The sequence below is a fragment of the Serratia sp. CY47280 genome (genome assembly GCF_052168655.1).
GTDB lineage: Bacteria > Pseudomonadota > Gammaproteobacteria > Enterobacterales > Enterobacteriaceae > Serratia > Serratia bockelmannii.
In genome coordinates this window covers 962191-1070996 of the sequence record NZ_JBJNMG010000001.1, presented here as the reverse complement: position 1 = coordinate 1070996, position 108806 = coordinate 962191, and the positions used below count along the sequence as shown (strand labels likewise).

Genomic DNA, 108806 nt, shown 5'->3' with positions numbered 1-108806 from the left:
GGCGAAAAGTGCTGCAGATAATTGATTAATCATTATAAACGTTCCGCCTGCGCGTGAAAACGACAGGCGGCGATGTGCAAAGGATAGTGCGCGCAAAAGCGGGTGAGACCTATCGGATAACGCCGAAAGCATCAGCGCCGCAATCGTAGCGCCAAGAGAATTACGCCGGCCACGCAGGCCGCGCTCCCCAACAGCGGGAACAGCGGGATGCCCCACAGCCGCAGCGAAGAATGCATCAGATAAGGCGCCAGGCCCAGAGCAAAAGCGGCGGTGACGATGGCGATAGCCAGCGTGACGGCGGCGCGTTCCAGCGCTTTGCTCAATTGGCCGAGGTTCTTGACGTTGATCTCGGCATTGAGCTGCCCCCGCTTCAGGCGACGTACCAACAACCGCAGGGTTTGCGGCAGCTCCTCTCCGGCGTCGAGCGCTTCCCCGCCCAGGGCCAACAACCGCTGGCGCACGGCGTCGGGGGCATAGCGCTGCAGCACCGTTTGTTGCAGCATCGGCTTGAGCGTGGCGACGATGTCGAAGGCCGGATCCAATCGGTGCAGTACGCCGTCGGCGGTGATTAACGCCTTGAACAGCAGCACCAGATCGGGCGGCAGCGCCAGCTGGTGTTCACGCGCCATCACCAGCAGGTCGGTCAAGGCTTTACCCAGCGTCAGGGTGGCGGCGGCCTGTTTGTCGAGAAAGTTTTGCGCCGCCAACTCCAGATCCAGCAGGTCCAACGGTTCGCTGTCCGACCAGGCGATCAGCGTGTTAACGATGCCTTCGGATTGGCGATCGGCGATGGCCTGCAGCAGCAGGAGCAACTGGTTGCGCCGCCGCTCGGACAGCTGGCCCACCATACCGAAGTCGATAAAACCGACGCGGTCACCGCTCAGCGCCATAACGTTGCCGGGGTGGGGATCGGCGTGATACAGCCGATGCTCCAGCACCATGCTCATAAAGGCGCGGGCGCCGCGTTGTGCCAGCAGCGGGCCGTCAAAGCCTGCCGCCGCCAATTGCTGAGGGTTCTCCGGCGCGGTACCGGGCAAGTATTCCTGCACTAACAGACGCGGAGACGACCATTGCCAATAGATTTTCGGCACGACCACGTCGGGTTCTCGTGCAAACATCTTGGCGACGCGATCGCAGTTATGCCCTTCGTGAGTCAAATCCAGCTCGTGATTGAGCGCCGTCGCCAGCGCTCGGACCATCTGCCGCGGCCGATAGCGTGCCAGCGTGGGGCTCTGCTGCTCCACGGTTTCCGCCAGCGAGGCCAGCAGCCGTAGATCGGCGTGGATGGTTTTCGCCAGGCCGGGCCGCAGCACTTTCACCACCACCTGTTCGCCACTGTGCAAGCGGGCGCGGTAGATTTGCGCCATCGACGCTGCCGCCAGCGGCGTGCGATCGAACTCGGCAAACAGGTGCTCGGGCTCGCCCCCCAGATCGGCAACGATCTGCGGCGCCAGTGTCTCCCATGGCAATACCGCCGCTTGGCTGTGCAGGCGATCCAGTTCGTCGGTCCAGGCCGGATCCAGGAGGTCAGAACGCGTGGCCAGGATCTGACCGAATTTGACGAAGGTGGGGCCCAGCGCCTCGAGCGCCTCCCGCAGCCGTTCAGGTAGGGTCTGTGCGTCCTGCAGGGCGGGCTCGCCGCGGACACCGCGCAGCAATGCCCCCAGGCCCAGCAAGCGCAGAACGTCTTGCAGACCATAACGAATCAGAACGGAGGTAATTTCCTTCAGCCGCGCCCGATCGCGAGCGGTGGCGAGCACCATTTTCAACATCAGTACGCCATGTCCTTTTTGTGACTCTCGAACGTTATTGTTCCATATCCAGTAGCAACGGCACCTCGCTGCGCTGCGCCATGCGGTTGCGGTAGGCTTCCACGTTATCCGGCAGCGCAACCCCGGCGACGATCGACAACGAACGTAGCAGCGGGAACAGGTGAATGTCGTCCTCGGACAGCTCGCCGTTCACCGCGTCAGCGGAGACGATCAGCGGTGACAGGGTTTGCAGATCGGCCTCCAACTGGGCGATCAGATCGGCGCTGTTGGCGAGATGTTCGGCGAAATCTCCGATTGACGCCTGTTTTTTATCGATAAAGTACTGGCGGGCACTGGCGGTGGCAAACTCTTCGAAATCGGCATGCGCAATACGCGGCAGCAGCAATTTTGCGCTGTAACCGCCGACCCGCTGCAGCCATTCGGCGATAGCCGGGTTGGTGCGGACGGTCAGGACCGGCTTGCCGTCCAACCCATCGACATAGCGTACGATATCCAGGCTTTCCGGCATCGCTTCACCGTTGTCTTTAATCAGAATCGGCACCATTTTTTTGCCGATCAGGTTGAACGGGGTCGTCTCATCGTCGTTGAGCAACGTGACCAGGCGAATCGGCAAACGTTTCAGGCCGAAAATCATGCGGGCTTTAACGCAGAATGGGCAATGATCGTAAATGAACAGTTTCATGCTTGCTCCGGGTTGTCAGGTTTTAACAGCAATAGTTACCACAGCTTATCGAGGCTGTCTTGACGTGCGTGTGTTGGATGGTGCGTTATTGCGATATTGCCCGCGCACCGGCACGGGCTAGAGGGCGTTATTTCTTGGCCGGTACCGAGTTGAGCACATCGATCAGGTGAATGCGAGCTTCTTCGAGGTCGATTCTGTCACGTTCGTTGGCGGCGGTGACGACCTGCAGCTGCTTGATAATATCGTCCTTCAGGCCGGCGTCGCTGGCGAGGATGTGGGCCAGTGCTTTTTCCACCAGGGTGGAACGCGCATAAATCATGCGCAAGTTCAGTATCATATGTTCGAGTAGTTGCGGTAATTTTGCTTCTTCGCTCATGCCGACGGGCTCCTGTGGGTGTTTTTACTAACAGGATAGCAGCTGTTGCCGATTCGGCCGGATTTCTATGGCGTTAACCGCCGCGCAGCATCATCGGGGCGCTGCGTCGTGGGCTGAACTGCCAGTACAGCGCCAGCAGCGTAGCGAAGCCTACTGCCCCAAGCAGCAACCAGGGCAGCTCCGGCATGTTCATCGTGCGTCCGGTATCGTACATCCAGCCGCCGCCGGTGTAACCCAACGCGCCACCCAGCGCCAGGCCAAGGCGACTGAAGCCCATATAGCTGCCGCGCGCACGCGGATCCGCCAGCGAAGCGCTTAGCGTTTCGCGCGCCGGCTCGGCGATAATCGATCCCAGATAGAAGCAGCAGATCAGTGTGAACACTCCCTGCAGGCTGGTGGCGAGGCCAATCGGCAGCAGGCTGAGCGTCATCAGCAACAGGCCCGCCATCAGGCGTTGCTCAAGCCGGAAGTGTTTTTCTCCCCAACGCGCCAGCGGATAGAGCAGCGACAATGACAGCGCCGCTTCAATCGCATACATCCATTTTACTGCCGCCGGTGAACCGGCGATTTCGTTGACCACGATCGGCAGCATCAGCATCACCTGTACCGCCAGCATATAGTAACCGGTCAGCGTCAGGACATAGGTGAGGAAGCGGCGATCGCGCAGTACCCGCAACATGCCTTCCTTCATCGGTATACGCACGGTAGAGATGCGGTAAGCCGGCAGTAGCCAGGCGTTCCAGCCGGCGGCGAGCACGAAGATCGCCGCCCCAACCCAGCAGACAAAGTGGAAATCGTACTGCAGCAGCCAACTGCCGATCAGCGCGCCGACCACCGCCCCCGCGCTGTCCTGCATCATCAGCAGCGAGAAAAAACGGCCGCGTTCATGCGGGCGGGTCAACTTGATTACCAAAGCGGTGCGCGGCGGATCGAATAACGTGCCGCCGAGGGCGGACAGCGCGCAGGAGAACCACAGGATCCAAGGCTCATCCGCCATCGCCATGGTAGCGAAACCGGCGGCGCGCAGCAGCATGCCGGTGACGATCATCGGCTTGGCGCCGAAGCGATCGGCGATGGCGCCGCCAAAGATGCCGAGCCCTTGTTGCAGCAGCTGACGCAAACCCAGCGCGATGCCGACGATCAGCGCCGCCCACCCTAATTGATCGACAAAGCGGATCGAAATAAGCGGGAACACGACAAAGAAGCCTAAAACCACCAGCAGGTTGTCGAGCAACAGAAAATATTTACCCAAGCTGCGCGCTTGCGACACCAGAGACATGCATCACCATGAGCAATTAAGAGAGAGGGGAAGGCAACCCCACCATTCTCTACCCAATTGCCGGACGGCGACAGGGGCGGAGTAGATAATATTTTTTTATCGTCAAGGTGTTACCTGCGCTGCAAAATGGGCGGAAAAACGCCGTAAAACGCGTATTCGGCGATTTACTGAGCGACCGGGATTTTACCTCGGGGGCGGGCTACGGTTATATTGAATGCAGGGAAGTGCGGTTCTGAGGCGCTATTGGCTAAATAAAGTCATGGCATTAGATCGGCGCCGGATAATTAACCATGCGACTTCCCAATAAATACTTCTTATCGAACCGTTTTGACTGCGGGGGAAATGATGTTCGGCTACCGCTCTGCATCGCCAAAAGTACGTCTTACTACCGACCGGATGGTGGTCCGTTTAGTGCATGAACGGGACGCCTATCGTCTGGCGGACTATTATGCCGAGAACCGGACCTTTCTCAAACCCTGGGAGCCGGTGCGCGATGAAAGCCACTGTTATCCGTCCGGCTGGCAGGCGCGCCTGGGGATGATCGCTGAAATGCAAAAGCAGGGCAGCGCCTACTATTTTATCCTGCTCGATCCGGAAGAGCAGGAAGTGCGCGGCGTGGCGAACTTCAGTAACGTGTTGCGCGGTTCGTTTCACGCCTGTTTCCTCGGCTATTCGCTGGGGGAGAAATGGCAGGGGCAAGGGCTGATGTTCGAAGCCTTGCAGTCCGCTATCCGCTATATGCTGCGCCAACAGCGCATGCACCGCATCATGGCCAACTATATGCCGCACAACCAGCGCAGCGGCGCATTGCTGACGCGTCTGGGATTTGAACGCGAAGGTTACGCCAAGGATTACCTGCTGATCGATGGCCAGTGGCAAGACCACGTTTTGACGGCATACACCAATAAAGAGTGGCTCCCCCCACGTTGAGGCCAAACGATGAAATATGAATTGAACGCCAAAGAGGCCCGGGTCATCGGCTGCCTGTTGGAAAAACAGGTGACGACGCCGGACCAATACCCGCTTTCGCTTAACGCCATTACCCTGGCCTGTAACCAAAAGACCAACCGCGAGCCGGTGATGGATCTGAGCGAGAGTGAGGTGCAGCAACTCCTCGATCTGTTGCTGCGCAAACATTTCCTGCGCACCCTCAGCGGATTCGGCAATCGGGTAGTGAAATACGAGCAGCGGTTTTGCAATTCCGAGTTTGGCCAGCTGAAACTTTCACCCGCCGAACTGGCGGTGATCGCCACTTTATTGCTGCGCGGTGCGCAAACACCGGGCGAGCTACGCACCCGCACCAATCGGATGCACGAGTTCAGCGATGTCAGCGAGGTCGAGCAGGTGCTGCAACAGCTGGCCACGCGGGAAGATGGCCCGTTCGTGGTGCGCCTGGCTCGTGAGCCGGGCAAGCGCGAAAGCCGGTTCATGCATCTGTTCAGCGGCCAGATTGATGAAGCGCCGCCGGCGGCGTTCGAATCCGAGGAAGACAGCGAACTGAGCGCCAGGGTCAGCGCATTGGAAAACGAAGTGGCGGAGCTGAAACGGCAGCTGCAACACCTGTTGGCGAGGGATGCGAATGACTAAATTACGAGTAGGCGTGGTGGGATTGGGCAGTATCGCGCAGAAGGCTTACCTGCCAATCCTCGGCCAAGCGGCGGATTGGACGCTGGTGGGCGGTTTTTCGCCCAATCAGCAAAAAGCGCAGCCGCTGTGCGACAGCTACCGCATGGCCTGTTTCTCCCGGCTGAACAGCCTGGCCGAACAGTGCGACGCCGTATTTGTCCACAGCAGCACCGCCAGCCATTTTTCGGTCATTGGCGAGCTGCTAAACCGCGGCGTGCACGTTTACGTCGATAAGCCGCTGGCGGAAACGCTGGAGCAGGGCGAGCAGCTGCTCGAGTTGGCCGAGCGGCGAGGCAAAACGCTGATGGTGGGGTTCAACCGCCGTTTCGCGCCGCTTTACCGGCAGCTCAAGCTGGAAATGAACCAGCCGGCCTCTATCCGTATGGATAAACATCGGGCGGACAGCGTCGGTCCGCACGATCTGCGTTTTACCCTATTGGATGATTACCTGCACGTGGTAGACACTGCGCTGTGGCTGGCGGGCGGACGCGAGCAACTGTTGAGCGGCAGCTTACGGGCCAACGCCGCAGGCGAAATGCTGTACGCCGAGCACCACTTCGCCTGCGGCGACACGCAGGTGACGACCAGTATGCATCGCCGCGGCGGCAGCCAGCGCGAAAGCGTGCAGGCGGTGACCGACGGCGCGCTGTATCAGTTGACCGATATGCGTCACTGGCTGCGTGAAGATGTACAGGGTGAGTTGGAACAGCCGGTGCCGGGTTGGCAAAGCACGCTGGTGCAACGCGGCTTCGACGGGGCGGTACGGCATTTCCTTGATGCCGTCGCCAACCAGAGCGCGCCGGAAACCGGCGGCGAACAGGCGCTGGTCGCCCAGCGGGTGGTCGAGCGTTTGCTGCGGGATAACTCTATGTAACATATGGCGGTAGCTATTCTTTTCCGGATGCGTAAACTGAGCCGATTGTTTCACTGACGCCTGCTGTTGCAGGCGTTGATATTTACGGTACCTATCAGACAACCACATGAACCTACTCAAATCCTTGGCTGCCGTCAGCTCGATGACGATGTTTTCGCGGGTGTTGGGCTTTGCCCGCGATGCGATCGTCGCGCGCGTGTTCGGGGCCGGCATGGCAACGGACGCCTTCTTCGTGGCGTTCAAACTCCCTAATCTGCTGCGCCGTATCTTTGCCGAAGGCGCGTTTTCGCAGGCCTTCGTGCCGATCCTGGCCGAATACAAGAGCCAGCAGGGTGAAGAAGCGACGCGCACCTTTATCGCCTATGTCTCCGGGCTGTTGACGCTGGTGCTGGCGGTGGTGACGGTGTTGGGGATGCTGGCCGCGCCCTGGGTGATCTACATTACTGCGCCGGGCTTTACCGACACGCCCGACAAATTTGCGTTGACCTCGGCGCTGCTGCGCATTACGTTCCCCTACATTTTGTTGATCTCACTGGCGTCGCTGGTGGGGGCTATTCTCAATACCTGGAACCGCTTCTCGATCCCGGCCTTTGCCCCCACGTTGCTTAACGTCAGCATGATCGGCTTCGCGCTGTTCGCCGCCCCGTATTTCCACCCGCCGGTGCTGGCGCTGGCCTGGGCGGTGGTGGTGGGCGGCGTGCTGCAGCTGGGTTATCAGCTGCCGCACCTGCGCAAGATCGGCATGCTGGTATTGCCGCGCCTCAAACTGGGTGATGCCGGGGTCTGGCGCGTGATGCGCCAGATGGGGCCGGCGATCCTCGGGGTGTCGGTCAGCCAAATCTCGCTGATCATCAACACCATTTTCGCTTCGTTCCTGGTGTCCGGCTCGGTGTCCTGGATGTACTACGCTGACCGCCTGATGGAGTTTCCGTCCGGCGTGTTGGGCGTGGCGTTGGGCACCATCCTGCTGCCGTCGCTGGCCAAAAGCTTCTCAAGCGGCAACCACGACGAGTATTCGCGCCTGATGGATTGGGGGCTGCGCCTGTGCTTCCTGCTGGCGTTGCCGAGCGCCATCGCGCTGGGTATTTTGGCCAAGCCGTTGACCGTCTCGTTATTCCAGTACGGCAAGTTCAGCGCCTTTGACGCAGCGATGACGCAACGCGCGTTGGTGGCGTACTCGGTAGGGCTGATGGGGCTGATCGTGGTTAAAGTGTTGGCGCCAGGCTTCTATTCGCGGCAGGACATTAAAACGCCGGTCAAGATCGCCATCATCACGCTCATCATGACACAGGTGATGAACCTGGCGTTTATTGGTCCGCTGAAGCATGCCGGTCTGGCGCTGTCGATCGGTTTGGCGGCCTGCCTGAACGCCACGTTGTTGTATTGGCAGCTGCGCAAGCAGAAGATCTTCCAGCCACAGCCGGGTTGGGCACTGTTCCTCACCAAGCTGGTGATCGCCGTGCTGGTGATGTCGGCGGTGCTGATTGGTGTGATGTGGCTGATGCCGGCCTGGGATCAGGGCAATATGCTGGAGCGTTTGCTGCGCTTGGCGGCGGTGGTCGTGGCCGGCGTGGTGGCCTACTTCGGCGTGCTGGCCGGGTTGGGTTTCCGCCCGCGTGATTTTGCGCGCCGCGTCGCCTGAGTCGAATGCAAGAATAAAAAAGGTCGCCTTGGCGACCTTTTTGCTTTCCGCGCAGTGCGGTTTACATACGTTCGACGGTTTCGATGCCGAGCGTATCCAGACCCGTTTTCAGCGTTTTAGAGGTCAGCAGCGCCAGCTTCAGGCGGCTCTGACGCGCTTCTTCGCTGTCGGCGTTGAGGATCTGGCAGTGCTCGTAGAAACCGGAGAACAAGCCCGCCAGATCGTACAGATAGCTGCACATGACGTGCGGCGTGCCTTCACGTGCAACGGTAGTGAGCACCTCTTCGAACTGCAGCAGGCGAGTGGCCAGTGCAATTTCACGCTCTTCGGTCAGTGTCAGCGGCAGCGTCAGGCTGCTTTCGTCGATCCCGGCGCGTTTGAATACCGATGCCACGCGGGTATAGGCGTATTGCATATAAGGCGCGGTATTGCCTTCGAAGGCCAGCATGTTATCCCAGTCGAAAACATAGTCGGTGGTGCGACTTTTCGACAGATCGGCGTATTTCACCGCGCCGATGCCGACCACGCGGGCCACGGTTTTCATTTCCTCTTCCGGCATGTCCGGGTTTTTGCCGGCGATCAGCTGTTCGGCGCGTTCGATGGCCTCATCCAGCAGATCGGAGAGCTTCACGGTGCCGCCTGAGCGGGTTTTGAACGGCTTGCCGTCTTTGCCCAGCATCATGCCGAACATGTGGTGTTCCAGCGAGACGGACTCAGGCACGTAACCGGCTTTGCGCACGATGGTCCAGGCCTGCATCAGGTGCTGATGCTGGCGGGAGTCGATGTAATACAGCACGCGGTTGGCGCCCAGGGTCTCGTAGCGATATTTGGCGCAGGCGATATCGGTGGTGGTGTAGAGGTAGCCGCCATCCTTTTTCTGGATGATGACGCCCATCGGGTCGCCGTCCTTGTTCTTGTATTCGTCGAGGAACACCACGGTGGCGCCTTCGCTTTCCACCGCCAGCCCTTTGGCTTTCAGATCGGCGACGATGCCCGGCAGCATCGCGTTATACAGGCTTTCGCCCATCACGTCGTCTTCGGTCAGCGTGACGTTCAGGCGGTTATAGGTCAGCTGGTTTTGCGCCATGGTGATGTCGACCAGCTTGCGCCACATTTTCAGGCAGTACTGATCGCCGCCCTGTAGCTTCACGACGTAAGCGCGCGCGCGCTCGGCGAACTCGGCGTCTTCGTCGTAATGTTTCTTGGCTTCGCGGTAAAACTGCTCGAGATCGGACAGGCCCATATCGCTGGCGTTTTCATTCTGCATTTTTTCCAGGTAGGCAATCAGCATGCCGAACTGGGTGCCCCAGTCGCCGACGTGGTTGGCGCGGATCACTTTGTGGCCCAGAAACTCCTGGGTACGTGCCGCGGCGTCGCCGATGATGGTGGAGCGCAGATGGCCGACGTGCATCTCTTTCGCCACGTTCGGCGCAGAGTAGTCGATAACGATGGTTTGCGGTTCAACCGGGGCAATGCCCAGCTTCGGTGCATTCAGCACCTGGTCGGCCTGGCGGGCGACCCAGTCGCTGTTCAGGAAAATGTTGATAAAGCCGGGACCGGCGATTTCCACTTTACTGGCGACATCGCCGAGATCCAGCAGTTGCACCACTTTTTCCGCCAGCTGACGGGGCGGCATGCCCAGCTTTTTGGCGACTGACATCACACCGTTGGCCTGGTAATCACCAAACTGCGCCTTGGCGGAAGGGCGGACCTGCGCTTCGCAATCGGCTGGCGCACCAGCGGCGATCAGCGCCTGGCTGACTTTATCTGAAAGAAGAACCTGAATATTCACCGGGTTACCTTAATGACGAACGAGGAGCTGAAGCCAGCCCCTGCGGAATTCAACGGTGGCGGGCGCGACGGGCGACCTCCACAAAACAGCCTGCCATTGTAACCGATCTGACGGAGCCCGTCAGCAGTTGGCGCGGCCGCTGCGATGAAACAGTTGCCGGGTGCGGCGCGTAGAATGCCTGAAGGTGAAAAGCAGAATGACCTGACCAGAATGTACGGAGGGGAAAGTTATGAGGCTAACGCTTTTTATTGTGACGCCTGGCATCCAGCGTGTTGGTACTGCGTGATTTAAAATGACGGTAGATGGCGTATACGGCGATAATTATCAACACCAAGGATATCGTCAGCAATAACATAATGGTCATCTCGAATTTAAATTTTCTCCAAAGTAGCTGAGTTGCGTTGGTGAATCAATTACCTAGATTAAAATTAAGATAATCCTTAGTTTTTTATTAATTATTGAATTTTATTGTCTTTGTTTACAATGGGTTAATTGTTGTTTTTTTGTGAATTTGATAAGTGGCTAAAGTGTGATTAAATGAAGCGATTCAATCGGTTTAACCCGCGAATCACGAATGGTTTTGTGAAAAATAACTTAAATCATAACGTCATGATGAAGGGTTATAATGGCTTGCGAAAATTCTTAATTTTTATTTTTCTGTTGACTTAATAAGCTGCCTTCTTAATAAAAAGTTGGTTTTTTGCTCTCTCCGCACGCAACCGAAAATCATTCTGAATGACTGCTGAAAACCCTCTCAACGCTGGCGAGCGCTGTCGCCACCGTGTAAATTACGGCGTTTAACTTTGTGCTCCGTTGTTTTGAGGTTCCTATGACCACTCCCTTGCAGGCCATTGCCGAGCTTGACGATCTGAAGCTCGACCTGCCGCGTTTCGAGCAGGCGTTGCAACAATTTGCCGCCAGATTGCGGCTTGATCTGTCTGCCTTTATCGCCGATCACATCTCCCTGCGTTGTCACCAGAACGCTACCGCCGAACGCTGGCGCCAGGGATTGATGCAGTGTGGGACACTGCTGTCCGAATCGATGATCAACGGGCGGCCTATCTGTTTGTTTGATTTACAGCAGCCGCTGGCCGTGGGGCCGTGGCGCATAGATTGCGTTGAGCTGCCGTACCCCGGGGAGAAACGCTATCCGCATGAAGGGTGGGAACATGTCGAATTGGTGCTCAGCGGCGATCCGCAGACGCTGCATGCACGGGCGTTGAGTCACCTTGCTGATGAAGCGTTGTTGGCGCCGGGGATCAAGCTGAAGCAAAGTTCGCCAAAAGGCGAAGGCGAACGGCTGCCGAACCCGACGCTGGCCATCACCGATGGAACGGTTACGATCAAGTTTCATCCTTATTCCATTAGAGACATCGTCGCCAGCGAACAAGGCTAGCCAGCCAGTGCCGCACAGGCTTGCGCCATGCGATCGAGCGCTTCATTGAGCAGGGCCCGCCGGCAACCGAAGTTCAGCCGTACAAAGCGCCGATCGCCGAAATCCAAACCGGCGCTTAACCCAACGCCTGCGCGCTCGAAGAACTGATGCGGGTTATCCACCGGCAAAGCGCTGCAGTCGATCCAGGCCAAATAGGTGGCTTCGATCGGTAACAACGTCAATCCCGGCATAGCGTTGATGCGCTCTGTCAACCGATCGCGATTGGCGCGCAGATAAATTAACTGCTCATCCAGCCAGGGTTGCCCGTATTGATAGGCCGCCTGGGCGGCGACCAGCGCCAGCAGATTAACCTCCGGGACAATGCCGCTGCGTGCGCGTTTCAGCTTTTGTCTCAACGCTTCGTTGGGGACGATCGCCATCGAGGCGCCGAGCCCGGCGAGATTGAATGTCTTAGACGGTGACATCAGCGTCACGCTGCGTTGGGCCGCATCTTCATTCAGGGTGGCGAAAGGGATGTGTCGCACGCCGGGTTCAAGTAGCAGCTCGCAGTGGATTTCATCGGAGCAGACGATTAAATCGTGCTCGCGAGCGAACTGATGGTGCTGCAACAGTTCATCCCGGCGATAAACGGTGCCTCCGGGATTTTGCGGGTTGCACAGCAGCAGGAGCTTCTCATTGCCGCTGAGCCGATCATGCATCGCGGAAAAATCCAGCACCCAACGTTGGCCTGCCGCCGTTAGCGGCACCGAGAGGTGTTTACGCCCCGCGAATTTGGCCGCTTTGCGAAACGGCGGATAAATGGGGGAGGGAGCCAGCGTGCTCTGATGTTCTTCGGTGCAGGCGCGCACGCACAGGTTCAGGCCACACACCAACCCAGGCAGGAAAATGATCCATTCAGGCTTGATGTGCCAGCCGTAGCGCTCTACCATGCGGCGGATAAAAACCTCAAGAAGATCAGGGGATGGGTGGGTGTAGCCGAATACGCCGTGCGCTACGCGCCGCTGCAAGGCTTCTATCACCGCCGGCGGCGAGGCGAAATCGCTGTCGGCGACCCAAAGCGGGAGGATGTCGCGGCCGCGATATTTATCCCACTTAACGCTGTCACTGTGACTGCGGTCTACCCATTGATCAAAATTGAATGCCATAGTTACAACCCTGAACCGGTTTATGCCTATGCATGAGCCTACGTGAGAAATGAAGAAATGAACAATTGCCGCCGTATGTTGGCCGTTATCTGGGGGTGACAATGATAAAACTGGAAGTTTGTTGCTTTAGCGTCGACTGTGCGCTGACGGCCGAACGGGCGGGCGCCGATCGCATCGAGTTGTGCGCCAGCCAGAGCGAAGGGGGATTGACGCCGAGCTATGGCACGCTGCGTCTGGCGCGCGAGCGGGTTGCGATCCCGGTGCATCCGATCGTTCGCCCTCGCGGTGGCGATTTTTGCTACGGCGCGGTGGATTTCGAGGTGATCAAGCAAGATATCCGCCACATCCGCGAGATGGGATTCCCCGGCGTAGTGGTAGGCATGTTGGACGAAGAAGGGCACATCGATCTGCCGCGCATGCGCGAAGTGATGAGGCTGTGCGAGGGGATGGCGGTGACGTTCCACCGCGCGTTCGACATGTGCCAGAATCCGATGGTGGCGCTGGAGCAACTGACTGAGCTGGGCGTGGCGCGCATTCTGACCTCCGGCCAACAGCAGAGCGCCGAACTTGGCCTGCCGTTGCTGCGTGATTTGCGTCAGGCCAGCCAGGGCCCGGTGATCATGGCGGGTGCCGGTGTGCGCCTCAGCAATCTGCACAAGTTCGTCGATATCGGCCTGCATGAACTGCACAGCTCTTCCGGCCATCTAGCGCCGTCGACCATGCGTTATCGCAAGGCGGGTGTCACCATGTGCTCCGATAACGAGTTTGACGAATTTAGCCATTATTGCGTGGATGGCGAAATGGTGGAGGCGATGAAAAACGCGCTGGCCTTGGTTGATCCCCTGGCGCAAAGCGCATAAACACGCAGCTAACCGCGTTTGATAACCGGTTTCCGGGCCGTAAGACCCCTTTGCGTGTCACCGAGCCCTCGGCGATCACGCAAGTACCAGGCCCCGGCGTTTTGCCGGGGCTTTTTTTATTTTGCGGATGATTAGTGCTGTGCATCGGGCGAGAAGTTGAAGACTTCGCCCGGAGTAATGCCGCAGTTTAAAACGCGCACCGCATTATTGCCACTTCCGGGATTGACCAGGATATCGTGGATAGTGCGATTGTTGTTCATGACAAAACGCGCGTAGTAGAGGTTGCCGATGCGTATCCAGGGAATAGCTTCATTGCTCTCGACAGTGTCGGTATAATTATCGTTGTACGAGCGGGCCCAAATGCCAGTCGAAGCTTGCGCGGTAGATTGATCGCCGATAGAGGATGCGATGGCCCAGAATGTTCTCAATCCCATGCTCCGATGAATACGTTGACCCAAACCTTTATAAGCCGGGTTGTCTCCATTGGCGGTCAGGATATTGCTATCCGCCGTCAGATTCCCGTCAATAAACCAGCCAACAGGCTGTTTGTCAGCACCGATGGCGATCATGTTGCTGTTCGTCAAACAATTTAGCGGAGCCGCATGTAGCTGATAGCTGCGTTGCGCAATGCTCAGTGTGCCTCTAAGAATGTTGTAACCCGCTTCATTGTTCAGACTGCCGTTCGTCCACATTGGCATGACGGTGTTGCTGAATGAAAGTTGATACCCGCCGTTTGCTTCGAAGCGAATGGCCTGAGGGGAGAGTGAACCCTTCGGTCCATTAGCGGTAGCGAAGTTAACATTGCTGATTTGCACTGGGGTGATATTTGATTGGCCAGTAGACTTTCTTAATACCAGGAACCCTCCAACGGTATCACCATAGTCATTAATATAAGAACCGTTGGCGATTTGAATATTGGCGGAGGAATCCGAGTCGATATCAATTCCGGTACCATTTCTGTCTGCCATGAAATTGCTCAGGCTAAGGCCGCCTAAATAGGAGGTTCCTTGTGTTGTAGTTTTGATAAAGATCTTTTTGCCATAAGAGAACACATTCACCATAAATGTATTGTCGTGGCGATCGAGATTGAAAGCACAAGAACCGGCTACGGCGATAGAGGCAGTCACCGCGTTTTCTGTCGGGCGCACGACGTTGGCATTGACGTGAACATTGGTAAATCTGTTGATGTCCCTGCTTTCATAAACCCTGTAGTCGCAGCGTACTGCCCAACCGTAGATATTCTCAAAGCTGTTGGCTTCTCCACGAGCTTCAACAAAATCATAGGCGCCTACATAACGGCAGTTGGCGACTGACAGAGCGCCGGTTGCGGTAATGGTGGCTCCGTATGGAACAAACGCCTCCGGCTGGGTGGCAGTATATTTCTGATCTGGATAGAGGAACGACCAACCATCAAAGACAACGTTCTTATCGCAGGCGAAACAAACCGTACCTGCCGGCTTTTTGATGATGAAAGCACTATCGTCAGCAAGGCCTGCCCGATTAGGGCCATTGTTTGTAAGACTTGCAGGGCCTTGAGCAATACCGCGGCGGGATCCTCTGACTGTGACGCCATTTGCGACGTTGATAGGTTGAGTGCTGGTCAGCAGATATTGAGCATTTTCCGAAGCATAGACCACTTTGTTTTTTAAACTCGCGGCATAGTTTAATGTCGCGCTGATTGCTGCGTCAGAGGCGGAAGTGCCACTAGGATCGGCACCGAAGTGATCGAAAGTCAGTTTCTGATCCAGTCGTTTCCAACGCGCTCCTCCCGTTGTAACCACCACGGTACCGTTATTGTCCGCACTGGTTGTATCCGTTTTCGCATAATAGAATTCGCCGCCTCCGGTGAAGTGTCCAGCGGTATGAGAAACTAAAAAGACAATCTGGTCATCTGTAACTGGCGTCAGATTACGCAATTCACTGATGTTATTAACACTAATCATATTGTTCATGAAATTTCTCCTGTTGGTTGGCAACACTATTCTCAATCAGGCTGGACGTTTCAAAAAGTCGATGAGGTTTGCTGGGTGCTGATACAGCGTGAAATTCAGGCCGCGGAAAGTGGAGCATGGATTGGCCTGGTACCTTGTAAAGACGCAGCACCGTTTCAACGCTGTTATTCGGTCGGCGGCCCCATCTCTTCTTGCGCTCGCTATGCCCTGCTGATAAATTTGTGAGTTAAAATCCTTTAAATATCATGATATTAAATGATTTTTTGGTATTTATTTGCGTGGTGAATGATTTGCGCTCTGCCGCTCATTATCGCGTCTGCATTTTATACCTGCTCACCGCCGGTTTTATGGCCGGAACATCACAGCATCAATTGAGGAGAGCCGTCGGCGCAGCCACAGAGCACGCCGACGGCGGACTTTACAAGGAGATAACGATAATGACCCGAACGGCACACTGTTTGACCGCTGCGCTTTTGCTGACGTTGGCCCTGACCGGCTGCCAGACCGCCAAGCGGCCTGTTTCTACATTAAGTAAGCCGCCCAGTGCGGAAGAAGTTGCCGAGCAAGACAAACGGCAGCGTGAAGCTGAGCGCATGCAGCAGTGCCAGCGCGAACTGGATGCCATGCGCGGTATGGATAACGAAAAATACCAAAAATTCAAACGCGAGTTCGATACTTTGATGGGCGGCGCGGCGCAGTATGCCGGGGTACGCCAGCGGGTCAACACGGGCACGCAGGAAACCGTTGACGCCCTGTATCGTTATCGCACCAGCCGTCTGTGCGCAGACATCAGTTCTGCCATGATGACCGGCCTGGCTGAGCGCGGAGAACGCGCCCAATGACTCTCCGTGCGAGAAAGGCGCTACTGAGCCTGATGATAGCGTTGGCGTTTGCGCCGGCGGTGGTCGCTGCGGATGACGACGTGCCGGCGTTATTGCAGTTTGCCGAACGCTATCAGCGGCAAGATGCACCGGCAGCGGATACCGCAGTCACTCAATCCCAGGCCCCACAAAAGTCAGCATCCCGGCCGGTTCAAACGCGTGAGACGGCGGCGCATAAGAAGCAGCTGGCGCAGTGGCAAAAGGCGCTGCGCGAGAAAGAGGCCCGATTGGAGCAACAGCAGGCGGTAATTCAATCACTGCAGCAGGAGCTGACCGCGTTGCGCGTCGCGTCCACCCTGACGGCTGCCGACAAACCGTCACCGGCGCCCGATCTGAGCGCGTTGAGCAACTTCGCCAGCGGCGTGCGGCAGGCGCTGAACCTGACGCCGCAGGAGCGTAAGGCTCAGGCGCAGATCGCCGAAACGCAAGCGGCGTTAGCGCGGCAAAAGCAACAAACCGCGGAGCGCGATCGGCGTATTGCCTTGCTGGAACAACGGCTGGCGGTGCTGCCTGGCCAGGCGGATAACGCCTGGCAGGAGAAATTGGCCGCGGTGCAGACCGCCCACGATAAAGCGCGCCAACGTTATGAGCAGGATAAAAAAGCGGCCGCCGCTGAGCTGGAACAGCAGAAGGCCGAGGCTGCCAGGCTGACGGGCGAACTGCAGCAGCAGCTGGCGAAACTGCAAAAAGAGCAGGTGGATCAACGGCAGCAGGGGGGGCAGCAAGAGCAAAGCCTGAAGACGGCGCTGGCGCAGCAAAAGGCCGAAACCGCCAAGGCTGCGGGTGAACTTCAGCAGCAGCTGGCGCAGGTGCAAAAAGAGAGGGATATCGTACGCCAACAGGCTGAGCAACAAGAGCAAAACCTGAAGACGGCGCTGTCGCAGCAAAAGGCCGAAACCGCCAAGGCGGCGGGTGAACTTCAGCAGCAGCTGGCGCAGGTGCAAAAAGAGAGGGATATCGTACGCCAACAGGCCGAGCGGCAAGAAAAAAGCCTGAAGACGGCGCTGGCGCAGCAAAAGGCGGAAGCCGCCAAGGCTGCGGGTGAACTTCAACAGCAGCTGGCAACGCTGCAGGGAAAAAACAAAACGCAAACCGAGCAGGCTAAGGCGCTGGAACAGCGTCTGGCGGCGCTGACGACGGAAAACGCGCAGACAGTGCAGCTACGGAATAAAGCGGCGCAACAGGCGGATAAAACGGCGACGGAGCTGGCGGCCGCGCAACAGGCACAGCAAGCCTTGCGCGAGGAACTGGATGGGCTGAGATCGCGGGCTAAATGGCTGCCGGAGAGTCAGACGCTCAAGAAAAAGCCGGAGCAACAGAGCTACGCCGCCGGTGTCGCTTTGGGGCGCGATATTCAAACGATGCTGGCGGAACGTAAAAATTGGGGTATCACGCCCGACAAAACCGTGCTGCTGGCGGGCGTGATCGATACCTTCAGCGGCCATTACCAGTTGAGCGATGCGCAGTTGACCAGCGCACTGGCGGAGTCGGAAAAAGCGGTAAATGACGCCAGAAACCAGGCGGCGAAGACGCAGACCAGCAAGGGTGAGGCGTTCGTCGCTGAGTTTAAAAAGAAGAAGGGTACGCAGAAGTCGCCTGCCGGTTTCTGGTATCGCATCGATTATGCGGGTGATGAGGCCATTAAGGAAAACGCGCGGGTGGACATCGTGGTGAAAGAAAGTTTAACCGACGGTCGCGTGATTCAGGATATGGATCGCAGTGGGAAGGTGATGTCCCAGCCGCTCTCCGCCTATCCGCCGTTGTTCCGCGAGGCGATCGGCCACCTGAAAAATCACGGCTCGCTGACGATGGTGGTGCCGCCGGCGTTGGCGTACGGTGAAACCGGCTATGCGCCGCAGATCCCGCCGAACGCGACGATGGTCTATGAGCTGCGAATTGTCGATGTCAGTAACGGGTGAATTCGGGCCGGCGCAGGCCGGCCCGATTAGCGAGTACTAGGGTTTTTTGGCGGTCAGTACGGCGCGCAGGGGCGCCGGATAGCCTTCGACCGTTTTGCTGCGATCGTTCGGATCGAGGAATTCTGCCAGCGACTCGCTGGTCATCCAGTCGGTGCGGCGCTGCTCCTCGAGGCTAGTGACGCACATATCGGCGATCTTCACGTCGACGAAGCCACACTTCTCTAGCCAGCACTTCAGCGCTTCGGCGGAAGGGATGAAATACACGTTGCGCATCTGCGCATAACGATCGCCCGGCACCAGCACCTGGTGGCGATCGCCTTCCACCACCAGCGTTTCCAGCACCAGTTCACCTTCAGCCACCAGCTGATTTTTCAGCTGATACAGATGATCAAGCGGCGAGCGGCGATGATACAGCACCCCCATCGAGAACACGGTGTCGAACGCCGCCAAATCTGGCAACTGCTCGATGCCGAGCGGCAGCAGGTGGGCGCGCTGATCGCCGCCCAACAGCTTGCGCACCGCTTCGAACTGGCATAGGAACAGCTGCATGGGATCGATGCCTACGGCGAAGTGGGCACCGGCGCCGATCATGCGCCACAGGTGATAACCACTGCCGCAGCCAACGTCGAGAATGGTGCGGCCGGCCAGCGGAGAAATGTGCGGCAGCACGCGATCCCACTTCCAGTCGGAATGCCATTCGGTATCGATATCGATGCCATACAGCGAGAACGGCCCTTTACGCCACGGCATCAGGGTGCGCAGCATTTTCTCGATGCCTTCGAGCTGGCCCGGCGACAGGCCGGGCTCCATTTCGGCGCGCACGCCGTGCAGCAGATCGAGGCGGGTTGGGGTCAGCGTCGGCAAATGTTCTACCGAGTTGAACCATTGTTTGAATTTGCCGTGCAGCGATTCGCGTTGCCAGGCGCTGAGCTGCGCGGGCAGGGTATCCAACCAATGGCTGAGGGGACTCTTGGCAATATGCTGATAGAAATCACCGAACTCGATCATTGCGCCTCTCCCGCTTTCAGGGCGATCAGCGAACCGAAGTTGAAGCACTGGAACCACACTTCGGCATGCTCGAACCCGGCCTGTTGCAGTCGCGCTTTGTGTGCTTCTACCGAGTCGGTGAGCATCACATTTTCCAGCATGCTGCGTTTTTGGCTGATCTCCAGCTCGCTGTACCCGTTAGCGCGTTTGAAATCGTGATGCATGTTGAACAGCAGTTCGCCGACTTCGGCGTCTTCAAAGCTGAATTTCTCCGACAGCACCAGTGCGCCGCCTGGGCGCAGGCCGCGATAGATTTTCTCCAGCAGACGCAGGCGATCGGCCGGCTCGAGGAACTGCAGCGTAAAGTTCAGCACCACCATCGAGGCGTTTTCGATGTCGATGTCGCGAATGTCGGCTTCGATGACGTCGACCGGCGTGTCGGCGCGGAAGGCGTCGATATGGCGGCGGCAACGTTCCACCATCGCCGGCGAATTGTCGACGGCGATGATAGTGCAGCCTGGCACCTTGATATTCCGCCGCATCGACAGCGTCGCCGCGCCCAGCGAGCAGCCCAAGTCATACACCCGGCTGTCGGGTTGCACAAAGCGTTCGGCTAGCATGCCGATCATCGAGATGATGTTGGAATAGCCGGGAACGGAGCGTTGGATCATGTCGGGAAACACTTCGGCGACGCGTTCGTCGAAGGTCCAGTCGCCCAGTTTGGCGATGGGGGCGGAGAAAAGGGTATCGCGGTTTGGCATAGCGGCAAATCAGTTCAGAATTCGAAGCTGCGTAGTCTAACAGAAAAGCGTAAAAAAGCGGAGCGGAAGCAGGCGGCGCGGCCGCCTGATGATAAAACGGGATCAATGCAGGCTGAAAATTAGATCCCAGGGCAGATAGAAGATATTTGCCAGAACCATCAACAACAAAGAGATATAGGTCGCGGCCATGCCTGAACGACGCCAGCGAACCTCGCGGTTGCGCAAACCGTAGTAATGCACCAGTCGCCCGGCCATCAGCATCAGGCCGCAAAGGTGAATCATCCAGATTTCCGCGCCGTTCATCTCCATGATCACCAGCAATACGGCAGCGATAGGAATGTATTCAACGGCGTTGCCATGCACGCGGATGGCGGTCTGCAATTCGTAAAAACCGCCGTCGCCGTAGGCTACGCGGTACTGCATCCTTAATCTGACTACGTCATAAGAGAGTTTGATCAACAACAATGCGCCGAGCACTACATAAAGCGCGCTTACCATTTTTAACTCCGTTCCCTAACCAAAACTGGCAGCCAGCATCATAGCCGTCATTGTATTCACTGTCGCGGGGAAATATTTGATGTTATTGGTCAGATTAATAGGTCAAAACAGTGCATCTTGCTCTGGCCAGTCCGGCGGCGCAGGCAAATCGGGGATCGCCCGGCGCAGCTGCTGCCAAATTTTTTGCGCTTGCTGGGGTGAATCGCCGTTGTCCGGCGTATGAATAAACAGATACGGTTGATGTTGTTGCTGCCACAGCGGCAGTTTTTGCTGCCAGGCTTCGAACCAGCGCAGGTTGTCGGCCAATTGGTCGCCGCCGATAAAGCGCACCAGCGGTTGGTCGGCGGTGACCAGAGCGTGCACCGGCAGCTTCGGTTTTTTCTGCTGGGCATCGCGCACGGCGGCGGTATGGGGGGCGGCGTGATGCACCGGGCGGCTGTCGAGGATCACCCGATTGATGCCGCGCTGATGCAGCCCCTGATTCAACGCGCGCTCTTCCTCGCCTTTGGCGAAAAATGCCGGATGACGCACTTCGACGCCGTAGGTGAATTCTTGCGGCAGGCTTTCGAAGAACTGCCACATGCGCGGCAGCTCGTCGGGGCCGAAGGCGGCGGGCAACTGCAGCCACAATTGCCCGATGCGTTGATGCACCGGGCTCAGGCAGTGGTAAAACGCCTGCAGCTCGGCGGCGCAGTTGCGCAGGGCGGCCTTATGGCTGATGTCCGACGGGAATTTGAAGCAGAAGCGAAAATCGTCGCCGGTCATGTCGCGCCAGCGCTGCACGATGTCCAGCTTCGGCAGCGCGTAGAAGGTGGTGTTGCCTTCCACGCAGTTGAAGTAGCGGCTGTAATCCGCCAAGTCACGCAGCCCGATACGATTCCAGGCTGAATGTTGCCACTGGGGCAGTCCGATGTAGATCACGGCGTCGTCTTCCTTTACTTATCCTTGGCTTATCAGGCTACAACTTAACGTTACCGGTCGAGCGCGGCAAGAATTTCGCCGGTGTCGCGCACTCGCGCCAAACGCGGGAAGATGTGTTCGAACGCGAAACGGTGCATTTCCGCGTTCTGCGCGCTGCAGACGTCTTCGGCGATCACCAGCTCATAGCCGTGTTCCCAGGCGGCGCGGGCGGTGGATTCCACGCCGATATTGGTGGAAATACCGCCCAGCACCACAGACTTGATGCCGCGACGGCGCAGCTGCAAATCCAGATCGGTGCCGTAGAAGGCGCCCCATTGGCGCTTGGTGACCAGAATATCGCTGTCGCTGACCGCCAGCGGCGCGGGGAATTCCCACCAATTGGCCGGCAAGCCGCCGGCGGGCGCGGGAGCCGGCTTGTCCACAGGCTGTTTCAGCGCCTCGGCGAAAGTGTCGGACCAGCCGACGCGCACCAGCAGCACCGGCGAGCCCAGCAGACGAAAACGCGCGGCCAGCAAAGCGGCGTTCGCGACCACTTGGTCGGCGCTGTGCGGGCCACCGGCGTAGGGCAGAATGCCGTTTTGCAAATCGATCAGCACCAGAGCGGTGGTTTGGGCGTCAAGTTTCAGCATGGATTTCATCTCGTTGCGAAGTGAATAAAAACTGTTCGGCGCGCCAGGCGAGCAGCGCACGGCGCAAAACCGGGGGAGAATCAGGCTACGTGAAAAAACTGTCGCAGGTTAATGGGAAATTTGTTAACCGATGTGTTGATTCGAACAAAAACGCGCCATTTAGTGCGGTAACAATGCTGTGTTCGCACTTATCGGGCGGATGAATTTCCTTTATAATGACTCCCTTTTTTCAACACTCTTTAATCCAACGACCTATGCCGATTTATGAATATGCATGTGGTGCTTGCAACCATCGGTTAGAGAAATTGCAAAAATTTTCCGATGCGCCGCTGGCAGACTGCCCGGCGTGTGGGCAGCCCGCGTTGACCAAGTTGATCTCGTCCTCCGGTTTCCAGCTTAAGGGTACCGGCTGGTATGCGACGGATTTTAAACCGGGTAACAAGTAGAATTTATCAGATAACAGCCGCGCGACAGGGGCGCAGTAGCCCGGCGCGGCATCGGCTGTGTAAAAGGATAGCGTATGCGTACTGAATATTGCGGACAGTTGAATCTGTCCCACGTGGGCCAGGAAGTCACTCTGTGTGGTTGGGTCAATCGTCGTCGCGATCTCGGCGGCCTGATCTTTATTGATATGCGCGACCGCGAAGGCATCGTGCAGGTGTTCTTCGATCCGGACGAGAAAGTGGCGTTCGACAAGGCCTACGACCTGCGCAATGAGTTCTGCATCCAGATCGTCGGCACCGTGCGTGCGCGTCCGGACAGCCAGATCAATAAAGATATGGCCACCGGCGAAGTGGAAGTGTTCGCCCACGCGCTGGAGATCATCAACCGCTCCGAGCCGCTGCCGCTGGACTCCAACCAGGTCAACAGTGAAGAAGCGCGCCTGAAATACCGCTACCTGGATCTGCGCCGCCCGGAAATGGCTGAGCGTCTGAAGACCCGCGCCAAAATCACCAGCTTCGTACGCCGCTTCATGGACAGCCATGGCTTCCTCGATATCGAAACGCCGATGCTGACCAAGGCGACGCCGGAAGGCGCCCGCGATTACCTGGTGCCGAGCCGCGTGCACAAGGGCAAATTCTACGCGCTGCCGCAGTCTCCGCAGCTGTTCAAACAGCTGCTGATGATGTCCGGCTTCGATCGTTACTATCAGATCGTCAAATGCTTCCGTGACGAAGACCTGCGTGCGGACCGTCAGCCTGAATTCACCCAGATCGACGTCGAAACCTCCTTCATGACCGCCGATCAGGTGCGTGAAGTGATGGAGAAACTGGCGCGCGAGCTGTGGCTGGATGTGAAGGGCGTGGATCTGGGCGATTTCCCGGTCATGACCTTCGCCGAAGCGATGCGTCGCTTTGGCTCCGACAAGCCGGACCTGCGTAACCCGCTGGAGCTGGTGGACGTGGCCGACCTGGTCAAAGACGTCGAGTTTAAAGTGTTCTCCGGCCCGGCTAACGACGCCAAAGGCCGCGTGGCGGCAATCCGCGTACCGGGCGGCGCACAGCTGACACGCAAGCAGATCGACGAGTACGGCGCTTTCGTCAACATCTACGGCGCGAAAGGCCTGGCCTGGCTGAAGGTCAACGACCGCGCCGCAGGCATGGAAGGCGTGCAGAGCCCGATCGCCAAATTCCTCAGCGCGGAAGTGCTGGAAGCTGTCCTGGCGCGCACCAACGCGCAGACCGGCGACATCCTGTTCTTCGGCGCAGACAGTTTCAAGATTGTCACCGACGCGATGGGCGCGCTGCGCCTGAAGCTGGGTCGCGATCTGGGGCTGACCCAACTCGACAGCTGGGCGCCGCTGTGGGTGGTCGACTTCCCGATGTTCGAAGAAGACGAAGAGGGCGGCCTGGCGGCGATGCACCACCCGTTCACCTCGCCGCGCGACATGAGCCCGGAAGAGCTGGCGGCAGCGCCGGTCAACGCTATCGCCAACGCCTATGACATGGTGATCAACGGTTACGAAGTGGGCGGCGGTTCGGTACGTATTCACCGCAGCGAAATGCAGCAGACGGTATTCAGCATTCTGGGCATTAACGAACATGAACAGCGCGAGAAGTTCGGCTTCCTGCTGGACGCGCTGAAGTACGGTACGCCGCCGCACGCCGGCCTGGCCTTCGGCCTGGATCGTCTGGTGATGCTGCTGACCGGCACCGACAACATCCGCGACGTGATCGCCTTCCCGAAAACCACCGCGGCGGCCTGTCTGATGACCGACGCACCGAGCTTCGCCAACCCGGCGTCGCTGCAGGAGCTGGCGATCAGCGTGGTAAAGAAAGCCGGTGCGGAACAAGAGAGCGAGTGATGAGTTATAAGCGCCCTGAATCTATCCTGGTAGTGATTTACGCGAAATCCAGTGGTCGGGTGCTGATGTTACAGCGGCGCGACGATACCGAGTTCTGGCAGTCGGTCACCGGCAGCCTGGAACAGGATGAGTCACCGCCGCATGCCGCGCGGCGTGAAGTCATGGAAGAAGTCGGCATCGATATCGAAGCAGAGCACCTGCCGTTGTTCGATTGCCAACGCTGCGTGGAGTTTGAACTCTTTGTCCATTTGCGACATCGCTATGCGCCGGGAACCACGCGCAATAAAGAGCACTGGTTCTGTCTGGCGTTGCCCGAGGAGCGCGATCCGGTGATTACCGAGCACCACGCTTACCAATGGCTTGAGGCGGCCGAAGCCGTGAAGTTGACCAAGTCATGGAGCAATCAGCAGGCGATTGAAGAGTTCGTGATCAATTCAGTCCAGTAGTTTTTTTCGGAGATTTTTTATGGCAGGTCATAGTAAGTGGGCCAACACAAAGCACCGTAAAGCGGCGCAGGACGCCAAACGCGGTAAAATTTTCACCAAGATTATTCGTGAGCTGGTCACTGCCGCGAAGCTGGGCGGCGGCGATCCGGATTCCAACCCGCGTCTGCGCGCGGCGATGGACAAGGCGCTGTCGAACAACATGACGCGCGACACCATGAACCGTGCGATCGCGCGCGGCGTGGGCGGCGATGATGATACCAATATGGAAACCATCATCTATGAAGGTTACGGCCCTGGCGGCACCGCCGTCATGATCGAATGCCTGAGTGACAACCGCAACCGCACCGTGGCGGAAGTGCGTCACGCTTTCACCAAGTGTGGCGGCAACCTCGGCACCGACGGTTCCGTAGCTTATCTGTTCACCAAGAAGGGCGTGATCACTTACGCACCGGGCCTGGATGAAGACAGCGTGATGGAAGCGGCGCTGGAAGCCGGTGCGGAAGACATCGTGACCTATGACGATGGCGCCATCGACGTGTTCACCGCCTGGGAAAGCCTGGGCGCGGTGAAAGACGCGCTGACCGCGGCGGGCTTCGAGGCCGAAGCGGCGGAAGTGTCGATGATCCCATCGACCAAGGCCGACATGGACGCGGAAACAGCGCCTAAGCTGTTGCGTCTGATCGATATGCTGGAAGACTGCGACGACGTGCAGGAAGTTTACCATAACGGTGAAATTTCCGACGAAGTGGCGGCGACGCTGTAATCCGGTAAAACGGGCGCCGCCGTTCGGCGGCGCCGTGCATGCAAGGTGGATGTAGATATGGCGATCATACTCGGTATCGATCCCGGTTCACGCGTCACCGGCTATGGCCTTATCCGCCAGCAGGGGCGTCAGTTGAGCTATATCGCCAGCGGCTGCATCCGCACGGTGGTGGACGACATGCCGACGCGGCTGAAGCTGATTTACGCCGGCGTCAGTGAGATCATCACCCAGTTTCAGCCCGACTTCTTCGCCATCGAACAGGTGTTTATGGCTAAGAATCCGGATTCGGCGCTTAAGCTCGGCCAGGCACGCGGCGTCGCGATCGTGGCGGCGGTGAATCAGAATCTGGAAGTGTTCGAGTATGCGGCGCGGCAGGTCAAACAGACCGTGGTCGGCACCGGTGCGGCCGAAAAGGCGCAGGTACAGCACATGGTGCGCTCGCTACTCAAACTCTCGGCCAACCCGCAGGCGGACGCCGCCGATGCTCTGGCTATCGCCATCACCCACTGCCACCTCAGCCAGAACGTGCTGCGGATGAGCGAAGGGCGGTTGAACCTGGCGCGCGGGCGTTTGCGCTGACGCAAAGCGATGATTGCTCAGGCTGGATATTCATCCAGCCTTTTTTATGTTATAAGCTTTACCAGCAACGGCATGGCAGGGCGCCATGCCCGGTCATTCTGCAGGAGGGTAAATGATAGGTCGTCTCAGAGGAAATATTCTGGAAAAGCAGCCGCCGCTGGTGTTACTGGAGGCGAACGGCGTGGGCTACGAGGTACACATGCCGATGACCTGCTTTTACGAGCTGCCTGAACTGGGGCAAGAGGCCATCGTGTTTACCCACTTCGTGGTGCGTGAAGACGCGCAGCTGCTGTACGGTTTCAACGACAAGCAGGAGCGTGCGCTGTTCCGCGAGCTGATCAAGGTCAACGGCGTCGGGCCGAAGCTGGCGCTGGCGATCCTGTCAGGCATGTCCGCGCAGCAGTTCGTCAGCGCGGTGGAGCGTGAAGAGATCACCGCACTGGTCAAGCTGCCGGGCGTGGGCAAAAAAACCGCCGAGCGCCTGGTGGTAGAGATGAAAGACCGCTTCAAAGGGCTTAACGGCGACCTGTTCAACAGCAGCAGCGAGATCAGCCTGCCGTCCGCCGCCGACAACGCGCCGGAAGCGGACGCGGAAGCCGAAGCCGTTTCGGCGCTGGTGGCGCTGGGCTACAAGCCACAGGAAGCGAGTCGCATGGTCAGCAAAATTGCCAAACCGGGCGCCGACTGCGAGACCCTGATCCGCGACGCGTTGCGCGCTGCTTTGTAAGGCCGCTAAGAGGTAGATAATGATTGAAGCCGATCGCCTGATCTCCGCCGAACCGATCAACGAGGAAGAAGTCCTCGATCGCGCCATTCGTCCCAAGCTGTTGACTGAATACGTGGGTCAGCCGCACGTACGCGAGCAGATGGAGATCTTCATCCAGGCGGCCAAGCAGCGCGGTGACGCGCTCGACCACCTGCTGATCTTCGGCCCGCCGGGCCTGGGGAAAACCACCCTGGCCAACATCGTGGCCAACGAAATGGGCGTGAATTTGCGCACCACTTCCGGCCCGGTGCTGGAGAAGGCGGGCGATTTGGCGGCGATGCTGACCAACCTCGAACCGCACGACGTGTTATTCATCGACGAAATCCACCGTTTGTCACCGGTGGTGGAAGAGGTGCTGTATCCGGCGATGGAAGACTACCAGCTGGATATCATGATCGGCGAAGGGCCGGCGGCGCGTTCGATTAAGCTCGATCTGCCGCCGTTCACGTTGGTGGGCGCGACCACCCGCGCCGGTTCGCTGACCTCGCCGCTGCGCGATCGTTTCGGCATTGTCCAGCGGCTGGAGTTTTATCAGGTGGCGGATCTGCAGCATATCGTCTCACGCAGCGCCGGGTGCCTGGGGTTGGAGCTGTCCGACGAGGGCGCCCATGAGGTGGCCCGCCGCGCGCGCGGTACGCCGCGTATCGCCAACCGCCTGCTGCGCCGGGTGCGTGACTTCGCCGAAGTGCGCGCCAACGGCGTGATCAGCGGCGCAGTGGCGGCGCAGGCACTCGATATGCTCAACGTCGATGCCGAAGGCTTCGACTATATGGATCGCAAGCTGCTGCTGGCGATTATCGACAAGTTTACCGGTGGCCCGGTCGGGTTGGACAACCTGGCGGCGGCGATCGGCGAAGAGCGTGAAACCATCGAAGATGTGATCGAACCGTTCCTGATCCAGCAGGGCTTTATCCAGCGCACGCCGCGCGGCCGTTTGGCGACGCAGCATGCCTACCGGCATTTCGGCCTCGAACGCGAAGCATAAGTTTTCCATCCATCATAAAAAAGGGCCGCATTCGCGGCCCTTGTCATATTCTGCTGCTGGCTTTAATCAAGCCTGCTGTTTTTTGAACAGGCTCAGCGTGAACAGCACGGCAGCGCTCAGCACCACCGAAGGGCCGGCCGGCGTATCGTAAAATGCCGAGAAGGTCAGGCCGCCGGTGACGGCCACCATGCCGAGCAGCACTGCGACGCCCGCCATCTGCTCCGGCGTGCGTGCGAAGCGCCGAGCGGTGGCTGCCGGAATGATCAGCAGTGAGGTGATGATCAGCGCGCCGACGAATTTCATCGCCAGACCGATGGTCAAGGCGGTGACCAGCATCAACACGGTGCGTGCGCGCACCAGATTAACGCCGTCGACGTGCGCCAGCTCCGGGCTGATGGTCATCGACAGCAGATCGCGCCACTGCCACCACAGCACCAACAGCACCACGGCGACGCCGCCGGCAATCATCACGATATCGCTCAGCGTAACCGACAGCAGATCGCCGAACAGGTAGGCCATCAGATCGACCCGTACGTTAGACATCAACGCCACCACCACCAGCCCCAGCGACAGCGCGCTGTGGGCCAGAATGCCGAGCAGGGTATCCACCGAGAGCTGCGGGCGACGTTCTAGCCACACCAGGGCCAAAGCCAGCAGCAGCGTAATGGCGATCACCGCATAGAAGGGGTTGATGTCCAGCAGCAGACCAAAGGCGACGCCGAGCAGCGAGGCGTGCGCCAGGGTATCACCAAAGTAGGACATGCGGCGCCAGACCACGAAGGAACCCAGCGGCCCGGCGGCGCTAGCCAGCAACACGCCGGCCAGCCAGCCGGGAAGTAACAGTTCAATCATGCTTCGCGGCTCCCGGTTTTCTTCAAGACAATTCTTCCCTGCAGATCGTGGCGGTGGTTGTGATGGTGGCGATACACCGCCAGCTGCTCTGCGCCGCGGTTGCCGAACATGGCGATGAATTCGGGATGCATCGAGACCACCTCCGGCGCGCCGGAGCAGCAGATGTGCTGATTGAGGCACAACACCTCGTCGGTTTTCGCCATCACCAGATGCAGATCGTGCGAGACCATCAGCACGGCGCACCCCAGCTCTTTACGCAGCTGATCGATCAGATCGTACAGCGCCAGCTGGCCGTTGACGTCCACCCCTTGCGTGGGTTCGTCCAGCACCAGCAGCTGCGGTTTATTCAGCAGCGCTCGCGCCAGCAGCACGCGCTGGTTTTCACCGCCGGAGAGCTTTTGCATCGGCTGGTCGAGCAGGTGGGCGGCGTGCACGCGTTTGAGCGCCGGCAGAATGTCGGCTTTCTTTACGCCAGGTTTAAGACGCATAAAGCGGCTGACGGTCAGTGGCAGGGTGGCGTCGAGGTGCAGCTTTTGCGGCACATAGCCGATGCGCAGATCGGGCTCACGCTCCAGCGTGCCGGCGGTCGGTTTGACCAATCCCAGCACCACGCGCACCAGCGTGGATTTGCCCGCGCCGTTCGGGCCAAGCAGCGTGAGAATACGGCCGGGTTGCAGGCTGAGGGAAATGTTCGACAGCACCTTGCGGCTGCCGAAGGCGACGGAGATATTTTTTAGCGTTATCAGTGTAGACATCTCGAGATTACAGGTTGCAGAACGAAGCGAATGTTATAATATCACGCCTTGTTGATGAAAACGATGGGATTACTGATGATGGCAAAGAAAAATAAATGGCTGCAGCGTACGCTGTTGGCCAGCGCATTGTTGATGGCCGGCCCGCTGAGCAGCGCTTCCGCGGCGGTGGTGACCACGATTCGTCCGCTGGGCTTTATCGCTTCGGCGATCGCCGACGGCGTGACACCGACCGAGGTGTTGCTGCCGGACGGCGCTTCACCGCACGATTTTGCGCTGCGTCCTTCCGATATCCAGCGTTTGCGCTCTGCGGACCTGGTGCTATGGGTTGGGCCGGACATGGAAGCGTTCCTGAACAAGGCGCTGGTGCCTATCTCGGCAACCCGAAAGCTGGCTGTCAGCGAACTGCCGGCGGTGAAGCCGTTGCTGATGAAAGGCGAAGATGACGACGATCATGATCATGCAGGTGAAGCGCATAACCATGCCGATGACGATCATGGGCATCATCACGGCGAGTACAATATGCACGTTTGGCTGTCGCCGGAGATAGCAAAAGTGACCGCGATCGCGATTCACGACAGATTGTTGGAACTTATGCCGCAAAATAAGGACAAATTAGACGCAAACCTGCGCCAGTTCGAGAATCTGCTGACGCAAACTGACAAAAATGTTGGTAACATGCTTACGCCTGTGCAAGGTAAGGGTTATTTTGTTTTTCATGATGCTTACGGCTACTTTGAGAAACACTACGGTTTGAGTCCGCTGGGCCATTTCACCGTCAATCCCGAAATTCAGCCTGGAGCACAGCGCCTACACCAAATTCGAACACAGTTGGTTGAGCAGAAAGCGGTATGCGTTTTTGCTGAGCCACAATTCAGGCCGGCCGTAATCAATGCCGTCGCCAAGGGTACCAAAGTGCGTTCCGGAACGCTGGACCCGCTGGGCATCGGCATCGCGCTGGGGAAGGACAGCTACGGGAAATTCCTGACTCAGCTGTCAAACCAGTACGTGAGCTGCCTGAAGTAAAGCTTATGAGGATAATATCGAGTGCAGCAGATAGTCCGAACTATCGCTCTGGCGTATAACAACCTGCCACGGCCCCATCGCGTCATGCTGGGATCGCTGACAGTCGTCACATTGGCCGTCGCTGTTTGGCGGCCTTTTGTTTACCACCCAGAACACAACCCCATCGCCAAGAGCGTCGAGTTAGAATCCAGCCAGATGCGGTCATTGCTCCCTGAAGCCAGTGAACCGATAGATGTCGACCAACCCACCCCCGATGACGAAATCCCGCAGGATGAGCTGGATCAAAAAGATGCCGGCGATGATGGCGTGCATGAATATGTGGTTTCCACCGGCGATACCCTCGGCAGCATTCTGACGCAGTACGGCATCGATATGTCGGATGTCACGCTGCTGGCTTCGCAAAACCGCGATCTGCGCAACCTTAAGATCGGCCAACAGCTGTCGTGGACTGTGAATGATGCGGGCGATTTGCAGCAGTTGACCTGGGAAGTTTCCCGCCGCGAAACCCGCACCTACGATCGCGTCGGCAACAGCTTCAAAGAGTCGAAAGAGGCGCAGCAGGGCGAATGGCGCAACAACGTGATCAGCGGCCGGGTTAACGGCAGCTTCGTCAGCAGCGCCGGCGACGCCGGGCTGAGCCGTAACGAAATCAACTCGGTGATCAAAGCCCTGCAGTGGCAGCTCGATTTCCGCAAGCTGCGCAAAGGCGACCAGTTCTCCGTGCTGATGTCGCGCGAGCATTTCGACGGTAAGAAATCGCAAAGCCAGCTGTTGGGCGTGCGTCTGCGCACCGGCGGCAAAGATTACTATGCGATCCGCGCCGAAGACGGCAAATTCTACGATCGCCAAGGCTCTGGCCTGGCGCGCGGCTTCATGCGTTTCCCGACCATGAAACAGTTCCGCATCTCCTCCAACTTCAACCCGCGCCGCGTGAACCCGGTGACTGGCCGCGTGGCGCCGCACAAGGGCGTCGATTTCGCCATGCCGGTCGGCACGCCGGTGCTGGCGGTCGGCGACGGTGAGGTGGTGATCGCCAAACGCAGCGGCGCAGCGGGCAACTATGTGGCGATCCGCCACGGTCGTCAGTACACCACGCGCTATATGCACCTGAAAAAACTGCTGGTGAAACCAGGCCAGAAGGTGAAACGCGGCGATCGCATTGCGCTCTCCGGCAACACCGGCCGTTCCACCGGGCCACACCTGCACTTTGAACTGTGGACCGGCCAACAGGCGGTGAACCCGCTGACGGCCAAACTGCCGCGTTCCGAAGGGCTGGGCGGCAAAGACCGCAGCGATTATCTGGCACAGGTGAAGGAAGTGGTTCCTCAGCTGCAGTTGGATTAACGTCCCCCTTTTTTCCGGCGCTCCGGCGCCGTTAATTTCATCGGCCTGATTGCGGGCCGATGCTGTTTTATCTGGGTGGTTCGCGGTTGTTAATTGCAAAATCGGTGATGGCAATTATGATTAGCCGAATCGCTAAGCGAAGAGCACGTGCATGCAAAACGAGAAGAAATCGAACGTAGAGTTCATCCCGCAGTTTCAAAAAGCCTTTTTATATCCGCGCTACTGGGGCGTGTGGTTGGGAACCGGTCTGATGGCCGGCATTTCGCTGGTGCCTGCGCGCCTGCGCGATCCGGTGCTGGGTGCGGTCGGCAAACTGGCCGGCAAGCTGGCGAAGGGCGCGCGCCGTCGTGCCCGCATCAACCTGCTGTATTGCTTGCCTGAGCTGCCTGAAAGCGAACGCGAGCACATTATCGACCAGATGTTCGCCTGCGCGCCGCAGTCGATGGTGCTGATGGCGGAACTGGCCTGCACCAAGCCGGAGAAAGTGCTAAAGCGCGTGCGTTGGCACGGTGAAGAGGTGCTGGACAAGATCCGGGCGGAAGGGCGTAACGTGATTTTCCTGGTGCCTCACGGCTGGGCGGTGGATGTGCCAGCGATGCTGATGGCTGCGCGCGGCCAACCGATGGCGGCGATGTTCCACAACCAGCGCAATCAGCTGATCGACTACCTGTGGAATGCCGTGCGTCGTAAATTCGGCGGCCGCATGCACGCGCGCAACGACGGCATCAAACCGTTTATCAGTTCGGTACGGCAGGGGTACTGGGGCTACTACCTGCCCGATCAGGATCACGGCGCCGAGCACAGTGAGTTCGTCGATTTCTTCGCGACCTATAAGGCGACGCTGCCGGCGGTAGGCCGGTTGATGAAAGTGTGTCGTGCGGCGATCGTGCCTTTGTTCCCGGTGTACGATGGCAAAACCAGCATGCTGGATATTTATATTCGCGAGCCCATGGACGATCTGGCCGAAGCCGATGACCCACGGATTGCGCGCCGCATGAATGAAGAAGTGGAAAACCTGGTGGGCCCGAACCCTGAGCAGTACACCTGGATCCTAAAACTGTTGAAGACGCGCAAGGAAGGGGAGATTGAGCCTTACTCGCGCGACGATCTGTATCGCTAATCCTTCCTAACGTTAACGCCGGTCGGGCTATAACCCGGCCGGTATCACTTCAGATGTGCACCATACAGCCGCGCGCTCGCAGGATGTCGATGACTTTAGGCGTGCGGGTGAAATCATTCCAGCGCAGATCCAGCTTGCGCAGCCGGCTCAGTTCGCCGAGGCTTTCCGGCAGCTCGCTCAGGCGGTTGGCGCGCAGATCCAGACTTCTCAGCGCCGTCAGCTCACCGATATTTTCCGGCAGGCGCGTCAGTTGATTGAAACGCAGGTTCAGCTCGCTCAATCGCGGCAGGTGGCAGAAGGCTGCCGGCAGTTCGGTGATAGCATTGTTGGCCGCGTCGAGTATCTCCAACTCACCGAGCAGAGCCATTTCCGCCGGCAGCGTGGTCAGGGCATTTTTCATGATATGCAGTTCGCGCAGCGCGCGCAGCTGCCCGATTTCGGCGGGCAGGCTGCGGATGCGATTGTTGTATAAACGCAGCTCCTGCAACGCCGCCAGCCTCGGTATTGCCTGCGGCAAGGCGGTCAGTTGGTTATCGGTCGCGTTGAGATAGATGAGCTGCTGCAGCTGTGCCAGCGAATGGGGCAGGTCGCTAAAACCGTTATCGCTCAGATAGAGGTATTTCAGCCGGTGCAGTTGCCCCAACGCTTCAGGCAGTTCGCTCGCGCGATTGTGGCCAAAGTCGAACATCTCGAGCTGTTGCAACTGACCAATCTCCGGCGGCAGACGGTCGAGCTGATTGCAGGAGATATTCAGCACCTGCAGATTCTGGTGCCGGAAGATTGGGGTGGGGAAGGCCGTCAGCTGATTGTCGTACAGGCTGACCTTGCGCAGCGCGCGGCCGGCAAGCTGCGATTCGTCGAGCTGCGTCAGGCTACGGCCGTCGAGATCGAGCTCATCAGCGCTCGCTGCGGGGTTGTGTTGGTGGAGCATGGCGTTCTCCGTCGTTTATGGCGATGTCAGCGCAAAAAAAATGCCGGCCTACGTGAGCCGGCCGGCATTTCGTCTGCGGCGTGAATTACTCGACGCGCAGGATACGGCTGGTATTGGTGGTACCGACGGTTTCCATCACGTCGCCCTGGGTGACGATCACCAGATCGCCGGAGACCAGGAAGCCTTTGTCACGCAGGCGATTGACGGCTTCATTGGCGGCGATCACGCCGTCTTTGTGGCTGTCGAAATATACCGGCGTCACGCCGCGATACAGTGCAGTCAGGTTCAGCGTGTGCTCATGACGCGACATGGCGAAGATCGGCAGGCCGGAGCTGATGCGTGACATCATCAGCGCGGTGCGGCCGGACTCAGTCATGGCGATCAGCGCGGTGACGCCTTTCAGGTGGTTGGCCGCATACATCGAAGACATGGCGATCGCCTCTTCGATATTGTCGAACTGCACGTCCAGACGGTGTTTGGAAACGTTGATGCTCGGGATCTTCTCGGCGCCCAGACAAACGCGCGCCATCGCCGCTACGGTTTCCGCCGGGTATTGGCCAGCAGCGGTTTCCGCCGACAGCATGACGGCGTCGGTGCCGTCCAGCACGGCGTTGGCCACGTCCATGACTTCGGCGCGGGTCGGCATCGGGTTGGTGATCATTGACTCCATCATCTGAGTCGCGGTGATCACCGCGCGGTTCAGGGTGCGTGCGCGGCGGATCAGTTTCTTCTGAATGCCGACCAGTTCCGGATCGCCGATTTCGACGCCGAGGTCGCCACGGGCAACCATCACCACGTCGGAGGCCAGAATAATGTCGTCCATCGCTTCGTCGGTGCAAACCGCTTCGGCGCGCTCAACCTTGGACACGATCTTGGCGTTGCAGCCCGCATCGCGCGCCAGGCGGCGGGCATAGTTCAGGTCTTCACCGGTACGCGGGAAGGAGACCGCCAGATAGTCGACGCCAATCTTGGCGGCGGTCACGATGTCCGCCTTGTCTTTTTCGGTCAGCGCTTCGGCTGACAGGCCACCGCCTAGCTTGTTGATGCCCTTGTTGTTGGACAACGGGCCGCCGACGGTCACTTCGGTAAACACTTTCATGCCCTGAACTTCGAGCACTTTTAACTGAACGCGGCCGTCGTCAAGCAGCAGGACATCGCCCGGCACGACGTCGGCAGGCAGGCCTTTATAGTCGATACCGACTTTTTCTTTATCGCCTTCGCCTTTTGACAGGTTGGCGTCCAGCAGGAATTTATCACCCACGTTGAGGAAGATTTTGCCTTCCTTGAAGGTGGATACGCGGATTTTCGGCCCTTGCAGATCGCCGAGGATAGCGACGTGACGTCCCAGTTTGGCAGCGATTTCGCGCACTTTGTCTGCGCGAGCCTGGTGATCTTCCGGGCTGCCGTGGGAGAAGTTAAGCCGAACTACGTTGGCACCGGCGGCAATGATCTTTTCCAGATTATTGTCGCGGTCTGTAGCCGGACCCAGGGTGGTAACGATTTTGGTTCTTCTGAGCCGTCTGGACATGTATTACTCCGTTGACTGGTGAAGCAAATATTGGTGTTGCGATAACGTCGGATAACGAAACCAGGCGTGAAATGTAATTTTACAACACTGATATTTCACCCGGGTTACCCGCATGAGCATGTTAACAGGGTACCGCCTCTGATGCCGTCATTCAAATGTCTGTTGAACGGCGATTTTTTTCTTCGTCGGGTCACGAATCAAAACTGTTGGGAATGACCACGCCTTTATCAAAGCGCGATTCTTTGAGCGCTTCTTTGACCCGCTTCAAGTTATCTCTGAATTTAGCCCCTCGGCGCAAGGTAAATCCGGTGGCAAGCACGTCAATGAGCGTTAATTGCGCGATCCGCGACACCATCGGCATGTAAACGTCGGTGTCTTCAGGCACATCGAGCAGCAACGCGAGGGTCGCCGCTTGGGCGAGCGGGGTGTCGCGCGAGGTGATAGCCAGTACCGTGGCGTCGTTCTCCCGCGCCAGGTGAGCCATCTCCACCAGATTTTTGGTGCGGCCGGTGTGTGAGATCAGCACCACCACGTCGCCCTCGCCGGAGTTCATGCAGCTCATGCGTTGCATGACGATGTCATCGAAGTAGACCACCGGAATGTTGAAGCGGAAAAATTTGTTCATCGCGTCGTGCGCCACCGCCGCGGAGGCACCCAGGCCGAAGAAAGAGATCTTTTTTGCCTGGGTGAGCAGGTCAACCGCACGATTGATTGCGGCAATATCCAAATTTGCCTTTACTGTATCCAGGCTGGCCATGACCGATTCGAAGATCTTGCTGGTATAGGAATCGACGCTGTCGTCTTCCTCAACGTTACGGTTTACGTAGGGCGTGCCGTTAGCCAGGCTTTGGGCGAGGTGCAGTTTGAAATCGGGAAAGCCTTTGGTATCAAGGCGGCGGCAAAAACGGTTGACGGTAGGTTCGCTGACGTCGGCCATGCGCGCCAGCGTGGCAATGCTGGAGTGAATGGCGGTCTGTGGGGAGGCCAGGATCACCTCGGCGACTTTCCTTTCAGATTTGCTCAGGCGTTCCAGATGGTTCTGGATTTTGTCCAGCGTATTCATATAACGAGAGTCACTCATGGTTTTATCCCTGTGGCTTTCAAGCAACAGCGCCGAATTTCGCCCGTGTTCGCCGTGCACGCAGACGCCAAACGAGCGGCTGTAACCTGGAATCGATAGGGTATGTCGATTTCAAACAAAGGAGAAATCAATGCCGGTTTAGTGAAAATATACTACGTGCTGGTAACCGTTGGCAGTCTCGACAGGGCGTATGCAGGCTTTTTTCACCAGAATATGACCTGTGTCTAACTTTCATAATGGTAACAGAGCGTCAAAAAAGACGAAAAATTACAGTTTTGCCCGCCTGTGCGGGCTCTGGCGCGCATTGGCGCTATCACTGGAATCTTGAGGTCTTTTTTCCTGCTTCTGCACCGGGTTTGCTGGCCGTAGTCAAACAGAGTACATTAGTAATGTAAGAAAATTACAAATATCCTGCAACGAGGAGATGAACATGGCGGTAACCTCTACAGCCCAGGCGTGTGACCTGGTTATTTTCGGCGCGAAAGGTGATTTGGCGCGCCGTAAGCTGCTGCCTTCCCTGTACCAGTTAGAGAAAGCCGGACACATCCACCCGGATACGCGGATTATCGGCGTCGGCCGCGCGGAGTGGGATAAAAAAGCGTATACCGAAGTGGTCAAGGAAGCGCTTGGCACCTTCATGAAGGAAAAACTGGATGACGAACTCTGGGCCACGCTGAGCGCACGCCTGGACTTCTGCAATCTGGACGTCAACGACAGCAAGAACTTTACCAAACTGGGTAAAATGCTGGATCAGAAACACCGCACCACCATCAACTACTTCGCCATGCCGCCAAGCACCTTTGGCGCCATCTGCAAAGGGTTGGGCGAAGCCAAGCTGAACCATGAACCGGCGCGCGTGGTGATGGAGAAGCCGCTGGGTACCGATCTGGCGTCTTCCCGCGTGATCAACGATCAGGTGGCGGAGTACTTCAACGAATCCCAGGTTTACCGTATCGACCACTATCTCGGCAAAGAGACGGTGCTGAACCTGTTGGCGCTGCGTTTCGCCAACTCGCTGTTCGCATCCAACTGGGATAACCGCACCATCGATTCGGTGCAGATCACCGTGGCGGAAGAGGTGGGCATCGAAGGGCGCTGGGGTTACTTCGACCAGGCCGGCCAGATGCGCGACATGATCCAGAACCACCTGCTGCAGATCCTGACCATGATCGCCATGTCGCCGCCGGCGGACCTGACGACCGACCGTATCCGCGACGAGAAGGTGAAGGTATTGCGCTCGCTGCGCCGCATCGATCAGACCAATGTACGGGAAACCACCGTGCGCGGGCAGTACACCGCCGGTTTCGTCCAGGGCAAGAAAGTGCCGGGTTATCTGGAAGAGGAAGGCGCGAACAAGAGCAGCAGCACCGAAACCTTCGTCTCCATCCGCGTGGATATCGACAACTGGCAGTGGGCCGGGGTGCCGTTCTACCTGCGTACCGGTAAACGCCTGCCGACCAAATGTTCGGAAGTGGTGGTGTACTTCAAAAACCCGCCGCTTAACCTGTTCAGCGATTCGTACCAGCAGCTGCCGCAGAACAAGCTGACCATCCGTCTGCAACCGGACGAAGGCATCGAAATTCAGGTACTGAACAAGGTGCCGGGGCTGGATCACAAGCACCGTCTGCAGACCACCAAGCTGGACCTGAGCTTCTCGGAAACCTTCAACCAGGAGCACGTGGCGGACGCCTACGAGCGCCTGCTGCTGGAGACCATGCGAGGCATTCAGGCGCTGTTCGTGCGCCGCGATGAAGTGGAAGAGGCCTGGAAGTGGGTCGACTCCATCATGGATGCATGGAAAGCCGACAACGAGGCGCCTAAACCTTATCAGGCGGGCACCTGGGGGCCGGTGGCCTCGGTGGCAATGATCACCCGCGACGGCCGTTCCTGGAACGAGTTCGAATAATGCGCAATGCCGGCAGCCTGTCTGCCGGCTTTTTTTTGCCTGCGATCTGCGCGTGGGCCACATCACTTACGGTACGGCCGGACGTTCGCGCGCTTGCGCGGAGCCCTGTGGCAGGGGCGTGCCATTGTTAACCGCGAGTCATGGAGAAATAACGATGAAAAACTGGAAAACCAGCGCCGAGCAGATCCTGACGGCAGGGCCGGTGGTGCCTGTTATCGTGATCAACAAGTTGGAGCAGGCGGTGCCGCTGGCGAAAGCGTTGGTTGCCGGCGGCGTGCGGGTATTGGAGGTGACGCTGCGCACCGCCTGCGGGCTGGAGGCTATCCGCGCTATCGCCAAAGAGGTGCCGGAGGCGATCATCGGCGCCGGTACGGTGATCAATCCGCAGCAGCTGCGGGAGGTGACCGAGGCGGGGGCGCAGTTCGCCATCAGCCCGGGGCTGACCGACGCTTTGCTGCAGGCGGCGACGGCGGGGTCAATCCCGCTGATCCCGGGCATCAGCACCGTATCTGAACTGATGCTGGGCATGGATTACGGCCTGCGCGAATTCAAATTCTTCCCGGCGGAAGCCAACGGCGGCGTTAAGGCGCTGCAGGCGATCGGCGGCCCGTTCCCCCAGGTGCGTTTTTGCCCGACCGGCGGCATTACGCCGAACAATTACCGCGATTATCTGGCGCTAAAAAGCGTATTGTGCATCGGCGGCTCCTGGTTGGTGCCGGCCGATGCGCTCGAAAGCGGCGACTATGCGCGCATCACTGAACTGGCGCGCAGCGCGGTCAGCGGCGCCGCGTTGTAACCCGCGCCAGGCCTGGGATTGGCGCTTATTTGCTCACCCGCGGATATCGCAAGGCTCAACGCTCCGTTGGGCCTTTTTTAATTTTTATCGCGATTAACTTTCTTATTTTTAACCCGTTTTTTTCTGCTTTTTTATGAAAACGGCAGTTTGCTTTCTAATTTTGGCTGTGGTAAAAATATCTCAGTTGAAAATTTTACTTTTATGAGGATATTGGGCAAATCGCACGGTGTGCGGCTGATAATAGAGAACTATTATGATGACTATTAACGGAACTACCCTCAGAACCTCTACGTGCCAACTCTTCCTGTCTGCGATCCTTGCCAGTGAGCATCACTGGTGCAGCGAGCTATAGCGTCTTTCTCCCTTAACCGGTGCTGGTAGCGGGCTTAGGCCTTCGCATTACCGTTCAGCCGGGCAAACATTCTTTTTGCGTTTGGGTCAGTTTATCCCCAGGGATCTCTGCGTCTTGCGCGCCGCATTGCGGCCGTCCGACGAGATAAATCGGGATAAATATGCCTTGGCGCGCGTTATTCGCCGTTTGGGAGAAAAATTATGATTTATTGGATCTTTTTAGGTTTGGCCATCATGACCGAAATCATCGGCACCTTGTCAATGAAATACGCTAGCGTCAATGGCGGCATGATCGGGCACATCGTGATGTACGTGATGATTACCGCGTCTTATGTATTGTTGTCGGTAGCGATAAAACGCGTGGCGCTGGGTGTGGCCTATGCGCTATGGGAAGGCATCGGCATTCTGTTCATCACCCTGTTCAGCGTACTGTGGTTCGACGAGCCGATCTCGGCGCTGAAGGTGCTGGGCTTGGCTACGCTGATCGCCGGCATCATGTTGGTGAAATCCGGTACCCGCAAAGAGCGAAAACAGGTCAGCCCGCGAGGTGACAACCATGCAACAGTTTGAGTTGTACCACATTGGGTTCCTGGGGCTGGCCATCGTACTGGAAATTATCGCCAACATCTTCCTGAAGATGTCGGACGGCTTCCGTAAAATTTGGCTGGGATTGCTGTCGCTGCTGTCGGTGCTCGGTGCGTTCAGCGCCCTGGCGCAGGCGGTTAAGGGTATCGATCTGTCGATCGCCTATGCGCTGTGGGGCGGTTTCGGTATCGCCGCCACCATCGCCGCAGGCTGGATCATGTTCGGCCAGCGGTTGAACGCCAAAGGCTGGATTGGCCTGGCGCTGTTGCTGACGGGGATGGTGATCCTTAAACTGTCTTGATAGCGGGCAATAAAAAACCGCAGGCGTCGCCGTCTGCGGTTTTTTTTCGTCTGCGCTCAGGCTTACAGCGCGGCGATGATTTTGATTTCCACCTTGTACTTCGGATTCATCAGCTGCGCCTGCACCGTGCAGCGCACCGGCGCGCTGCCGGCGACCACCCAGGCGTCCCAGGCGGCGTTCATCGCGGCGAAGTCGGCGCTGTTGGCCAGGAAAATGGTGGCATCCAGAATACGGCTTTTGTCCGACCCTACGCGTTCCAGCAGCACGTCGATGGCGGCGAGGGCGTTGGCGGTCTGCGCGGTCGCGTCGTCGTCCAGGTTCTCCGGCACGCTGGTGTAGTAAACGGTCTCGTTGTGCACTACGGCTTCGGACCAGCGCTGATCGGGATCAATTCTTTCGATATTCATTTGCTTATCTCCATATCATAGTCGCGCTAAGGGTAGCACAGCCGGTGATAAAAAAGCGCGGCGATAAAGTGGGTGGTAGCCGGGCGGCAGGCTTGGCATAATCACCGTTGAATGACACCGGCAGAGAGACAGCGTGACAGACGATTTTGCAACAGACGGCGCATTGGCGCAGGCTATCAAGGGATTTAAACCGCGTGAGCCGCAGCGGCAGATGGCGCAAGCCGTTACCGAAGCGATCAATTTCAAGCAGGAACTGGTGGTGGAAGCCGGCACCGGCACCGGCAAAACCTTCGCTTATCTGGCGCCGGCGCTGCGTGCCGATCGCAAAGTGATCATCTCCACCGGTTCGAAAGCGCTGCAGGATCAGCTGTATGCGCGCGATCTGCCCACCGTCGCCAAGGCGTTGAAGTACAAAGGCAAGCTGGCGCTGCTCAAAGGGCGCTCCAATTACCTGTGTCTGGAGCGGCTGGAGCAGCAGTCGATGGCCGGCGGCGAGCTGGCGGGGCAGACGCTGATCGATCTGGTGCAGCTGCGCAAGTGGTCGTCGCAGACCAAAGAGGGTGATATCAGCACCTGTAGCGAAGTGGCGGAAGACAGCTTCGTCTGGCCATTGGTGACCAGCACCAATGACAACTGTCTGGGCAGCGACTGCCCGCTGTATCAGGATTGCTTCGTGGTCAAGGCGCGCCGCCGCGCGATGGATGCAGATGTGGTGGTGGTAAACCATCACCTGTTCCTGGCGGATATGGTGGTGAAAGAGGGCGGTTTCGCCGAGCTGATCCCAGAAGCCGAGGTGATGATTTTCGACGAGGCGCACCAAATCCCCGACATCGCCAGCCAGTATTTCGGCCAGCAGCTCACCAGCCGCCAGCTGCTGGATCTGGCGAAGGACATCACCATCGCCTACCGCACCGAGGTGCGCGATGCGGCTCAGCTGCAAAAGAGCGCCGATCGTCTCAGCCTGAGCACGCAAGATTTCCGTCTGAATCTGGGAGAACCGGGGTTCCGCGGTAATCTGCGTGACGTGCTCGGCGAACCCAACGTGCAGCGTGCTCTGTTGCTGCTCGATGACGCGCTGGAGCTGTGTTATGACGTGATGAAGCTGTCGCTGGGGCGTTCGGCGCTGCTGGACGCCGCCTTTGAGCGCGCCACGCTGTACCGCGCGCGTCTCAAACGCCTCAAGGCGGTAACGGAACCGGGCTACAGCTATTGGTATGAGTGCCATTCGCGCCACTTCGTGCTGGCGCTGACGCCGCTGACGGTAGCCGATCGTTTCCGCGAAATGCTGGACGAGAAGCCGGGCAGCTGGATCTTTACCTCGGCCACGCTGTCGGTCAACGATCAGTTGGGCCACTTCACCGAACGGCTGGGGCTGACCAAGGCCAAAACGCTGCTGTTGCCGAGCCCGTTCGACTATGCCAAACAGGCGTTGCTGTGCGTGCCGCGCTTTTTGCCTTCGCCGAATCAGCCCGGCGGGGCGCGCCAGCTGGCGCGCATGCTGCGCCCATTAATCGAAGCCAACAACGGCCGCTGCTTCTTCTTGTGCACATCGCACCAGATGATGCGCGAGCTGGCGGAAGAGTTCCGCGCCACGATGACGCTGCCGGTCTTATTGCAAGGGGAAACCAGCAAAGGGCAGCTGTTGGCGCAGTTCGTCGCCGCCGGTAACGCGCTGTTGGTGGCGACCAGCAGCTTCTGGGAAGGGGTGGACGTGCGTGGCGATGCGCTGTCGTGTGTCATCATCGATAAGCTGCCGTTTACTTCACCGGACGATCCGCTGCTGAAGGCGCGCATTGAAGATTGCCGCCTGCGCGGCGGCGATCCGTTCAATGACGTACAGTTACCGGATGCGGTCATCACCCTGAAACAGGGGGTGGGCCGTTTGATCCGCGATACCGACGACCGTGGCGTGCTGGTGATTTGCGATAACCGTCTGGTGATGCGCCCTTATGGCGAGGTGTTCCTCAATAGCCTGCCGCCTACGCCGCGTACCCGCGATCTGAAACAGGCCATCGCCTTCCTGCAGGCCGCCGATACGTCGGCCACGTGAAAGATGAAGGGCTTACGGGGCTGTGCTACAATGCGCGCCCTGTATGAAAAAACCAGTTTTATTCCCGCCAGAGGTTGGCATGTCCACGCGAATTTTAGCGATCGATACCGCGACGGAAGCCTGTTCCGTCGCCGTCTGGAATCAAGGCGAAATCCACGCCCTGTTTGAGCTGTGCCCACGCGAGCATACGCAACGAATTTTACCTATGGTGCAGCAGGTGCTGGCGGAATCCGGTCTGGCGCTCAACCAGCTCGATGCGCTGGCCTTCGGCCGCGGCCCCGGCAGTTTTACCGGGGTGCGCATCGGCATCGGCATCGCTCAGGGCCTGGCGCTGGGCGCCGATTTGCCGATGATTGGCATTTCCACGCTGCAAACCATGGCGCAGGGCGCCTGGCGCGTCAGCGGCGCGGCGCGCGTGCTGGCAGCGATCGATGCGCGCATGGGGGAAGTCTACTGGGGGCAGTTCGAACGCCAAGTGGACGGCAGCTGGTTGGAAAGCGAAGGCGAGGCGGTGCTGTCGCCGGCGCAGGCGCTCGAGCGTGCACAGCGCCTGCAGGGCGAATGGGCCCACGTTGGCACCGGCTGGCAAACCTACCCCGATCTGGTCAACGGTTCTACGCTGAGCGTGCGTGACGGCCAAATGCTGCTGCCGCAGGCGCAAGACATGCTGCCGCTGGCGCTGCACGCCTGGCAACAGGGGTTGGCGGTGGCGGTGGAAAACGCCGAGCCGACCTATCTTCGCAATGAAGTCACCTGGAAAAAACTGCCGGGCCGCGAGTAATCGCGGCGTATTGTGCTGTTGTTGATGCCGGGCGATGAAGGCCTGCAACTTGAACGACGAAACGCGGTCAAAGTTACAGGCATTTCAGGAGATTGCGACCATGTTAATCCGCACTGCAAGTAAAAAGCTGTCGCTGCTGGCCGTCGCCTGCGGCGCGCTGGTTCTGACCGGGTGCGTCACCGTACCGGATGCGATCAAAGGCTCCAGCCCTTCGCCGGTGACTCAGCTTTCCTCGGTACAAAATGCACCGAACCTGTTTACTGGCGCGGAAGCCCGCTTCGGCGGCACCGTGGTGAACGTCGCCAACGAACAAGGGCGTACGCTGCTGGAGATCGCGGCGGTGCCGCTCGACAGCGGTGCGCGGCCGATACTGGGTGAACCGTCGAACGGCCGCTTGCTGGCCACGGTGAACGGCTTCCTCGAACCGGTCGATTTCAAAGGCCAACTGGTGACCGTCGTCGGCCCTATCACCGGCCTGAAAGAGGGGCGGATCGGCATGACGCCATATCGTTTCGTAACGATGAACGTGACCGGTTTCAAGCGCTGGCATCTGGTGCAGCAGGTGGTGATGCCGCCTGCGCCGATAGGCCCTTGGGGCTGGCGCGGTGGTCCGTGGGGGCCCGGCTGGGGCGCAGGCTATGGCTGGTACAACCCCGGTCCGGCACAGGTGCAAACCATCGTAACCGAGTAGCATACGCTTGATGTGAACATATTTGACAGGGCGGCTCAGGCCGCCCTTTTGCTTTTTGGGATAGGGAATATCCGACAATTAGTGACGTACATCGCAACCTGAATAATGTTTAAAACCCGAACTGGTCTGCTGAGTTAAAATATTGTTATGGTTAGGCTGCGAGTTTGAGGGCTGCGATGATAATTAGTAATGATTTCAGGAGTAATACCTTGGATAAGGTCTGGTTAAAACGGTATCCGGCAGATGTGCCCGCAGAGATTGATGCCGATCGCTATTCGTCGTTGATCGAAATGTTTGAGCATGCCGTGCAGCGTTATGCCGATCAGCCCGCCTTTATCAACATGGGCGAGGTGATGACCTTCCGCAAACTGGAAGAACGCAGCCGGGCTTTCGCGGCTTACCTGCAAAATGAACTGGGCCTGAAGAAGGGCGACCGTGTCGCGCTGATGATGCCTAACCTGTTGCAATACCCCATCGCTCTGTTCGGCATTCTGCGTGCCGGCATGGTGGTGGTCAACGTCAACCCGTTGTATACCCCGCGCGAGCTGGAGCACCAGTTGAACGATAGCGGGGCCAGCGCCATCGTTATCGTTTCCAACTTTGCCCATACGCTGGAAAAAGTGGTGTTCAACACCCAGGTCAAACACGTGATCCTGACGCGCATGGGCGACCAGCTTTCGGCCGCCAAAGGCACGCTGGTTAACTTCGTGGTCAAATACGTCAAGCGCCTGGTGCCCAAATACAACCTGCCAGACGCCATTTCATTCCGCAGCGCGCTGCAGCGCGGCCGCCGTCTGCAATATGTAAAACCGGACATCATTAATAGCGATTTGGCTTTCCTGCAATACACCGGCGGTACCACCGGCGTGGCGAAGGGCGCGATGCTGACGCACCGTAACATGCAGGCCAACCTTGAGCAGGCCAAGGCCGCCTATTCGCCGCTGTTCCGTGAAGGGCAGGAACTGGTGGTGACGGCGTTGCCGCTATACCACATTTTCGCGCTGACGGTGAACTGCCTGCTGTTTATCGATCTGGGCGGGCGCAATTTGCTGATCACCAACCCGCGCGATATTCCGGGGCTGGTGAAGGAGCTGGGTAAATATCCGTTCACCGCCATGAGCGGGGTGAATACGCTGTTCAACGCGTTGCTGAACAACGAAGAGTTCCACAAACTCGATTTCTCTACGCTGCGTTTCTCGGTCGGCGGCGGTATGTCGGTGCAAAAAGCGGTGGCCGAGAAGTGGGAGAAAACCACCGGTAAACACCTGCTGGAAGGCTATGGTCTGACCGAGTGCGCGCCGCTGGTGGCCGGTAACCCTTACGATCTGAAACACTACAGCGGCAGCATCGGCCTGCCGGTGCCGTCGACGGACATTCGGTTGGTGGACGACAACGGCCATGACGTGCCGCCGGGCGAACCGGGCGAACTGTGGGTCAAAGGGCCGCAAGTTATGTTAGGCTATTGGCAGCGCCCGGAAGCCACCGATGAAGTGCTTAAAGATGGCTGGCTGGCGACCGGCGATGTGGTGACCGTGGACGATCAGGGATTTGTGCGCATCGTCGACCGCAAGAAAGACATGATCCTGGTCTCGGGTTTCAACGTGTATCCGAACGAGATTGAAGATGTGGTCAGCCAGCACCCGAAAGTGCTGGAATGTGCGGCAATCGGCGTGCCCAGCGAGGCCTCCGGTGAAACGGTGAAGATCTGCGTGGTGAAGAAAGACGCCTCGCTGACCAAGGAAGAGCTGTTGACCCATTGCCGTCGCCACCTGACCGGGTATAAAGTGCCTAAAATTGTTGAGTTCCGCGATGAACTGCCGAAGTCGAACGTCGGCAAGATTTTGCGGCGAGAACTGCGCGATGAGCTAAAAACGCCGAAGCCGGCCGATGCCGCCTAGGTGTCGCTTTCGCGTCTGACTATCAACAACGCCGGTGAATGCCGGCGTTGTTGTGTTTGAATCCTACAAGAGAATGATGTTTTGAATTATCAGTTGATCACTACCGATGCCGGATTGCAGCAGGTCTGCGAGCAGGCGAGAAAGCATGCCCAGATTGCGCTGGACACCGAGTTTGTCAGAACGCGCACCTACTATCCTCAGCTGGGCCTGATCCAGCTCTACGACGGTGAACAACTCTCCCTCATCGATCCTCTGCCGATCAAGCAATGGCAGCCGTTTGTCGACCTGCTGGCCGACACCGCCGTGGTGAAGTTCCTGCATGCCGGCAGTGAAGATCTTGAAGTGTTTCTCAACGCCTTTAAAACGCTGCCGACGCCGATGATCGACACCCAGATCCTGGCGGCCTTTACCGGTCGGCCGCTCTCCTGCGGTTTTGCGACGCTGGTGGCGGAGTACATGAAGGTTGAACTGGACAAGAGCGAGTCGCGCACCGACTGGTTGGCGCGCCCGCTGACCGAAAGACAGTGCGTGTATGCGGCCGCCGACGTGTTCTACCTGCTGCCGATGGCCAAACAGCTGGTGCAGGAGACCGAAGAGGCCGGCTGGACCGCTGCGGCCCATAACGAGTGCCTGCTGCTGTGCCAACGCCGTAGCGAGACGCTGGCGCCGGAAGTGGCCTATCGCGAAATCAGCAATGCCTGGCAGCTGCGCCCGCGTCAGCTCGGCTGTTTGCAGAAGTTGGCAGAATGGCGGTTGCGCCAGGCGCGCGAGCGCGATCTGGCGGTGAACTTCGTGGTGCGTGAGGAGAACCTATGGCAGGTGGCGCGCTACATGCCGTCTTCGCTGGGAGAACTGGATTCTCTGGGGCTGAGCGGGCCGGAGATCCGTTATCACGGCAAAACGCTGCTGGCGCTGGTGGCCGAAGCCGAAGCGCTGGAGGAGTCCGAGTTGCCCGCGCCGTTGGCTAACCTTATCGATCAGCCGGGCTACAAGAAGGTGTTTAAGGACATCAAGGCCGCTATCGCTACCGTCAGCGAGCAAAGCGGGTTGAGCAGCGAGCTGCTGGCATCCCGTCGCCAAATTAACCAATTGTTGAACTGGCATTGGAAACTGAAGGACGGCGAGAGTCGCCCTGAATTAATCAGCGGCTGGCGCGGCGATTTATTAATGGCGCCGTTGCAGGACATCCTGAAAGATTATTAATCGCTGGTTATCACCAGGGCAGGGTAGGGAAACTCTGCTCGGGTGAATATAGGCAGGAAATAATGCGTTGAAGGTAAATCTGGCCAGAATTTACTTTAAACGAGGTGGCGGCAAAGTTAATTGGGAATTGTCCCAAAGGGAAAAATCAATTTTTTGCTGCCGATAATGCTTAATAACTGGATACACATACAGTTACCCCCTGCATAAAATATACAGGGGGTAATTAATGCGTCGCAATCATTTAGCTGCTTCTTCCGATTCCGGTAATGTCACGTTAAGTTCAAGTACCGAAATATCGTCCCCTTTCTGCTCGAACTGCACATGCAGCATTTCAGGATCGATCTGAATGTATTTGCAAATAACCGCCAGAATATCGCGTTTCAGATCAGGCAGATACGGGGGCTCACTGTCCCCACGACGACGCTCTGCGACGATAATCTGCAGCCGTTCCTTGGCTATATTGGCTGTCTGTTTTTTGCGGGACAGAAAGAAGTCTAATAAGGCCATGGTTTATCCCCCAAAAAGGCGTTTCAGGAAACCCTTCTTCTCTTCTTCAATGAAGCGGAATGGGCGTTCTTCCCCCAACAAGCGGCAAACGGTATCGTCGTACGCCTTACCGGCGTCTGACTCGGCATCCAGAATGACAGGCTCACCCTGGTTGGAAGCGCGCAGCACGGACTGGTCTTCCGGGATCACACCCACCAGCGGAATGCGCAGAATTTCAAGCACGTCTTCCATGCTCAGCATGTCGCCACGGCTGACGCGGCCCGGGTTGTAACGGGTCAGCAGCAGGTGTTCCTTGATTGGCGATTCGCCTTTCTCGGCGCGGCGTGACTTGGAAGAGAGGATACCCAGGATACGGTCAGAGTCGCGTACCGAAGACACTTCCGGGTTGGTGGTGATGATAGCTTCGTCGGCGAAATACAGCGCCATCAGCGCACCGGTTTCGATACCGGCCGGTGAATCGCACACCACGAAGTCAAAATCCATCTCGCCGAGATCGTTGAGGATTTTTTCAACGCCTTCGCGGGTCAACGCGTCTTTGTCGCGCGTCTGCGAAGCCGGCAGGATATAGAGGTTTTCAGTGCGTTTGTCTTTGATCAACGCCTGATTCAGCGTGGCATCGCCCTGAATCACGTTCACGAAATCATACACTACCCGACGTTCGCAGCCCATAATCAGGTCAAGATTACGCAGGCCGATATCGAAATCGATCACGACGGTTTTCTTGCCTTTCTGGGCCAGGCCGGTAGCGATGGCCGCGCTCGAAGTGGTCTTGCCAACGCCCCCTTTACCCGATGTAACAACAATAATGCGTGCCATGAAATGGATTCCTTGTCAAAAGGGCTTAATTTAAAGGTTGTATGGTTAAAGCGTTATCCAACAGGCTGAGTCGTACGGCCTGCCCGACGTAATCGGACGGGATTTGGTCGCTCAACCAGTACTGCCCTGCGATAGAGACTAGCTCAGCCGCCAGGTGGGTGCAAAAAATCTGACATTGCGTGTCGCCTGACGCGCCTGCCAGTGCGCGACCGCGCATCATGCCGTAGACATGAATATTGCCATCGGCAATCAATTCGGCGCCGGCGCTGACGCTGCTGGTCACGATAAGATCGCAGTTGCGGGCGTAAATCTGTTGGCCGGAACGGACAGGCGTACTGATGATGCGCGTTTTGGCGGGGGCGTTATCCGCCACCACGGGCGCAGGTGCAGGCTCCGGCGCAGCCATCTTCTGGCCTTTGCCTTCGCTCAGCAGCGGCAGCCCGGCACGGGCTATCGCGCGCTTTTGACGCTCATCTCTGCAACCGCTGATACCCACAACGCGCAGGCCTGCTGCCGCGACAGCCTGTTGAAGTTCTTTCCAGTTCGCATCGCCTTCCAGCGTTGCGACGTTGATAACAACAGGGGCGTTTTTCAGAAAAGCGGGCGCTTGCTCAACTTTTTCCTGTAACGCCTGACGTATTACCTCGGGCTGTGAATTATGCAAATGAACAACCGATAGGGTAAAACTGCTGCCTTTTAGCTCAATTGGCGATTGTGACATCTATCCTGACTCAGTCTCAGCAACTTTAAATCCCCGGAATACCACTCGGGGTGCGATATTCCGATGTACTATAAGCATGTTATAGTCAGAGTTATATCCAGGCAAGACGCTCCCTCAATTAAATAGAGTTAAAAAAATGCTTTGTGTGATCTATAGAAGCCCGAAACGCGATCAAACTTATCTTTATGTCGAAAAAAAAGACGATTTCTCTCGTGTGCCGGAAGCGCTGATGAAAAGTTTCGGTGTACCGCAATTCGCCATGATGCTGTCGCTCGATGAGCGCAAGAAATTGGCCTCGGCGGATATCGAAAAGGTGAAGCAGGCGTTGAAAGACGAAGGCTATTACCTGCAGTTCCCGCCGCCGGTAGAAAACCTGCTCAACCAGCATCTGGCGGGCGACAAGGCCTGAGACAGTTGCCACGGCCAGGGGAGGCGCGATGACACCTTCGGCAAGAAGAATTGTATTGGCCGCCTGGCTGACGTTGGGCGGGGTGCTGATGCCGGGCGCAGCGCAGGCGGCGCAGGAGACGACGCTGGCGACGAGCGGCCGGGATCCGGCGCAGTTCCCGGCGTATGTCGAACAGCTCAAGCGCCGGGCGCGGGAGCAGGGCATCAGTCAGGCCACCCTCGACCGCGCCTTTGCGCAAATCCATTTCGTCGATCGGGTGATCAAGGCCGATCGCAATCAGCCGGAGCAGAAGGTAACCCTGGACGACTATCTGCGGCGGGTGATGACGCCCGTTAAAGTGCGCCAGGGGCGCGAACTGTACCGGCAGCGCCACGCGCAATGGACGCGCGCCGGCGAGCGCTACCGGGTGCCGGGGCGCTATATCATCGCGCTGTGGGGCATGGAGAGCGCCTACGGCAAGATTCAGGGGCGGGAAGATGTGGTGTCCGCGCTGGCGACGCTGGCGTTTGAAGGGCGCCGCGAAGCCTTTTTCAGCCAGGAGCTGATGGCGGCACTGCAGATAGTCGAGCAGGGGCACGTCGGCGATACACCGCTGAAAGGTTCCTGGGCCGGCGCGATGGGGCAATGCCAGTTTATGCCGAGCTCTTTCCTGCGCTATGCGGCGGACGGTGACGGTGACGGGCGCATCGATATCTGGAACAACATTGATGATGTCTTCGCGTCTACGGCCAGTTATTTGTCCAAAGAGGGCTGGCAGCCCGGCATCGGCTGGGGGCGTGAGGTCAAACTGCCCGCCGGTTTCAATCGGGCCGAGCTGGGGTTGAAAGACGCGCAGGCGCGCAGCGTCAACGCCTGGCAACAACGCGGGGTGCGTCGTGCGGATGGCAGTGCGTTGCCGCATGCCGTTCAGCGCGGTTGGATCATTGCGCCGGATGATCTGCAGGGCCGGACGTTCCTGGTCTATGATAATTTCCGCACCCTCATGCACTGGAATCGCTCTTACTATTTCGCTATCGCCGTGGGTATGATGGCGGACGCGATCGGACATTGATCCGGCACACCAATAATCGGCTTGGCGCGCCAAGCCTCTACAGTTTGGGAGAAGCGGTATGTATCAACATAGAGACTGGCAGGGTTCGCTGCTCGATTTCCCGGTGAACAAGGTGGTTTGCGTCGGCAGTAACTATGCCGATCACATCAAGGAAATGGGCAGCGCGGTTTCCGTCGAGCCGGTGGTATTCATCAAACCGGAAACGGCGCTGTGCGATATCCGCCAGCCGGTGGCCATCCCCAAAGAGTTCGGTGCGGTGCACCATGAGGTAGAGCTGGCGGTGCTGATCGGCACGCCGTTGAAACAGGCCAACGAAGACCGCGTTGCGCGGGCGATCGCCGGCTACGGTGTGGCGCTCGATCTGACGTTGCGCGATTTGCAGGCGGGCTTTAAAAAAGCCGGCCAACCGTGGGAAAAGGCCAAGGCCTTCGACGGTTCCTGCCCGATGTCGGGGTTTATTCCGGTGGCGGAATTCGGCGATCCGCAAAACGCCGAGCTGTCGTTGACCGTCAACGATCAACTGCGCCAGCAGGGCAATACGCGTGACATGATCACGCCGATCCTGCCGCTAATCAGCTATATGAGCCGTTTCTTCACGCTGCGCGCCGGCGACATCATCCTGACCGGCACGCCGCAGGGCGTGGGCCCGATGGCTTCCGGAGACATGCTGAAAATCAGCCTGAACGGCAAAACGCTCAGCACCCGGGTGATCTGATTTCTCCTTGCCGCCGGCGGTGTCAGCGGCAAAGCTTGCATCTTGTGGCTAAAATGTCTATATAGTCCCCCCTCGAACCTGTGCGCAGGTGACTTATCCATTTACCGAAACCGGACGCTAACATGTCACAACTCGCTTTTTGGCAACAGAAAACGCTGGCGGAAATGTCAGAACAAGAGTGGGAATCGCTGTGCGACGGGTGCGGGCAATGCTGTTTGAATAAGCTGATCGACGAAGATACCGACGAGATTTATTTTACCAACGTAGCCTGCAACCAGCTCAACATCAAATCCTGCCAATGCCGTAACTATGAGCGGCGCTTCGAGCTGGAAGAAGACTGCATCAAACTGACGCGCGAGAATCTCACTACCTTTGAGTGGTTGCCACCGACCTGCGCCTATCGCCTGATCGGTGAAGGCAAGCCGCTGTTCCCCTGGCATCCGCTGCTGAGCGGTTCCAAGGCGGCAATGCATGGCGAGCGCATTACGGTGCGGCATATCGCGGTGCGTGAAAGCGAGGTGGTGGACTGGCAGGACCATATCCTCAACAAGCCGGACTGGGCCAGATAGGTATTTGAATTAGAAGGGCAATTCTTTCACTTAAAAGATGCTTGGGGCATCTGTGGGGCATTGCTCTTAAAGTTTGCGTTTAAAATGCTCAGTTGATCCTGGTTATTGTCGCTCATCCACTTTCCATACACTGTATAAAGCATCTGTGCTGACGAGTGGCCCATTTGCGCCGCGATGAAGTTTGGATTCACTCCGGCGCTCAACGCCCAGCATGCGTATGTGTGTCGCGACTCATACGCCTTGCGGTGTCTTATTCCCGCTCGCTTTAAAATGAAATTCCAGGTAGAACCAAAGGATCCTGGCCCATACCAATCTCCTCCTTTACCATTCCTTGCCGTCAGTCTTGGCACAAACACAAAAGTGCATTCATCAACACGGGTTCTGCCAAACTCGCGCAGATGGACGCTAACCTTGTGCTGCTTCCCAAGTCTGGTGTATTCCATTTGGCTTTTGAGTGCTTGTATCGCTGCATCAGTAAGGTTTATTGTCCTAATGCTGCTGTCTGTTTTTGGCGGAGTGAAATGGCCTTTCATCGCGATGTTCCGGCTTATCGTGATTGTCCAATTTTTTGTGTCGATATCCTCCCATGCAAGCGCGCTAATCTCACCATGCCTCATCCCTGTATTAACGGCGAGCACCCACAAATTTCTTATCTGCTCTGAGGGAACAGCTTCGAGCAGCCTACGGTACTCATCGCGTGTAAGAGGATCTGGCTCAGACTTGCTTTTGCGCAGCGGTTCCACCCCAGCAAATGGCGACTTTTCAACATAACCGTTTCTGGCTGCAAACTCGAAGAGACCGGAAAGACATGCCATATAAACGTTCACCGTCCTAGCCGTCCGCCCCTTCTTAGCACATCGCGTCTTCTGGTATTTTCCGCAGATTTGATGACCAGTGAGCAATTCCTTTCTTGTCGTTAAAATGTCCTCGTGTGTTATTGACGAAATAAGCCGCTCTGGCCCCAATATCTCAGTGGCAACCTTAATATTGGAGGTATAGCGGTTTATAGCATTTAAGCTGATCTCCATGCGTTTCAGCTCCAGCCACCGCTTGGCAACCTCTCCTAGAGTCATACCAGGAGCGACGAAACCAAATTTAGCGAGGTTGCTTGACTGTGGGAATTGTGCGGAGTAGTTAAAGGTGCCAGTCTTTATTGCATAGCAGACTGAGGAGCGAAGCTCCCCGGCTAGCTTTCTGTTCTTTGCTGTGTCAGGGACGCCGAGGTTTTCTCTTACCCGCCTCCCTCGATAGATGAACCACAAACGCAGAGAGCCTCCGTGGCTCTCTACTCCAGTGGGATAGGTTGACATAACTAATCCTCGTTAGTTGATAGGGAAGAGCATTTAAGCAGAAATTCTGCGGCGTTTCGCGGGGCTTTGTCTCTCTACCCAATTATCAACCTCGATTCGGTTGTACATGATTGTGCTGTTCGGTGCCGGATTCATGTCTGCTGATACATGCCGATATTCTCGGCCCTCCATCCAAGATGTACGCCTGGCATGTTGGATCATGTGCGTTGTCATGCCGGTAAGCGTTATCAATATATCTTCAGAAACCCACTTGTTGGGCGTAAGGTTGATCACTTCGCTCATAGTCATCTCTCTGTAAAACGCCCATTCAGCATGCCGATCGTGTAGTTGAATCGCGGCAAAGAAATGCCGAGCAGTTCGACCTGAGCGTAATGCTTCATGATGATTGGGCGGGATAGGGTATCGAAAGGGGTTTTCGGGTGTTGCTTAATCGCGGCGTGGAGCTCGTCGTTACAGCGTTTTGCTACTGATCGGAGTGCGTTTTGCTGAACGCTGCCGGCAGCAATTGCAGGCTGTTTACTGGGCATTGATTCCCCCAATGATCCCAGCCTGGGGCATCGCCACGGCTGAATAGTTCGATTCGTGACACGTCGCCGTAGAGCAGCTCAAGGCGCCGGCGGACTTCCCAGGGTTTCGCGCTGTGCTCGCCGAGGCAGCTGAACACAACCTGTTTTACCGATGCGCTGGCGCGCTCGATGCCCTGGCCGCGAACGGCGATCAACACGTCTTCTGAATTGGCGCGGGTGTAGTTTCCGCCGTTCATCCGGGTTTCGGCGTTGAGCATGTCGAGCAAGTCGGTGAAGTCGAAGATGGTTTGCTGCTCCAGCGCCTTATTGAACCGAATTTCCGCCTGTTGATTGAGCTTCACCCAAGTGAAAGCCTTCATCGTTCTGACGCTGAATCCCCAAGCTTCTGCCAGCTCGATCGCTTCCTGGCTGTGGTTGCCGGTGTACCACATCGTGAGCACGCTATCTGGCGCAGCAATTGCCCATACCGGCAGGCGCTTCAGGTCTGCCATGCTCATCGTGCTGTAGTGATTGCCGGCGGCGCCATTGCTGATTGTGTTGCCATAACTCCAGGGCGGATCTGCATAAATGAGTTGATAGGTCATTGAGCGTTACCCCAGCAGCGTGCGGACGCGTTGATGCAAAACTCTATGCGGATTTTAATCCACACAATATCTACCGCCCGCGCCGTATCAAGCGCTTGGCGCCACAGTTCAGCCGCATCTGAAAAACGGGCGTGACGTTCCGCTTCGGCCGCCTGGTGGGCCAAGTTTTTATATTTGAATGTCATGGCTAAATCCTGATTTGGTTGTTGTAGCGCTCGTGGGACATAACCTCCCATGAGTTGCCGTTGTCTTTTGACAGCAATCGCCAGCAGCGTGCCACTGGCAGCGTTAAATGCTTATGTTGGTATGTCCGGTTGGGTTTCTTTTTGCCCTCCCTGTAGGCGCATAGAACCCCCTCAGCTTTGGCGCTGATTCGTTGCGGAATTCGTGGTTTCATATTTTCGGTGGGTTATTTTGTGATTGGCGCCCAGCACGCGGATCGGATGCCAGGTCGGCGGACTTTCTCAACGGCGTTTTCTTTTTCCAGCTTGATCAAGCGCTGGCGGATGGCTCTCCCGGTCATGCCGTTGTAGCCGGCACAGCGGAGAAGGTTTGCGACAGAATCCGGTGTGGAACCGGCAATGCTGAGACGCGAGATGATTTCGTTATCGTCGGGTATCGTTATCATGAGGTGTCGCCTGATGTTCGATAATAAGCCCTAATTTTTCAGCCAGCGCCATTTCAGCGCGCGCACCCAGCGAATTCTGCCAGCCATCAAGGAAAATCACCTTTGTGGCGCATCGCATCATTGCTATGCAAATATCCATGTATTCTGGCTGCGTGAGTCCGTCAGGTAAGGTCGCTGGATTAAGCGGGATGCCGCCAGAAAACTTGACGTGCTCGGCCATACTGAAGAAGGCGGGGCGGTTAAACTCCGGGAGTCCAGTCATAGGGCCGGCGATATACACTTTATGCGTCATTCCCACCCTCCGGCGCTGCAGGTAATGGCATCCAGTGAGTAATTTCCCGGCCTTCGCTTGGCACGCGCGGGAATTCATCTGGATAAAGCTCACCATCTTGCATTTCCGCACAGTAGATAATCCCACCTTCCTGGCACACCAGAACGACATCGCCTTCTTCTGGCATCCGCTCACTGCACGCTATCCAACCATCCGGAATTTCCGGAGATTTCAACTTGTAACCGCCACTTACAGGTTGAGCCAGCATTGCGGCGCGGCAGGATAGCCATGACTCCCAGCGCGCCTGTGTCGCCTCATCCGCGTAACCAATGCCGTATTTGTGCAGATTGAATCCATCGTCGGATTCCCTCTCCGAGCGCTCAAACGTCAGTCGAAGCTCGTCAATACCCGGCACTGCTGGCGCGGGCGTGGCGGTGAACAATTCACCTCTTTCCGTCTCTTCTCGATGATCTGCCTTCGCCCAAAATGCCAGAACTTTACGGCCTTCACCCTTGTAAGGTACAAGCCATTGTCCATTAAGCTTTTCGAACGAAATGCTAATTGGAACTTGTCTTACTGCGTTACCGTCCAGAATATCTGGCGGCATACGCAGTAAAGCAGTGGTTTCCATCGCAGGATCGAGCGTCTTAAGTTGCCCTATCATTTGCCCGACCGTTTTTGGCGATCCCCATTCCACCGGCTGCGCCTCCCGGCTAGCCAGTTTGCGGATAGCAATTTCAATTTCACTTGCCCAATCCTGCCACACCAGCGGCAAAGCGCCTTTAGACCTGGCGATGTGGTCAGCCAGGTCATACAGTTCTTCTTTCATGCATCATCCCCCTCAACAGGTGGAAGGTCAGGAGTGGTAACACCAAACAGCGCGGCCAGTGCCCGGTAGTTTTGCTCGCTGTGGTAGCGACCTTTGCAACGCACCAGTTTTTCAGCGACCTCCCGAATGGCTTCCAGCTCGGCGATGCGCTTATCCTTCGCTTCCAGCTCTGCCAGCAGGGCGAGAACGACAGCAGGGTTGGCGGCAGTGATGTAACGCGCGTTTGCCTGCTGCTCGGTGCTGAATGGCTCGTCAAAGCCAGATTCTGAACCACCACCCTCTATTTGGGCGATGCTGACGATACGGCCGTCGTATCGCTCTTCTGTAGAAACGTTGGCGTTGTCGCCTTCACTCCATGAGTCATCGTCTAAAATCCACGGCCCCGGAGTTGCGGCCATTGCGGCCGCTTTAAGTTCGCTGAATTTATCCATTGCTCATGCTCCCCTGCCAGTGTGTTTAGGTGGCTGCCACATCGGAATGTTTTTCCACGTATCCTCTATCAGCTTTGTGCGTGCCTTCTCTTTGCCCTCAAGTTCTTCGATGCGCGCAAGCAGGGCGGAGACGTACTCTTGCGAGTAGAGCTTCATCGTCTCTTCAGTGCTATCAACATCATCACCACGGACGACAAAGGTTTCATATCCTCGCTTAAAATCTTCAATCGATTCTTCGCCAATGATCCTCGCCACCGGCTTGCTCAGTTCGCTCAGCTTCTCAGTGCTCATAATGCTTTCTCCTGAGCCTATGGACAGCAACGGTCACTGCCGTAGCAGTAAAATTCGCCGTCTTTCTGATTTGACTCGCCACGTTTTCCACACCCCGGACAGGTTGCGGTTTCTGGCTCCTGGGCCTCGGCCCACAATGCATGAATTAATTTGGCGGCACGCCGTTGGCTGCGGGATGATTTAACGTGCTGCCATGCGTGTGGGTAGTTGGCGCTGCACACCTGCCAGCGCCGGTTGCTGATGCGGTAACAGTCTTCCGGGCCTGGAGCCGACACCCAAAGCAATCTCCGCGCCGCTCTGTTGCTCTTACGCTTAGCCATTGCTCTGTTCCTCTGGCAAAATCCCGCCATCGCAATGCGGGCATTTGTTGTCGCCTATTCGACCGTACGAGCAGCGATAACAGCGGAGGGATTTAGATTTGGCGGTAGCGCGAATTGTTTCGCGTCCCATACCCAGGCTTACGCGCTCAAGATACCCGCGCTCAATTAGCGAATCCGCCATTTTCCCTACACGCACCGGCAACAATGCGTCACCGTCCCATAGTGCCGATTTACGCCAGGGTGAAATCTCTATTTCCCAGAAATGGACGATCGCCGGCTTAAGAAAATCACGCTCGCGTTTATTGAGTAATCTACCCACGCTCCACCTCCCTAGCGCTGTCACCAGACATCACTTTTGTAAAAGCTTCATGAACAGCACTTCTCATCTTGTCGATATCATCGTCCATACTACGAAATTCGACCTGTTTACGGCTTCTCTGCAGGGTGTAACCGCAGCGAGCCATGTACCAAAGGAAGGTATCAACAACGTAGATATGACCATCGCGCGCATTGCCGTTTTGGTCGGCGTTTACGATGACGTGGTGCATTGCCTTGAACACATCTTTTTGGTCATGGAAGTCGCGCATAAACTCCGGCAGATATTCTCCGCTTAGCAGCCAATCTGAAAGTGGCTTCAGTTCATTTGCTGGCATCACGCACCTCCCACACGACGAAACTCGATAACCCACACCCAGGGATTGGCGCTCCAGCTTTCTTCGCCGTAGATGGATTGCCATAACTCACTGAATGCCACCTGGTGCATCATGTGTTCGTGACCAGGAGAAACGCCGGCTTTCACGCCTTCAGCCCTGGCATCCTCTTCGCTGATATTGTTCAGGCGCTCAACGCGAACGGCGGTGATTTCCAGCGTGATTCTGCTGGCCCAGCGCGGCATGTGGATTGATGGGTGCCAGCGAATCTCATCTGCTGCCGGCACGTTCTCGTAAAACGCTGGAACATGTGCGGGATAATTAGAGCGATATAGCGTTAAATCTGGTGCGCTTGCTCCAGCCTCTGCCCACGTCTCCCGCACCCATAACCGATCGCCAACTTCACCAAATGGGCAGGAGAACCAGATATCACCACCACGCTCACCGTCTTCTGCCCACGGCCACAACGAGCCATCATCACGCTCGGCCATCTCTGTGTATGGCTGGCGTTTCCAGTTCAGTGCGCGCCGCGTCTGGGTCTTGCGGCCGTCGAGAATTGCGCGAACCATCTCGCCGTTGAAAATCACTGGGCGCTCTTTCATTTGGCCTCCAATTGCTTCAACGCTTCACGCACGGCATCCAAAATGCGTTCAAGGTATTGGTATTCGTGGTTAGGGACGGTTGGCCATTTGGCGTAATAGGGTTCATCACCCAGCAGATCAAGAAGCACGGAGCCATTACTCCATGAGCAGCAATCTGCCTTAACGTCATCGCTGCACTCTGCTGATTCCCACATGTCCCGCGCTTTTGCGCCGTCTATTTCACCAGAGCGGCGCAGCTTGCAGATTTCGGCCTTTACAAACTCCAGGTTCGCTTCGTTGTCGTCATCCACTTCACTGCGCATCATTGGCGAAAGGCAGCCGATCAGGTAGTCATTCGATACGCGGATTAAAAACTGCTGAACAGTATCCCCGCCCATTGCAGGCCAGAAAGAAGTCCATGCCTTGCCGAAGCAGGTGATAGTGATACGGCCTTTCCCTGGCTCGTAGTTTTCAGCCATTACACGGATAGGGTCGAGGCGTTCGACTTCAGTGATTTCGATGCTCAAAACTTTGGTTTCGGTGACCTTCATTTGGCCTCCCGCAGCTCGTCAGCTTTAAGTTCCGCGACCGTAGCGCTGATAAGCTGGCAGTCACACAGATGCTTGAGGGCTCGCGCCGTAGCCTCATCCCGGATAGCTGCAAGTGCGGCGTCAGTGGCTGGGGTTTCTGAGTTGAACAGCTCGTCATTGGCAATCATCGCCACTACGCCGGCCTGTCCTTTATCGGTAACATCCACATGTTCCAAAATGACGGAAAGCGCGTGCTTAAAACTCGCATTCTCCACAGCCAGCGCGTCGCGTTCAGCCTCTACGGCGCTCACTACTTGCTGGTGGGCATCAAACCGAACAAGCTCGCCGTGCTCAGATTCACGCGCGAAAGCCTCAAACCGAACTGCGTGCATTTTGTAGTCAGGGGTAAACCGCTTGATGGTTGTCATTCGTCGTCTCCCAGCACCCAGCGGAGCGCCTGAGCGTAATCGCCGCTCGCACCTTCCAGGGCTTTCGTGATTTCTTTTCGGGACTTCATGCGGGGTTTTGCATCACCGATCACCTGGCGCTGGCGCCGGGCTTTTTCGTGGCCTTTGGTGCCGGCGGTGGCTGATTCCACTTCCTTCACTTTCTCGCGCTGTTCGTCTGGCGAAAGGTTTGCCAACTGGCGCGCTTGGGTAACGGTAATGTCGCCAGATTCAACCGCATCTTTAACGGCCTGAGTGGCATCGAGTAGGGCGAGTGTGGCGCGGATCGTCTGCACACCGACGCCAAACATCAGCGCTAAATCTTTTTCGTCGTGGCCCCGCGTAAGCGCATCAGCCATTTTTTTAGCGCGTCCCAGCGGCGTATCTGCCTGAAAGATTTCATTGGCGCTAATCATCACCTCGGCGACGCTAAACGGTGATCCGCGTCTGACGACCGCCGGCACCAGAAGAGGTTTTTTCCCTTCCTCACGCAGCCGTTTATTTGCTTCGAGAGTGTTCTTAACCCGCTGACGGCCTTCAACGACGCAGGAGCGGCCTGTCTCTGGGTCTTTCCAGATAATGATTGGTTCCAACACCCCCAACTTCATGATGCTAAGCACAGTCGGTTCATGGAGAGGCAGATGGATGCGTTCGTCGTAAAGCGGGTGCGTTTTATCGGATACCAGGTGCAGATTTTCAGGCTCGAACATCAACACGTTGGTTTTACCGCTGGCGCCGTAGGCTTCAGTTGAGTTTTTGGCCATGCATCAACTCCAGACCGCGCCGGCAGTCAGCAGGCACAGGGTAAAAATGAGAAGGTAGAAGAGGTGTTTGCCGTGGTGGCGCTTAGGGGCGAAATCGCCCCCGGTCAGGTCGTACTTGTGCTGTATGCGGGCGTTGAGGCTTACCATGTCGACCTCCGCTGTTGGGTGTGCAGGCGGCGTTGCAGTGTTCTGATGTTCTGGCGGACGACGTACACCGGCGCGCAGGTATCGGCACAGACGAGGATTCGGACGGGCTTATATCTGCCGTCTTCGTAGCGCTGAATGCTCACTGCTTTTTTCTCTACGTCGCGCGTCTGGCCGCAGTGCTCACAGCGTTGGGTAGTGGTTTGCATAACATGTCCTCTCAATGAAATTCACATGGGTAAAGGCGCTGCCTGAGTTGATGCACGCGCTCGGTTTCCCTACGGTTCCAGCACACTGGAGCAGGGCAGCGCCTTTACTGATGTGAAAAAAAGAGCCCGGCTAGCGGGGCAAAGGATGTGACAAGGGAACTGAGCAGGCTTGTGATTTCTCACGCACCTGGTGGCGCATCGAACCGGGGATTTATACTGTGTAGGTTTAAATGAGAACCGGAACGATACGCCACCAGATAAGTGAGACGCCGGCGTTAACCGGCGACCAGAAAACCGACTACTGACCAGAATGCGACGCAGATGACAACCACGCCTAGCCAGACCTTTTCGTTGAATGTCATGATTGCCTCAGTGCGCCCCGTAGGGCGCGGTGGGTGTTAGCTGGCCAGTGCTGCTTTGGCTTCTTCAATACGCGCAGCAGTTCCGGCGTTCGGTTCAAGCTGCTGAATGCGCTGGGCGTCTTGCAATAACTGCGCGATGATGTGTTTCAAGTCTTCGTTGCTCATCGTGTAACCCTCTGCTGTAATGGTGTTAGCCGCCCCTCGAGTTCCCGCCGAGAATGCTGATTGCTGCGTTAAGAGCGGCGATTGCTATAAGTACCCTCTGGGTGTCCTCTACTTCGCAAAAGTGCTCTTCGAGAGTGTCTAGCACCGCAGAAGTGGCAGCCAGTACATCGCGAGTAGTGGACGTTTTCTTTTTCTCAGTCATATCGCTGTTTCCTCAGTGGTTTTATACCTACCGCCCCAAACTGGCAGCGGCAGGGTAAATCCACTTCTGTGCATGACTTATCAGTCTCTCGCTGCGTAATCCTCTGCGTAAGCTATCGCCCGCGGGCGCTTCACCTACCTGCCTGGTATCCGTACCGGCGCCATTTCAATTTGCCAGGGCGCTGCGGTCAGCCTGTCATGCGGTTCTGATTGTTAAAGAGCGTCCCGGTGGTTTGGGGTGACGTTGTTGCTGTCGATGAACCAATAATCAACCATTGGTTATTTTTAGTCAATACCATTGGTTGATTTTGTGGTTGATTTTTACTTATGTGGTTGATGTTTGGTTTGTTATTTATTGAAAAAAAATTGAGCGGATTCTGTGAGGGGATTTTTGGGCGAAAAAAAACCGGCCAAATTGGCCGGCTTGTAGGTTTATGGGGGGCTTACCAAGCAGATGAAGACCAGAATACTCGTCCGAGAACTACCAATTGCTCCTTACGTTGCTGATAGCTTAGATGTTCATCACCGTACTCATCCTTATTGAGTGAGCGAATGGTTACACCTCCATCTGGGTGCTCTATCAACACCTTTACGCGCAGCAAATTACCATGACGAATGGCATAGGTCTTACCTTCTCTGATGCGTGTGTCGTCAGTGTTGATACCCACGATATCGCCATCTTGCAGGCGAGGCTCCATGCTGGATCCTGAAATTTTCACTAACTTTGCGGCAGAAGTAGACACACCCATTTCATGAAGAAATTGGCGCCTAAATGTGAAGGTGGACGCAGCCTTTTCGACCATGTCATATGTGCCATCACCAGCAGAGAATCGCACGTCTAAAAGAGGAAGCTCTACGAGCTCATCATCATCTATGGGCTCTGCAGATGATCCATCATCGCTGTCATCGTCAAGCGAAATAACGGCACTATCCCTGCTGTTCCCGCGCCCATACTCAAGCCACTCAGCCCTAACACCGAGCCATTCGGAAAGAGCAACGATACGATCACCCTCAGGGCTGGATTCAGCATTAAGCCATTTCCCAACGGCAGTAGTAGTAACGCTAATGCCGCGCTTTTTAAGAGCCGCTTTAATGTCTACCGCTCGCCCATGAAGCCTTACGCCAGCCTCATCGCAGGCCAGCTTGAGCCGCTCTGCAAACTTTTCGCGTAATTCGTTTTTAGTAACCATTGGTTGATTCTCTTATAGATTGACTCAACTATCAGTTGTGCTATAACATCAACCAATAGTTATTTTTTGGTTGTGGAGATGAACCATGAATGAAGTAAAAAAAGCCATTAAAGCTGTTGGCGGCCCTGCAAGAGCAGCAGAAATCTGTGATCGGTCTGTAACGGCTATCCAAAAGTGGCAAAGCAAAGGGTGCCTTCCTCGCACTGAATACACGGGTAAAACCAAATACGCAGAGATCCTGGCAAGTCATTCCAATGGTGAAGTAATTGCCTCGGAGCTTTTGGAAAAAGCAAACCCTGACCGGGTGTCATGCTGACTAATTTTCAAGGAGATTATTTATGGAAAACAACGCAATAGCACGAAAGTTAGAGCCACCGATCATCAACCCCATTGAGATTGAGTGCGTTCTGCTCAACCGGCTTGCGTCAGTAGGGCAGAAAGCCTATGCCGAGCATCTTGGCATCAGTGAATCCACGGCCAGCCGACGCAAAGGTGAGGGGCACTTTGCAGCGATGGCAAAGGAGTTGGCGTTTCTGGGTATTCAGGCCGCTCCTCCCGAAGCAGTACTGGTGTCACGTGATTATTTGGCGTCAGTCGAAACATTGGCTGATATCGGATTGAAAGCAGAGCGCAGCCGACCGGGCCCGCTGGGGTGGGATTAAATGGCCTGGGACACGTTTGTTTACGACAACATCAAGAAGCAGCTGGTGGCTGAGGGATTCAGCGAAGCGCTGGCTCAGGGGGGGGCATCACACGGGGCAGACCTTTACCGGAGAAAGTCGCAGGCGAGCAGGAAGGGGATGATTTATGACGACTGTCTCACGCTTGCGCGCCAGTACGTTCTTGCGAGCTGTACCAAGGAAGAAAAACCGGAGTCAGGGAAGAAAAAGAGCCGAACAGTTGCAGCTGCTCGGCCGACACTTTTCTAGATAGGAGTTCTGCTATGAACAACCTGATTGTGATCGAAGACACCGCAATTCGTCAAGACTCGGCTGGCCGTTACTGCCTGAATGACCTGCATCGGGCTGCTGGTGGTGAGGAGCGCCATAAGCCGAAATACTGGTATGCCACCCAGCAAACGCAAGAGCTTGTGCAACTTTTGACCGAGGGAGGAATTCCCCCCTCGGAACAAAATCAACCAATTAGCGTCATTCGCGGTGGTTTGGAGCAGGGCAGCTATGCCTGCAAAGAGCTGGTTTACTCCTATGCCATGTGGATCAGCGCAGCTTTCAACCTGAAGGTGATACGCACATTCGACGCCGTGCAGACCGCATCACCGATGACCGAGCTTGAAATGATCGCTCTGATGGCGACCAAAGCCGCCGAGCAGCAGCGCCAGATGAACGCATTACAGCTGCAGGTGAGCGGCGTAACCCAGCAGATTGAAGAAATCTCGACCGGCGCCATTCCTCCGGGTTGGCAGACTGTCCGCAACCTGGTTGCTGAATCCGGCCTTTCCGACGGGAAGGTAAGAGCGTTGATCAGCGCCTTCCATGTACCCAGCAAGAAAATCCCCTTTAACGCACCGGGCGGCATTTTGACGAATGCGACGGTGGCGAAAGAGGACGATTTCATGTCTGCGCTGGGCGAGGTACGCCGAACAGCGACGCGTGCCTGCCGCAGCAAGTACTGGTATCACCCGCGCCTCGGCCGCTTTGAGATGAAAGAGCTCCATGACTAGCCGCGAGGTTGATCGGTACTACGTAGACAGCCACGGCATCCGCGTCCATGTCATCCGTTGGGACATCGGCGAGAACCGAGTGATTTTCCTGCGTGATAGTTATGAGCATGGCGAGTGCTTTCGGTCTGTCGAGAACTTCAATGAGAATTTTAAGCGAGTCGAAGTATGAGCATGAACCAGATAGTCCGCTGCTGCGGATGTCTATCTCCGATAGACGAAGAGGAGATGCTGAAACTGGTTTATCCCAGCGGTGTATATGTTTGCGATCATTGCGCAAGAAAAATATGGGAAAGCTATGAGCGTTGGCATGGTGGTGGCGTTCCAGGCAGCGTTGTTCGGAAGCCAAAACGTCAGAGAGTAACCGACTCCGTCAGGTTGCGGATATTTAAGCGCGATGGATACCGTTGCAAGCACTGTGACACCAACGAAGATCTGACCATTGATCACATCTATCCTGTATCGAAAGGCGGAGGTTCGGCTGATGAAAATCTCCAAACCCTTTGCATGTCATGTAATCGAGCAAAGGGGGCTTCCGTATGAGTTTACTACTGCCCTCTCGTCCAATAGTGGTTATTCCTGAGCTTGCAATGCGCGTTGGGCTAAATGAAGCCATGCTGCTGCAGCAGGTTCATTACTGGGTCACAGAGACAACGTCAGGGATTGAGCATGACGGCCGTCGCTGGGTATACAACACGATTGCAGAGTGGATGGAGCAATTCCCTTTTCTCTCTGAATCGTCCATTAAGCGTGCATTTTCGTCTCTGAAATCGCAGGGGATTATCTATGTTGAGCAACTGTCCAGCGACCCTCGCGACAAGACCAATTTTTACGCAATCAACTATGAACACCGCGCCCTGACTGATGAGGTCAAAATGACCTCATGCAACAGGTCAAATTGCACCGATGCATCGGTTCACAATGAAACGGTGCAACAGGTCAAGATGGCACGCTGCAAGAGACCAAAAAGAGCCGCTCTTCATACAGAGATTACTTCAGAGAGTACTTCAAAAGAAAAACCCCCCATAGCCCCCCAAGGCGAAGCGGCAGCAGAGAACCCATCGGCTGAGGCTGGGGAAGTTCTCGATTTTCTGAATGAAAAAATCAACGGCAGGACGCCAAAGCGCGCTGACACGTTGCGTGAGATTACCGAGCGCCTGGCGGACGGCAACAGCGCCGCAGAACTGAAGCTGGTGGCTGAACACCGTGCAAGTCTGCTGCTGGGCGATCCGAAGATGGGCCACATGCTCAGCGCCAAGATGATTTTCGATGCCGTCCGGTTCGGTGGTTATCTGGCCGCCGCCAATGCCTGGGATCGTCAGCGCAACCACAAAGCCGCTATGGCCGAAGCAGTCGAACAGCAGCGTCAGGAGCCGGTGGCCGGTGACGCGCCGGGTATTGATTTCGATGATGCATTCGATCGCCTGCTGATTGAGGGCTTGCAGCCTGAAAATCCGGCCGAGAAACAGGCGTTACAGCATGTTCAGAAGCACGGCTTCAGTTCCAAGGTTGAAGAAAGCGCACGCCGTGAGTGGCGGGTGATTTTGGCTAAGGCGTATGCCCGCACAGGAGGCGTTGAGGTATGAGAGCGATAGTCAAAGCAGCGGTACAGCGTGATCTGGGTATAGCCCTGATCCCGGTTGACGAAAAGCTGGCGTTTCACATGTCGGGCCGCGTGATGGTTTCCACGCTGCCGAAAGAGTTCAAGGACGCACCTGAAGGCATCCTGCCGGCGGTGGAGCATGAGATAGCCAACGACCCGCGGTTACAGGATTTCTTCCAGCATGAGCGCGTGACGAACGCCTGCGGTGGCGTTAACGCGATCGAGGCCTGGGCGACGCAATTCACCAAATGCCAGTACAGCAAGCACGAACTGCCAGAGACAATTCTGGACACCGAGCGTGTTGGTAATTCAGCCGTTCGCATCTGCCCTGGGTGCTACAAAAAAAGCCTGGGCGTATCGCCAAAGCTGGAAAAAATCGCTGCTCGCAACACGGCGCGCTGGGTGGTGGCGACGGCAAAACACCGCCTAAAGTCTGAGGGACAACTGACAATCCCTGAGCTGATGCTGTGGGCCATGCTGTCCGGTGTATTCGACCTGATCCCCGATGACGTCGCGCGCACCGTCACCGACTTACCAGAGCCGAAGGTGATCACCGGCACTCGCAAGGAGTCCGAGATGGACTGCACGCCGGCGGCCACTGCGATTATTTCCAAGCAGGCGGTCAAGTGCTTCACCGTAGACCCGGCACCACAAAAGGCCTTCATGCTGCGGCCGAAGCTCACCCGCGTAGAGGACAGCAAATATACCCGCTGGGTTAAGACTCGTCCTTGCTGTGGCTGCGGCGCCCGAGCTGATGACCCTCACCATATCATCGGCCACGGCCTGGGAGGGATGGGAACCAAGCCCAGCGACTACCTGACAATCCCGTTGTGCCGCACCTGTCACCGCAAACTGCATGACGACCCAGCGGCGTGGGAAGCGGAACATGGTAGCCAAACCGATTTGCTGGCGCAGTTCCTGGATTACTCCATTGGCATCGGGGCGATCGCATGAAAACGTACCTGATCACGCCAATCCCGAAACCACGCATGACACAAAAAGACCGGTGGGCCAAGCGCCCGCCAGTTCTCCGCTACCGGGCATTCTGCGACGAGGTGAAATTGAATCGAGTCTCGCTGCCTGAGAGCGGTTATCACGTGACGTTTGTTTTACCCATGCCAGAGAGCTGGAGCAAGAAGAAACGCGCTGAGATGGCCGGGAAACCGCATCAGCAGAAGCCGGACAAGGACAATCTGGAGAAGGCATTGCTGGATGCGATTTTTGAGGACGACTGCCGCATCTGGGATGGTCGAGTAACAAAGATTTGGGGCGAAGTAGGCCAAATAATTATAGGGGAAATAGCATGAGATTAGAGTCGATTCCGAAATACTTTGCACCGAAATCACCGACCTTTAGCGATTCACCGCGCGCGACGGCTTCGGACTCTTTGACCGGTACTGACGTGATGGCGGCATTCGGGATGTGCCAGGCGCAGGCAGAGTTTGGCCTGGATTTATTCTTGGCAAAACAGGGCATCAGCTCACCTGAGCGCGCGCTGGAACGGTTGAAGGAATACGCGATAAAAGCCGCCGGTGCACACAAGGCCATCCGCAAACACAGTGAAGAGATTCAGCACAGAGCGATCGGCGTCATGGTGGCTTTTGCATTCCAGGATTACTCCCGCAGCGCGGCCAGCGTCAGGACGTGCGAATGCTGCAGGGGGGAGGGCTTTATTGACGCTGAGGTGTTCACCAACAAAGTCCAGTACCCAGACGGTAAGCCGCCGAAGTGGGCGAAAATCACTAAGGGTGTGTTCCCGTCGTACTGGGAGGAAGTGAAATCAGTGAGGGAGGTTGTGAAGGTGCTTTGCCCCACCTGCAAGGGAAAGAAGGTGATAAGCAACGCCTGCAGATGCCACGGCCGCGGTAAGGTGCTGGACAAGAAACTGAGCGACAAGACAGGGATCCCGGTGATGAAGGACTGCGACAAGTGCAGCGGTAGAGGGTATGCGCGCCTGCCGGCTGAGCAGGTTAGAAAGGCGCTGACGCTGGAGGGATTAGAGATAGCGGAAACCACCTGGCGTCGGGACTACAAACCCTTCTATGAGCAGCTCGTCACGCAGTGTCACAAAGAGGAAAGCATTGCTGACTCTATGCTGGCAGCGGTCACAGTTTAACTAAATCAAGAAAAATAGCGTCACGTTAAAAGCAAGTTGTTGACAGTTTGGCGAAAATGGACTAGCTTTATCTCCATGATGTGATATTTCCGCTTGTCACATGACCAATCAATTAAGGCCCGCCTCTGTGCGGGCTTTTTGCATTTCAGCCCCAGCCAACGGACGACACACGGCACACCCTCTTACCGGCAGCGTTTACGGCTGGTGGCTGATCCTTTCCTACAAACAGCACAGCCCGATAACCGGGAGGTGGAGTCATGAAGATGCCAAACAATCCTCATAACTGGGCAGAGCTCAGCGACATTCTTGCGGCCTGGTGGCGCGGTGACGTGCCGATTGGTGGCGTCGTCATGGCTGTTGTAATGGCCGTCCTACGAATGGCGTATGCCGGCAGCAGCTGGAAAGAAACCATATTCGAAGGCCTGATGTGTGGCGCCTTGGCGCTAACCACTTACTCAGCCCTGGATTATTTCGACGTACCGAAAGCCTTAACGGTAGGTATCGGGGGATTCATCGGCTTTGTCGGTGTGAAGAAACTCAGTTCGTTCTTGTCTGGATACGTGGGCAATCGCTTTGGCGGAGGCAATCAGAATGCAGATAAGTAAAAGCGGTATTGAGCTGATTAAGCGCTTCGAAGGTCTGCGGTTGAAAGCCTATCAGGATTCGGTGGGCGTCTGGACGATTGGTTACGGATGGACGCAGTCAGTTGACGGCAAGAAAGTTGGCCCTGGAATGGAGATTGATCAGGCCACGGCCGATAGGCTGCTGAAATGCGGCGTTGTGCAGTATGAGCAGGGCGTAAATCAGTTGGTGAAGGTGCACATCACCCAGGGCCAATTCGATGCGCTGGTGAGCTTTGCATACAACCTCGGCCTGCGGTCACTGAGCACATCCACGCTTCTGCAAAAACTGAACGCTGGCGATAAGCAAGGCGCAGCAGACCAATTCGGCCGCTGGGTAAATGCTGGCGGTAAACGGCTTGATGGTCTGGTTGCACGCCGTGCAGCAGAGCGCGAGATGTTTTTATCATGAACGCCTCATTCAGCTTCCGCACGATGGCGATAGGCCTGTTGCTGGTGGCGCTGATTGTTGCCGGCAAGCTGGCATTTTACTTCCACAGCAACGCAGTAAAGGCCGGTGAGCAGGTTAAGCAGCTTCAGAGCGATAACAGCCTGCAGGCGAATACAATCGCCACGCAGGCGTTTCAGTTCCAGCGCGCCAACGAAATCAGCAACGCAGCGACTCAGTACGGCATCAACACCGATGCGGCCACGCAGGGGAAAGAAATTGAATACCGGACGATCCTCAAGAAACAGCCGACGTGTGATCTGGCTGTGCCTGCCGCTGTTGCTGGTGGGCTGCTCGACTACACGCACCGTCTACGTTCCCGCGCAATGTCAGCCGATACCATCGTCGCTGACGCAACCGGTGCTGGCGCCACTGCCTCCGGCACCCTGACCTATTGCCAGGCGGTGCTGTGGATTGATCCGTTGCTGGCGGCGCTCGACAAGGCGAACAACCAACTGCTTGAGATACGGCGGCTTGATGGGGAAAGGCGGAAATGACTGAACTGGATTTTTTGCTGTTGTGCATGGGGCTAGGCTGGATTTTCTCGCCGATATTCCGGTGAGGCATTCACAGAGTGCCATGGATAATACACTTGTGATTTTCGGAACTGACCCCATTTACATATTGTTACTCGCAAATGTAGCGGGTTATCTGAATGGAGATTTCTATGTTAGAAAGCTACGTAATTAAGACAACGGAAGAACGCAATCGCCTCCAAGCAGTACAAGCAGCCCTGGAGATTGCTAAAGCGTCTGTTGGGGTTGCGAATGCCGGAACGTCATCTAAAGTTTCCGTGGATTTGAAGGCGGTTGCCTCTGAAATTAGCGGCCTGGCTGATGCAATCCAAGAGGCCGTTGCAAAAAAATAAACTGACCGCCTCCGGGCGGTTTTTTATTGCTCATCACAGAGCGCCCATAAGGACGCTGTGTAATGCGCAAAGCAAAGTCACCGAATCTATCCGGCTCGCTGTGGGGTAGAGGCTGGTGACTTTTTTATTTTGGAGGAATCATGGCAAAACCGGACTGGGGGGCATTGCAGAATCAGTTCCTCACCGAGCACGCCAAGACGAAGATATCCCCCAAGGCATGGTGCGAGGCGAAGGGACTTAACTACACCAGCGCGCGACGCTATATAAAACTGCCTGCGCAGAATGATGCGCAAAGTGCGCAGAAAAAAGTGCGCAGTGCGCAGAGTGCGCAAAACGGTCAAAGCCCTACCGCGCCTAAGCAGGCACCGCAGGAAGTCGGTGGCGAAGATGAAGGGAGCACCAAAGAAAGCCAAAGCCTTTTAAAACCGCAGCATGAGCAATTTGCGCAGAACATTGCGCAGGGTATACCGCAGAAAGAGGCGGCGATCTGCGCAGGCTATGCGCCGACGAATGCTGAATCGCAAGCGTCCGTGCTCTTACGCCGCCCTGACATCAAGGCTAGGGTAAAGGAGTTGCGCAATGAAGCTGCGCTGCTGGTTTCGTTCAACGCCGGCCACCTGGCGGAACTGTCATATAAATCTGCGCAGCTGGCGCTAAAAAATCAGAAGTTCGGCCAGGTGGCTCCCAACGTCAAGAACGCTGCGCAGCTGACCGGTATCGACATGAGCTCGAACAAGACCGAGGTTAATGTCGATCTGGCTGGCCTGAGTTACGGCAAGGTCTGCATCGTCACCCCGGCGAACTGCCCAGAGGACGTGTGGGCCTCTCACATGGAAAAGCTGCGTGAGGGAAAGCCGATAGCCCAGTCATAATCGACGGCGTTCTGTATGCCTTTAGTAGTGACTGGGCGACAGATGTCCTGTACGACGCCCCGATCGGTTCTGTGCGCTGGCGCTGGACATTCGGCGGACGTGGTGGCGGCAAATCAGTAGAGATTGCCCGCGCGCTGGTTATTCTCGGCGCCATTGACCCAATGATCATCCTCTGCGCGCGTGAGTTCCAAAACTCTATCGGTGATTCCGTCCTGGCGCTGCTGGAGGCGGAGATTTACGCGCTCGGGCTCAACCATTTCTACTCGGTAAAGAACAACGAGATCACCGGCCGCAACGGAACACGTTTTACGTTCAAAGGCCTGCGCAACAATATCCAGTCCATTAAGTCGATGCACGGCATCAAGATTTGTTGGGTGGAAGAGGCGCAGACGGTATCTCAGGACAGCTGGGACATCCTCAGCCCAACGGTGCGCGCGAATAAGTCCGAAGTGTGGGTGTCATTCAACCCGCGTGAAGAAACCGACCCAACCTACGCAATGATGATCCGGCACCAGGAGGATCCGCCTGATGGTGGTGCGATTATCCGCAAGGTCAATTACTGCGATAATGCCTTCTTCCCCGAGGTTCTTCGGCAGGAGATGGAATATTGCAAACGCATTGACTTTGAAGCCTATGAGCACATCTGGTTAGGGTTGCCGAAGGCTATCAGTGAGGCTGTCATCTTCTCGGGTAAATACCGGGTTGAGGCATTCTCTGATGACCTATGGCTTGAGGCTGACCGCCTGTTCTTCGGCGCGGACTTCGGTTTTGCCAATGACCCGTCAACGCTGGTGCGCTGCTTTATCCTTGGGCGCCGGCTCTATATCGAGTATGAGGCCTACGGCGTAGGTGTTGAGCTTGATGACCTATGGAAGTTCTACGCAGGGAAAGATGGCGCTCCCGCTGACCAATTAAGTCAGTGGAAGGTCGGAGACGATAAAAAGTATCCGGGCATACCTGGCGCCAGAAAGTGGCCTATCCACGGCGACAGCAGCCGACCGGAAACGATCAGCTATTTGTCGCGGCAGGGATTCGTCATTGATGCTGCCGCTAAATGGCCTGGAAGCGTGGAGGATGGGATCGCCTACCTGAAGGGCTTCGAGGAAATCATCATTCATGAGCGATGCAAGCACATGATTGATGAGGCGAGGCTCTACTCGTACAAGACCGACCGCTTAACCGGGGAGGTGCTGCCCGTCGTTGTGGACAAGCACAACCACCTGTGGGACGCGGTGCGCTATTCGCTTGATGGCTACATCACCAGCGAAGGCGATCTGGGTGTCTGGGCCGCGCTCGGCAAGCAGCAGTAACGACAAAATAGCCGTTTGGACTTAAAAAACGGCTATGCAAAATCACCCCTGTTTTATGCACTGTTTATGCAGTCCGTTTTCGGCTATTCCGACGAGAAAACCCAGATAAATCATCCACTGAGCGCAATCAGCGGGTGAGTGCTGTTTCGTCGGTGCGGTTAACGACCATTATGTTAAATAGTGCCGAAAAACGACAATTTTCAGTGAGGGAAAGATGGCCCGCAAAAACCGCCGAAACGGCGCTAAAAAGCCCGTTGCGACAGCTGACGGGTACAACAACTTTCCCGCCAAGTTAGGCGCACAGACGCAGAATATCCAATCTGCCGGAACCTACACGCCAGGCTACATCACCCGCAACCGCGTGATGCTGGAATTTGCCTACCGGTCATCGTTTCTGGTCGGCGCTGCGGTAGATGCCGTTGCCGATGACATGACCCGCAAAGGCGTCAGCATCACATCGAAGCTGAAGCCGGGGCAGAAGGGCCAGGTGGAAACCTTCTGGGATTCCGCGGCTATCTGGGACGGCCTGAACGATACGCTCAAGTGGTCACGTCTCTACGGCGGCGCGGTGCTGGTGGTGCTGATTGAAGGTCAGGACATGAGCTCAAAGCTCATTATCGACCGCATCAAGAAGGGGCAGTTTAAAGGCGTGATGTGCTTTGACCGCTGGCAACTCGACCCATCCTATAACGATCCAGTCACCGAGTATGGCCCGGATTTCGGCAAGCCGAAGTTTTATAAGGTGGTGACGAACCAGAAAGGCATTCCGCCCTGGAGGATCCACCACAGCCGCCTAATCCGCATGGAAGGTGATTCACTGCCCTATCAGCAGTCGATTACGGAAAACGGCTGGGGCATGTCGGTGATTGAGCGCATCTTCGAACGCATTCAGGGGTTCGATACGGCCACCGCCGGCACCACACAGCTGATCCACAAAGCGCACCTACGCACCTACAGCATCGAAGGCTTGCGAAAAATCCTCGCGACGGGCGGCACGCTGGAAGAAGGTCTGATGAAACACATGGACATGATCCGTGAGTTCCAGACCATCGAAGGCATGACCATCATGGACAAAAGCGATGAGTTCGCCACGCACAGCTATTCATTTGCGGGTATCGCCGACGTCATCTTGCGCTTTGCTGAGCAAGTTTCAGGCGCTACAGGCATTCCTCTGGTGCGCCTGTTTGGTCAATCTCCATCAGGTTTCAGTACCGGTGACGGTGACCTGGAGAACTACTACAGCCGCATAAACTCACAGCAGGAACGGCGACTGCGTCGTCACATCCGCTGGCTAATGGATATCACCTGGCGCTCGCTGTTTGGTTCTGAACTGCCTGACGACTTCTCCTTCGAGTTCAACAAGCTCTGGGAGATGTCCGACATTGACCGCGCCACGATGGCGAACAACGTCGCCAGCGCGCTTGCAACAGCCGTGCGTGATATCGGTATGTCGCCGGCGGCCGCGCTCAACGATCTGCGCAACATATCAGACGTGATCGGCATCGGTGGTTCAATCACCGACAAGGATATCGAAGATGCGAAGTCGCAGTATGAGGAGTCTGAATCTGAAACCGGCGCTCCGCCGTCGTTCAGAGATCCAGTATCAGAAAAGCCTACTGGGGATAGTCGGCGAGATAAACAAAATCGTCACTGGCTCATACGATGGTTCCCAGGCCAGCGCTGACACGGTAGCCGATCACCTCATCGACTACTCGCAGGTGTTGGACGACTGGGCGGCAATGGTCGGTCAGAAAATGTTCCTGCAGGTGGAGCGCGAGGAGTGGAACCAGTGGAAATCGGTATCACAGCAGATTTCCGAGGGGCTTCGTGATGTGGTCGGCAACACGCCGATCGGCCAGGTGACACAGGATATCGTCTACCGGCAAATCCAGCTGATGAAGTCGCTGCCCCTGGAAGCCGCCGACCGTGTTCGTGAAATCCAGCAGCGCGCCATACAGGCCACCATTCACGGCGAACGCCCTGACGCGCTGTACGAGATGATCATGCAGTCCGGTGATGTTGCCGCCGGCAGGGCAAGGATGATTGCACGCACGGAGATAGGGCGCGCTACTGGCGCCCTGACGCAGGCCCGCGCGCTGGCTGTTGGCTCTGAGGGGTACTGGTGGCGCATTGAGGGCGCAGGTACGCGACCATCGCACAAAAAAATGCGGGATAAGTTCGTGTACTGGCACAACCCGCCGACGCTGGACGGCATGACCGGTCACGCCGGATGTCTGCCGAATTGCAAATGCTGGTCTGAGGTTCACATACCTGGGCCAAGAAAATAACTGGCCGCCGTTGGCGGTTTTTTTTGTGGCCGCCATTCAGCAGGTAACCCATGAAATATTTCTTCACGACCCGCCTGGGCGAAACCCGCTTTCAGACGGCAGATGGCGCGCTGCTGTGCAAAGACGTGCCCATCGCACGTACCGGCGTGCAAACCTACCTGCCGGAGGAGATTGACCTTGAACCGGGACTGGATGGCCTGGTGCATGTCTACCGCACAGAGGACGAGGTTTTCTCTACTGAGACAATGGCGAGCTTTGAGGGCGTCGCTGTCACGTTGGAGCACCCCGAAGACGGCAACGGCAATATCGTTTTCGTCAACCCGACCAACTTCGCGGAGCTGGCTCACGGCCATATTCAGAACGTTCGGCGCGGCACTGGCGACAAATCAGACCTACTGATCGCTGATGTACTGGTGAAGCGGCAAGAGGCCATCGACCGGATCAACGCTGGGCTGACCGATGTCAGCTGCGGCTACGACGCGCAGTACAAGCAGCTATCGCCCGGTAAGGGCAAGCAATACCAAATCACAGGAAACCATCTTGCCGTCGGTATCGACCGGGGGCGGGCGGGTTCTCGTTGTGCTATCGGGGACTCAGCCCCAACCATCAAAAAGGAGAAGCCTGTAATGTCATGGCTGAAAAAACTGGCTACGGCCATCAAGACGAAAGATGAGGATGCTCTGAGCAAACTCATCGACGAGGCGCCGGAGATTCCATCTGACGGTATGGGCTCTATCCCCGGTCACACCATCAACATCAACGTGCCTTCACAGGCAACCGCTTTACCGGCTGAAAGTCGCACGACCACCGACGAAGACCCGGAGGACGATAACCCAACCGGTGATGCTGACGTTCCTGAGTGGGCTACGGCCATTCTGGCGCGCCTGGATAAGCTGGAAGGCAAAACCACCGACTCCGACCCGGAAGACGACACCCCGACAGGCGATGAAGACGCAGAGGAAGACAAGAAAGTCACCGGCGATGCCGACTTCAAGCGCAACATCATCGCCGATGCGGAAATCATCTGTCCTGGCTTCCAGCCGAACGGCGATAAGGGGCTCAAGCGTCAGGTGCTGAACCAGGCACTGCGTACCGGTGACAGCCTGAAGGCGTTTGGTGTGGCTGACTTCAACAAGGCGCCAAAGGCCACTGTTGATGCGGTATTTACTGCTGCCGTGCAGATGAGCAAGGTGAAAAACACCGTCACGCCCCCGCCAATCAACAATCGCACCATCGACGGTGCAACGGCCCCAAAAAACCTCACGCCAGCCCAGATCAATGAGCTGAACCGTAAATTCTGGAACGAACGCAAATAAGGTAATCAACATGGCTGGAAATGCTTATTTAACCCGTATGCCTATGGGCATTGCTGGTGCTGTGACGCGTCCACGCGATCTCACCATTGAGCCGGTAACTCTCGACCACCAGAAGCAATTCGCCTCCTACGGTCTGGCCGGTAAGTACGTTAACGACAAGTTTGTGCCGCTGGAGTCAGGCGACACCATCGACAAAGTGAAGGGGATCCTGGTTCGTCCGTACCCGATCACCTCCTACGCCGATCTGGCTTATCTGGGGGTTAGCGTGAACCAGGTGGCCGACAACCTGAAACGCGGTTATATCTGCGTCAAGGCTACCGTCGGCACCGCGCCGAGCGCCAAGAAAGGCGACCCGATTTATGTTCGCGTCGCTGGTGGTACTGCCGGCAGTCCGGTAGGCACTTTCGTGCTGACGCCGGACGCCACCGCCGAGAACACGCCTCAGCTGTTAAGTGCAGAGGTAATGGGGCCAGGCGAAGCCGATGGCCGTGTCGAAATTGCCTTCAACATCTGAGGAACACTGAATGTTTACTATTGACCGAGCCACCATCGACTCCTCCGGCGTTTTCCTCGTCGGCGAACTGGAGCGCATGGATCAGACGCTGAACATGCCGCTGACGTCTGTGAAATGGACGCGCGATATGCCGCTGCGCAGCGACATCTCTATCGCTGATGAAGTGTCATCCTTCACCAATACCGATTTCGCCAGCGTCGGCGGCCCTAACCCTACAGGAAAAAACTGGCTGGGTAAGAAGGCTACCGCCATTCCGGGTATTGAAATGGATATTCTGCCAACCCGTAACAACCTGACCCCGTGGGCGCAGGAAGTGGGCTGGACTGTGCTGGAGCTGGCATCCGCTCAACAGGTGGGGCGTCCTATCGACGTACAGAAGTACGAAGGTATGAAGCTCAAGTGGAATATGGACACCGACGAACAGGTGTACGTCGGCGATTCTGAGCTGGGTGTTTCTGGCCTGCTCAACCTGCCATCCGTGACGCCGATCGCCGCTTCTGCAGCGTGGACGGCAACAACTGACCCGGACGTTATCGTACAGGACATCAACCTGGTGCTGACCGACGGCTGGGTACGTTCTGGTTACGCGGTATGCCCTGCAAAAATCGGCCTGGCGCCGGAACTGTTCGGCCTGCTGGCAAGCAAGAAGGTTTCCTCCGCGGGCAACATCTCGGTGCTGGAGTACGTGAAGATCAACACCATCGCATTTCAGGAGAACGGCGAGCCGCTGGAAATCGTCTCCATGAAGTGGGCTTCCAAACGTGGGGCTGGTGGCGCGCATCGTATCGTCGCTTACACCCAGGACGAGAAATTTGTGCGTTTCCCAATGGTGCCGCTGCTGAGCACGCCGCTTGAATATCGCGGCATGCAACAGCTCACCGTGTACTACGGCAAACTGGGCCAGGTGGAAACACCTTATTCCAACACCATCGCCTACCTTGACGTGCCGGCGGCCTGATAACTGATGGCGGGGAAACCCGCCTTTCATGGAGCAACGAAATGAAATACATCGTATCTTCGGCCGCTTCTCTCAGCTTTGCTGATGGCAGCCGCCATGAACTGACGCCGGGCATTCACGACAGCTTCCCCGATCACGTTAAAAAGCACTGGGCATTCACCCACCACGCCAAACCGCTGTCTGAGTCTGACTTGCAGCAGGAGCAGCAGGACGGAGAATTGTCTCTGCGGGTGGATTCACTGGAAGGCCAGGTAACCGATCTGCAGAAGCAACTGGAAGCGGAGCAGAACAAGGTGTCCGAGCTGACAGGGCAGCGTGACGCGCACACCAAGACCATTGACGAGCACGCAGCCACTATCGCCGATCTGCAGAAGCAACTGGAAGCAGCAAAGGTGACCGACAATGCCAAAAAACAGCCTACTGCCAACAAATGAAAAATTCCGCGCTGACTTTCCTGAGTTTGCCGACAAGACCCGCTACCCCGATGCAGCTGTAAATTTCTACCTCGGTCAGGCCGACGCCATCCTCAATCAAGACGTGCTGGGTGATCAGTTCGTGTATCTCGCTGAGCTTTTCACGGCGCATTACACGGAGCTGCGCGGTCGCGCGCTGGCTGGTTCTGGGCTGGGACTGGTGAACAGCAACGGCTCGGCCGGGGTGGCAACATCCAAATCGGTCGATAAGGTGAGCGTCAGCTATGACGTGTCAGGGGTTATCGATCCCGATGCTGGCTTCTGGAATAACACCGCCTATGGGAGGGAGTTCTTCTGGTGGTGGTCGATGTTCGGCGCGGGTGGGAGGCAAATCCTGTGAAAAGCGGGCTCAAGGTCAGGAAGGACAATGCCGAATCGGTGTTTTCGTCTTTGCGCTCGCTGTCAAAAATGGATGTGCTGGTGGGCATTCCAGAGGCTAACGCAACGCGTGAGGATGGCGAGAGCCTGAACAACGCGGAGATCGGCTATCTGCAATCTACCGGCGCTACGGTGCAGCTTGGCGGCCAAACCGTCACGCTGCCACCGCGCCCGTTTCTGGATATGGGGATCGAGGACACCAAGCCGCGAACCACTGAGCACCTGAAGGCGGCGGCCGTGGCTGCGCTGAACGGTAAAACAGAGGCGGCGCAGCGGGAGCTTGAAAGCGCTGGACAGATTGCTCGGGATGGTGCCAAGGCGGTCATTGGTGCCGGTGACAGGCTTCACCCTCTCTCTGAGATGACGAAGGCTAACCGGCGCGCCAGGGGCATTCCCGGCGACAAGCCGCTCTATGCTCACGGTTACCTGCTGCGCTCAATCACTTACGTGGTAAGGAGTAAATAATGCCGCTTCTCGACGTGACCGAGGTGCTGCTGGATCCGGATTTTGCTGACCTATCGCTGATTTGCCGCCGGCAGATACAGACGACGGACGATGACAACTTTCCGATCAACACCCCACAGGAAATCCCTTTTAGCGGCGTAGTGACTGTTGACCGCTCGCTTGAAGCAAGGCGTATGGCTGCCGGCCAGAACATTAACGGTGCCATTCTTATCGTGACGCAATTCAGGCTCACTCAGGGCCGAAAGAGCGCCGCCGATGGCCCTAACCTTGATGCCGACCTTGTCGTGTATAACGGCGGCCTGTATCGGGTGACATTCGTCGATCCCTACACGCGCTATGGCGCCGGTTTTGTTCAGGCGCACTGTGAGCTGATGGGGCAAGAAGGGGGTTAAATGAGCAACGATAGCACAGCACCCGGATATCTCACGCCGACCGGTAACGGCCCTGCCTATGACGAGGAACTGGAGCGACTGTTAAGCCGCTGGATCCGTGGACTGACTGGATTACATAAAGATTTGGTCTATCCCCGCTGGACTGACCCGCAAATCCAAATTCCGAGAACAGGCACCACCTGGTGCGCTTTCGGCATTACCAGCCTTCCTGACGATATGTATCCCGCACATGTTCAGGGAGAGGAAAGTGCCGAGCAGTGGTCGCATGAAACCATCGAAATTCTATGTTGCTTCTATGGCCCGCAGGGGATGTCTGTCGCGACTCAATTCCGCAGTGGGATTTTTGTTTCGCAGAACAACGACGAACTGAAAAAAATCGGTCTGAACTTCCTCGACTGTGGGCGGATACTCAACCTTCCAGAACTCATCAACAACCAGTGGGTGCGCCGGTATGACATCGCCGTGCGCCTGCGTCGCAAAGTGATCCGCGAGTACGGCATCAAGTCGCTGGTGGAAGCACCGGTTCAATTCTTCGGAGAATAATCTATGTCACAGGGCTTACCTGTATCGAACATCGTCAATGTGACGGTGAATATGGCGCTGCGCGCTGCACAGGGGCGCAACTTTGGCGCGCTGCTGATCGTCGGTGGCTCTGATGTCATTGACGGCAGTCAGCGCATGCGTAGCTATTCTGGCATTACCGACGTCGGCGCGGATTTCGGTATGGAGGCGCCGGAGTATAAGGCCGCTAACCTGTATTTCCAGCAGACGCCGCAGCCGCGCACGCTGTACATCAGCCGCTGGATTAAAGAAGACCAGGCAGCGCTGTTGCGCTGTGCCATTCTGACGCCGGCGCAGCAGGCAATCAGCACCTGGGCTTCGGTGACCGATGGCGCGATGAAAATCAGCATCGACGGCACCAACAAGACGATCACCGCTGTGGACTTCTCAGCAGAAACCAACCTGAACGGCGTGGCCGCGCGGATTGCGGAGAAGCTGAGCACGGCTAACGTGACGTGGGATGCAGTGAACAGCCGATTCATCATCACCTCAAAATCGACCGGTGCATCGTCGGCGGTGGGGTATGGCTCGGCCAATACGACCGGCACGGACATCTCGGCAATGATGGGGGCGGTTCAGAACGCTGGCGCGCTGGCTATTCCGCGTGCGGCTGCTGAAAATATCCAGTCCTGCATCTACAAACTGGCCGACATGTCTACCGGTTGGTATGGCCTGCAGATCGCCGACACATCGCTGAGCGATGACGACGTGATCAGCGTGGCTGCCTTTATCCAGTCCGATGACGTTTCCCGCATCTTCGGTTACACCACGCAAAACACCGGCGTGCTGGATCTGGACAACGAGAACGACATCGCCAGCAAGCTGAAAAACGCCAAATACGGACGCACCTTCATTCAGTATTCCAGCGCGAGCCCGTATGCGTCGGCGTCAATCTTCGGGCGTGCATTTACCGTGAATTTCCTCGGGAACAACACCACAATCACGCTGAAATTCAAGCAGCAGCCTGGCATTGCAGCGGAAACGCTCACGCAGACGCAGGCCAAGACGCTGACGGCGAAAAACTGCAACGTGTTCGTCAACTACGACAACGACACGGCGATCATCCAGGAAGGCCTGATGTGCAACGGAGATTTCTTCGATGAGCGCCACGGCCTGGACTGGTTGCAGAACTACGTGCAGAACAACCTCTATAACGTGCTCTATACCAGCACAACCAAAGTGCCGCAGACCGATCCGGGCATTACGCGCTTGCTGACCAGCGTCAACGGCTCGCTTGAGCAGGGCGTCACTAACGGCCTGATGGCGCCGGGCGTATGGAATGGCGACCCAATCGGCAACCTGGCTACCGGTGACACGCTCACAACGGGTTATTACACCTACGCGCCGCCTATCGCCAGCCAGGCACAGGCAGACCGAGAGGCCCGTAAGGCCCCGGTGATCCAGTGCGCTATCAAACTGGCCGGCGCCGTGCATTTCGCCGACGTCATCATCAACGTAAATCGATAAGGGGCAAAAATGTCTACTTACAGCTTCTTGGATTATTCCGCCTCTATCGTTGGCCCCGGTGGTGCGTTCGATCTGGGCTATGGCTCGGGCAATGCCGAGGAAGGCATGACTGTCACGATGGTTGAAGCGAAGAACACCATGACCATCGGCGCCGACGGATCTGTGATGCACAGCCTGCACGCCGGTAAAGGTGGCACGATTACGGTGACGTTGCTCAAAACCTCGCCGACCAATGCGAAACTGAGCGCGATGTATAACGCCCAGTCGCTCTCTTCCGCTACCTGGGGCAATAACGTGATCGTGATGCGTAACAGCGCCAGCAACGACGTTTGCACCGCACGCTCGGTAGCATTCCAGAAAATCCCCGATTGGCAGAACGCCAAAGACGGCGGCACCGTGTCCTGGGTATTTGACGCCGGCATGGTCGATCAACTGCTCGGCACCTTCTAAGGAGTGATGCATGGAATTTGAAATTAAGGGCGTGCAGTATCGCGCGGCCAAACTTGACGCATTCGCTCAACAAGATGTGGCTATCGCGTTGGCGCCGGTTTTATCCGGCCTTATCCCGTTGCTGAAAGACATCATGGCCGGTAATGGGAAGTCGCTGCAGGAGGATAAAAACCGCCTGTTTGACGAGATCATTCCGCTGGTGGTGAAGGCCATCGGCCAGCTGAGCCGGGAAGGCCGCGCGGAGATCAACCATGCTTGCCTGTCTGTGGTACAGCGCCAACAGGGTAAGGCTTGGACAAGAATCTATGAGCCAAGTCAGCGTGTGATGATGTTCGATGACCTCAACGGACTGGATCTGGTGAAAATTGTCGGCAACGTGGTGCGGGACTCCCTCGGTGATTTTTTTCCCGCACTCCCCGTGAGCGACAGCAACACGGCCCAGGAATCAGCTTAGCGCTGGAATCGCTGGCAAAAGGGCGCAGTTATCTGCTGCGCCCGGTACATGCCCGCATGTGCAGCTATGAGTCGCTTAAGGACGGCACGCTGTCATTGGCTGATATTGCGCTGATGAATGAGTCGCTTGATGTTGAGGCGGAAAATAATTACCTGATAAAAAAATGGCAGGCAGAAAATGAATGCTGAAACCATCAAGGACTTCCTGATCTCGCTGGGGTTCGACATCGACGAGGCCGGAGGCCGCAAGTTCGAATCGGTGGTTTCCGGCGTCACGATGAATGCGATCAAGATGGGAGCTGCGGTCGAAGCGGCCGCGCTGACCGTCGTCGGGTTCACGACCAAGATCGCCAGTAGCCTCGAACGCCTTTATTGGCAGTCACAGCGTACTGGTGCCACTGCGAACAATATCAGGGCTATCGGCTACGCCTTCAGCCAGGCGGGCGGCAGCGTGGAGGGGTTCAACGGCACACTGGACAACTTGGCGCGCTTCCTGCGCTCGACACCAGGCGCAGAGGGATTCCTGCGTAATTTGGGGGTTCAGACGCGAGACGCGGCCGGCAATCTGCGTGACACTGCCCAATTGGTGACGCTGGTCGGCGACAAGCTGGCGAAAATGCCGTACTACCGCGCCAACCAGTATGCGCAGATCCTCGGCATTGACGAAAGCACGTTGCTGGCAATGCGGCGGGGTGTGAAGGGATTCACCTCTGATTATCAGAGCATGCTGCAGGCGACAGGGTTCGATTCACAGAAGGCCGCGGAGCAGTCGAACAAGTTCATGACCCAAATGCGCGGGCTGGCGAATCTGTTCGGCATCATGCGCGACAAAATCGGCGGTAATCTTGCCGGCGGACTGGCCGGGAATCTCGAAAGCTTCCGCAAAAATATCCTCCTCAACTTCCCCAAAATAGAGGGGGCGATCACCGCCGTGCTGAAAAAGGTGCTTTCACTGGCCGATAGCATCATGACGCTGGTTTATCGGGGCGTGCAGGGCGCTGGCGATCTCATGAGGTGGTGGGATCGACTGGATGATACAACCAAGGGGCTGATTAAGGTGCTGGGCGGCCTGCTGTTGGCGTGGCGGCTGCTGAATAGCGCGTTCCTCACTTCCCCGATCGGCATGGTCACGGCGCTTATTGCTGCGCTGGTGGCGCTCTATGACGATTATCAGGTCTGGAAAGAAGGCGGCGACAGCCTGATCAACTGGGGAAAATGGAAGCCTGAAATCGATGCCGCGATGAAGGGGATAAAAGAGCTGCGGGATTCCATATTCAGCGTCGGGCAGGAAATCGCCAAGCTGCTGAACATCGACCTGAAAAGCTGGTCGCTGAAAGGTGACATTGCCGACTTAACGAAGCAATTCGGCGAGTTCGGCAAGATGATGACGATGATCGGCGATCTCATCAACGCGCTGAAGGACGGAAACTGGAGCGAGGTTGGCAGGCTTGGCAAGGCGTTGCTTAGCCAGGGGCAGGGAAATCCTGACGCGTTGCCTGCTGTCACCGACAGCGCGAACAGCGCCGCCGATTGGGTTAAGGACAAAACAGGCTTCGACCCGCGCAGCGTTGGGCAGTGGATACGCGGTCAGTTTTCAGGTGGCAATGAGCCGCGCGGTATCCGCAACAACAATCCCGGCAACCTGAACTATGTCGGCCAGAACGGCGCGACGCTGGAAGATCACGCCACACCCCGCTTTGCTCGCTTCAATTCTGCTTTTGAAGGGTTCGCGGCGCTGGGTAAGCAGATCAAGGCGTACTACAACGGCACGTCAAAGGCCGCAGGGTATCAGAAGCTTCAATCTGTCGAGGACATCATCAGCCGCTTTGCGCCGGCCAGCGAGAACAACACCCAGGCCTATATCAACAAGCTGAGCAAAATGCTCGGCGTTGGTCGGGGTGACTCGCTGAATATTCAGGATCCGCAGGTGCTGGCAACACTGATGAATGGCATCACGCAGATTGAGAACGGAAAAAATCCCTACGCGCCGGATATGGTGCTGAAGGCGGCTCAGTCAGCCGTTGGTGCTGGTGGCTCGAATAGCTCCGTGTTCAACATCAACGTGCAGGGCGGCGGTGATCCACGCGAAACAGCACGCCTGACCGGTGATGCGGTTGAGGGCGTTTACCGCCGGCAGACGCGCAACATGCAAACACAGGTGGGCTGATGGATATTTTATCTGTGCTGTTCTCACAGCAGCGGCGCCGCATCGGCATTATCGTGCCGAGCGTGGCAATCAGCGAGAAGCACATGGACGCGACGGAAATCACCGAGCACCCCGTGGAGCTCGGCGCGCCGACAAGCGACCATGCGTATGATCGCCCCGCCGAGGTGACAATGGAGCTGGGCTTTGCCAGCGGCGGATCGTTGATCGACGGAATCGACACGACGGAGATTTTTAACGTCAGTACCGGTTTATCGCTGGGCACCAGCCCGGCGGACGTCTATCAGCAACTGCTCGAGCTGAAAAAAAGCAAAGTGCCGTTTGCGGTGACGACCGGTAAGCGGCAGTACCAGAACATGATGATCCGCGCTATCGAGGTGCTGACCGACAAAACCAGCGAAAACGTGCTGATGACGACGCTCACCCTGCGCGAACTCATCATCACCGAAACGCAGAAGGTGACGACCACGCCGGCGGAAAACATGCAATCGCCCCAGGACACCGGCGGCGTGAGCAACACAGGGCTGAAAAACCCGACCACACCGGAAAAGCAGCAGAGCATTTTAAAGTCTGCGGGAGGCTTCCTTGGCATTGGTTGAAATCCCCCTTACGCCGGTATCACAGCAGTTCGCTATCCAGCTGGCCGGCGTGCAATACCAGCTCACGCTGATGTGGCGCGATGTGGCCGGGTGGGTGCTGGACATTGCCAGTAACGACAAGACGCCGATTATCCAGGGAATCCCGCTGGTGGCTGGTGCTGACCTGCTGGCGCAGTATCGTTACCTCGGGATTGGCGGTCAGCTGTTCGTGATGTCCGATCCCGCTGTGTTGGCACCCCCGACGCAGACCAACCTGGGCATTGAGTCCCACCTCTACTTTCTGACCAACTGACCGCCTCCGGGCGGTTTTTTATGGGGCGCCTATGACTATTAACTGGATGCGAAAATGCAGCCTGATCGTGGCGAACGATGCCGGGGAAGGGCTGGAATTATCCGGCCTGAAAATCAGCTTCAACATCAGCAGGCCAGATATCAGTTACCCCGCCACGGCGATGTTCAAGATTTACAACCTGAGCCGGAACACCAACAGCCGGATCAGGCAAAACGAGTTCACGCAGATAAAATTTGTCGCCGGCTACCAGGACAATTTCGGACTGATTTTTTCCGGGCAAATCCAGTATTCCTACAGCGGGCGTGAAAACCCGACCGACACCTACGTGGTGATCCAGGCGGCCGATAGTGACCAGGCGCATAACTTTGCAGTGATGAACACCACTCTGGCGGCTGGGTACACGCAGCAGGACGTTCACACCGCGCTGATGAAGCCGATCGGGGTTTATGACATTGTCGCCGGCGCTACGCCGGAATTTGCCACTACCAAGGCACCACGCGGTAAACCGATTTTCGGCATGCACCGGGATGAAGTTTCCAGCCTGGCGGCGCAGTGCAAGGCAACATGGCGCTATGAGAACGGGCGTCTGCAGATGGTGCCGGAAAACGCCTATCTGGCCGATGCTATCGTGCTGAACGCGCAGACGGGCCTGATCGGTATGCCTGAGCAAACCATTAACGGCGGCATCAACGTGAAATGCCTGATTAACCCGAATATCCAACTCGACACGCTGATCCGCCTCGACAACAAATCGATTAACCAGGTCGGCCTGTCCAACCAAGAGATCGCCACTGGCAGCACGGCGGGCGCCTCCATACAGCAGCCGGCAGTGCTGGACATGGACGGTGACTATATCGTGAAGAACATCGCCTATTACGGCGACACGCGCGGCAACGCCTGGTATCAGGACATGATCTGTATTGCCAAGGGCGGCGCGGGGCTGCTGAACCAATCAACTATCCGGGCAGGAGCATAACGTGGTAACGAACAACGAACGCCAGGACTCCCCCGAGCTGGTGCTGAAAGCCGTGGCCGATTCGCTCAGTACCAGCCTACGGGTGGCAATGCCGGGCATCATCCAGTCTTTCGACGCTGGCGCGGTAACTGCCACGATCCAACCGGCCGTTAAAGCCTCTGTGCGGCAATCTGACGGCGTCTTGTCATCGGTGGCGCTGCCGCTGCTGGTAGATGTTCCTATCGTATTCCCGCGCGGTGGAGGCGTCACGCTGACGTTTCCAGTGGCTGCTGGTGATGAGTGTCTTGTCGTGTTCGCCGACCGCTGCATTGATTACTGGTGGCAGAACGGCGGAGTGCAGGAGCCGGTAGACCAACGCCAGCACCATCTTGCTGACGCTTTCGCTCTGATCGGCCCGCAGTCGCAAGCGAATAAAATCAGCGGTATCAGCACTACAACCGCGCAGCTGCGCACCGACGACGGCGCCGCATTTATCGAACTCGACCCAGGCAGCCACGCCGTTAACGTCACCACGCCCGGAAAACTTACCGCCAGCGCCCAGGGGGGCACAGAGATCAACTCACCGGAAATCGTGCTCAACGGCAACGTGACGATAAACGGCAACCTGTCGCAGGGCATGGGCGCAGATGGCGGCACGGCGACGATGCTGGGGCCGGTGAACGTGACCAACGACGTAAAAGCCGGTGGCATCAGTCTGCAGACGCATAAACACGGCGGCGTAGAAACTGGCGGCGGACAGACAGGAGGCCCGGAGTGAAGTACCGCAAAGAGGACGAGAACGGCGATTACACCTTTGGCCAGGGTGACAACACCTTTTTGGAGAACACCCCGGAGGCGGTCGCGCAGGCAGTGAAAACGCGTTTTGAGCTGTGGACGGGCGAATGGTTTCTCGATGTGACCGACGGCACGCCGTATCGCGAGACGATACTCGGCAAGCACAAATCAGCCGCCTACAACATGGCTGTGCGCGAGCGGATCCTCGGCACGCAGGGCGTGACCGAAATACTCGAATTCACCACGGAATATAACCCCGATACGCGCCGCGTGACGTTCACCGCGACCATCAACACGCTGTACGGCGAAACGACTGTAACCAGCGAGGCATAATGCTCAATCTCGATACGTTAGGGCTTGCGGCCAAGGTGACCGCGAGCGGGATCAGCGCGCCCGATTATCAGACGATACTCAACACGCTGACCGGTTATTTCCAACAAATTTACGGTGACGACGTCTATCTGGAATCAGACAGCAAAGACGGCCAGATGCTGGCTATCTATGCTCGCGGCATCCATGACGTTAACAACATGGCGATCGCCGTCTATAACTCATTCAGCCCGGCAACGGCGCAGGGCCGCGGCCTGGCCTCCAACGTGAAAATTAACGGCATTTCGGTAACGCCGGCGTCTCGCTCCACTGCTGATGTGCGGATCGTGGGGCAGGTCGGCACGCTGATCACCAACGGCACAGTGCGAGACAGCAACGGCATCAGCTGGTCATTGCCTGCCAGTGTTGTCATCGGCATTGATGGCACGGTGACCGTGACCGCGACATGCCAGATTGATGGCGCTGTCGTGGCGCCTGCCGGCAGCATTACAGAGATCGGCACCCCTACGCGCGGCTGGCAGTCGGTAACCAACCCGGCGGCCGCAACCGCTGGGAGAAAAGTGGAGACGGATGCAGAGCTGCGCCAGCGCCAGTCGAAATCCGTGGCTATCCCATCGCTGACGGTACTGGATGGCATTATGGGCGCCGTTGCAACGCTGGACGGCGTAGAGCGATACCGTGGCTATGAGAACGACACCAGCGTAGAAGATGCCAACGGCTTACCACCACACAGCATTTCACTTGTTGTTGCCGGCGGTGACGCGGCTGCGATCGCCAAAACCATCGCCACCAAGAAAACGCCAGGTGGCGGCACTTACGGCACGACCACGATCAGTGTCACCGACAAATATGGCATCGTGCATCCGATCAGTTTCTTCCGCCCGACCAGCGTTGATATTTTCGCGCGCGTCGAGATCAAAGCGCTGCAGGGCTACACGTCGGCGGTCGGCGAGGAAATCAGAACTGCTGTCGCGGCATACATCAACGAAATCGAGATCGGCGATCCGGTATACCTGACGCGCCTGTTCCTGCCTGCCAACCTGAACGGCAGCGCAGACAGCGCAACGTTCGACATTACCGACCTGCAGATCGGCACCTCGCCGGGTAGCCTGGCTCCGGCAAACGTCGTGATCGGATTCAACGCGGTAGCCGCCTGTGCGCCGGCGAATGTCGAAGTGGTGGTGATCCCATGAGTGAGACGAAATACCAAAAGATCATCACGTCCTATCACAAGCACAAGCCGAAATTTTACGACCATATCTCCCTTATCACCCAGCCCCTGATCGACGTGCAGAACGCCACAGCGAAGCTGATTGACGATTTCGACCTGGATAAAGCCGTAGGCGTGCAACTGGACGCTGTTGGCTTGTGGGTAGGGATAGGGCGGAAGATCGCGACGCCAATCACCGGCGTCTATTTCTCGCTTGATGATGAGGAACTGGGTTTTGATGCCGGATTGTGGCGCGGGCGATTCGATGCCGGCGGCTTCACTGAACTGGACGATGACACCTACCGAACCATCATACGCGCGAAAATAGCGGCCAACCATTGGGACGGAACCACGGAGACGCTCAGTGACGTCTACCAGATTATTTTCCCAGACGGGAAAACGAAGATTTTCGCCGTCGATAACTTCGACATGACGATGTCCGTTTACATCACCGGCGAGCGCATTACACCGGTCATGAAAGCTGTGATCGAACTGGGGTATCTGGATATCAAACCGTCAACCGTCCGTATCAAAAACTACACCATCACCACCGAATCTGGGCCGCTGTTCGGCTTCGATATCGATAATGAATTCATCTCCGGCTTCGACAAGGGAGCATGGGGAACACTGCTGGGAGCAACACATGGCTAAGAACGAATTTTTACCCTTCGGCACTGCGGCAAACGCCAACGTTTTACCGAATGCTGAATATCAGGCGCTGCCGGCGCGCTCGGCGGGCTTCAGTTCGGGAGTAGCGAAGTCCGAGGAACTCAACACTGTATGGCGCCAGGGCTCGACAATGGCCGCTGTGCTGGGGCAGTTTATTGCCGATAAAACCGGTCAGGATGTGCTGGATGATGGCGATGTGAATGGCTTGCTGGATAAGCTCAAGGTGGCGATGGGCGGCTGCCTGATCGGCATTCAGCGTTTCACCGCATCTGGCACTTACACGCCAACACCTGGAACGCGATACGTAATTGTTGAGGCAATTGGAGGCGGTGGTGGCGGCGGCGGTTGTTCTTCCACAAGCAGCGATAATGCAGCTGTAAGCGGAGGTGGTGCTTCAGGGGGTTACATTCGAGGAAAGTTCGATATTTCAAGCATCGGTAGCTCGGTGGCGATAAATATTGGAGCTGGTGGCGCTGGGGGTATCGGAGGAAATTCTGGCAGCACTGGAGGCGATACTTCGTTCGGCTTGCTGGCAACCGCGACCGGCGGACAAGGCGGGACTTCTTCGACCAACCCCTCATCTTCAGCCTTCATTGCTGTAGGAGGGGCTCCTGGCGCTAATCCAGCAGGAGGGAACTTAATTTCTTCGCGAGGTAGTCGAGGGGGGAACGGCTTGTTCTTTAACTCTTCCACTGGCGCCGTTGGTGGTGATGGCTCCCCCTCTCAATTCGGGGGCGGTGGAGTTGGATCAGGGAGTTCTGGCTCGTCTGGTACGGCTGGTAGCGGATTTGGAAGCGGTGGCGGTGGCAATGCTCGCCAGCCCTCATCTGCCGCAATCAATGGTTACTCAGGAGCGCCAGGAGTTCTGATTATTTGTGAGTACTCTTAATTGATAATTGTCTTGGTTTCTTATCTGCGATTTTCTTTGCAAATCGCATCGCTGGTTTTTCAACAAGAAACCAAGACGCAAATGCCATGATTATTGCCAGTAGAATTGATAACGCTATGTTTAACGCCGGGTGAAGGTTTGAATTTTGAGATATTATTTGCTGAATAGGAAATCCCCATAAATAAACACCATATGATATGTCATGTTTTAAATGCAAGCCGACAATTAATCTCATCGATGAAATGTGAAGAGAAATAAGGCATATGGATATACATAGCAATAAAGAGCTAAAATGCTCATCGTTAAATATGAATTGAGCAACAAGAAATATAAAAGGAATGTAAATGTTAGTATGAAAGTGATTTTTATTTATTGCTAGTAGTACTCCAAGTGCAAAGCATGGTGCCAATAGATAGATTGCGTTGTTACTTGAGCCAGCAAACAAAACCCCTTTAAATGGAGTGATTGGTTCTATGATTACGATGAGGCATAGTAGGGATGATATCAATCTTGAGCTTCCAACTTTAGTTACATAAAGCAATGCCAAAATAATATAGGCCAACACCTCGTAATGAATCGTCCATAAAGAGCCATTAACTCCATAGTTGTTTTTCTCAAAAACACCAGGCAGCGTGTACTGGGTATCTAATAGCAAATTTTTCACGACATAAACTATCGGCTGGCTAGTTTTAAAGTATTCAGCAATAGGCATTGTTGTAAATATCGGCCCTATTAAAAATGCTGTTATTATTACAACAAAAGCCAGTCCGGGGAAAACCCTGAGTGAACGAGAGGCAATAAAGTGTATGATTGAGTTTCGCGATAGCAAACTATTAGTTACCAACAGACCGCTTATAAAGAAAAAAACCTTTACGGCTAGGCCGCCCGTTGTCATGTATCCAAACAAATTTTTTACTGGGTCAGTTATTCCCCATTGCGGGTTTAGAGCAAAAGAATGATAGACAATAACAGACAATGAGGCCACTAACCGTATAAGGTCCAAGTTGTTTCCATCTCTTTTTATTAACTTGCCTACAAGAATTCCGCTCATTATTTATCTCTAAACCAATCAAATTATCGAAGATTTTACCAGTATCTCGGAGAATCATCTATGTCATCTGAAGGATTGCCAGTTGATGGCGTCGTCGGCACAGACATTGTGCTGGGAGCCCGTAGCACACAACAAGCAACAGACGAAGCAAAGAGCAGCCTATCTGCGGATAGCGCCGCTCAGTCAGCTGATGCCGCGTTTAAGTTTAGTCGCCAGGCTAAAGAGGCTGTCTCAGGCGCTGATGCCGCCGCTGAGCGAGCCGAGGAAGCCGCAGAAAACGCCCAGAACATCGCAGACGCCAACACCTACTACACATCACCGTCAGACCCTGATGGGACGATTGCTGGGATTGCCGGGACAGCGGAGGGTAAGGGATTCCGCGTGGCGATACCAGATTCTACAGGCAATATATATCTATTCAAATATTACAAGAAAGAAAGTGGCACCGCGGTGTTTATCAATAGCGAGGCTAGTTATAGGGAAATAGAACGACTGAATGATGAGGTTAAAATTGGTCACCATATTGAATGGTCAAACGTCAACCTAACTACTTTCCAGGAAGTAAATTTTAACCGGGTTATTTTCACCTCCGCAAGTAGTGCGTATCAGGAAGCTAAAGGGGCAATAACTTCGGTTCCTTCAGGGACTACGGTCGAAGTTTGGTTCAGACTAACTCTAAAATCTGGTGTAGCTCCTACCTTGCGTTTGCGTGGTGCGAGTGGTTGGGCGAGCCAGTCTGTTCGCATGACGCCAAGTCATGGATTATTGACGGCGACATTAACCGCTACGGCTGACGCATCAGAAATCCGTCTCTACAGCGACACAGGGAACACAACGGATTGTGATTTGTACATGTTTATCATGTACGGAAATGAAAGTCCTATCACGTCCACAGTTACTACGCTGATCAATGAGGCTCAGAACTCACGTGAATATGCAGAGAGGGGAGTTAGGTCTACAGGCTATTCATCGTTTGAGAGTTCGTCTCCGAATACATTTAAAGTAACAGGTGATGGGACTGCTTATGCGGAAGTGCGCTTGTCGATGCTGCCAATAAGATCTGGCGGAACATTTAAGTTTAAGCACAAGATAGCTTCAACAGCAGGGTGGACATATGCTCGTTTATTTGACTCAAGCACCGGAGAGTGGGCGTCCGCTGAAACAGTCATTAAAACAAACGATCTGTGGCGAACTGTTGAGATTGCCACGACTGCAGATCGAATGATTGATACCGTTGTTATTTATACCAGGACACAAACAAAGCCTATTTCAGCATCAGGTTTCTTTAATTTGCTGTCTGTTGACGGTGTCTATTTCTCGGCTTCACAAGCCTATCATGACATGCCACCTGATGACATTGGCATTGGCATGATACCACAGCTTAATAACGGCCCTGCATCTTCTAATGTTGCATTTGATGAATTCAGCGTTGAGGGTGGCAACCTCTATACAATTCGGACTAATACTGCGAAATATGCAGAGGCGCGCGGTGATATCTCTGTATCCTCAGGTAAATCAGTAACGTTTTATTATCAGTTACTGAACACAGCTGGAGGCACTCCGTTTATTCGTCTGAGAAACACGGCAGGAAACGGGTGGGCAAGCGCTGAATACCCGCTTGTTTTCAGTCCTGGTTTAAACTCCGTCACGATTGCTGCAACAGCGGATGCAGGTCAGGCTTACATCTACTGCAAAAACTCCCAGGTTTCGTATAACCGGCTCTGGGGTGTGATGACGGGATCGCCATACACACCAGAGACGCTTTTAACTGAACGCCTGGCGTCTGCAATTTTGCAGTCATCGGCATATGTTGAATCGGCGCGACCTGTTGGCAGTGGTTTCTCATCATTTACACCAACGTCGAACAATTCCTGGCGTTTTGCGTCACCTGGTACGGCTTATTCAGAAGCAATAGTGACTATCCCGCAGCAGCCGGCAGGTGCAAAATTACGCGTGATGTATGCTGTTAAATCTAACGGTGCCAACACCTATATCCGTCTGCGTCATGCCGGAGGCTGGGCAAGCCCAGAAACTCCGATTATCACTGACGGAGCTAGGCGATTCGTTGATTTACAATCCGATGTGGGGGCTAGCGCTTATGAAATACGCGTGTATTCCAGAACGCAGGCGGCTTACTGGGGAACGGGATTTGTCGCGCTTTCAGCGGTGAATGATATTTACCTGACATCATCCACCGCAGCGAACGAGCTTACGTCAGACAGTTCGGGTTCTGGAGCGCAACAGAGCACAGATGTTATGTTTCCCTCATCTGTTTACCTGGTCGCAGGTCGCCCAGTAACGCTGTACGGTGAGAACTTCATCAGCGGAGTGAGGGAGTGGCTGAGTGGTGCGAATATGGCGATCAGCAGCACGCCAGCAGCTGGTAAACCATCGGTATTGCGCAGCGCGTTGCCTGATGTGACGTTCAGGCCGGAAGAGATCGGCGGAACAACGATTGAAGTTAACGCGCGCGCTGACGATACAGCTAACGTTTTCCGCAAATCGGCAGCTGTTCGAGTTGCGACTCCGGTGGCAGATGAAACCATTAAAGTCTGCGCGCTAATGGATAGCCATGGTTCTATTTGCGTGCCGTGGCTCTACCGCGCAGTGAACAGCACCGGCTCAGTTTACCAGGGCGTGGGGATGTACTCGATTGAGGGTATTCCGTTCGAGGGGCGTGCCGGCTGGGCTACGTTCTCATATATGGGGCGCAGAGCCGAGGAACAGTTCACAAACCCATTCCTGAAAATTGCTGATGCAAACGACAAGTCCAGTTGGCCGCAATGGTGCTATGACACGGCATACAGCGGCCAGTCATACGCCGACAATCCAAACCTCCCGTCATACCACATTTTCGATGTGGCAGCCTGGGCGGCGGCGCGTGGACTGACTGCTGCAGACAAGCTGGTTGTCGTTCTACAGTTGGGCGTCAACGACCGTTGGCGTGGCTACGCTGCTACTGACGTTGCCGCGGCGCAGGATTTCATGATCACGAAGTTCAAAGCCGTGTTGCCGCAATGTCGCTTCGTAGTATCGAGCCACTCAATCGGTTGGACGAGTGAGCGCGACTGGAGTACGTACACGCCGTACATCATGCAGAAAATCATCAAATTTGATGGCCGTGAGTCGCAGAACATCCTGCAATCGCCAGCCTGGGCGTTCATGTCTGCGAAATATGGCTGGCGTGAAACAGCGGTGGGTACACTGCCGGGTGGAGTCGTGCAAGTCGCGCTCAACGACGACATTCACCCGACCGATCTCGGCGCCGCGCAATGGGCTGATGCGTTAGTCGGTGGTGTTATCGCTGCGTGGCATCTGTAAAAATAATGCCGGGGTGGACCCCGGTTATTTGTACAGCGTGGCAAAGTCGAATGCGAGCGCCGCATCAACGGCTTTGCCCTCTGTTTCAAATGGCGCTTCTGAGACGAGCGGCCAGCGCCCTTTATGCCACACATAAAGCCAGTGCTGGCCCTCTTCGTCTTCACGAATCGCGAACATAGGAGGGCTGTTGACAGTTGGCTCGGGGTATCTGTCGTTTTCGTTGAGAGTGAAGATCTGCCGGCCGGCTAGGGTGATGCTGCCCATTGCTCTGCTCCTCTGGTGGGTGTGCAGTAATGGTAGCCTATGGAAGGGGAGTGTTGGATTTATGGGGCATGTATGGGGCAAAAAATTACCGCAAAACGATACAACTACCTGCTAAGTAGTGGCTCGACTTGCGGTAATGCTTTGTCAATAACCGTGATTCCTTGCTACTTCCAATCAATTTCCGCTTTTACGGCTGCCTATCCTCAACAAGCCGGACTGGGCCAGATAAAGGCGGGCGCCTGCAGAGCAATACGCGTTTTCATGCAAGAGGGCGGCGTGTTCAGACATGCCGCCCTCTGCGTTATTGAGCTAACCACCGGGTGTGGGGCTCATGGCATAAGCCGCCATTTCACGCTTTTTTGTCGCGGCGATGCCAGTTAGCCAGATTTTTCAGCGGCTGCTTCACATACGGGCTGGCCTTGATCAGGCTGAACAGCAGTTTATTCACCGCCGTACCTACTTTGTCCATTGGCCGGTCGATATCGAGAAACAGCACAGCGCGCAGTTCGTCGGTATCATTGCGAACCTCGTGTTCGTAGGAATCATCAAACAAAATCACCTTGCCTTCATCCCAGTGCAGAATTTGGTCGTCAACGCGGATCCAGAGCTTTTCCCGATCCTTTGGCACGATTAATCCCAAATGCGCGCGCACCACGGCACGAGTCGGGCCTTTGTGGGGGACGATGTGATAGTGCGGCTTAAGGATCGAAAACATGGCGGTGCGCATGCCGGGGATCTCGCTGACCGCCTGTGCGGTCTGCGGGCAAATGGCGCAGTTCTCATCAACCCGCTGCCCGTAGACAAACAGCCCGAAGGTTTTCCAATTATCCCCTTTGGAGATGCGTTGCTGATCCGGTGATATTTGGTGGAACGCGGGGATATCCTCCGGGTGCTCCAGCAACCGATCCAACTCCTCGCGAATGGCAGGCCAACGGGCTTCCAGCGCCGTCACCCAATTAAATTCATAATTACCGATCCGCGGCGTGGTGGAGATCAGCGAATGGCGAGTCTGAAATTCGCCGTTCCAGCGCAGGAATTTTTTCCCGGCTTTGAGCAGCATGCGCCGCAGGAACGGGCGCTGAGACGAAGGGGGCAATGTGGTATCCGGCATAGTATCGTGTCCTTGATGTCATTGGCCTACTGCATTCAGCATAAGGAAAGAATCACGAACGATTTTAATCATTAGTGCGCGAACGGTGGCCGATGAGTGATACCGCGCAGAGTTAAATTTGAATGATTTATTTAAAGGCAGCGGGGACTGACGGTTGGGGGCAGAAGGAAAAAAGCCCCTACAAATATGAGGGGCAAGACACACAACAACACCAGGGAAATCGGTAGTACTCACGTTGCCGATACTATAAGGATTTTATGGGTAAACTTCACCAAAATATTGTGCTCTGAATGTGACAAAGGCGCAGTCGTTCATAAGTAACGGTAATTTATTGATGCTCGAAGGTTGAAAGGAAGGGCCGGTTTTAGCCGCCGGTATTGCAGAAGTTTAATGTTATGTAAATTACGTGCTGAACTGAGCCGGGATGCTTCTTTTTAAACGATAAGTTGGGTAATTTGGCCGCTCTCCCGCAAGTTCGAGAGCATAACAATGAAAATGGTCCGTCTGTTTGCCGTAGCTGGAGCGCTAATCGTGCTCGTTTACTTCCTTACACATACCTGAAATGGGGTTATCTCTGAATTTGACAGTAATACCCTAAAAAAACGGCGCCAGGTGGCGCCGTTTTTTGTTTGTCTGCCGTTCAGCGGCCGAACAGATCGCGGCGGCGTGGGCGGACAAACTGTGCGATCAGTACAATCAGCGCCACCAGCAGATAGGCGCCGAAGATACCAACCAGCCATTGTGGCATTTCCAGCGTCAGGAACTGCCATTGACGCACGGAACAGTCACCGGAAGCGTGGAACACCGCCGGCAACCATTTGTCCAGCGGCAGCCAGGACGGGAAGCTGACGAAGAAATCGCAGGTATTGAATGGCGAAGGATGCAACTGGATCATGGTGTGCTTCCACGCCAGCTGTACGCCTTCCCAGGCGCTGTAGATCCACAGCAAGATCGCCGCGTAGCGCAGCGGGGTTTTCGGCGCGATAGCGCCTACCAACGAGGCGCCGAGGATGCCGAATAGCGCGCAACGCTCGTAAATGCACATCACGCACGGCTGCAGCAGCATAACGTGCTGGAAATAGAGCGCGACCAGTTCCAACACCAACGCTGTCAGGGCCATCAGCAGCCAGGCGCCGCGTCCTTGTGAACAGCGGTTAAAGAATTGCAACATATCTAGATTCTTCCATGCAGTAAGCAATTGAACCGGCAGTGTAAACCAATTCCCCCTCGCTGCCAGCCACTTGGGCCGGTTTCAGCGTAAAAATATCGGTTCACCCTGCCGGCGCCGTCTCAGTGGCTGACGGTGTCGATGGGCGGCAGCGTCAGCCAATGCCACTGCGTCAACAGCTCGGTCGCCGGCTCCAAAGTGAATTGGACGCACAGCAGGCCAACTACCGTCAACACCACCGTATAAGGCAGGGCCATCCAGACCATGCGGCCATACGACAGACGCACCAGCGGCGCCAATGCCGACGTCAGCAGGAACAGAAACGCCGCCTGCCCATTAGGGGTGGCGACCGAGGGCAGGTTGGTGCCGGTATTGATGGCGACCGCCAGCAGCTCGAACTGCTTCAGCCCGATCGCGCCGGTTTCCAGCGCGGTGCGCGCCTCGTTGATGTAAACGGTGCCGACGAACACGTTGTCGGAAACCGACGACAGCAGGCCGTTGAACAGGTAGAACAGCGAAAGCTGAGAGGAGGGCTCGGCGCGCAGCACAAACTGGATCACCGGGCTGAACAGGTGCTGTTCGATGATCACTGCGACCACGGTGAAGAACACCGTCAGCAGAGCGGTGAATGGCAGCGCTTCCTGGAACGCTTTGCCGATGGCGTGCTCGTCATTCACGCCGCACAGGGAGGTGGCGAGAACGATGACCGACAGGCCGATCAGCCCAACTTCTGCCAGATGGAAGGCCAACGCCAGCACCAGCCAAACGCCGATCAGCGCCTGCATCACCAATTTAAGCCGTTCTTGTTTGCTACGGCCTGCGCTGGCCTTGCGGTCATACTCTTTCAGCACGTCGCGCACCGCTCCCGGCAATTGCGCGCCGTAGCCAAACAGGCGAAAACGTTCTACCAGCCAACACACCAGCAGGCCGCACACCAACACCGGCAGCGTGACCGGCGCCATACGCAGGAAGAAATCGATAAAACCCCAGCCCGCGTTTTTGGCGATAATCAGGTTTTGCGGCTCGCCCACCATGGTCATGACCCCGCCGAGCGCGGTGCCGACGCCGGCGTGCATCAGCAGGCTGCGCAGAAAGGCGCGGAATTGCTCCAGCGTCTGTTTGCGCTCTTCGCCGGTAAAATCACTGTCATCGCCAATGTCGCCGTCAGGGCGGTTTGACGTCACGTTGTGATAGATGGAATAGAAACCGGTGGCCACGCTGATCACTACCGCCACGACCGTCAGCGCGTCGAGGAAGGCAGAAAGGAAGGCGGCGGCCAGGCAAAACGCCAGCGACAGCAGCGTTTTCGAACGGATGTTGAGCAGCAGCTTGGTGAACACGAACAGCAGCAGCTGCTTCATAAAGTAGATGCCTGCCACCATAAAGATCAGCAGCAGCAACACTTCCAGATTATGTTCGATTTCCTGCGAAACCTGCGCCGGGCTGGTCATGCCGATGGCCACGGCCTCTAGCGCCAGCAGGCCGCCCGGCAGCAACGGGTAGCATTTCAGCGCCATCGCCAGGGTAAAGATGAACTCGACCACCAGCAGCCAACCCGCAATAAACGGGCTGGCGAAAAAGAACACCAGGGGGTTGATCGCCAGAAAAATGAGAATGGTCAGTTTGTACCAGTCGGGAGATTGCCCCAGAAAATTTTTGAGCAGGGCGCTGCGCAGGGTTGTTTCCATTGTCCTCTATGCATCCTTAATCAGTCGTAGCACGTACCCTAACAATGCGGTGGGGGCGTGTGCAACCGGAGCTTGTTTTACGGCGGCAAATTTCCTTCGGCCGGTGTTTTTGCGCGTTTTTTGCCACTTTATGCACACTTTCGTTTATTGTTTTTCGCTCACGCTATGTCATGTCAGCACGATCTGGTATGATGAGCTGATTACTTTTACTGATTTTATCGTCGCAACGGAACGTCAAACACATGGTCATAAAGGCGCAGAGTCCTGCCGGTTTCGCGGAAGAGTACATTATTGAGAGTATTTGGAATAATCGCTTCCCCCCTGGCTCTATTTTGCCCGCGGAGCGTGAGCTTTCGGAGTTGATTGGCGTCACGCGCACTACGTTACGTGAAGTGTTGCAACGTCTGGCCCGCGATGGTTGGTTGACCATTCAGCATGGCAAACCGACCAAAGTGAACAATTTCTGGGAAACGTCCGGCCTCAATATCCTTGAGACCGTAGCCCGTCTCGATCACAAAAGCGTCCCGCAGCTGATCGATAACCTGCTGTCCGTGCGCACCAATATCGCGTCGATCTTTATTCGCGCCGCGGTGCGCAATCATCCGGAACAGGCCCAGGAAGTGCTGGCGAAAGCCGCCGAGGTAGAAGATCAGGCAGACGCGTTCAATCTGCTCGATTACGAGATCTTCCGTGGTTTGGCGTTCGCTTCTGGCAACCCGATCTACGGCTTGATTTTCAACGGCCTGAAAGGGCTGTACACCCGCGTGGGCCGTTACTACTTCTCCAACCCGGAAGCGCGTAAGCTGGCGCTGACCTTCTACAGCAAGCTGTCCACGCTGTGCCATGAGAAGCTGTACGACCAGGTGATGGACACCGTGCGCAACTACGGTAAAGACAGCGGGGCGATTTGGCAGAGCATGCAGGGCACCATGCCGAGCGATCTGACCGAAGCGCGTCGCTGATTGCGTATTAATGAAATTAAGAAAGGGCGCCATTTTGGCGCCCTTTGTCGTTATGGCGGATTACAGCGGCGTTGGTCGCGGCGGGCACCGATCGAGCAGCTCCACGCTGCCGTCTTCGTTTTGCTGTTCTAGGATCACGTCGAAGCCCCACAGGCGGTGCAGGTGCTTCAACACGTCGCGACGGCTTTTATCCAACGGCGCACGCTCCTGTGGGATATAACGCAATGTTAGCGAGCGGTCGCCGCGCAGGTCCACGTTCCAGATCTGAATGTTCGGCTCGTGATTGCTCAGGTTGTATTGTGCAGACAGCTCCTGACGGATCGCCCGGTAGCCGGCCTCGTTGTGGATCGCGGCAATTTCCAGATAGTTGTTGCGATCGTCGTCCAGCACGGTGAACAAGCGGAAGTCGCGCATCACTTTGGGCGACAGGAACTGGCTGATAAAGCTCTCGTCCTTGAAGTCGCGCATGGCGAAGTGCAGTGTCTCCAACCAGTCTTTTCCGGCGATGTCCGGGAACCAGTAGCGGTCTTCCTCGGTCGGTGATTGGCAGATGCGCTTGATGTCCTGGAACATGGCGAAGCCCAGTGCATAAGGGTTGATGCCGTTATAGTACGGGCTGTTGTAAGGCGGCTGATACACCACGTTGGTGTGGCTGTGTAAAAACTCCAGCATAAACCGCTCGGTCACACGGCCCTCGTCGTACAAATGGTTGAGGATGGTGTAGTGCCAGAAGGTGGCCCAGCCCTCGTTCATCACCTGAGTCTGTTTTTGCGGGTAGAAATACTGGCTGACTTTGCGCACGATGCGTAACACCTCACGCTGCCAAGGTTCCAGTAGCGGTGCGTTCTTCTCGATAAAATAGAGGATATTTTCCTGCGGTTCGCTTGGATAGCGACGAGCCTGCTCCGGCGACTCTTCGCGCTCGACGCGTGGCAGGGTCTTCCACAGCGTGTTCACCTGGCTTTGCAGATATTCTTCGCGGCTTTTCTGGCGCGCTTTCTCTTCCACCAAGGAGATTTTCTGCGGGCGTTTGTACCTGTCGACGCCGTAGCTCATCAGTGCGTGGCAGGAGTCCAGCAACCGTTCCACTTCTTCTACGCCGTAGCGTTCTTCGCACTGGCTGATGTAGTGACGGGCGAACAACAGATAATCGACGATGGAACTGGCGTCGGTCCAGCTGCGGAACAGATAGTTATTCTTGAAGAACGAGTTGTGGCCATAGCAGGCGTGTGCCATCACCAGCGCCTGCATGGTGATGGTGTTCTCCTCCATCAGGTAGGCGATGCAGGGATTGGAGTTGATGACGATTTCATACGCCAGCCCTTGCTGGCCCTGTTTGTAGCGCTGTTCGGTTTCGATGAACTTCTTGCCGAAGGACCAATGGGTATAGTTGATCGGCATGCCGACGCTCGAATAGGCGTCCATCATCTGCTCGGAGGTGATCACCTCGATCTGATGGGGGTAGGTGTCGAGCCGGTAATGCTTGGCGACGCGGTCGATCTGCTCCAAATACACCTGCAGCAGTTCGAACGTCCAGTCCGGTCCATCGCTCAGACGTTTATCATCCTTAACCTTTTCATGTGTTGAAGTAGTCATCAGCGCACCCTCATTATTCACGGGTCTTGCTCAAACGGCAGACCCTGTAACAAGCATAGTTCAAGTCATAATTAATCATTGCAAATCAGTGAAATAAAAATGCCGGTACGCAAAGGCGCGAACGGCGCTCAATTCGACGCCCGTCCTGGCAGAAGGCGGCACAGCACCGCGCGTCTTCTCCGAGTATAGCCCTGCGGCAAGGGCGTGCAACACATGCCTGTTGTACGACAGGGATTGAAAATTGTTATGTTATATTGTAACTTTTCATTTTCTCAATAACGGACAAGGAGCGCATTTTGGCGAGGCATTTTGGCAAAGTGGCGGTGGCGCTGGCAGCGCTGTTTATCAGCGGGCAGGCGTTTGCCCACGGGCATCATTCACATGGCAAGCCGCTGACGGAAGTGGAAAAAAAGGCCGAGGCGGGCGTGTTCGACGATAAGGACGTCAAAGATCGCGACCTGGCGGATTGGGAGGGTGTGTGGCAATCCGTGTACCCTTACCTGCTCAATGGGGATCTCGATCCGGTGTTCAAGAAGAAAGCGGCGCAGGATAAGAGCAAGACCTTCGCAGAAGTGAAGGCGTATTACCGTAAAGGGTACGCTACCGATGTGGATACTATCGGCATTGAAAACGGCGTCATGGAGTTTCACCGCGGCGACCAAGCCAGCGCTTGTCAGTATAAGTACGCCGGGCATAAGATCCTGACCTATGTCTCTGGTAAAAAGGGCGTGCGTTATCTGTTCGAATGCCAGGAAGCCGGCAGCCTGGCGCCGAAATTCGTGCAGTTCAGCGATCACATTATCGGCCCGCGCAAATCGGCGCATTTCCATATCTTTATGGGCAACACCTCGCAGGAAGCGTTGCTGAAAGAAATGGATAACTGGCCGACTTACTACCCATTCCAACTGCAGACCAAAGAAGTCGTGGACGAGATGCTGCATCATTGATGCCCCCCGCTCCCGCGACCCCAAGCCCGCTTAGGTGGGCTTGTCCTCAGTCAAACGGTCTGACTTGCAGATAATCGTCCGTCACTTCCATTTCAAACAGCGTTTTATCCGCCAGCAAGGTCGCACGCATTCGTTCCCGGGCTTGCCGGTAGCGTTCATCCAACTGAATATCACCGGCGCTTTCCCATGCGACTCGGCTTGGCCATTGCGCATAGCCGATAAACTGCCCGCTCACATCCTGATGCAGGCGCGAGCCCAGGCTGCCGCGCTGCAGATAGATACCTTGGGTCAATTCAAGCCAGGCCTGGCGAAAGGCGTGTTCGTGCCCGGTTTTGACTGAAAATTGGTAGATGGCGATGAACATAAGGCGTTCTCCACGATAGCGACAGTGTGAACTTTAGGCGTTGCTTCTGGCGTTAACGTTCATATCGTGCTGCAGCGTTCAATGTAAACGGGCGGGCTAAGGGCTCGGGTGTTTTATTCCAGCACTGAAAGCAAGGTTAACGGTAGCTGTAATTTTACGCGATTTTTCTGCTGCGGAGGGAGGGGGCTCTCTTTGTTTGTTGTGTTGGAATTTTTTATTTTATTGGTTTTTTGTTCTGCTTATGTACTGGCTGGTATTTTTATATTCTGTTAAATCAATGTTGCTTATTACGCCTTTTTTGATTGCTATCATTGATAGCATTGCTATCTATTCAGCGGCGGTTTGACGCCATAGGCCCCTCTAAACCGCATCTTATCGCTATTTTCAGGTGGCTATTGCAAATGCATGACCCATCGACGATAAATTAATTGTGAATATTGTCACGTTTGATGACGAAGTTGTTGGACGGATTTTTTCACTGAGTTAATTTCCTGTGAGCAGAAGATTATGCTTTGTGAAGCCTTAGGCTGGAGTCAGCGATGCGAGTGGTAATTTTAGGTAGTGGAGTGGTGGGCGTAGCCAGTGCCTGGTATTTGGCGAAGGCGGGGCATGAGGTGACGGTGATCGATCGTCAGCCAGGCCCCGCACTGGAAACCAGCGCTGCGAACGCTGGGCAGATCTCACCGGGCTATGCCGCACCCTGGGCGGCGCCGGGTGTGCCGCTTAAGGCCATCAAGTGGATGTTCCAGCGCCATGCGCCGCTGGCCATCCGTCTCGATGGCAGCAGCTTCCAGCTGAACTGGATGTGGCAGATGCTGAAAAACTGCAACACCGAACACTACATGACCAACAAAGGCCGCATGGTACGTCTGGCGGAATACAGCCGCGATTGTATCAAGGCGCTGCGTCAGGAAACCGGTATCCAGTACGAAGGTCGCCAGGGCGGCACGCTGCAGCTGTTCCGCACTCAACAACAGTTCGAAAACGCCGCGAAAGACATTGCGGTATTGGAAGATGCCGGCGTGCCTTACCGATTGCTGGAAGCCGGCCAACTCGGTAGCGTCGAGCCGGCGTTGGCGCAGGTGGCGCACAAGCTGACCGGCGGCCTGCAGTTGCCGAACGACGAGACCGGCGATTGCCAGCTGTTTACGCAACAGTTGGCGAAGATGGCAGAGCAGGCGGGCGTAACCTTCCTGTTCAACCGCGGCGTCGATCGTCTGCTGGTTGAAGGCGACAAGATCGCCGGCGTCCAGTGCGGCGAGGAAGTGTTTAAGGCCGACAGCTATGTGGTGGCGTTCGGCTCGTACTCCACGGCGCTGCTGCGCGGCCTGGTGTCCATTCCGGTTTACCCGCTGAAGGGCTATTCGTTGACCATTCCTATCACCGACGAAGCGGCGGCGCCGTTCTCTACGGTATTGGATGAGACGTATAAAATCGCCATCACGCGTTTTGACCAGCGCATTCGCGTCGGCGGCATGGCGGAGATCGTCGGTTTCAATACCCAGCTGGAGCAAAAACGGCGCGAAACGCTGGAGATGGTGGTGCGCGATCTCTACCCGAACGGCGGCAGAGTGGAAGAGGCGACGTTCTGGACCGGCCTGCGGCCGATGACGCCGGACGGCACGCCAATTGTCGGCCGCACTTCGCTGAAGAACCTGTATCTCAATACCGGGCATGGCACGTTGGGCTGGACGATGGCCTGCGGCTCCGGGCAGTTGTTGTCCGATCTGATGTCCGGCATTACGCCGGCGATCCCTTCCGATGACCTGGCGGTGGCGCGTTACAGCGCCGGGTTTCGCCAGCAACACGCGGTTCCGCTGAACGACGTGCATCCCGCACGTTAATCGTCGACGTTGTCATAGACTTTTCCGGCCACGCGCAGGCGCGCGTGGCCGCTGTACGCTGCCCCAAGGAGAACCGATGCCCCGTCCGATAACCGCCACGATGCATCTCGGCGCGATTGAAAATAACCTGCAGGTGGTGCGCCGTTTCGCTCCCGGCGCCAAAGTTTGGGCGGTGGTCAAGGCCAACGCCTATGGCCACGGCATCAAACACGTTTGGCGCAGCATGGCGCAAACCGACGGCTTCGCCATGCTGGATCTGGCCGAAGCGGTGCTGCTGCGCGAGTCGGGTTGGCAAGGGCCGATTCTTCTGCTGGAGGGATTCTTCCAGCCGCAGGATCTGGCGTTGCTCGACCGTTATCGCCTGACGACGGCGGTGCACAGCGACTGGCAGCTGTCGGCGATCGCCGACGCCACGCTGAACGCGCCGCTCAATGTCTATCTGAAAGTGAACAGCGGCATGAATCGGTTGGGGTTCGCACCCGATCGGCTGCATGAGGTGTGGCGCAGGGCGCAGGCGGTTGCCAATATCGGCGAGCTTACGCTGATGAGCCATTTCGCCACCGCCGACGGCCCGGAAGGCGTGGCCCAGCAGATGGCCACTATCGAGGCAGCGGCAGTCGATATACCGTTGCCGCGCTGCCTGGCCAACTCGGCCGCCACGCTGTGGCACCCTTCGACCCACGGCAGTTGGGTCCGCCCTGGGATTGTTCTCTATGGCGCTTCGCCGAGCGGTTGCTGGAATGATGTTGCGGGGACGGGGCTGCAGCCGGCGATGACGCTGAGCAGCGAGATCATCGGCATTCAGCAACTGAAGTCTGGCGATCGCGTGGGGTACGGCGGCCGTTACAGCGCCGCCGGCACGCAGCGTATCGGCGTGGTGGCCTGCGGTTACGCCGACGGCTATCCGCGTCATGCGCCGACCGGTACGCCGGTGTGGGTTGACGGCGTGCTGACGCGCACCCTGGGAACGGTGTCGATGGATATGCTGGCGGTGGATCTGACGCCCTGTCCACAAGTCGAATTGGGCGCCGACGTGGAGCTGTGGGGGAAACGCCTGCCGGTGGACGAGGTGGCCACGGCGGCAGGAACGTTGGGTTATGAGCTGCTGTCGGCGTTAGCGGCGCGGGTGCCGGTCGTCACCGAAGCCTGAGCCGCGGCTCAGGCGACTTTTTTTATCTGCCCTTTAATCTGCTTGCTGAGCCGCCGCGCGTGCAGCGCCAGCAGGCAGCCCGCCAGCATGACCAATGCCAGCGACAACTTCGGCTGCAACGGCAACGCCATCGCCACCAGCCCCAGTGCGGCACCGCCGGCCATCTGTACGAAACCGACCAGCGCGGACGCGACGCCTGCCTCATTGGAGTACGGCTCCAACGCGTAGCTGGTGGCCGGACCCATCACGAACGCCAACCCGGCGCAGGCGCTGGCGACCGGCAGCATATACGCCAGCCAGTGCGCTTGCGCCGCCGCGGGCAGCAGCATGACGCCCAGCAGCAACCCCAGACAGCCCAGCCCCATCAAAATGCCGCCGGTCGCCAGGCAAACCGGACGGCCTACCTTGTGGATGATGCGGTTGGCGAAGAAGCTGACCAGCATGATCCAGAAACCGTTGGCGCCGAACACCAGCGAAAATTGCAGCGGGGTCAGGCCGGCGGTGCCCATCAGCACGTTCGGTGCCAGGGAAACGTAGGTCAGCGCCATGCCCATCGCCCCGGAGTTCACTACCGCAAAGGAAAGGAAACGCCGTTCGCTGAGGATGCGCGCATATTGGCGTACCGGCAGCCCCTTGACCGGGACGGTGTCGGCAGGGCGGGTTTCCGGCAGGCGCAGCGCGATGAGCACCAACACCAGCAGCGCATAACCGACCAGGAACCAGAAAGGGGCTCGCCAGCCGAAGGCTTCGGCGAGCAGGCCGCCGAGCAGCGGCGCCAGCGCGGGGATGATGTTCAGCGTGCCATTGAGAAAGCCGAAGGCGCGGGCAGCGTCGTCACCATTCAGGCGGTCGCGCACGCCGCTGAAGGCGACGACGGCGGTGCAGCAAACCGCCACCCCTTGCAGCAGACGCGAAGCGATGAAAAGTGTCGGACTGGTAGCCAGCGCCGCCATCGCGGCGCCGATCATGTAGAGGATAATGCCGGCCAGCGCCACCGGCTTGCGGCCATAGTTATCCACCAGCGGGCCGGCGATGACCTGGCCGAGGCCGAGCACCAGAATAAACAGTGAAATGGTGGATTGGATCAGCGCTTCGCTGCTGCCCAGGCCGACGGCAATGGCGGGAATGGTCGGCAGGTAAAGATCGATGCCTAATGGGCCGAGCAGCACCAGGCTGAGAAGCATAAACAGAAACTTTTGCATAACAGGAAAGGCACGTCCGAGTGACAAAGAGGGCTAGAGTAGAGACTCCGGCGACAAATGAAAAGGGGCAAAGCGGGTCAGCGCTACGCCCCCTGGCGGTAATAGAGCGCCAAGACGGCATCGGCCACGTAACGGGCCTGGTGGCGAGCATCATCCAACGCACGGTGCGGCATGCCTTCGAATGGGCGTGTCTTTTTGGGGTTAAAGCCGTGAAGTTCTGCCAACGTGATCACCGTGCGCACGTCCTGAGTATCCCAGAATTTCCACGGGCAGGGCATTTCCAGCTGCTGGAAGGCGTGTTCGAGGATCGCACAGTCGAACTCTTTGCCGTTGCCCCAGACTTTCACCGTATCGGTGCTGTTCATATGGATAAAGCGGCTGAGGCTGCTCAACACGCGTTTCAGGCTCTCGGTGCCGCCGAAGGCCTGTTTGCGCGCTTCGTCGGACTGTTTCGCCCACCAGGCAACCGTATCCAGGCTGATGGTACGGCCCGGTTGCTCTTTCTGGCAACTGACGGCGGCTTCGAATTCGGCGCCCAGTTCCCCGGTTCGGGGATCGAAAAACACCGCCGCAACCACCAGAATGACGGCGCTGGGTTTTGTGTCCAGGGTTTCAATGTCTAACATCAGATGGTGCATCGGCGTTTCCGGTGGTAGGCGTGGTGGCTTAATATTACTACAGAACGTGCGCCGATGCGGGCCGATGCGCACATGAAATCCTTTTAAAGCGCCGCGTTCAGGTTATGATGCTCGGGATACTCTTATCAGGTTGGTCGTTATCGGTGAGAACGCTTATCTTTATTCTGTGCATGGTCGGCTACTTGCTGTTGCTGGGCTACCTTAGCATGTTCGTCACGGACAAGATCTGTGAGAAGGCGGGCAACTTCACTAAAATATGCCGCGTCGTAGACATTTCCGAACCTCATATCCCTAAGTAGCAGTCTGTTTACCCCAGATAGTCGGTGGTAATCAACGGGGTCAGGATGGCCGCCAGCGCCATGAGCGCTCCCCATTGCCGCCAGCCCAGCCGCGCCAGCCAGTCATGTCGCTGCGGCGGCGTGGCCAACTGCCCGACGGCCACGCCGCCGGTCAGCAGCAGCGTCAGAATCAGCAGCACCAGGCCGCGGCTCACCAGCGTGAACTCGACATGCAGCACATTGGCGTAATAGAGGCGCATCAGAATAAAATAGCTCAGCAAGATCCAGGCGAAAACGACGTTCTTCCTGAGTACCTGCTGCAGCATCAACGCGATGAACAGGCTGTGAAAAAGCGACAGTAGCGGGGCCTCGATCGGATGCCGAACGCAGACGTTGTAGACCGCCATGTAAATGTTGAAAACCAGCAGGATATAGATCACGTAAATATACCAGCCGTAGATGACTTTGAGCTTTTTCGGGTTCGGCGGCAGGGAGAGTGCGTCCGGTTTCATTAATGCCTCCTGATGATGCCATGCAAACGCTGCGGTTGAAGACGACGCGGCGACATCGTAATTTTAAATCCACTGGGTATATATCACCCGTGCGCTAAATGACAATTAAACGCATGAACGGCTTTATTTCCGCGTTGACCTGGAACTCTTTGGCGCTTGCGGGGTCGATTAGCGTGCGAATGTCTGGCGGTTTTCCCACCACAATGGAAGACGTAATACATTGATATGAGAGATTATAAAAACACTTCTGGCACAAAAATCCTGCTGCTGTTCAGCCTGATATTTTACACACTGTTGCCACCGTTGTTGACGACGGCCGTGTTCAACCGTTTCAATCTTAATCCGTTCGCGATCGTCAAATTTTTTCACTTTAACCCGTTTTTGGCCGATCGGGGCATACCCAGCTATCAGACTTTCTTCTATTTGCTGATGCTATGGTTGGGGTTCAATGTTTTGCTCTGGCTTCTGGTGTGGGGGGGAGGGCGACTGTATCAGCGCTGGCGAGCGCCGCGCGGCTGATAGTTTTCCAAAGGGAAAAAGTTGCGTTGGGAAATGACTTTACATTCAATAATGAGACGTATTATCATTTGTTTCGCCGGTGAGGGGAAAAGGGTTGTCTCCTTCTGTGCCCCCCGATCCGGCACGACATTGCTCACATTGCTTCCAGTTTTCATGCCAGCCTTGCGCTGGCGTTTTTTTATCCCTCGCCCAAAACCACGACGTCGGTGGTCAGCCTCATTTCATTAACACGATTGCTTAAAAGCCACCGCGCGGCATGGGGGCGTTAGAACAGCGAAAACAGCAACACGACCGGCAGGCTCAACGGCCAGGTTAACCCGATGGTCACTGCGCTGATACAGCGAATTTTGACGGTGTCCCGGCTAACCAGGTAGGTGAAAACCATAGAAACTAAAAGA

125 protein-coding genes and 1 pseudogene (1 of these 126 running past the window's edge) are annotated in these 108806 nt (G+C 56.5%); 76 read left to right on the top strand and 50 right to left on the bottom strand.

Going from position 1 to position 108806, the window contains the following annotated elements:
• Positions 1-131 precede the first annotated feature (131 nt).
• The 4 genes from ACJ8J4_RS05200 to mdtH form a co-directional block, all read right to left on the bottom strand.
• Entirely contained in the window at positions 132-1772 is a 1641-nt protein-coding gene (locus tag ACJ8J4_RS05200; protein ID WP_089195965.1) for an ABC1 kinase family protein, read from the bottom strand.
• A gap of 34 nt (positions 1773-1806) precedes the next feature.
• Entirely contained in the window at positions 1807-2454 is a 648-nt protein-coding gene (gene grxB / locus ACJ8J4_RS05195) for a glutaredoxin 2 (RefSeq protein WP_043143590.1), read from the bottom strand.
• A 127-nt stretch (positions 2455-2581) separates the two neighbouring features.
• Complete coding sequence (locus ACJ8J4_RS05190) at positions 2582-2830, bottom strand: hypothetical protein (protein ID WP_043143592.1); 249 nt, start codon at positions 2828-2830, stop codon at positions 2582-2584.
• 73 nt (positions 2831-2903) lie between these two features.
• A complete protein-coding gene (gene mdtH / locus ACJ8J4_RS05185) occupies positions 2904-4109 on the bottom strand; it encodes a multidrug efflux MFS transporter MdtH (RefSeq protein ID WP_025303143.1) in 1206 nt (401 codons plus the stop codon).
• A 345-nt stretch (positions 4110-4454) separates the two neighbouring features.
• Between mdtH and rimJ the strand changes: the two genes are divergently transcribed.
• From rimJ to murJ, 4 genes are all read left to right on the top strand, one after another.
• Positions 4455-5039 carry a ribosomal protein S5-alanine N-acetyltransferase gene (rimJ, locus tag ACJ8J4_RS05180; RefSeq protein WP_025303142.1) on the top strand — a complete coding sequence of 195 codons (585 nt, stop codon included), beginning with the start codon at positions 4455-4457 and terminating at the stop codon, positions 5037-5039.
• Between the two features lie 9 nt (positions 5040-5048).
• Positions 5049-5696, top strand: coding sequence for a YceH family protein (locus tag ACJ8J4_RS05175; RefSeq protein ID WP_025303141.1), 648 nt, complete (start codon positions 5049-5051; stop codon positions 5694-5696).
• Positions 5689-6609, top strand: coding sequence for a Gfo/Idh/MocA family protein (locus ACJ8J4_RS05170; protein WP_197836173.1), 921 nt, complete (start codon positions 5689-5691; stop codon positions 6607-6609). The genes ACJ8J4_RS05175 and ACJ8J4_RS05170 overlap by 8 nt, the downstream gene beginning before the upstream one ends.
• A 106-nt stretch (positions 6610-6715) precedes the next feature.
• Positions 6716-8251: a murein biosynthesis integral membrane protein MurJ gene (gene murJ / locus ACJ8J4_RS05165; RefSeq protein WP_043143599.1), complete on the top strand. Its 1536-nt coding sequence runs from the start codon at positions 6716-6718 to the stop codon at positions 8249-8251.
• 61 nt (positions 8252-8312) lie between these two features.
• Here murJ and argS read toward each other — a convergent pair whose 3' ends face one another.
• The gene (gene argS, locus ACJ8J4_RS05160) at positions 8313-10043 is read right to left on the bottom strand and encodes an arginine--tRNA ligase (RefSeq protein WP_025303138.1); all 1731 of its coding nucleotides are present in this window, start codon (positions 10041-10043) and stop codon (positions 8313-8315) included.
• An 829-nt stretch (positions 10044-10872) separates the two neighbouring features.
• On the opposite strand from argS, the gene ACJ8J4_RS05155 reads away from it, so the two are divergent.
• A complete protein-coding gene (locus ACJ8J4_RS05155; protein WP_025303137.1) occupies positions 10873-11439 on the top strand; it encodes a VOC family protein in 567 nt (188 codons plus the stop codon).
• Here ACJ8J4_RS05155 and ACJ8J4_RS05150 read toward each other — a convergent pair.
• Positions 11436-12584 carry a MalY/PatB family protein gene (locus ACJ8J4_RS05150; RefSeq protein WP_089195964.1) on the bottom strand — a complete coding sequence of 383 codons (1149 nt, stop codon included), beginning with the start codon at positions 12582-12584 and terminating at the stop codon, positions 11436-11438. The two genes, ACJ8J4_RS05155 and ACJ8J4_RS05150, sit on opposite strands and share 4 nt — an antisense overlap.
• A 101-nt stretch (positions 12585-12685) precedes the next feature.
• Here ACJ8J4_RS05150 and cutC point away from each other — a divergent pair, with 101 nt between their 5' ends.
• Complete coding sequence (gene cutC, locus ACJ8J4_RS05145; RefSeq protein WP_043143046.1) at positions 12686-13444, top strand: copper homeostasis protein CutC; 759 nt, start codon at positions 12686-12688, stop codon at positions 13442-13444.
• Positions 13445-13575: 131 nt separating this feature from the next.
• Here the strand turns inward: cutC and ACJ8J4_RS05140 are convergent, their stop codons facing one another.
• Positions 13576-15396, bottom strand: coding sequence for a hypothetical protein (locus ACJ8J4_RS05140; RefSeq protein WP_060447816.1), 1821 nt, complete (start codon positions 15394-15396; stop codon positions 13576-13578).
• A gap of 437 nt (positions 15397-15833) precedes the next feature.
• Here ACJ8J4_RS05140 and ACJ8J4_RS05135 point away from each other — a divergent pair, with 437 nt between their 5' ends.
• Entirely contained in the window at positions 15834-16238 is a 405-nt protein-coding gene (locus tag ACJ8J4_RS05135) for a hypothetical protein (RefSeq protein WP_025303133.1), read from the top strand.
• Positions 16235-18196, top strand: coding sequence for an FKBP-type peptidyl-prolyl cis-trans isomerase N-terminal domain-containing protein (locus ACJ8J4_RS05130; RefSeq protein ID WP_197836177.1), 1962 nt, complete (start codon positions 16235-16237; stop codon positions 18194-18196). The genes ACJ8J4_RS05135 and ACJ8J4_RS05130 overlap by 4 nt, the downstream gene beginning before the upstream one ends.
• A 36-nt stretch (positions 18197-18232) precedes the next feature.
• On the opposite strand, the gene cmoB is transcribed toward ACJ8J4_RS05130, so the two are convergent.
• The 5 genes from cmoB to ACJ8J4_RS05105 form a co-directional block, all read right to left on the bottom strand.
• The gene (gene cmoB, locus ACJ8J4_RS05125) at positions 18233-19204 is read right to left on the bottom strand and encodes a tRNA 5-methoxyuridine(34)/uridine 5-oxyacetic acid(34) synthase CmoB (RefSeq protein WP_025303131.1); all 972 of its coding nucleotides are present in this window, start codon (positions 19202-19204) and stop codon (positions 18233-18235) included.
• Positions 19201-19944: a carboxy-S-adenosyl-L-methionine synthase CmoA gene (cmoA, locus tag ACJ8J4_RS05120; protein WP_089180997.1), complete on the bottom strand. Its 744-nt coding sequence runs from the start codon at positions 19942-19944 to the stop codon at positions 19201-19203. The genes cmoB and cmoA overlap by 4 nt, the downstream gene beginning before the upstream one ends.
• 102 nt (positions 19945-20046) lie before the next feature.
• Positions 20047-20442, bottom strand: coding sequence for an MAPEG family protein (locus ACJ8J4_RS05115; RefSeq protein ID WP_004932387.1), 396 nt, complete (start codon positions 20440-20442; stop codon positions 20047-20049).
• 102 nt (positions 20443-20544) lie between these two features.
• Positions 20545-21360 carry a DUF72 domain-containing protein gene (locus ACJ8J4_RS05110; protein ID WP_089180536.1) on the bottom strand — a complete coding sequence of 272 codons (816 nt, stop codon included), beginning with the start codon at positions 21358-21360 and terminating at the stop codon, positions 20545-20547.
• A 53-nt stretch (positions 21361-21413) separates the two neighbouring features.
• Entirely contained in the window at positions 21414-21992 is a 579-nt protein-coding gene (locus ACJ8J4_RS05105; protein WP_089181680.1) for a hydrolase, read from the bottom strand.
• Positions 21993-22207: 215 nt separating this feature from the next.
• Here ACJ8J4_RS05105 and ACJ8J4_RS05100 point away from each other — a divergent pair, with 215 nt between their 5' ends.
• The 7 genes from ACJ8J4_RS05100 (at position 22208) to ruvB (ending at position 27836) form a co-directional block, all read left to right on the top strand.
• Positions 22208-22438 carry an FmdB family zinc ribbon protein gene (locus ACJ8J4_RS05100; protein ID WP_320204121.1) on the top strand — a complete coding sequence of 77 codons (231 nt, stop codon included), beginning with the start codon at positions 22208-22210 and terminating at the stop codon, positions 22436-22438.
• A 74-nt stretch (positions 22439-22512) separates the two neighbouring features.
• Positions 22513-24297, top strand: coding sequence for an aspartate--tRNA ligase (gene aspS, locus ACJ8J4_RS05095; RefSeq protein WP_025303127.1), 1785 nt, complete (start codon positions 22513-22515; stop codon positions 24295-24297).
• Positions 24297-24743: a dihydroneopterin triphosphate diphosphatase gene (gene nudB / locus ACJ8J4_RS05090; RefSeq protein ID WP_004932373.1), complete on the top strand. Its 447-nt coding sequence runs from the start codon at positions 24297-24299 to the stop codon at positions 24741-24743. Before aspS ends, nudB begins: the two co-directional genes overlap by 1 nt.
• A 19-nt stretch (positions 24744-24762) precedes the next feature.
• Positions 24763-25506, top strand: a complete 744-nt coding sequence (locus ACJ8J4_RS05085; protein ID WP_004932370.1) for a YebC/PmpR family DNA-binding transcriptional regulator — start codon at positions 24763-24765, stop codon at positions 25504-25506.
• Positions 25507-25563: 57 nt separating this feature from the next.
• Positions 25564-26085, top strand: a complete 522-nt coding sequence (gene ruvC, locus ACJ8J4_RS05080) for a crossover junction endodeoxyribonuclease RuvC (protein ID WP_004932367.1) — start codon at positions 25564-25566, stop codon at positions 26083-26085.
• A gap of 112 nt (positions 26086-26197) precedes the next feature.
• Positions 26198-26812 carry a Holliday junction branch migration protein RuvA gene (ruvA, locus tag ACJ8J4_RS05075; RefSeq protein WP_025303126.1) on the top strand — a complete coding sequence of 205 codons (615 nt, stop codon included), beginning with the start codon at positions 26198-26200 and terminating at the stop codon, positions 26810-26812.
• 19 nt (positions 26813-26831) lie between these two features.
• Positions 26832-27836, top strand: coding sequence for a Holliday junction branch migration DNA helicase RuvB (gene ruvB, locus ACJ8J4_RS05070; protein ID WP_025303125.1), 1005 nt, complete (start codon positions 26832-26834; stop codon positions 27834-27836).
• Between the two features lie 66 nt (positions 27837-27902).
• Here ruvB and znuB read toward each other — a convergent pair whose 3' ends face one another.
• Positions 27903-28688 carry a zinc ABC transporter permease subunit ZnuB gene (gene znuB, locus ACJ8J4_RS05065; protein ID WP_025303124.1) on the bottom strand — a complete coding sequence of 262 codons (786 nt, stop codon included), beginning with the start codon at positions 28686-28688 and terminating at the stop codon, positions 27903-27905.
• On the bottom strand, positions 28685-29443 hold the full coding sequence (gene znuC, locus ACJ8J4_RS05060; RefSeq protein WP_004932357.1) for a zinc ABC transporter ATP-binding protein ZnuC: 759 nt from the start codon (positions 29441-29443) through the stop codon (positions 28685-28687). Before znuC ends, znuB begins: the two co-directional genes overlap by 4 nt.
• A 78-nt stretch (positions 29444-29521) precedes the next feature.
• Between znuC and znuA the strand changes: the two genes are divergently transcribed.
• From znuA to lpxM, 3 genes are all read left to right on the top strand, one after another.
• Positions 29522-30466, top strand: coding sequence for a zinc ABC transporter substrate-binding protein ZnuA (gene znuA, locus ACJ8J4_RS05055; RefSeq protein ID WP_025303123.1), 945 nt, complete (start codon positions 29522-29524; stop codon positions 30464-30466).
• A gap of 21 nt (positions 30467-30487) precedes the next feature.
• A complete protein-coding gene (mepM, locus tag ACJ8J4_RS05050; protein WP_004932347.1) occupies positions 30488-31810 on the top strand; it encodes a murein DD-endopeptidase MepM in 1323 nt (440 codons plus the stop codon).
• Between the two features lie 151 nt (positions 31811-31961).
• Positions 31962-32930, top strand: a complete 969-nt coding sequence (lpxM, locus tag ACJ8J4_RS05045) for a lauroyl-Kdo(2)-lipid IV(A) myristoyltransferase (RefSeq protein ID WP_015378127.1) — start codon at positions 31962-31964, stop codon at positions 32928-32930.
• 49 nt (positions 32931-32979) lie between these two features.
• On the opposite strand, the gene ACJ8J4_RS05040 is transcribed toward lpxM, so the two are convergent.
• From ACJ8J4_RS05040 to ACJ8J4_RS05030, 3 genes are all read right to left on the bottom strand, one after another.
• On the bottom strand, positions 32980-33861 hold the full coding sequence (locus ACJ8J4_RS05040; protein ID WP_049209180.1) for a leucine-rich repeat domain-containing protein: 882 nt from the start codon (positions 33859-33861) through the stop codon (positions 32980-32982).
• 85 nt (positions 33862-33946) lie between these two features.
• Positions 33947-35389: a pyruvate kinase gene (gene pyk / locus ACJ8J4_RS05035; RefSeq protein WP_004932339.1), complete on the bottom strand. Its 1443-nt coding sequence runs from the start codon at positions 35387-35389 to the stop codon at positions 33947-33949.
• Positions 35390-35579: 190 nt separating this feature from the next.
• Positions 35580-36452 carry a MurR/RpiR family transcriptional regulator gene (locus tag ACJ8J4_RS05030; protein ID WP_025303120.1) on the bottom strand — a complete coding sequence of 291 codons (873 nt, stop codon included), beginning with the start codon at positions 36450-36452 and terminating at the stop codon, positions 35580-35582.
• Between the two features lie 448 nt (positions 36453-36900).
• Between ACJ8J4_RS05030 and zwf the strand changes: the two genes are divergently transcribed.
• From zwf to mdtI, 4 genes are all read left to right on the top strand, one after another.
• Positions 36901-38376 carry a glucose-6-phosphate dehydrogenase gene (gene zwf, locus ACJ8J4_RS05025; protein WP_019452799.1) on the top strand — a complete coding sequence of 492 codons (1476 nt, stop codon included), beginning with the start codon at positions 36901-36903 and terminating at the stop codon, positions 38374-38376.
• 154 nt (positions 38377-38530) lie between these two features.
• The gene (locus tag ACJ8J4_RS05020) at positions 38531-39172 is read left to right on the top strand and encodes a bifunctional 4-hydroxy-2-oxoglutarate aldolase/2-dehydro-3-deoxy-phosphogluconate aldolase (protein ID WP_025303119.1); all 642 of its coding nucleotides are present in this window, start codon (positions 38531-38533) and stop codon (positions 39170-39172) included.
• Positions 39173-39724: 552 nt separating this feature from the next.
• A complete protein-coding gene (gene mdtJ / locus ACJ8J4_RS05015) occupies positions 39725-40093 on the top strand; it encodes a multidrug/spermidine efflux SMR transporter subunit MdtJ (RefSeq protein ID WP_025303118.1) in 369 nt (122 codons plus the stop codon).
• On the top strand, positions 40080-40409 hold the full coding sequence (gene mdtI, locus ACJ8J4_RS05010) for a multidrug/spermidine efflux SMR transporter subunit MdtI (RefSeq protein WP_016927446.1): 330 nt from the start codon (positions 40080-40082) through the stop codon (positions 40407-40409). Before mdtJ ends, mdtI begins: the two co-directional genes overlap by 14 nt.
• A gap of 62 nt (positions 40410-40471) precedes the next feature.
• Here the strand turns inward: mdtI and ACJ8J4_RS05005 are convergent, their stop codons facing one another.
• Positions 40472-40816 carry a RidA family protein gene (locus tag ACJ8J4_RS05005; RefSeq protein WP_025303117.1) on the bottom strand — a complete coding sequence of 115 codons (345 nt, stop codon included), beginning with the start codon at positions 40814-40816 and terminating at the stop codon, positions 40472-40474.
• A gap of 133 nt (positions 40817-40949) precedes the next feature.
• Between ACJ8J4_RS05005 and ACJ8J4_RS05000 the strand changes: the two genes are divergently transcribed.
• From ACJ8J4_RS05000 to rnd, 5 genes are all read left to right on the top strand, one after another.
• Complete coding sequence (locus ACJ8J4_RS05000; protein ID WP_264383590.1) at positions 40950-42866, top strand: ATP-dependent DNA helicase; 1917 nt, start codon at positions 40950-40952, stop codon at positions 42864-42866.
• Between the two features lie 79 nt (positions 42867-42945).
• Entirely contained in the window at positions 42946-43647 is a 702-nt protein-coding gene (tsaB, locus tag ACJ8J4_RS04995; protein ID WP_025303116.1) for a tRNA (adenosine(37)-N6)-threonylcarbamoyltransferase complex dimerization subunit type 1 TsaB, read from the top strand.
• A 100-nt stretch (positions 43648-43747) separates the two neighbouring features.
• The gene (locus ACJ8J4_RS04990; protein WP_264383589.1) at positions 43748-44338 is read left to right on the top strand and encodes a Slp family lipoprotein; all 591 of its coding nucleotides are present in this window, start codon (positions 43748-43750) and stop codon (positions 44336-44338) included.
• A 209-nt stretch (positions 44339-44547) separates the two neighbouring features.
• Positions 44548-46236 carry a long-chain-fatty-acid--CoA ligase FadD gene (fadD, locus tag ACJ8J4_RS04985; protein WP_025303115.1) on the top strand — a complete coding sequence of 563 codons (1689 nt, stop codon included), beginning with the start codon at positions 44548-44550 and terminating at the stop codon, positions 46234-46236.
• Positions 46237-46317: 81 nt separating this feature from the next.
• On the top strand, positions 46318-47439 hold the full coding sequence (gene rnd, locus ACJ8J4_RS04980; protein ID WP_025303114.1) for a ribonuclease D: 1122 nt from the start codon (positions 46318-46320) through the stop codon (positions 47437-47439).
• A 237-nt stretch (positions 47440-47676) separates the two neighbouring features.
• Here the strand turns inward: rnd and minE are convergent, their stop codons facing one another.
• The 3 genes from minE to minC are packed head-to-tail and all read right to left on the bottom strand — an operon-like array spanning position 47677 to position 49483.
• On the bottom strand, positions 47677-47946 hold the full coding sequence (gene minE / locus ACJ8J4_RS04975) for a cell division topological specificity factor MinE (RefSeq protein ID WP_004932303.1): 270 nt from the start codon (positions 47944-47946) through the stop codon (positions 47677-47679).
• Between the two features lie 3 nt (positions 47947-47949).
• A complete protein-coding gene (gene minD / locus ACJ8J4_RS04970) occupies positions 47950-48762 on the bottom strand; it encodes a septum site-determining protein MinD (RefSeq protein ID WP_016927452.1) in 813 nt (270 codons plus the stop codon).
• A gap of 25 nt (positions 48763-48787) precedes the next feature.
• Complete coding sequence (gene minC / locus ACJ8J4_RS04965; RefSeq protein WP_025303113.1) at positions 48788-49483, bottom strand: septum site-determining protein MinC; 696 nt, start codon at positions 49481-49483, stop codon at positions 48788-48790.
• Between the two features lie 136 nt (positions 49484-49619).
• Here minC and ACJ8J4_RS04960 point away from each other — a divergent pair, with 136 nt between their 5' ends.
• The 4 genes from ACJ8J4_RS04960 (at position 49620) to ACJ8J4_RS04945 (ending at position 52227) form a co-directional block, all read left to right on the top strand.
• Entirely contained in the window at positions 49620-49892 is a 273-nt protein-coding gene (locus ACJ8J4_RS04960; RefSeq protein ID WP_033643340.1) for a YcgL domain-containing protein, read from the top strand.
• 88 nt (positions 49893-49980) lie between these two features.
• Positions 49981-50943 carry a lytic murein transglycosylase gene (locus ACJ8J4_RS04955; RefSeq protein WP_225735592.1) on the top strand — a complete coding sequence of 321 codons (963 nt, stop codon included), beginning with the start codon at positions 49981-49983 and terminating at the stop codon, positions 50941-50943.
• Positions 50944-51001: 58 nt separating this feature from the next.
• The gene (locus tag ACJ8J4_RS04950; protein ID WP_004932286.1) at positions 51002-51658 is read left to right on the top strand and encodes a fumarylacetoacetate hydrolase family protein; all 657 of its coding nucleotides are present in this window, start codon (positions 51002-51004) and stop codon (positions 51656-51658) included.
• Between the two features lie 122 nt (positions 51659-51780).
• Entirely contained in the window at positions 51781-52227 is a 447-nt protein-coding gene (locus ACJ8J4_RS04945) for a YcgN family cysteine cluster protein (protein ID WP_025303110.1), read from the top strand.
• 26 nt (positions 52228-52253) lie between these two features.
• On the opposite strand, the gene ACJ8J4_RS04940 is transcribed toward ACJ8J4_RS04945, so the two are convergent.
• The 18 genes and pseudogenes from ACJ8J4_RS04940 to ACJ8J4_RS04855 all read right to left on the bottom strand — a co-directional run bounded on the left by ACJ8J4_RS04940 (position 52254) and on the right by ACJ8J4_RS04855 (position 62660).
• The gene (locus ACJ8J4_RS04940; protein ID WP_197836187.1) at positions 52254-53537 is read right to left on the bottom strand and encodes an Arm DNA-binding domain-containing protein; all 1284 of its coding nucleotides are present in this window, start codon (positions 53535-53537) and stop codon (positions 52254-52256) included.
• A 33-nt stretch (positions 53538-53570) separates the two neighbouring features.
• A complete protein-coding gene (locus ACJ8J4_RS04935; protein WP_072271545.1) occupies positions 53571-53819 on the bottom strand; it encodes an excisionase family protein in 249 nt (82 codons plus the stop codon).
• A gap of 181 nt (positions 53820-54000) precedes the next feature.
• Complete coding sequence (locus ACJ8J4_RS04930; RefSeq protein ID WP_197836189.1) at positions 54001-54648, bottom strand: MT-A70 family methyltransferase; 648 nt, start codon at positions 54646-54648, stop codon at positions 54001-54003.
• The gene (locus ACJ8J4_RS04925) at positions 54645-54833 is read right to left on the bottom strand and encodes an ANR family transcriptional regulator (protein WP_197836191.1); all 189 of its coding nucleotides are present in this window, start codon (positions 54831-54833) and stop codon (positions 54645-54647) included. The genes ACJ8J4_RS04930 and ACJ8J4_RS04925 overlap by 4 nt, the downstream gene beginning before the upstream one ends.
• Positions 54834-54835: 2 nt before the next feature.
• Complete coding sequence (locus ACJ8J4_RS04920; protein WP_071883802.1) at positions 54836-55045, bottom strand: ParE family toxin-like protein; 210 nt, start codon at positions 55043-55045, stop codon at positions 54836-54838.
• Between the two features lie 208 nt (positions 55046-55253).
• Entirely contained in the window at positions 55254-55568 is a 315-nt protein-coding gene (locus ACJ8J4_RS04915) for a DUF4406 domain-containing protein (RefSeq protein ID WP_442516027.1), read from the bottom strand.
• Positions 55558-56376 (bottom strand): DUF551 domain-containing protein, encoded by an 819-nt coding sequence (locus ACJ8J4_RS04910; protein WP_442516026.1) that lies wholly within the window; start codon positions 56374-56376, stop codon positions 55558-55560. The genes ACJ8J4_RS04915 and ACJ8J4_RS04910 overlap by 11 nt, the downstream gene beginning before the upstream one ends.
• A gap of 2 nt (positions 56377-56378) precedes the next feature.
• Positions 56379-56807: pseudogene (locus tag ACJ8J4_RS04905) on the bottom strand (ead/Ea22-like family protein); the annotation flags it as partial.
• A 3-nt stretch (positions 56808-56810) separates the two neighbouring features.
• On the bottom strand, positions 56811-57098 hold the full coding sequence (locus tag ACJ8J4_RS04900; protein WP_442516025.1) for a hypothetical protein: 288 nt from the start codon (positions 57096-57098) through the stop codon (positions 56811-56813).
• 312 nt (positions 57099-57410) lie between these two features.
• Positions 57411-57737, bottom strand: a complete 327-nt coding sequence (locus ACJ8J4_RS04895) for a hypothetical protein (protein WP_442516024.1) — start codon at positions 57735-57737, stop codon at positions 57411-57413.
• Complete coding sequence (locus ACJ8J4_RS04890; RefSeq protein ID WP_264383822.1) at positions 57730-58071, bottom strand: hypothetical protein; 342 nt, start codon at positions 58069-58071, stop codon at positions 57730-57732. The genes ACJ8J4_RS04895 and ACJ8J4_RS04890 overlap by 8 nt, the downstream gene beginning before the upstream one ends.
• A complete protein-coding gene (locus tag ACJ8J4_RS04885; protein WP_442516023.1) occupies positions 58071-58670 on the bottom strand; it encodes a hypothetical protein in 600 nt (199 codons plus the stop codon). Before ACJ8J4_RS04885 ends, ACJ8J4_RS04890 begins: the two co-directional genes overlap by 1 nt.
• On the bottom strand, positions 58667-59200 hold the full coding sequence (locus ACJ8J4_RS04880; protein WP_442516022.1) for a hypothetical protein: 534 nt from the start codon (positions 59198-59200) through the stop codon (positions 58667-58669). Before ACJ8J4_RS04880 ends, ACJ8J4_RS04885 begins: the two co-directional genes overlap by 4 nt.
• Complete coding sequence (locus ACJ8J4_RS04875) at positions 59197-59607, bottom strand: hypothetical protein (protein ID WP_442516021.1); 411 nt, start codon at positions 59605-59607, stop codon at positions 59197-59199. The genes ACJ8J4_RS04880 and ACJ8J4_RS04875 overlap by 4 nt, the downstream gene beginning before the upstream one ends.
• Positions 59604-60389 carry a ParB/RepB/Spo0J family partition protein gene (locus ACJ8J4_RS04870; RefSeq protein WP_442516020.1) on the bottom strand — a complete coding sequence of 262 codons (786 nt, stop codon included), beginning with the start codon at positions 60387-60389 and terminating at the stop codon, positions 59604-59606. The genes ACJ8J4_RS04875 and ACJ8J4_RS04870 overlap by 4 nt, the downstream gene beginning before the upstream one ends.
• Before the next feature lie 3 nt (positions 60390-60392).
• On the bottom strand, positions 60393-60536 hold the full coding sequence (locus ACJ8J4_RS04865) for a hypothetical protein (protein WP_154582428.1): 144 nt from the start codon (positions 60534-60536) through the stop codon (positions 60393-60395).
• 604 nt (positions 60537-61140) lie between these two features.
• The gene (locus ACJ8J4_RS04860) at positions 61141-61269 is read right to left on the bottom strand and encodes a hypothetical protein (protein WP_255413741.1); all 129 of its coding nucleotides are present in this window, start codon (positions 61267-61269) and stop codon (positions 61141-61143) included.
• Between the two features lie 644 nt (positions 61270-61913).
• Entirely contained in the window at positions 61914-62660 is a 747-nt protein-coding gene (locus ACJ8J4_RS04855) for a S24 family peptidase (protein WP_342107344.1), read from the bottom strand.
• 85 nt (positions 62661-62745) lie between these two features.
• On the opposite strand from ACJ8J4_RS04855, the gene ACJ8J4_RS04850 reads away from it, so the two are divergent.
• From ACJ8J4_RS04850 to ACJ8J4_RS04660, 39 genes are all read left to right on the top strand, one after another.
• Positions 62746-62976, top strand: a complete 231-nt coding sequence (locus tag ACJ8J4_RS04850) for a hypothetical protein (RefSeq protein WP_072269640.1) — start codon at positions 62746-62748, stop codon at positions 62974-62976.
• 22 nt (positions 62977-62998) lie between these two features.
• On the top strand, positions 62999-63322 hold the full coding sequence (locus ACJ8J4_RS04845) for a CII family transcriptional regulator (RefSeq protein ID WP_342107342.1): 324 nt from the start codon (positions 62999-63001) through the stop codon (positions 63320-63322).
• Positions 63323-63589, top strand: a complete 267-nt coding sequence (locus tag ACJ8J4_RS04840) for a hypothetical protein (RefSeq protein ID WP_442516019.1) — start codon at positions 63323-63325, stop codon at positions 63587-63589. It begins immediately after the preceding gene.
• A 14-nt stretch (positions 63590-63603) separates the two neighbouring features.
• Positions 63604-64341 (top strand): KilA-N domain-containing protein, encoded by a 738-nt coding sequence (locus tag ACJ8J4_RS04835; protein ID WP_442516018.1) that lies wholly within the window; start codon positions 63604-63606, stop codon positions 64339-64341.
• A complete protein-coding gene (locus tag ACJ8J4_RS04830; RefSeq protein ID WP_442516017.1) occupies positions 64334-64510 on the top strand; it encodes a DUF4222 domain-containing protein in 177 nt (58 codons plus the stop codon). The genes ACJ8J4_RS04835 and ACJ8J4_RS04830 overlap by 8 nt, the downstream gene beginning before the upstream one ends.
• Positions 64507-64881 (top strand): HNH endonuclease, encoded by a 375-nt coding sequence (locus ACJ8J4_RS04825; RefSeq protein ID WP_442516016.1) that lies wholly within the window; start codon positions 64507-64509, stop codon positions 64879-64881. The genes ACJ8J4_RS04830 and ACJ8J4_RS04825 overlap by 4 nt, the downstream gene beginning before the upstream one ends.
• On the top strand, positions 64878-65924 hold the full coding sequence (locus ACJ8J4_RS04820; RefSeq protein ID WP_442516015.1) for a conserved phage C-terminal domain-containing protein: 1047 nt from the start codon (positions 64878-64880) through the stop codon (positions 65922-65924). The genes ACJ8J4_RS04825 and ACJ8J4_RS04820 overlap by 4 nt, the downstream gene beginning before the upstream one ends.
• Complete coding sequence (locus ACJ8J4_RS04815) at positions 65921-66895, top strand: DUF968 domain-containing protein (RefSeq protein ID WP_442516014.1); 975 nt, start codon at positions 65921-65923, stop codon at positions 66893-66895. Before ACJ8J4_RS04820 ends, ACJ8J4_RS04815 begins: the two co-directional genes overlap by 4 nt.
• Positions 66892-67248: a RusA family crossover junction endodeoxyribonuclease gene (locus ACJ8J4_RS04810; protein WP_442516013.1), complete on the top strand. Its 357-nt coding sequence runs from the start codon at positions 66892-66894 to the stop codon at positions 67246-67248. The genes ACJ8J4_RS04815 and ACJ8J4_RS04810 overlap by 4 nt, the downstream gene beginning before the upstream one ends.
• Positions 67245-68057, top strand: coding sequence for an antitermination protein Q (locus ACJ8J4_RS04805; RefSeq protein WP_442516012.1), 813 nt, complete (start codon positions 67245-67247; stop codon positions 68055-68057). The genes ACJ8J4_RS04810 and ACJ8J4_RS04805 overlap by 4 nt, the downstream gene beginning before the upstream one ends.
• 257 nt (positions 68058-68314) lie before the next feature.
• On the top strand, positions 68315-68662 hold the full coding sequence (locus ACJ8J4_RS04800) for a phage holin, lambda family (protein WP_049188550.1): 348 nt from the start codon (positions 68315-68317) through the stop codon (positions 68660-68662).
• Positions 68649-69089, top strand: coding sequence for a lysozyme (locus ACJ8J4_RS04795; protein ID WP_442516011.1), 441 nt, complete (start codon positions 68649-68651; stop codon positions 69087-69089). Before ACJ8J4_RS04800 ends, ACJ8J4_RS04795 begins: the two co-directional genes overlap by 14 nt.
• Positions 69086-69622, top strand: a complete 537-nt coding sequence (locus tag ACJ8J4_RS04790; protein WP_442516010.1) for a hypothetical protein — start codon at positions 69086-69088, stop codon at positions 69620-69622. Before ACJ8J4_RS04795 ends, ACJ8J4_RS04790 begins: the two co-directional genes overlap by 4 nt.
• A 170-nt stretch (positions 69623-69792) precedes the next feature.
• Positions 69793-69993 carry a hypothetical protein gene (locus tag ACJ8J4_RS04785; RefSeq protein WP_060447449.1) on the top strand — a complete coding sequence of 67 codons (201 nt, stop codon included), beginning with the start codon at positions 69793-69795 and terminating at the stop codon, positions 69991-69993.
• A gap of 140 nt (positions 69994-70133) precedes the next feature.
• Complete coding sequence (locus tag ACJ8J4_RS04780; protein ID WP_442516009.1) at positions 70134-70865, top strand: terminase small subunit; 732 nt, start codon at positions 70134-70136, stop codon at positions 70863-70865.
• A gap of 71 nt (positions 70866-70936) precedes the next feature.
• Complete coding sequence (locus ACJ8J4_RS04775) at positions 70937-72175, top strand: PBSX family phage terminase large subunit (protein ID WP_442516008.1); 1239 nt, start codon at positions 70937-70939, stop codon at positions 72173-72175.
• Between the two features lie 214 nt (positions 72176-72389).
• Positions 72390-73859: a DUF1073 domain-containing protein gene (locus tag ACJ8J4_RS04770; RefSeq protein WP_442516007.1), complete on the top strand. Its 1470-nt coding sequence runs from the start codon at positions 72390-72392 to the stop codon at positions 73857-73859.
• A 55-nt stretch (positions 73860-73914) separates the two neighbouring features.
• Positions 73915-74463, top strand: coding sequence for a phage head morphogenesis protein (locus ACJ8J4_RS04765; protein WP_197804472.1), 549 nt, complete (start codon positions 73915-73917; stop codon positions 74461-74463).
• Between the two features lie 50 nt (positions 74464-74513).
• Positions 74514-75779, top strand: coding sequence for a DUF2213 domain-containing protein (locus ACJ8J4_RS04760; RefSeq protein WP_442516006.1), 1266 nt, complete (start codon positions 74514-74516; stop codon positions 75777-75779).
• A 10-nt stretch (positions 75780-75789) separates the two neighbouring features.
• Positions 75790-76293, top strand: coding sequence for a structural cement protein Gp24 (locus tag ACJ8J4_RS04755; RefSeq protein WP_060441692.1), 504 nt, complete (start codon positions 75790-75792; stop codon positions 76291-76293).
• A 10-nt stretch (positions 76294-76303) separates the two neighbouring features.
• Complete coding sequence (locus tag ACJ8J4_RS04750) at positions 76304-77251, top strand: DUF2184 domain-containing protein (protein ID WP_442516005.1); 948 nt, start codon at positions 76304-76306, stop codon at positions 77249-77251.
• Positions 77252-77292: 41 nt separating this feature from the next.
• Positions 77293-77685: an STY1053 family phage-associated protein gene (locus ACJ8J4_RS04745; protein WP_442516004.1), complete on the top strand. Its 393-nt coding sequence runs from the start codon at positions 77293-77295 to the stop codon at positions 77683-77685.
• Entirely contained in the window at positions 77654-78064 is a 411-nt protein-coding gene (locus ACJ8J4_RS04740) for a DUF4054 domain-containing protein (RefSeq protein WP_442516003.1), read from the top strand. Before ACJ8J4_RS04745 ends, ACJ8J4_RS04740 begins: the two co-directional genes overlap by 32 nt.
• The gene (locus tag ACJ8J4_RS04735; protein ID WP_442516063.1) at positions 78061-78567 is read left to right on the top strand and encodes a hypothetical protein; all 507 of its coding nucleotides are present in this window, start codon (positions 78061-78063) and stop codon (positions 78565-78567) included. Before ACJ8J4_RS04740 ends, ACJ8J4_RS04735 begins: the two co-directional genes overlap by 4 nt.
• Complete coding sequence (locus ACJ8J4_RS04730) at positions 78567-78959, top strand: head-tail adaptor (protein WP_442516002.1); 393 nt, start codon at positions 78567-78569, stop codon at positions 78957-78959. Before ACJ8J4_RS04735 ends, ACJ8J4_RS04730 begins: the two co-directional genes overlap by 1 nt.
• Positions 78960-79502, top strand: coding sequence for a phage neck terminator protein (locus ACJ8J4_RS04725; RefSeq protein ID WP_442516001.1), 543 nt, complete (start codon positions 78960-78962; stop codon positions 79500-79502).
• A gap of 3 nt (positions 79503-79505) precedes the next feature.
• Positions 79506-80987, top strand: a complete 1482-nt coding sequence (locus ACJ8J4_RS04720; RefSeq protein ID WP_442516000.1) for a DUF3383 domain-containing protein — start codon at positions 79506-79508, stop codon at positions 80985-80987.
• A 9-nt stretch (positions 80988-80996) separates the two neighbouring features.
• A complete protein-coding gene (locus tag ACJ8J4_RS04715) occupies positions 80997-81437 on the top strand; it encodes a DUF3277 family protein (protein ID WP_442515999.1) in 441 nt (146 codons plus the stop codon).
• A 10-nt stretch (positions 81438-81447) separates the two neighbouring features.
• Entirely contained in the window at positions 81448-81891 is a 444-nt protein-coding gene (locus ACJ8J4_RS04710) for a phage tail assembly chaperone (RefSeq protein ID WP_440495388.1), read from the top strand.
• Between the two features lie 56 nt (positions 81892-81947).
• On the top strand, positions 81948-82079 hold the full coding sequence (locus ACJ8J4_RS04705) for a DUF6889 family protein (RefSeq protein ID WP_406948158.1): 132 nt from the start codon (positions 81948-81950) through the stop codon (positions 82077-82079).
• Positions 82069-84057 (top strand): lytic transglycosylase, encoded by a 1989-nt coding sequence (locus ACJ8J4_RS04700; RefSeq protein ID WP_442515998.1) that lies wholly within the window; start codon positions 82069-82071, stop codon positions 84055-84057. Before ACJ8J4_RS04705 ends, ACJ8J4_RS04700 begins: the two co-directional genes overlap by 11 nt.
• Positions 84057-84653, top strand: coding sequence for a phage baseplate protein (locus ACJ8J4_RS04695; RefSeq protein ID WP_442515997.1), 597 nt, complete (start codon positions 84057-84059; stop codon positions 84651-84653). Before ACJ8J4_RS04700 ends, ACJ8J4_RS04695 begins: the two co-directional genes overlap by 1 nt.
• Positions 84640-84945, top strand: a complete 306-nt coding sequence (locus ACJ8J4_RS04690) for a phage baseplate plug family protein (protein WP_057523739.1) — start codon at positions 84640-84642, stop codon at positions 84943-84945. Before ACJ8J4_RS04695 ends, ACJ8J4_RS04690 begins: the two co-directional genes overlap by 14 nt.
• A gap of 31 nt (positions 84946-84976) precedes the next feature.
• Positions 84977-85921: a phage protein gene (locus ACJ8J4_RS04685; RefSeq protein WP_442515996.1), complete on the top strand. Its 945-nt coding sequence runs from the start codon at positions 84977-84979 to the stop codon at positions 85919-85921.
• A gap of 1 nt (position 85922) precedes the next feature.
• The gene (locus ACJ8J4_RS04680; RefSeq protein ID WP_442515995.1) at positions 85923-86678 is read left to right on the top strand and encodes a Gp138 family membrane-puncturing spike protein; all 756 of its coding nucleotides are present in this window, start codon (positions 85923-85925) and stop codon (positions 86676-86678) included.
• The gene (locus ACJ8J4_RS04675; protein WP_057523820.1) at positions 86675-87028 is read left to right on the top strand and encodes a hypothetical protein; all 354 of its coding nucleotides are present in this window, start codon (positions 86675-86677) and stop codon (positions 87026-87028) included. Before ACJ8J4_RS04680 ends, ACJ8J4_RS04675 begins: the two co-directional genes overlap by 4 nt.
• Positions 87025-88218 (top strand): baseplate J/gp47 family protein, encoded by a 1194-nt coding sequence (locus ACJ8J4_RS04670; protein WP_442516062.1) that lies wholly within the window; start codon positions 87025-87027, stop codon positions 88216-88218. The genes ACJ8J4_RS04675 and ACJ8J4_RS04670 overlap by 4 nt, the downstream gene beginning before the upstream one ends.
• Entirely contained in the window at positions 88215-88886 is a 672-nt protein-coding gene (locus tag ACJ8J4_RS04665) for a DUF2612 domain-containing protein (RefSeq protein WP_442515994.1), read from the top strand. Before ACJ8J4_RS04670 ends, ACJ8J4_RS04665 begins: the two co-directional genes overlap by 4 nt.
• Complete coding sequence (locus ACJ8J4_RS04660; protein ID WP_442515993.1) at positions 88879-89793, top strand: glycine-rich domain-containing protein; 915 nt, start codon at positions 88879-88881, stop codon at positions 89791-89793. The genes ACJ8J4_RS04665 and ACJ8J4_RS04660 overlap by 8 nt, the downstream gene beginning before the upstream one ends.
• Here ACJ8J4_RS04660 and ACJ8J4_RS04655 read toward each other — a convergent pair.
• Positions 89774-90844, bottom strand: coding sequence for an acyltransferase family protein (locus ACJ8J4_RS04655; protein ID WP_442515992.1), 1071 nt, complete (start codon positions 90842-90844; stop codon positions 89774-89776). The two genes, ACJ8J4_RS04660 and ACJ8J4_RS04655, sit on opposite strands and share 20 nt — an antisense overlap.
• A 60-nt stretch (positions 90845-90904) precedes the next feature.
• Between ACJ8J4_RS04655 and ACJ8J4_RS04650 the strand changes: the two genes are divergently transcribed.
• Entirely contained in the window at positions 90905-94165 is a 3261-nt protein-coding gene (locus ACJ8J4_RS04650) for a hypothetical protein (RefSeq protein WP_442515991.1), read from the top strand.
• A 24-nt stretch (positions 94166-94189) separates the two neighbouring features.
• On the opposite strand, the gene ACJ8J4_RS04645 is transcribed toward ACJ8J4_RS04650, so the two are convergent.
• The 4 genes from ACJ8J4_RS04645 to nhaB all read right to left on the bottom strand — a co-directional run bounded on the left by ACJ8J4_RS04645 (position 94190) and on the right by nhaB (position 98396).
• Entirely contained in the window at positions 94190-94429 is a 240-nt protein-coding gene (locus ACJ8J4_RS04645; RefSeq protein WP_141997413.1) for a hypothetical protein, read from the bottom strand.
• 349 nt (positions 94430-94778) lie between these two features.
• Positions 94779-95540, bottom strand: coding sequence for an aspartyl/asparaginyl beta-hydroxylase domain-containing protein (locus ACJ8J4_RS04640; RefSeq protein ID WP_197835990.1), 762 nt, complete (start codon positions 95538-95540; stop codon positions 94779-94781).
• A 640-nt stretch (positions 95541-96180) separates the two neighbouring features.
• Positions 96181-96711, bottom strand: coding sequence for a disulfide bond formation protein DsbB (dsbB, locus tag ACJ8J4_RS04635; protein ID WP_004932277.1), 531 nt, complete (start codon positions 96709-96711; stop codon positions 96181-96183).
• 119 nt (positions 96712-96830) lie between these two features.
• Positions 96831-98396 carry a sodium/proton antiporter NhaB gene (gene nhaB, locus ACJ8J4_RS04630; RefSeq protein WP_025303108.1) on the bottom strand — a complete coding sequence of 522 codons (1566 nt, stop codon included), beginning with the start codon at positions 98394-98396 and terminating at the stop codon, positions 96831-96833.
• Between the two features lie 242 nt (positions 98397-98638).
• On the opposite strand from nhaB, the gene fadR reads away from it, so the two are divergent.
• Positions 98639-99358: a fatty acid metabolism transcriptional regulator FadR gene (gene fadR, locus ACJ8J4_RS04625; RefSeq protein WP_025303107.1), complete on the top strand. Its 720-nt coding sequence runs from the start codon at positions 98639-98641 to the stop codon at positions 99356-99358.
• 60 nt (positions 99359-99418) lie between these two features.
• On the opposite strand, the gene ACJ8J4_RS04620 is transcribed toward fadR, so the two are convergent.
• The gene (locus ACJ8J4_RS04620; RefSeq protein ID WP_025303106.1) at positions 99419-100954 is read right to left on the bottom strand and encodes a SpoVR family protein; all 1536 of its coding nucleotides are present in this window, start codon (positions 100952-100954) and stop codon (positions 99419-99421) included.
• 296 nt (positions 100955-101250) lie between these two features.
• Here ACJ8J4_RS04620 and zinT point away from each other — a divergent pair, with 296 nt between their 5' ends.
• Positions 101251-101901 (top strand): metal-binding protein ZinT, encoded by a 651-nt coding sequence (gene zinT / locus ACJ8J4_RS04615; RefSeq protein WP_025303105.1) that lies wholly within the window; start codon positions 101251-101253, stop codon positions 101899-101901.
• 46 nt (positions 101902-101947) lie between these two features.
• On the opposite strand, the gene ACJ8J4_RS04610 is transcribed toward zinT, so the two are convergent.
• The gene (locus ACJ8J4_RS04610; protein WP_025303104.1) at positions 101948-102265 is read right to left on the bottom strand and encodes an antibiotic biosynthesis monooxygenase family protein; all 318 of its coding nucleotides are present in this window, start codon (positions 102263-102265) and stop codon (positions 101948-101950) included.
• A gap of 539 nt (positions 102266-102804) precedes the next feature.
• Here ACJ8J4_RS04610 and ACJ8J4_RS04605 point away from each other — a divergent pair.
• A complete protein-coding gene (locus tag ACJ8J4_RS04605; protein WP_049295776.1) occupies positions 102805-104109 on the top strand; it encodes a D-amino acid dehydrogenase in 1305 nt (434 codons plus the stop codon).
• Between the two features lie 76 nt (positions 104110-104185).
• Positions 104186-105259, top strand: a complete 1074-nt coding sequence (dadX, locus tag ACJ8J4_RS04600; RefSeq protein WP_043143003.1) for a catabolic alanine racemase DadX — start codon at positions 104186-104188, stop codon at positions 105257-105259.
• Positions 105260-105267: 8 nt separating this feature from the next.
• Here the strand turns inward: dadX and ACJ8J4_RS04595 are convergent, their stop codons facing one another.
• From ACJ8J4_RS04595 to ACJ8J4_RS04585, 3 genes are all read right to left on the bottom strand, one after another.
• Positions 105268-106461 (bottom strand): multidrug effflux MFS transporter, encoded by a 1194-nt coding sequence (locus ACJ8J4_RS04595; protein WP_025303101.1) that lies wholly within the window; start codon positions 106459-106461, stop codon positions 105268-105270.
• An 83-nt stretch (positions 106462-106544) separates the two neighbouring features.
• Positions 106545-107099, bottom strand: coding sequence for a 3'-5' exonuclease (locus tag ACJ8J4_RS04590; RefSeq protein ID WP_141998253.1), 555 nt, complete (start codon positions 107097-107099; stop codon positions 106545-106547).
• A 307-nt stretch (positions 107100-107406) separates the two neighbouring features.
• Positions 107407-107889: a hypothetical protein gene (locus ACJ8J4_RS04585; RefSeq protein WP_025303100.1), complete on the bottom strand. Its 483-nt coding sequence runs from the start codon at positions 107887-107889 to the stop codon at positions 107407-107409.
• Positions 107890-108114: 225 nt separating this feature from the next.
• Between ACJ8J4_RS04585 and ACJ8J4_RS04580 the strand changes: the two genes are divergently transcribed.
• A complete protein-coding gene (locus ACJ8J4_RS04580) occupies positions 108115-108408 on the top strand; it encodes a hypothetical protein (RefSeq protein WP_025303099.1) in 294 nt (97 codons plus the stop codon).
• A gap of 265 nt (positions 108409-108673) precedes the next feature.
• Here ACJ8J4_RS04580 and ACJ8J4_RS04575 read toward each other — a convergent pair whose 3' ends face one another.
• Positions 108674-108806: the 3' portion of a GhoT/OrtT family toxin gene (locus ACJ8J4_RS04575; protein WP_025303098.1), read on the bottom strand. The gene runs 44 nt beyond the window's last position; the window shows 133 of its 177 coding nt (coding positions 45-177); its start codon lies off the right edge, out of view — the gene reads right to left on this strand; the stop codon is at positions 108674-108676.

Excerpts from the sequence above, each read along its gene's own strand:
- ACJ8J4_RS05200 (WP_089195965.1), bottom strand. The coding sequence starts at position 1,772 with ATGTTGAAAATGGTGCTCGCCACCGCTCGCGATCGGGCGCGGCTGAAG.
- grxB (WP_043143590.1), bottom strand. The coding sequence starts at position 2,454 with ATGAAACTGTTCATTTACGATCATTGCCCATTCTGCGTTAAAGCCCGC.
- ACJ8J4_RS05190 (WP_043143592.1), bottom strand. The coding sequence starts at position 2,830 with ATGAGCGAAGAAGCAAAATTACCGCAACTACTCGAACATATGATACTG.
- mdtH (WP_025303143.1), bottom strand. The coding sequence starts at position 4,109 with ATGTCTCTGGTGTCGCAAGCGCGCAGCTTGGGTAAATATTTTCTGTTG.
- rimJ (WP_025303142.1), top strand. The coding sequence starts at position 4,455 with ATGTTCGGCTACCGCTCTGCATCGCCAAAAGTACGTCTTACTACCGAC.
- ACJ8J4_RS05175 (WP_025303141.1), top strand. The coding sequence starts at position 5,049 with ATGAAATATGAATTGAACGCCAAAGAGGCCCGGGTCATCGGCTGCCTG.
- ACJ8J4_RS05170 (WP_197836173.1), top strand. The coding sequence starts at position 5,689 with ATGACTAAATTACGAGTAGGCGTGGTGGGATTGGGCAGTATCGCGCAG.
- murJ (WP_043143599.1), top strand. The coding sequence starts at position 6,716 with ATGAACCTACTCAAATCCTTGGCTGCCGTCAGCTCGATGACGATGTTT.
- ACJ8J4_RS05155 (WP_025303137.1), top strand. The coding sequence starts at position 10,873 with ATGACCACTCCCTTGCAGGCCATTGCCGAGCTTGACGATCTGAAGCTC.
- ACJ8J4_RS05150 (WP_089195964.1), bottom strand. The coding sequence starts at position 12,584 with ATGGCATTCAATTTTGATCAATGGGTAGACCGCAGTCACAGTGACAGC.
- cutC (WP_043143046.1), top strand. The coding sequence starts at position 12,686 with ATGATAAAACTGGAAGTTTGTTGCTTTAGCGTCGACTGTGCGCTGACG.
- ACJ8J4_RS05140 (WP_060447816.1), bottom strand. The coding sequence starts at position 15,396 with ATGAACAATATGATTAGTGTTAATAACATCAGTGAATTGCGTAATCTG.
- ACJ8J4_RS05135 (WP_025303133.1), top strand. The coding sequence starts at position 15,834 with ATGACCCGAACGGCACACTGTTTGACCGCTGCGCTTTTGCTGACGTTG.
- ACJ8J4_RS05130 (WP_197836177.1), top strand. The coding sequence starts at position 16,235 with ATGACTCTCCGTGCGAGAAAGGCGCTACTGAGCCTGATGATAGCGTTG.
- cmoB (WP_025303131.1), bottom strand. The coding sequence starts at position 19,204 with ATGATCGAGTTCGGTGATTTCTATCAGCATATTGCCAAGAGTCCCCTC.
- cmoA (WP_089180997.1), bottom strand. The coding sequence starts at position 19,944 with ATGCCAAACCGCGATACCCTTTTCTCCGCCCCCATCGCCAAACTGGGC.
- ACJ8J4_RS05115 (WP_004932387.1), bottom strand. The coding sequence starts at position 20,442 with ATGGTAAGCGCGCTTTATGTAGTGCTCGGCGCATTGTTGTTGATCAAA.
- ACJ8J4_RS05105 (WP_089181680.1), bottom strand. The coding sequence starts at position 21,992 with ATGCTGAAACTTGACGCCCAAACCACCGCTCTGGTGCTGATCGATTTG.
- ACJ8J4_RS05100 (WP_320204121.1), top strand. The coding sequence starts at position 22,208 with ATGACTCCCTTTTTTCAACACTCTTTAATCCAACGACCTATGCCGATT.
- aspS (WP_025303127.1), top strand. The coding sequence starts at position 22,513 with ATGCGTACTGAATATTGCGGACAGTTGAATCTGTCCCACGTGGGCCAG.
- nudB (WP_004932373.1), top strand. The coding sequence starts at position 24,297 with ATGAGTTATAAGCGCCCTGAATCTATCCTGGTAGTGATTTACGCGAAA.
- ACJ8J4_RS05085 (WP_004932370.1), top strand. The coding sequence starts at position 24,763 with ATGGCAGGTCATAGTAAGTGGGCCAACACAAAGCACCGTAAAGCGGCG.
- ruvC (WP_004932367.1), top strand. The coding sequence starts at position 25,564 with ATGGCGATCATACTCGGTATCGATCCCGGTTCACGCGTCACCGGCTAT.
- ruvA (WP_025303126.1), top strand. The coding sequence starts at position 26,198 with ATGATAGGTCGTCTCAGAGGAAATATTCTGGAAAAGCAGCCGCCGCTG.
- ruvB (WP_025303125.1), top strand. The coding sequence starts at position 26,832 with ATGATTGAAGCCGATCGCCTGATCTCCGCCGAACCGATCAACGAGGAA.
- znuB (WP_025303124.1), bottom strand. The coding sequence starts at position 28,688 with ATGATTGAACTGTTACTTCCCGGCTGGCTGGCCGGCGTGTTGCTGGCT.
- znuC (WP_004932357.1), bottom strand. The coding sequence starts at position 29,443 with ATGTCTACACTGATAACGCTAAAAAATATCTCCGTCGCCTTCGGCAGC.
- znuA (WP_025303123.1), top strand. The coding sequence starts at position 29,522 with ATGGCAAAGAAAAATAAATGGCTGCAGCGTACGCTGTTGGCCAGCGCA.
- lpxM (WP_015378127.1), top strand. The coding sequence starts at position 31,962 with ATGCAAAACGAGAAGAAATCGAACGTAGAGTTCATCCCGCAGTTTCAA.
- ACJ8J4_RS05040 (WP_049209180.1), bottom strand. The coding sequence starts at position 33,861 with ATGCTCCACCAACACAACCCCGCAGCGAGCGCTGATGAGCTCGATCTC.
- pyk (WP_004932339.1), bottom strand. The coding sequence starts at position 35,389 with ATGTCCAGACGGCTCAGAAGAACCAAAATCGTTACCACCCTGGGTCCG.
- ACJ8J4_RS05030 (WP_025303120.1), bottom strand. The coding sequence starts at position 36,452 with ATGAATACGCTGGACAAAATCCAGAACCATCTGGAACGCCTGAGCAAA.
- zwf (WP_019452799.1), top strand. The coding sequence starts at position 36,901 with ATGGCGGTAACCTCTACAGCCCAGGCGTGTGACCTGGTTATTTTCGGC.
- ACJ8J4_RS05020 (WP_025303119.1), top strand. The coding sequence starts at position 38,531 with ATGAAAAACTGGAAAACCAGCGCCGAGCAGATCCTGACGGCAGGGCCG.
- mdtJ (WP_025303118.1), top strand. The coding sequence starts at position 39,725 with ATGATTTATTGGATCTTTTTAGGTTTGGCCATCATGACCGAAATCATC.
- mdtI (WP_016927446.1), top strand. The coding sequence starts at position 40,080 with ATGCAACAGTTTGAGTTGTACCACATTGGGTTCCTGGGGCTGGCCATC.
- ACJ8J4_RS05005 (WP_025303117.1), bottom strand. The coding sequence starts at position 40,816 with ATGAATATCGAAAGAATTGATCCCGATCAGCGCTGGTCCGAAGCCGTA.
- tsaB (WP_025303116.1), top strand. The coding sequence starts at position 42,946 with ATGTCCACGCGAATTTTAGCGATCGATACCGCGACGGAAGCCTGTTCC.
- ACJ8J4_RS04990 (WP_264383589.1), top strand. The coding sequence starts at position 43,748 with ATGTTAATCCGCACTGCAAGTAAAAAGCTGTCGCTGCTGGCCGTCGCC.
- minE (WP_004932303.1), bottom strand. The coding sequence starts at position 47,946 with ATGGCCTTATTAGACTTCTTTCTGTCCCGCAAAAAACAGACAGCCAAT.
- minD (WP_016927452.1), bottom strand. The coding sequence starts at position 48,762 with ATGGCACGCATTATTGTTGTTACATCGGGTAAAGGGGGCGTTGGCAAG.
- minC (WP_025303113.1), bottom strand. The coding sequence starts at position 49,483 with ATGTCACAATCGCCAATTGAGCTAAAAGGCAGCAGTTTTACCCTATCG.
- ACJ8J4_RS04960 (WP_033643340.1), top strand. The coding sequence starts at position 49,620 with ATGCTTTGTGTGATCTATAGAAGCCCGAAACGCGATCAAACTTATCTT.
- ACJ8J4_RS04955 (WP_225735592.1), top strand. The coding sequence starts at position 49,981 with ATGCCGGGCGCAGCGCAGGCGGCGCAGGAGACGACGCTGGCGACGAGC.
- ACJ8J4_RS04950 (WP_004932286.1), top strand. The coding sequence starts at position 51,002 with ATGTATCAACATAGAGACTGGCAGGGTTCGCTGCTCGATTTCCCGGTG.
- ACJ8J4_RS04945 (WP_025303110.1), top strand. The coding sequence starts at position 51,781 with ATGTCACAACTCGCTTTTTGGCAACAGAAAACGCTGGCGGAAATGTCA.
- ACJ8J4_RS04940 (WP_197836187.1), bottom strand. The coding sequence starts at position 53,537 with ATGTCAACCTATCCCACTGGAGTAGAGAGCCACGGAGGCTCTCTGCGT.
- ACJ8J4_RS04935 (WP_072271545.1), bottom strand. The coding sequence starts at position 53,819 with ATGAGCGAAGTGATCAACCTTACGCCCAACAAGTGGGTTTCTGAAGAT.
- ACJ8J4_RS04930 (WP_197836189.1), bottom strand. The coding sequence starts at position 54,648 with ATGACCTATCAACTCATTTATGCAGATCCGCCCTGGAGTTATGGCAAC.
- ACJ8J4_RS04925 (WP_197836191.1), bottom strand. The coding sequence starts at position 54,833 with ATGACATTCAAATATAAAAACTTGGCCCACCAGGCGGCCGAAGCGGAA.
- ACJ8J4_RS04920 (WP_071883802.1), bottom strand. The coding sequence starts at position 55,045 with ATGAAACCACGAATTCCGCAACGAATCAGCGCCAAAGCTGAGGGGGTT.
- ACJ8J4_RS04915 (WP_442516027.1), bottom strand. The coding sequence starts at position 55,568 with ATGACGCATAAAGTGTATATCGCCGGCCCTATGACTGGACTCCCGGAG.
- ACJ8J4_RS04910 (WP_442516026.1), bottom strand. The coding sequence starts at position 56,376 with ATGAAAGAAGAACTGTATGACCTGGCTGACCACATCGCCAGGTCTAAA.
- ACJ8J4_RS04900 (WP_442516025.1), bottom strand. The coding sequence starts at position 57,098 with ATGAGCACTGAGAAGCTGAGCGAACTGAGCAAGCCGGTGGCGAGGATC.
- ACJ8J4_RS04890 (WP_264383822.1), bottom strand. The coding sequence starts at position 58,071 with ATGCCAGCAAATGAACTGAAGCCACTTTCAGATTGGCTGCTAAGCGGA.
- ACJ8J4_RS04885 (WP_442516023.1), bottom strand. The coding sequence starts at position 58,670 with ATGAAAGAGCGCCCAGTGATTTTCAACGGCGAGATGGTTCGCGCAATT.
- ACJ8J4_RS04880 (WP_442516022.1), bottom strand. The coding sequence starts at position 59,200 with ATGAAGGTCACCGAAACCAAAGTTTTGAGCATCGAAATCACTGAAGTC.
- ACJ8J4_RS04875 (WP_442516021.1), bottom strand. The coding sequence starts at position 59,607 with ATGACAACCATCAAGCGGTTTACCCCTGACTACAAAATGCACGCAGTT.
- ACJ8J4_RS04870 (WP_442516020.1), bottom strand. The coding sequence starts at position 60,389 with ATGGCCAAAAACTCAACTGAAGCCTACGGCGCCAGCGGTAAAACCAAC.
- ACJ8J4_RS04865 (WP_154582428.1), bottom strand. The coding sequence starts at position 60,536 with ATGGTAAGCCTCAACGCCCGCATACAGCACAAGTACGACCTGACCGGG.
- ACJ8J4_RS04860 (WP_255413741.1), bottom strand. The coding sequence starts at position 61,269 with ATGAGCAACGAAGACTTGAAACACATCATCGCGCAGTTATTGCAAGAC.
- ACJ8J4_RS04855 (WP_342107344.1), bottom strand. The coding sequence starts at position 62,660 with ATGGTTACTAAAAACGAATTACGCGAAAAGTTTGCAGAGCGGCTCAAG.
- ACJ8J4_RS04850 (WP_072269640.1), top strand. The coding sequence starts at position 62,746 with ATGAATGAAGTAAAAAAAGCCATTAAAGCTGTTGGCGGCCCTGCAAGA.
- ACJ8J4_RS04845 (WP_342107342.1), top strand. The coding sequence starts at position 62,999 with ATGGAAAACAACGCAATAGCACGAAAGTTAGAGCCACCGATCATCAAC.
- ACJ8J4_RS04840 (WP_442516019.1), top strand. The coding sequence starts at position 63,323 with ATGGCCTGGGACACGTTTGTTTACGACAACATCAAGAAGCAGCTGGTG.
- ACJ8J4_RS04835 (WP_442516018.1), top strand. The coding sequence starts at position 63,604 with ATGAACAACCTGATTGTGATCGAAGACACCGCAATTCGTCAAGACTCG.
- ACJ8J4_RS04830 (WP_442516017.1), top strand. The coding sequence starts at position 64,334 with ATGACTAGCCGCGAGGTTGATCGGTACTACGTAGACAGCCACGGCATC.
- ACJ8J4_RS04825 (WP_442516016.1), top strand. The coding sequence starts at position 64,507 with ATGAGCATGAACCAGATAGTCCGCTGCTGCGGATGTCTATCTCCGATA.
- ACJ8J4_RS04820 (WP_442516015.1), top strand. The coding sequence starts at position 64,878 with ATGAGTTTACTACTGCCCTCTCGTCCAATAGTGGTTATTCCTGAGCTT.
- ACJ8J4_RS04815 (WP_442516014.1), top strand. The coding sequence starts at position 65,921 with ATGAGAGCGATAGTCAAAGCAGCGGTACAGCGTGATCTGGGTATAGCC.
- ACJ8J4_RS04810 (WP_442516013.1), top strand. The coding sequence starts at position 66,892 with ATGAAAACGTACCTGATCACGCCAATCCCGAAACCACGCATGACACAA.
- ACJ8J4_RS04805 (WP_442516012.1), top strand. The coding sequence starts at position 67,245 with ATGAGATTAGAGTCGATTCCGAAATACTTTGCACCGAAATCACCGACC.
- ACJ8J4_RS04800 (WP_049188550.1), top strand. The coding sequence starts at position 68,315 with ATGAAGATGCCAAACAATCCTCATAACTGGGCAGAGCTCAGCGACATT.
- ACJ8J4_RS04795 (WP_442516011.1), top strand. The coding sequence starts at position 68,649 with ATGCAGATAAGTAAAAGCGGTATTGAGCTGATTAAGCGCTTCGAAGGT.
- ACJ8J4_RS04790 (WP_442516010.1), top strand. The coding sequence starts at position 69,086 with ATGAACGCCTCATTCAGCTTCCGCACGATGGCGATAGGCCTGTTGCTG.
- ACJ8J4_RS04785 (WP_060447449.1), top strand. The coding sequence starts at position 69,793 with ATGTTAGAAAGCTACGTAATTAAGACAACGGAAGAACGCAATCGCCTC.
- ACJ8J4_RS04780 (WP_442516009.1), top strand. The coding sequence starts at position 70,134 with ATGGCAAAACCGGACTGGGGGGCATTGCAGAATCAGTTCCTCACCGAG.
- ACJ8J4_RS04770 (WP_442516007.1), top strand. The coding sequence starts at position 72,390 with ATGGCCCGCAAAAACCGCCGAAACGGCGCTAAAAAGCCCGTTGCGACA.
- ACJ8J4_RS04765 (WP_197804472.1), top strand. The coding sequence starts at position 73,915 with ATGGTCGGTCAGAAAATGTTCCTGCAGGTGGAGCGCGAGGAGTGGAAC.
- ACJ8J4_RS04760 (WP_442516006.1), top strand. The coding sequence starts at position 74,514 with ATGAAATATTTCTTCACGACCCGCCTGGGCGAAACCCGCTTTCAGACG.
- ACJ8J4_RS04755 (WP_060441692.1), top strand. The coding sequence starts at position 75,790 with ATGGCTGGAAATGCTTATTTAACCCGTATGCCTATGGGCATTGCTGGT.
- ACJ8J4_RS04750 (WP_442516005.1), top strand. The coding sequence starts at position 76,304 with ATGTTTACTATTGACCGAGCCACCATCGACTCCTCCGGCGTTTTCCTC.
- ACJ8J4_RS04745 (WP_442516004.1), top strand. The coding sequence starts at position 77,293 with ATGAAATACATCGTATCTTCGGCCGCTTCTCTCAGCTTTGCTGATGGC.
- ACJ8J4_RS04740 (WP_442516003.1), top strand. The coding sequence starts at position 77,654 with ATGCCAAAAAACAGCCTACTGCCAACAAATGAAAAATTCCGCGCTGAC.
- ACJ8J4_RS04730 (WP_442516002.1), top strand. The coding sequence starts at position 78,567 with ATGCCGCTTCTCGACGTGACCGAGGTGCTGCTGGATCCGGATTTTGCT.
- ACJ8J4_RS04725 (WP_442516001.1), top strand. The coding sequence starts at position 78,960 with ATGAGCAACGATAGCACAGCACCCGGATATCTCACGCCGACCGGTAAC.
- ACJ8J4_RS04720 (WP_442516000.1), top strand. The coding sequence starts at position 79,506 with ATGTCACAGGGCTTACCTGTATCGAACATCGTCAATGTGACGGTGAAT.
- ACJ8J4_RS04715 (WP_442515999.1), top strand. The coding sequence starts at position 80,997 with ATGTCTACTTACAGCTTCTTGGATTATTCCGCCTCTATCGTTGGCCCC.
- ACJ8J4_RS04710 (WP_440495388.1), top strand. The coding sequence starts at position 81,448 with ATGGAATTTGAAATTAAGGGCGTGCAGTATCGCGCGGCCAAACTTGAC.
- ACJ8J4_RS04705 (WP_406948158.1), top strand. The coding sequence starts at position 81,948 with ATGTGCAGCTATGAGTCGCTTAAGGACGGCACGCTGTCATTGGCTGAT.
- ACJ8J4_RS04700 (WP_442515998.1), top strand. The coding sequence starts at position 82,069 with ATGAATGCTGAAACCATCAAGGACTTCCTGATCTCGCTGGGGTTCGAC.
- ACJ8J4_RS04695 (WP_442515997.1), top strand. The coding sequence starts at position 84,057 with ATGGATATTTTATCTGTGCTGTTCTCACAGCAGCGGCGCCGCATCGGC.
- ACJ8J4_RS04685 (WP_442515996.1), top strand. The coding sequence starts at position 84,977 with ATGACTATTAACTGGATGCGAAAATGCAGCCTGATCGTGGCGAACGAT.
- ACJ8J4_RS04665 (WP_442515994.1), top strand. The coding sequence starts at position 88,215 with ATGAGTGAGACGAAATACCAAAAGATCATCACGTCCTATCACAAGCAC.
- ACJ8J4_RS04660 (WP_442515993.1), top strand. The coding sequence starts at position 88,879 with ATGGCTAAGAACGAATTTTTACCCTTCGGCACTGCGGCAAACGCCAAC.
- ACJ8J4_RS04655 (WP_442515992.1), bottom strand. The coding sequence starts at position 90,844 with ATGAGCGGAATTCTTGTAGGCAAGTTAATAAAAAGAGATGGAAACAAC.
- ACJ8J4_RS04650 (WP_442515991.1), top strand. The coding sequence starts at position 90,905 with ATGTCATCTGAAGGATTGCCAGTTGATGGCGTCGTCGGCACAGACATT.
- ACJ8J4_RS04645 (WP_141997413.1), bottom strand. The coding sequence starts at position 94,429 with ATGGGCAGCATCACCCTAGCCGGCCGGCAGATCTTCACTCTCAACGAA.
- ACJ8J4_RS04640 (WP_197835990.1), bottom strand. The coding sequence starts at position 95,540 with ATGCCGGATACCACATTGCCCCCTTCGTCTCAGCGCCCGTTCCTGCGG.
- dsbB (WP_004932277.1), bottom strand. The coding sequence starts at position 96,711 with ATGTTGCAATTCTTTAACCGCTGTTCACAAGGACGCGGCGCCTGGCTG.
- nhaB (WP_025303108.1), bottom strand. The coding sequence starts at position 98,396 with ATGGAAACAACCCTGCGCAGCGCCCTGCTCAAAAATTTTCTGGGGCAA.
- fadR (WP_025303107.1), top strand. The coding sequence starts at position 98,639 with ATGGTCATAAAGGCGCAGAGTCCTGCCGGTTTCGCGGAAGAGTACATT.
- ACJ8J4_RS04620 (WP_025303106.1), bottom strand. The coding sequence starts at position 100,954 with ATGACTACTTCAACACATGAAAAGGTTAAGGATGATAAACGTCTGAGC.
- ACJ8J4_RS04610 (WP_025303104.1), bottom strand. The coding sequence starts at position 102,265 with ATGTTCATCGCCATCTACCAATTTTCAGTCAAAACCGGGCACGAACAC.
- ACJ8J4_RS04605 (WP_049295776.1), top strand. The coding sequence starts at position 102,805 with ATGCGAGTGGTAATTTTAGGTAGTGGAGTGGTGGGCGTAGCCAGTGCC.
- dadX (WP_043143003.1), top strand. The coding sequence starts at position 104,186 with ATGCCCCGTCCGATAACCGCCACGATGCATCTCGGCGCGATTGAAAAT.
- ACJ8J4_RS04595 (WP_025303101.1), bottom strand. The coding sequence starts at position 106,461 with ATGCAAAAGTTTCTGTTTATGCTTCTCAGCCTGGTGCTGCTCGGCCCA.
- ACJ8J4_RS04590 (WP_141998253.1), bottom strand. The coding sequence starts at position 107,099 with ATGCACCATCTGATGTTAGACATTGAAACCCTGGACACAAAACCCAGC.
- ACJ8J4_RS04585 (WP_025303100.1), bottom strand. The coding sequence starts at position 107,889 with ATGAAACCGGACGCACTCTCCCTGCCGCCGAACCCGAAAAAGCTCAAA.
- ACJ8J4_RS04580 (WP_025303099.1), top strand. The coding sequence starts at position 108,115 with ATGAGAGATTATAAAAACACTTCTGGCACAAAAATCCTGCTGCTGTTC.